Below are 115,343 nucleotides of genomic sequence, written 5' to 3'. Positions count from 1 at the left end.
CACATCTTTTATAATCAGATAAAATAGTTTCCTTTAGCATAGCCCCTTTTTACAAATTTGATCTATGGCCTCCCAAATGCGTTTTGAAGCCTCCTGGGCAGGATGCTGATTAATTTTTTCAAACCACTCTTGCGCATTTTCAACTACTTTTTGTGCTCCATCGCTCAACATAATTTCAATTTTATCCGCAATTTCATTTGGAGAATTTAACCAAACTACTGCATTATCAGGTATGAAACGAAAATGAATATAATTATAAATTCTTTCAACTGACCAATTCGGATCTTTTTTTTCAGGATTATAATTCATGTAAGCACATGGTTTTTTATGCGAAACGTAATCAAAAACCATGGAAGAACCCAAATTGACAACCAGTTCAGTATGTGCAATAATATTGAACTGTAAAATGGAATCTTCTTTTGTAGGCAGAATGGTATTCCAGCCTTCTCCAACTTTGTCCCATCTTGGTTCAATTGCGACAACTATATCTTGGTTTTCCTCCAATACTGAATTGAATCTCGGTGAAAAATCAACCGGACACCTTCGAAAAATAATTCCCAATGGCTTCCCTTTTTTATTTAATTTTCTAACAGCTTTAATTAAATCTAGTAAATAATCGGGATCATAAGGTGATGTTGTCACGTCATCTCCAGAATAACAAATATATTTCTTTTTAATATCTAACCCATTTTGATTGAAAAATATCTCTCTATCAATTATATTATTTAATTGGAAATGATTTTCAAATTGAGGCGTACCTGTTACTACGATTTGATTTTCTTTGATATAGGGATAATAATATAAAAGCTCTTTTTTCATATGTGCACTCCAAACAAAATAATAATCCGTTTCTACAACCATAGTACCTTTTGGAAGATTATCCCAAGAGAAAATAAAAGTTGCCGTTGGTATTTTTAAATCCTGAGCGGCTAGTAATGGAGCTATTGCTAAACTGATTCTTTGATTAGTGCAAAAAACCAGCGCAGGTTTTTGCTCTTTTAAAAGCGCATAAGATTCAGAATAAAAATTGGTTTTCCGTTCTGTTTTTTTTATGAGATCCCTAACTATTTTCAGTCCTCTTTCTGAATCAAACAATTGAATTAAAAAGCGTATTATATAACTTTTCGTTGAAGATTTAAAAGTACTGTATGAAAAAGGAAATCGATACGAATCATAAACGGTGTCTTTAGATTTTCTGATATTACAATTAAGTTCAATTTCTTTTCGGGCATTTTTTAATACTTCTAAAAAAAGGCTTGATCGATTTTGTTTGAGTCTTAATTCCTTATACCCTATTTTGGCTAAATCAAATGGAGTATTATTCCAAAAAATTAAATCCATTCCTGTCGCTTTACCTTTACTATAAAAGTCTGTAAAGGCAAAATTGCGTAGTCCTACACCATCGGGTAGTAAAATAAAAATTTTTTTGTTTGACATTAATTATCTCTAAACTGTTTTTGATGATTTACTTTCCAAATATCGTTATTTTGAATGGAGTTTAGAAATAAAGCAGTACTATTTCCTTGTCCAAAATCAGCATTTGTTTCACGGACTTGATGATAATCAATATCTTTTAATGCTTTATTAATATTTTCGTTCCTGTAATCAACATTAATAATATCAGCGTGAATTACCCTGTTTTGTTGGCGCGTCCCAATATTAATAATTGGAATTCCATAATAGGGGGCTTCCCTAATTCCGGCACTACTATTTCCAATTATGAATTGGGATTTTTTGAGTAAGGTTAAAAAATATTCAAAACGCAAGGAAGGAAAAATTCTGAAACGTGGATTATTTTTCAACCTTTCATATTCCTTTATAATACATTGACTGCCTAAATCATTATTAGGATATATCACAATATAATTATGGGTATCGTTCAACAGACTACTTACAAAATCCTTTACATAATGTTGCATTTCAGCAGATTCAGTTGTCACCGGATGAAACATTACAATGGCAAATTCATCAAAATCTATATCATAATACCCTTTTACAGTTGCTACATCCGGAAGCGTATCCGAAAACATAATGTCAATATCTGGTGAACCGATATTAAAAATAGAAGTTTCCATTTCTCCCATTTGAAGCAGTCGTTTTGCTGCATCGGTATTAGACACAAAATGAACATGACTTAATTTACTGACGCTGTGCCGTATTAATTCATCAACAGTACCTGATAATTCTCCTCCTTCAATATGAGCCACTAAAATATTATTTAAAGAGCCTACAATTGAGCCGGCAAGTGTCTCAACTCGATCCCCATGAACTATAATTAGATCAGGACTTACTTTTTTGCAATAGCTGGACAAACCTTCTATGGTTTTGGCTAATGTTAAATCCATTGTGCTTTCATGGGTGTAATTTTCAAACGTATGTACATTTTTAAAATTACAACGTTCAATTTCTAAAAGCGTGAATCCATATTCCTTTTGCAAATGCATCCCTGTGACAAAAACAAAAACTTCAAAATCTTGATGAATATCAAGAACAGAAATTAGTGATTTTATTTTCCCAAAATCAGCTCTTGTTCCTGTAAGAAAAAGTATTTTTTTCATTTATTAAAATTATTTTACAAAACACTCAAAAGCAAATATTAAACTTATACGCAATCTCCTTCAGTTCCCCTCTTGAGAGGGGTTAGGGGTGTGTTTTTCGTATTCTGAAATATAAAACGCAACAACTCTTATCACATTCTCCGTGTCTTTTAGTACCTTATAATCTGAGAAAGGTAACACCGAAATCCTTAATTCATTCATCCGTTTTTCTTTAATGGTATCTTTTTCCTGAATATCTAGAAATTCATGGGAATAACCATCTACCTCAATTCCTAATACCATTGATTAGTTCATTATAGTCCAATTATTTATTGTCACATCGAGCGCAGTCGAGATGTCATAATGGTTCTCGACTGCGCTCGAACTGACAATTGGACTATTTTATAATAATGAATGGTATAACATCAATTCGTGACAGAAAAAATCTAAAATATAATTATCAACCGGTTTTTGTATATGAAAATCATAGCCAATACGTTTTCCTTTTAATTTTGTCCATAGAATGATCTCGACCTTTGTAGCATGGTTTCGCAAATCTCTTGCAAGAGCTTTTAAATTCGGAGTATATGGGATTATTTTTCTTTTCGTGAAAAATTACAGATTAATTTAATACAATCTTGACACACCCCTAGCCCCTCTCAAGAGGGGAACAGTCTCTGCTATAATCTACGATTAGCTTTTTACCACTAGTACAGGATAAGCTTACTCAAAATCAATCCATTCTAATTGTTCGTCATTTTTTATAGCTCTTGTCGCTACTTTACCTATCAAATCATTAAAATGTTTCGCAAGAATTTTTCCTTTTCCTGGTCGTTTTACCCAAATATTGTCTTTGCTTAATTCTTCCCCTTTTGCAATCGCTTTTATACTGCAAACTGTTGCAAAGGCAAAATCAATGGTAACTTGCTCCTCTTTGGCTGGTTTTTTAGTTCCGCCACGCATTTGCCAAATCTCATTAGAAGAAACGATAAGTTCCGCACATGCTTTTTCATCCATACTGCAAACAATATCGGGACCTGATCGTTGCATTGTGTCCGTAAAATGTCGCTCCAGAATACTGGCTCCTAAAGCCACCGCACCCAAACAAGCATTATTATTCAGGGTATGATCACTCAAACCAAAGACTTTCTCCGGAAAAGCATTATGCATTTCCATCATAGCTCCAAATCGAACCAGATGAATGGGGGTTGGGTATAAATTGGTGGTATGCAAGAGTGCTATTGGTACATTGTGTTTGTCAAAAATAGCCACTGCTTTGGTAATACTTTCGATGGTATTCATTCCAGTACTCAGAATAACGGGTTTGCCAAAAGAAGCGATGTGTTCCAATAATGGATAATTATTACATTCTCCTGAACCTACTTTATAGGCTGGAACATCAAATTTTTGCAATCGATTGGCAGCGGCACGTGAAAAAGGGGTAGAAATAAAAATCATTCCTTTGCTTTCCACATAATTTTTGAGTGCAAGTTCATCGGTTTCGTTGAGCGCACAGCGTTCCATAATTTCATATATGGAAACATCGGAATTACCAGGGATCACTTTTTTGGCGGCACCACACATTTCATCTTCCACAATATGGGTTTGATGTTTTACAACTTCTACTCCGGCACGATGGGCAGCATCTACCATTTCTTTGGCTACATGCAAAGAACCTTCATGATTAATACCGATTTCGGCAATGACCAAGGGTGGGAAATCCAATCCTATTTTTCTTCCTGCTATTTCTATATGTGAATTCATTTTATACTTTTTAAAAAAATTACCATGCAGTCCATCCACCATCAATAATTAAGTTATGTCCTACTACGTGACTACTAGCCTCACTGGCAAGGAAGACTATACCCCCTCTTAACTCTGATTTATCACTCATTCTACCTATTGGATTTAGGTTTTTAAATCGTTCTAAAAACAATCCTTCGTGACCATTCCAGATTCCTCCCGGCGTTAAACTGTTAACTCTTATCCCTTTTTCAGCCCAAAGCGTTGCCAGGTACTTTGTCAGTGCTATTACACCATGTTTGCTTACGCTGTAAGCTACAGGTTGAGAAATCCCTGTTCCGGGATACATTTTATGATTTGGGCTAACCACACCATACAAAGAAGCCATGTTAATTATGGAACCGGATTTCTGTTTGAGCATTTGGTTGCCTATTACCTGACACCCTAAAAAAGCACCCGTTAAATTAACATTCATTATAGCATTCCAGTCCTGAAGGGGAAAATTCTCGAAAGTAGCATCAAAGTTTTTGGATTTACTTTGATTGGTAAAACCAGCATTGTTTATTAAAATATCTATTTTTTGGTATTTGTCTAATACATACTGCAGTGCGCCTTCCCAACTTTCTTTTGAAGTAACATCACATTTTATAAAATCAACCTCGCATTGTTGTTCTTGTAAATTACAGGTTATTTCGTTAGCTCTGTCTAAGTTGATATCGGCCAAAATTACTTTCGCACCATATTCATTTAAAGCTAAGGCATGCTCGGTTGCAAGTAGCCCTGCACCTCCAGTGATAAAAGCAATTTTCCCTGTTAAATCAAATAAATTATTTTTCATTCAATAAAAATTGTATTAGTTTAAAATCAAGTTCAGTATCAATATCAATGGCTCTTTCCCTAGGCATTTCACTAATCATGCATTTTGCCTCACTCCAATGTTGGTATTGGTACAATGCTTCTTTTTTAATTACATAAGCTGCTGGCGTCAAACTAAAAACTTTAGGAGCATCCTGTCTTCTAACTATGGGGATTTCTGTTTTTTTTACTATTTCGGCAAATCCGGAATTCTTTATTTCCATCATATTAAAATAAGGATTCCGCTCCGGTTCATAGCCCGTTATGACCACATCAATTTCAGGTGATTGCAAAGCTAAAACAATGGCATTATCAATATCTTGAGTAGTTTTTAGCGGTACGGTAACATCCATATCAACAATATAACTTACCGTTTTACCAGTTAGTTTTTCATAGTTTTCTACTGCATGAATAAAAACTGGCCACTTACTGGCGGTATCTGTGGATAAATCATCCGGTCTGACAAAAGTAATAGCAATACCATTGCTCTTGGCAATATTTAGTATTTCCTGACTATCTGATGAAACAATTAAATCATTTAGATACTTACTTTGTTGAGCCGCATTAATCGTATAAGTAAGCAATGGCATACCATTCAAAAGTCGCGTGTTTTTACCCAAAACACCTTTTGACCCCCCTCTGCAACAAATGGTTCCTAATATCATATTATTAATTTATAGCGATAAACTGTTTAGAAATAGAGGATTCTTTGGCGGCAACAACCATTTTTAAACTCACCAATGCTTCTTCAAAATTGGTTAATCTATCGTCATATTTTGATTCGTCTAAAAAGGCTTTAATACTATCAATATACCGCTGATTTCTCTCGAAATCAAGATAAGAAAACGTCTCCATTTCTTGATCGTGACGGATAATTTTAACTTCAGACTTGGTTAAATCCCAAAATACAGTGCCTTTTTCACATGTAATCATACAATTTCGAACCAGCTTTTTCTGGTGATAGTCTAAATGAATGGTTCCTGAGGAATTACCCTCGAAATGGATGAGTACATCTGCAACGTCTTCTGTTTCTATTGACAAACTAGGATTGTTTTGAAAAATACAGGCAATGTTTTTAGGTTTTCCAACCAGCCATCGTACATAATCAAATTCATGCACTAAATCCAACATCACACCACCACCTTTATCAATTTTCGCACTCATCCCTTTCAAATAATCCTGATTGGGTCTCCAGTCAGGTAAATATTGCCCTACAGTGGCATTAATGGAAAAGACTTTACCCATTTGATTTTCGTTGAGCAACTCTTTAATTTTTATCAGACCTGGATCAAAATGCAAATCATACCCCACTACAAGCCTTTTGCATTTGTTAGTTAAATTACTTATTTCGTCCAAATAAGTAAGGTTATGGCTAATGGGTTTTTCCAGATAGATATGTGCAATATTATTTTCCAATAAAATGGTCAAATCGTCTAAGTGACTGGAGGTTGGAGTACAAATGAACCCATGCGAAATTAAATTTTCAGTAATTGCTTTTTGACAATCCGTATAAACGGAAAACTGATTGAATTCAGATGGAATATTCCCAGATTTACTAACAATAATAATGTTGGTGTATCCCAAATAAATAAGATTATTTAAGTGTCTTACTCCAATGGAACCCAATCCAATTATTAAAATAAAATTCATTTATTTGAAAGCTTTTGCTATTTCAAGTAAAAGTAAACAAATAATCGAAATTTTCTTTTGATACTAAATAAGAATCTTCTTTTAAGGTTATTGAATTGTATGATTCTTTATTTTTCTGGCTGCCAATATATTTTTGCAGCTTCCAATTTTTGATAAGAATCGTATTCTTTCTGCGACAAGCGATTGCTGTGTTTCATTACTTTGGGCATTGCACAAAGTAAATCGTATAATGCCAAACCTATAATTTTTAAAACTTTTAAATCACCTTTAAATACTTTTAGCCTGAATTGAGTCCAAATCGAATACGTCATTTTTCTTGGGATAGTGGTAATGGGATAAAACAAGAAAAACAAATACCAACCGGAACGCAATGAACTTCTCAACCTAATGGTGTAATCATCATTGGTTTTTCTGGATTTCACATCTACTCTATGATTGACTAAGACTTCCGACAGATACTGGATTTCCCAGTTTTTTTTGAATAATTGGATAGCCGCAAAATCTTCCTCCCCATAAAAGACAAACCATTCGGGATAGTTGGGAATAGTACGCCAAGCTTTCATTCGCCAGATATGTGCACAACCCACAAATCCTTGTACCCGACTTGATTTTTCTTTTGATAATTTGGAAATAGGTTCACGCAATCCCCAAAAAATACGCATCGCAATAAGTCCACAAACCGAATTCGCATCAAAATGAGCTTTTAAAATGGCTAATGGGTTATCCGTAATAAAATGAGCATCATCATCCAATGAAATAGCAAATTCTGATTGGGTTTCATTAAGCATTTTGTTCCTGCAAAAAATATAGCCTTTGGAGACCACATTTCTTTGGAGTTGTATATCGGGAAAGTTTTCTTTCACATATTCATGAGTACCATCGGAGGAACCATCGTCAAAAACAACGCATTCCACACCATCCTGCGTTAAGAGATACTTGATTTTATCCAAGGTAAAAGCCAAATCGGTTAGGCGATTTTTGGTGGAAATGAGGATGGAGAAAGTGGGTTGAATTAATTTCATTATTTGATATTGTAATGTCCCATTGCCGAAGCAACATAAACAGTTACACTATTCTCATCAACACAATAAACCATTCTGTGTTCTTTGTTGATTCGTCTCGACCACAACCCTGTCAAACTGTACTTCAATGGTTCAGGGTGTCCCTCTCCTATAAACGGAGTCTCTTTTAATTCGTTAAATATTTTATCTATTTTGTTATTAATGGCTTTGTTTCCAGCTTTTTTATGTTTGGCAAGTTCTTTTACTGCACTTTCAGAAAAATTGACTAGATACTTTCCCATATAGATTTTGTATGTATAGGAGTAAATTTTTCATTTGCAATTCTCTTTTTTATCATTGCAACAAACTTTGGATCGTAAGTGCCTTCTTCTTTTGCCTTTGAAGCGGGTTTCGCTACTTCTTTTGGTTCAATTGCAACACCTTTGTTTGAAACAGAAAGTATTTTGGCAAGTTCTAATACTATTTTACCTGCTTTAGTACGCTCATTAATGGTTATAGTTGTCATAATTCTTCCTTTTGAATTACAAATATACAAAAACATACTTATGTAAAAGCCAAATCCTCTAATCGGTTTTTGGTGCTTATGAGAATGGAAAATATTTTTTCTTTCATTACTTACTTTTCTAACTTAGAACATTATTTCTTAACAGACATTTAAATTACTTTTTTTCTTAACTAACCCTAATATTGCTAATAAGCCACATATTTTTTTAATTTCAAAATCGGTTTTTCTACTATAATCCACGATAAGTGGCTCAAAAAAACTAAAAATAAAGTTTGCAAAACAAATTCAAAATATGAAAATTGTCCTAAAGAACTCGGGGTTTTAATATCCATCTGCTGAAGTCCCCACGTCCAATATTTAGGAAGAATATTATGATAGAGGTAAATGCCGTAACTAATTAAACCGACAAATTCTAAAATTCTGTTCTCGAGAACTTGTTGAACTATGAAATGCTTACTATGAAAACGGCAAAATGAAATCAAGGTTATAGACAATATAGAAATAGCCAATCTCTCCGAAAAATAAGGAATTCTAAAAATCAAGTAGTTAGTAAGTAGCAAACCTAATGTCGGAACAAATAGCCATTTCAGACCTAAGTTAAAAAACAAAATCCAATCGGGTCGTTGAATTTCGACATAAGCAAGTAAAGCTCCTATACCAAAAGCATTCACACAACTTACAGTCAGTATTGCAGCATTGCCGTCAAAAAAGAACGGATAAACAGTTCCCAGCAAAATAACAAAGCCAAGAAACTGCAAAAGGCTATTTTTAAAAATAAAGACTAAACATACAGGCCATAGAAGATAAAACTGTTCCTCCACGGAAAGCGACCATAGATGAGCCAAACTGGCATACCACTTATCCGTTGTATAATTTAGATAGTTCGCACCGTAGAAGAAATACCATGAAAAATGTTCTCGAAAACGATTCCCAATAATACCATCCGTAAAATACATAAAAAAAAGCAACAAATAATAAATAGGAAAAATACGCAAACTTCTTCTCAAAATGAATTTTTTCAGAATTCTAAAATTAGAAATTTCATTAACAGATTGGTTTTGAATTTGAAAAAAAAGCAATCTTGAGATCAAAAAACCACTCAAAACAAAAAACAAGGTAACACCATAATCCCCAATTGGAAATTTTAAAAAAAAATGCCCAACGGGCAAACGATGGGACAAAATGACTAAAAAAACGGCAATAGCTCTCAGACCATTCAAACCCGGAATATAATTCTTCATGCACTATCTCTTGTTAATACTATTCCTGAAAATGGAACAATCATAATGTTATCATTCTATCTCGACGTAGGAACTGGAGCAATTGTAGAATAGTTTTTAATCATTGCTTTAGGCAATTTTTTCCATCGGTAAAATAGCCTGGAAATAAAATCGCTTCCAAAAAATTTAAGAAACACTGTGTTCTTTACGGCAACAATAAAAGTGTTAGCGACTTTGTTTTGGGCAAAATCGGAATCCATTTCATTCCTAATATTGACCTCGTGCATGATTTCAGACATCCAATCTTCGAAAATATTCCCCATGTGATAGGCATAGTTATCATACGTTGTGACTCTCCAATAATCATATTTCAACGGTACCGAATCGAGATAATCTTCTGAATCTCCTCCTAATTTATAATTTAAGTAGGTTTTCATTTCCTGGAACATTTGTTTTTTATAAGTCGCTACAAAATGTCCTGAACCTAATAAAACAGTGCTATTATTCTGTTCCAGTCCTAAACCGTATTTCAGATAATCTTTATTATAACTCCTGTCCCAACCGATACTGTCATAAAAACGAATCAATCCTTCTGGGGAGTGTGTAGGAATAAATTTCAGCTTTTTATTAAACAAATTGTCAAAAATTACATTTCCACACTTATTTTTAAACATATTAAATTGGGGTACGATACCCACCACCCCTGCTTTTGGGAGTGCTCTAAATACTTTGGTCGTCTCAAACTGCCAATTATCTAAAAATAACACATCGGCATCTGTAATGGTTACCAACTCAATATTATTCCCTGCAAGACCTTTCAGCACTGCATTCAATTTCCCTATGTTTTCAGTATGAATGAGTTCCTGTACTTTACCTTCATCGTAAACTTTGTCTAGATATTCCATAACCATTTTACAACTTCCATTGTTGACAATAGTTATATAGGTTTTGTGATGAACTGTGTTCAATAGCGATTGCAAGCATAATTGAAAAATTTTTAGGCTGTCCCTAAAATACCCATCTTGATGGGGTATATAAACAGGAATAACTACCTGATGCAGGTAGTCTGATTGGGCTATCACTTTATCTTTATGAGGGTTATTACCTATTCGCATTTATCAAATTAATTAGAAACCAAGAAACAAATTTTCGAGATTTCCGTTAATAATTGACTTACCGACTAAGCTTCTTATAATAATCCCTTTTGATCGATGCATCATTTTTATTTTAAATCCGTTAAAATCGTACTAAGTATTTCTTTAAAATTATCATCTCCAAAATAATCTTCACAAGTATGCAGCGAATCATTAGATCCCAATGTTTTTATAATTAGCGCTTCTAATTTCATTTTAACATCTTCCGTATCGTTACTTTTAGCGATATAATTTTCATTTTTAATAATGCTGCGCAATTCACAGGCTTCGGGCAATAGTGCTAAAATAGGTTTTTCAAGAGAAGCGACAAAAGGAGCCTTACCAAGCAAAATATTACTGTATTCAAAAGTGCTCTCTAAAAGTATAAGAATATCTGCTTCTTGAATTTGCTCGTTGGCTGAATTGGAGAAATCCAATCCATCCAAAATAATTACCGTATTGAAAGAATGATACTTTTCTTTTAATCTTTTATTATCTGAACTTTTCAAACGAAGAACTAGTTCTGTTTGCCCTAGCAAATAGCTATTTGTTTTTATCAAATCAACATAGGCATCAATCAAAATATCTATATCACGTCCATAATGCAAACCTCCATGATAGGAAATGGACATAGGTTTCTCCTTTTTACGAATTTGAGATGCATCTGTCAAGTCAAATACCGAATTATCGTATTGATGAGGTAAGGTGTAAAACTTCTTTTGATTCCCATAAACAAGCTGTAAATCCTTTGAAAGCAGTTTTGACGGTGTAAGGCACGCAAAAGCGTTTTTGACAATCCCATACATTTCATAAAAATCTATAAGATGTTTTTTTGTTAAGGGGTTTGGACAACTGGTATCAAAAAAGAAAGGATACGGATCATGAAAATTTATAATTGACTTAGAAAGAATGGGCAGGTTTTTCAACGCTATAATAGTTTCATATTCTAAACCTGAACTTCTTACAAAAATTAAATCATAGTTCTCATATTTAATCTTGGAAAGAGGTTTTCTATACTGATTAATCACAAAAGTTTTATACAAAGACTTTATAAACACCCTCCTGTAAATCGCATTTATAATTTTTAACCCTAATGATGGTTTCCTGTTAACCAGATATTCAGTAATACTATTTAAAGGCAATAATTCTTTATTATAACTATGTGTATAAGACATAAAATAATGCAGGTCTATAACAGCATCGGGATATACCCTTTTTAGTTTACCTATAAAGGAACGGGAAACAATCCCTTCGCTTGTCCCTGACACTCTTAAATCTTGTGCAATTACTAAAAAGTTCATTTAAATGAGTTAATTATTGAATTGATTTGATAAATAGGCCACAATTTTTTCTGACGCATCACCATTTCCATAAGGGTTTGTTCTTTGTTCAAAATCTTTTAAATTATCTAAAATAGCATTAACAGCAGTGATGATCTTTTTTTTATCTGTTCCAACCAAAATTGAAAAACCAGCTTCTATTCCTTCCGGTCTTTCTGAAACGGTACGAGTGACAAGAATAGGCTTACCTAGGGATGGAGCTTCTTCCTGAATCCCTCCAGAATCTGTAACGATGAGATAAGACTGCTTCATCACCCATACAAAAGCTGGATAAGATATAGGATCTATTAAATAAATATTATCTCTATTTGACAATAACTCATAAACAGTTCTCTTAACATTTGGATTTAAATGAACCGGATACACTATTATAACATCCTTCCTTTCTGAAATAGTCAGCAGCGCTTCGCACAAATTTTTAAAGCCATCACCAAAACTTTCTCTTCGATGGCCCGTAACTAAAATCATTTTCTTATCAAAAGAAATATTATTGTTAAGAAGTGCTATTTCATTATTAGTATAACTTTTCTCTTTTATTTTGTCTAAGGTCCAAAACAAAGCATCCACAACTGTATTGCCTACCTGAACAATAGATTTCCTATCAATTCCTTCTTCCAACAAATTCTGTGTCGCTCTCAAAGTTGGTGTAAAATGGATGTCCGCTATCCGACTGACTAACTGCCTGTTGAGCTCTTCCGGAAAAGGAGATAGCTTATTGTACGTTCGCAGTCCAGCTTCGACATGCCCCACCTTTAATCCTAGATGAAATGCTGCCAAAGAAACCATCGATGAGGTTGTAGTATCTCCGTGTACCAAAACTAAATCTGGTTTTTCTTTTAACAAAACGGCATCAATCTTCTCTAAAATGCTTGCACTCAAACTATTTAAACTTTGATTTTGTTGCATTAAATCTAAATCATAATCCGGAGTAATTGCAAAAAACTCCAATACCTGGTCCAGCATTTTCCTATGCTGAGCAGTAACACAAACTTTAACATCGAATTTGCTCTTACGCAATTCATGGAAAAGAGGTGCCATTTTAATAGCTTCAGGTCGGGTGCCGAAACAAAGAAGAATTTTCATTTTCTATTCTTTATATTTTCTCATGTAAATTCCGTAAAAAAATAAACGTAACGGTAAATGAAGATAAAACAATCTCCATTTCAATTCTTCTATTTTTGGTAATGCTAAGGTATTTAGAATTCTTTCAAACAAGTCATATTCTTTGTATTGCAAAGAAACCTGAATAAAATAACGAATTATCTCACTAGACAACATTTTTTTTTCTTTCAAATTGGCAATTACCAACTGAATAGCATCGGTATAAGATGCTAAACTGCTTAAATTTCTATTTCCAAAATCTCCGGTAACAGAAACGTTATGTTTTCTTCCATAATAAAGAATTTTATTAATAGATATTCCTCTTTTTACCGAAGTTATGATGCGTGCATAAACTTCCCATTCTTCTGCGTACCTTAAATGCTCGATATAGCGATGACTGGCATAACATTCTTTTGTCCACATCACGGCACAAGAATTAAATTGCAGTTCGTTTTTTAATATTTTATTGATATCACTGCTATCGATATAAAAGCTAGTATATTCTTTTGAGTAATCAAAATTACAAACAAAATCACCAGTAAAACCAACCCTTATATATCTGCAAAAAGAAATATCGTTTTTGGATAATTCTAACACGCATAATTCTAAGTTTTGCGGATGTGCTATATCATCATCATCAAAAAAAATGATATAATCTCCTTGGGCAAGGTCTAAACCATAATTCCTGCTTCCTGGTAATCCTTTTTCATACTTTGGAGTTCTAAAAAGATATTGAAACCTTGGATCTTTATCTAAGATAGGCGCTAAAATTTCCTGTGTATGATCAGTTCCGCCATCATCAATAATAAGACATTCCCAATCCTTAAATGTTTGATTTTGTATTGACAGTATCGATTCTAATATATATTGTGACCTGTTATAGGTCGCCATTATTATGCTCACTTTTGGAATCATTATTTCTTAAAAAATGAATATTTGATTAACGTTTTGATCGCTTTTTTATCCAAAAACAAACCGTATTTTTTTACAATATAAAAAGATTTGGAAAGATTGGTTTTCAAACCCTGATCTATTGTCATTAAATAAATTATTTTACTTAAAAATATTTTTTCAATTACATCCTTATTCTGGAAATTAACATTCTGAGAGAGCTTCTGTTTAAATTGGTCAATTATACTTTCATTTTCTATAATCCATTCAAATGGTATTTTTTGATAGTTTAACGATTTGGCTAAAAACTCTGAAATAATTAAATAATCAGTTTTTACGAATGTTTTTGAAAAACCGTCATACATTTTAACTACGTTCTCATTCCACACTTGTTTCTTTTCATCATTAAAAGCAATCTGATGTGTTAAACTGGTATCATGTTTTCTATAATTGTACAGTTTTTTTCTAAGCTGGTAAAAGCGGCTATGCGCTATAGCCCTCAACCAAAAATCATAGTCTTCAGCTAAAAAATAATTTTCATTATACCCTTTATTTCTTTCAAAAACTTCTTTTCTGTATAGAAAACAGGAACCAATATAATTCCGGAATATTATATTTTCAATAGTGGGAAACTCAACATCCCTAACTTTTTCGCACTTGTGATCAATTATCATAATATCACAATACACGATATCAGCATTCTTTTCTAAAAGGTTTTTTAACATGACCTCTACTGCATTCAGTTCATATTTATTATCATCGCTGGTCCAAGTTATAATATCCCCTTTAGCTTTGTTGTGACCAATATTTAAACTTGCTGGAAGTTTTTTGTTTACAGAATTATTGATGATAGTTATTCTATCATTTTTTAAAGCATAAAAATTAGCAATTTCTAGAGTAGTGTCAGTCGAACAATCATTTACAATAATCAATTCGATATTTTGATACGATTGATTTAGGCAACTTTCGATAGATTCTGCCAAGAATTTTTCCCCGTTATAAACAGGGAGGATAATTGAAACAAGAGAGGTACTGTTTAATTTATTTTCGTGCATATTTCATAATGTTATATCCTTTTTTAAAATGGCTTCCTAAAAATAGCGCAACTAAAAAAGCACTACCCTTCTTAACAGAATGGTATTTACAAATTAATTTAAAAGCCTCCTTTTTATACGGCAGGTCGGTTTGCGCCAAAGCTAAATCAAAGGAAATACGCATATAGCCAGATAAAAACCACCGGATGAGTGCTTTATTATTATAGACCACTAAATCATTTGCTGTCTGATATTTTAAAATAGTTAATATTGACATGTAATTGATATTATTTTGCTTATTCTTGAAAGAAATACAATCGGTGTGTATTCTTCTATGTGTTAAAATTTGACCTATAAATGCTCCTTTTACTTCATTCTGTAATACTTTTATAAAAAAATTATACTCATCTCCATCAGTAATATTTTCATTAAACCTTACAGAATCAACAATTTTTCGGCTACCCAAAAAATCATTTGTTATCCAACCAATTCGTATATGAGCAAGATTTTCAGCAGTTATATTTTCTTTAGTCCTGTCAAAAGAATAAGGTTTGTCCAAAAGTGCACTAGTATCATGATCAAAATTTATAGTATCCGTAACTACAAAATCCAAATTCTTTTCAATTAATGTTTGATATGCAATGTTTAAATGATCAGGAAGCATGATGTCATCACTATCAAACCATTTTATGGCTGGGGCTATAGATTTTGTAAATCCAAAATTACGGCATGCATTGGCTCCTTTTTTTAGTTTATTTGGTCTTCTGTAGGCTTTAAAACGAGGGTCTTTTTTTTGATACAGTTCCATAACTGCGAATGAATTATCGGTGCTATGATCATCTACTAGAATACATTCCCAATCTATAAATGATTGCTCAATAATGCTGTCTAAAGTATAGCTTATCAAATGCTCCCGATTATAAACCGGAATAATAATGGAAATTTTAGGATCTTTGAGCATTCTTATGTAAATGGATTAAAAGTCGTCTTGCAAATTTTATGGATTGCACAAAATATAAATTAATAAATAGCAGGACAAAAACGCGAATAAAAAAACTAAAATTACCTTTATTTATCTTATAAATAAATTGTTCATAAACGAGTAAAAGTTCTTTTCGTTGAAAACGTTTAAATTTTAAAATATGTTTAAATATAACAAAGTTATAAAATGCTAAAGTAGCTTGATTTTTTTCCTTAATCATAAAATCACTCCTGGAAATATTTTCCTCACTTAGTCTAAAACATACGTGGGCTGTATTAATAGAGTAGATATATTTAAATTCCGAAAATTCAAGCCAAGCTCTATCATCAGAATGCCAAGCTAGGAAATAGTCAAAAAAACCATAGCGCATATACATATCTTTTCTAAAAATATATTCAGACAATGAACTGCGAGTGGAATTGGTCATACGTCTGTACATAAAATCCGTTGCTTTTTCAAGTTCAGGATGCTCATACAGACTAGAGATCTTTTTTAGCCTCATCTGTTTTACTAACGTGGCAAAACGAACCACATTGCAATTGCCACCATCAATTTTAGGTAAGGATTCGTAAAATTCAGCTACACAATTCGTACTCAACGTATCATCATCGCAAAGCACCATGATCCATTCTTCCTGCTCCGTCATGGAAAGACAACGATCCCATTGTTTTACAAGAGATTTACTACCCAGATTTTCTTCAAATTTATAATAATTAAAATCTAATTTTCCTTTGTATTGATCCAGCAAAAACAAAGGATCTTCGGGACTTGCATCATTGCCAATATAGACTTTAAATCGTTTATCTGTTTGATTGGCAAGCGAAGTGAGGGTAGCCTCAAAAAAAGTAAGTTTATAATAGGGAATTGCAATGGCCAGCATTTCTAATTTTTATTAAAAACCCAAAAGAGGGTTTTTTAATTATATGAAAGAATAAAATTTACAGCAATATAAATAGTGTTAAAAAAGAAGAAAGCTATCATACACTTTCAATACAATTCAATATTTTTTCTCCCATGTTATCAACAGTAAACTTTGAAAAATTTACTCTATTTAGATCTCCGTCCTTGTTTCTCAACGCCCTATCGTTATAATACAAAACGACTTTTTCAGCCATTGCTACAATATCTAGATAAGGAACTATAAAACCACCCCCATCAACTAACACTTCTGCTGTCCCTGTCGCTTTTTCAAAACAAATAATAGGAATCCCTAATTTTCCAACCTCAATACAAACCAAAGGGAAAGGATCTTCTCTTGATGTCATCAAAAAAACATCAAAATTCTTATAATAATTTTCCGGTGTACTTTGCTCTCCGATAAAAAAAACGGTGTCTTTTAGATTTGCCTTTTCTAAATCGGCTTCTACAATATTTCTTTGTCTATTGTAAATTTGCCCGACCCACGTAAATTTAATTTTAATTTCTGGGTACCTAATTTTTAAATAATTGGCAACTTGAATAAATAAATCATCCCCTTTTCTCCAATACACCATACCTGATGCACCAACTTCGAAAACCTTTTTATGATTATTTGCCTTATTTGCCTCTTTACCAGAAAAAGCATAAACAAGATGATTCTTTAATGGGTTAACGTCCCACTCTGTGTTTAAATTTTGTATAACAAGTTGAGAAACTGATACAAACAAATCAATTTGGTGAACATATTCATTGAAATTGGGCAAATACTCTTTGATTGTTGTATTCAATTCATGAATATGGGCAATCAATTTTGGTTGATTGCTACATTGCCTTTTTAAAATTGTAGCAAACGAGACAGTAGCAATAGTATTGGCATAAATGATATCATATTGCTGATTGGCAATCTTTTTTATATAGCGATCTTTTCTAGTATTATTTTTATTTATTTTCTGCCGCGCATAAGAAAACACTCTATTTAGGAATGGCTTCTTAATTAATATGTCACTATAGTTATAACAAACAGTAGCTACTTCTTTAAAATCTTCTAGTAAATCACCCCCTTCTAAAAAAAGAATATGAATTTCAATTTTTTTATTTTCTTTCTTCAACCATCTCAAAAACAATAATAATACATAAGGCGCTCCTGTTCTGGAGGCATTATTGGATATAAATAGTATTTTTTTCATCAGTATAAAAACTTAGAGAACATTTTATTAATTTTTAATTCAAGATTTTTTTTGAATTTATAATTCCGGATAAATACCGTAAAATTTGAAATTAAGATTAGGTATCCTTTAATTTTTTCTTGATTTCTGATTAAATAAAATGCTTTTTCATATTTCAATTCATTACTTATTTTTTTATTTATTTTTAAAATATTAGACAAATTGATTGATTTCTTATCCATGAAAAAAGCTTTCATTTTTTTTCTGATATTAATATCTACATCATTATGGGAATCGAATTTTCCTGCTTTATGTGCCATTGTAATAACACTTTTTGAATGATACCTATAACAATTCAAAGCAGTACTTTTAAAGGCTACTTTATTGTTAGTAATTAGTTTAACGTAAAATAACCAATCTCCACAATATCTTAAAAAAGAATCCATTTCTAATTTCCCTAAATTAAGAGCAGTCTTTTTTCTAAATAAAACAGCGCTTGCATTAGGAATCACGTTTCTATAAATCAAAAAACGTTCGACAAATTCATTGCCTTCTATAATAAAATTTTTCAAAAAGAAAGTCTTATCAAGACAATCCGTATGATTTAACCAATCCCCCGTATAAGTACCAAACTCATCAACTCTATTTGATTGGCAATAAGACAATACTATTTGATCATCTTGAATTAACGGTTGAATCAATTCTTCCACAAAATTTAGCTCACAAAAATCATCTGACTCGGCAATCCAGATATAATCTCCTTTTGCTAAAGATATTCCTTTGTTCCATTGAATAAATGTATTGCCCGAATTAGTTTCATTAAATAAACAATGACTTACTTTCGGATTTTTCTCATATTCCATGAGTATGGTTCGACTGGAATCAGTACTGCAATCATCCAATAAAATCACTTCAAAATTAGGATAGGTTTGATTAAAAACACTTTTCAAACGTTCTCTTAAGTATTTCTCGTGATTATAATTGGGTATTATTACAGAAACTAGAGGGGTTATTTGTTCCATAAACGTTTCTTTATTCGCAATAACACTTCTTTTATTAATTCTTTTGAGCTTTTCATTTGTATCGTTTCACTAAGATTCGTCTTATTTTTATTTAAAAAATAATTGTAGATACAGTCATTTACCTTAGTGCATGTATTTAACAAATTTAAATTTTCTTTACCAATTTGGTTTTCATATGCTTTTAAAAACAAACTTATTCGATCAAGTAATACTAATGAAACCGGATTGTCAAAATGATTACAACTAACTATCAAAGCGTGCGTATAGGCCGTATTTAAATTCCTTAAATATTCAGATTTAGCACTCCAAATCCCTACACCTTCCCTATAAATAGCCATTTTTTCTTTTAAATATTTCAGTTTACCGTCTTGGGCTAACAACATGTATAAAAAATAATCCCCCATTGGTGATTGTTCAAATTCAGTAGGGAATGATATAATTATATTTCTGAAAACGACAGACGGAGTATGAATATAATTTCCTAAACGAGCCAGCGTCTCTATAGTTTCATAATTTTCAGGCACTTTAGTGATAAAATCATCTACAATTTCTCCATTGGGTTTTAGAAGATTAACCTGATGAAAACACAATACATAATCAGGATTGAATTCCAGAAAATCAATTTGTTTTTGCAGTTTTAGTGGGTCTGTCCAATAATCATCACCTTCAAAATAGGCAATATATTTTGATTTTGGAGTTTCAATTAAATTCTTCCAATTTTTAGCTGGACCCACATTTTTTTCCTGCAAAATTAATTTTATAAAATCGGGGTATTTTTCCTTATATTCTAGCACTATTGCTCTTGTTGTATCTGTTGAGCAATCCTCAGCAATGATTAATTCCCAATCAAAATTTACTTTTTGCATCAAAACACTTTCAATGGCTTGACGTATATAATTTTCATGATTATATGTAATTAAACATACTGAAAGCAATGGTGTGTTCATACTTCCATTAATTTTTTTTAATCATTATTTTAGTCGTTTTAAAGTTAAACTTATTTGCTGTTTTTGCAATAAGAGTAATATTTAATATTCTGGAAATATAAATCAAGAAAAAATAAATTGCTCCTCTTAACAACCAGCAATTCTTTTTGAATGAAATATGGAATGACAATTGGTTCAATAAGAATAATGTTCTGTAACCAAAATTTTTATGCCAAATAGTATTATTGGAAACTCCTACGCCAGTTCTATAAACAGCTAATTTTTCATTAATAAATTTCGCATTTCCTTTAAGAGTTAATAATATCCACAACATCCAATCGCCTGAAGTAATTTTTTTTTGCAACTTATTACCTATATTTATATTCCTAAAAACAGCTGTACAAGAAAATGCTATCGGATAAAAAATAGAAAATTGGTAATCTAAATGATCATTTTTATAATTCCATAATTTCATCGAAGTATTTTCTTTTACTAGCCCATACTGATCAATAATATTTACATCCGAATGACATAAATTGTACTCCTGATTATTTTCTAAGAAATGAACTTGTTTTTGAAGTTTTAAAGGGTCAAGCCAATAATCATCCCCCTCAAAATAAGCAATGTATTTTGATTTTGGAGCCTCTATCAAATCTAACCAGTTTTTGGCAGGCCCCACATTTTTTTCTTGTAAAATTAATTTTATAAAATCGGGGTGTTTTTCCTTATATTCTAATACAATCGCTCTTGTTCTATCCGTTGAACAATCATCCGCAATAATCAATTCCCAATCAAAATCTACCTTTTGCATCAATACGCTTTCAATAGCCTGACGAATATAATTTTCATGATTATAGGTAATTAAACATACGGAAAGCATTGGCGTATTCATAATTTATTTTCCTTTTTCACACATTAAGAAAATACTCGAGCATAAATCAGGATAGTGTTGTCCTAATTGGTAGCAACCTTCAAGGTAGTCATTAGAAATAATATCTGTTTGCAATAATTGATCCCATTGAAAATTAGCCAATGCTTTAAAGAAAATCCCTGAACGTAATACTACATTAAGTCCGGCAGCTTTTGCATCGCGCTCCAAGGTGTCTAAAGTATAAGTAATATTATGACCATGCTCAGCTTCTGCAGGAGTTACAGCTGTATTATGAGTAATTAATCCCATTTTGACTGCTATTTGTCTTGATGGCGCATTTGCATTAGGACAAACTAGAAAAAAACGTCCACGATCTGACAACCATTCGTCATTAATCCGTTTTAAAACTGCAATTGGATCATTGATGTGTTCTAAAACATGAGTTAGAACTATATTATCATATTTTGTTGGAAGTGTTGCGGTTTCAAAAAGTGAATTTACAAACTTAACCTTATCCCCAAACTCATTTTTAGCCATTTTTACAGCCTCGTCGGAAGCTTCTACACAGGTAATATCTTCAAAATAAGGTAAAAATCTTCTAGTAAAATCACCTTTAAAGCTCCCCAATTCTAAAAAATTTCCTTCTTTAAAAAAAGGAATAAAAGATTTTAGCATAAAAGGATGCATGACGTCAAAATCAAAATTATAAGCATATTTATGATCAGCAGTATCTTTTAGCTCTTGGTTATAATCTCTTTGAATATTCATACTAATTATTTTTAATTCTAAATTCCATAAAAAGAGCTTCTTCCTTTTTATTTTCTATTTCGAACCCTTGTTTTTTATATAGTGTAATTGCATTTTTATTTTTAGAATGTACTTCTAATGAAATCTTTGTGAAATCATTATTTTTAGCATATTCTTTTGTCATTTTAATCAATTGGCTTGCAATGCCTTTATTTATATAATTTTCTAAAACACTCACATTGGTTATATATCCTTTTTTTGATTGACTATCATTAAAATAAACTGCAATAAGACCAACTAATTTTTTATCGTGCCAAGCTTCAAATGTTTGCGATTTTTTATATATTTTTTGAGCATAATCGTGAAGATTAACTTTATCGCTTAATAACGGCACAAACAAATGATCACACATTTCTAAATGTAAATATAAATCTTTTTGTGAGGCTTTTTTAATTTCATAATCAATCACATCCATTTCATTTATAAGGTTGTTGCTCTAATTCGGCAATTCCAAATCCGTATTTCCCGAATTCATTTCCATTGTACAATAAATGAACTTTAGAATTGCACTCAAAAATATGTGGATAGCACATCATATCCGAATCCCAATCATTGGCTGTTGTAGTTATTCCAGAATTATCATCGTCTCGTGTCCAATGTTTCAAATCATCAGAATAAGCATATCCAAGTTTATAGCTTCTTTTTGAATTTTTCCTAAAATCTGTTGCTTCCCGATAACAAAAATACATATGATAACGAGAACCTATTTTTATAACTGTAGGTAAAGCTTGACATTCATTCTCGTTTAATTTATCTGAAATAATTTGAATTCCCTCTTCTTTATTCCATTGAATTCCATTTTTGGATGTGGCATGTGCAATTTTATACACTCTAGCTTCTGGTTCAGTTTCTGTAGCTACCATCCATTTTACCCCAAAAATATACCACATATGATATACCTCATTATATTTTTGAACAAATGCATCGCCAACTAAAATGGGTTCTTTTAAAGAAGAACTCACTATGGGACCGTTACCGTATTTCTTGAAAGTAATCCCATCGTCTTCGCTTATTGCCAATCCAATGGAAGTTTCAACAGAAACACTCACTCTACGATTCCATCCGCAACTGTATGCTAGAATTCTATTTTCTTCTTTTAGCAGGTTAATGGGGAAAATTCCGTGCTCATCGAAAGTTCCCAGTTCGCCTAAAGCAATTATTTCTTGTGACGAAGAGTTCAATATGTTTTCAAAGTCTTTATCAACATCAATAAACGCAATAAAACTTAAGTATTTTCCTGTTGCTTCATCTTTTTTTCTTGTTGAAAAATAAATCCGAACGAAATCTTCAAACACAACGGTTTGCGGCGATTGCGCAAATTCTTTACAACCGTTGGCTAAACTATATTGTGTTGGGTCAAACAGTTTCCCTTTTTTAATCCAATTCATTTTCATAAATTACTCTGCTTCTAATTTTGCAATACCAAAACCATATTTACCAACTCCATTTCCTAAATAAAGTATATAAATTTCTCCATCCAACTCAAAAACATGTGGATAACTTATCATTTCAGAATCCCAACCGTCTTTGGAAACATCGATGCCTACTTTTGAATCATCTCTTGTCCAATTGACTAAATCATCCGAAAAAGCATATCCTATTCGATAACCATTTTCTTTCCCCCTATAATTAGTGCTATATCGATAACAAAAAAACATATGGTATTTCCCGTTTAGGAAGATGACATCTGGGCTGGCTTGCGCTTCATTCTCCTCAATACTATCTGAAATTAAATCTTTATTTAATTTATTCCAATGAATACCATCTGTTGAAGTTGCCATTCGGATTTTATATATAGGTTCCGGTTTTCCATTATCAAGAATCCACTTTCTACCGCCAATATAAAACAAATACCAAATACTATTGAACTTTCTAACTTTTGGCCCGCTTAAAATAAAAGGTTCGTCAGGCGAATAGGAAAGAATGGGTCCATCTCCCAATTTTTTAAAAGTTTTACCATTATCATCGCTAATTCCTATTCCAATAGCAACATTGAAGGGTACGGATTCACATCGTGTCCATCCTCCATAATAAACCTTATATTTTCCATCATCCTCTATAACAGATGCAGGATAAGTTCCAAATTCATCAAAAGTACCAAGCTTTCCTAATTCCAGAATAGGCTCTTTACTTATGTCTATAATTTCAAAAAGATTGTTTCGATTTAAATCTACATAGGCAGAATAGCTAACATATTGTCCATTTTGATCCGGTTTTGGTCTACATGAAAAATAGACTCTCACAAAATTTTCAAATAGTACTACGGACGGTGCTTGAGCAAACTCATTCATCCATTCTGGAGTCGCAATCTGACTTGGGTCAAAAACTTTCCCTAACTTATTCCATTTAAACATTATCTTCTATTATATTTTCTGTGAAATTACAAAATTGTATATTGATTTAAATATTCTTGTATTTTTCCCCTTGAATTAAAAAACAAAACATCAATTATAGAAAGCGACGGTATGAAATCATTGTCAAACTGTTGATATTCTATGGTGTTGGATTTTATAAAATTCAGTTGTAAATCATTTTTATTAAAAGTATCTTTTGAATAGAGTTCAGTTCCCCCAATTGGGTTTATATAACTAGTTGCACGCAGTTCTTTACAAATAGCAATAACTTTGTCTTGCGATTTTAAAGAATGATTAATTGCAATTGAAGATGAAACAATGAATTCAGTTTTTATCTCTAAATAATGCGAAATTTTTTTCAAGGAATGAAAAATAAAGTCAAACAAATTCTCTTCGTTAGTATTGAAAATAGATTCAATTAAAGGAAACACCTCATTATACTGCGGTGCTTTTTTATACAATTCCGCTATTCTACCAATTATTTTAGCCCTATCTTTTGAGTATGATTCTGCTACTTTTCTTTGATTGACATGTAAAAAATCGGAGTCTTTTTTTAATGGCAAAGTAAAATAATCATCTTTGCCATGCATCAAAATTCTATTCCTATTGATCCAGCCTTTTTTTGTAAATTCAATATTATCATATATTACAAATTCATCTACTGCATTTATTAATTGAAAATAACCAATGTAAGGAAATAAATAAGGTTGCATAATCGCTATTTTCATAGAATAGCACCATTTAGTATATCAACAATAGTTTTTACATCATTATTTGAAAGTCCTGCATACAGAGGTAAACACAAAACTCTAGCAGCAACGTATTCAGAAATAGGCATTGTTTTCTTTTCTGTAAACCCTATAGTATTTAATGAGGGATAAAAATACCTTCTTGGAAAAATCTGATTTTGATTTAATGCGGCTTGCACTTGAATCAATTTTTCTTCTGATTCAAAAATCACGGGATAATAACTATAATTCCAATGTGTATGTTCCCTAATTACAATCTTCTTAAGTTTTAAAAAATCTATATTGGTATTATAATATTCAACAATTTCTTTGCGTTGTTTCAATATTTGCGACATATGAGGCAAAATGGTCAATCCCATAGCCGCTTGCAATTCGGACATTTTAGCATTAATTCCCACACCATGAAAGGCTAACGGACCATTATGTCCAAAATTATGACTATAAAAAAGTTGATGTTGTAATTCCTTATTTGAAGCAAACATTGCTCCGCCTTCACCCGTATGAAATAGTTTCGTTGCATGAAAACTACAGGTACTTACATCTCCATAATTAAAAATCGATACATTTTTATAAGTAACTCCAAAACCATGAGCAGCATCATAAATTATTTTCAAATTGTGTTTCTTAGCAATTGCTTCAATCGCTTCTACATTACAGGGATTACCAAAAACATGAGTCGCTAAAATAGCTGTCGTTTTATCGGTTATAGCTTCCTCAATTTTGGTTTCATCAATAGTTAAATACTCCGGATGAATATCTACAAAAACGGGAGTACAATGTTCCCAAACAATAGCAGCTGTAGTGGCGACATAAGAAAATGGTGTAGTGATGACCTCTCCTCCTTTTGCCAATACTTTTAATGCAATTTGTAAAGGAATGGTGCCATTAGTTGTTAACACAACACGGTCTGTTACTAAATAAGACAATAGATTGTCCTCTAACTCTTGAACCAAAGGTCCCCGATTTGTAATCCAATGATTATCCCAAGCTCTTTTCAAAATTTCTTGATACTCTTCCTGAGGAGGCAAAAAAGTTTTGGTTACGTTTATCATTATACGATTACTTGTGAGTCAATAAATCCATTCTTTTTTACAAATACTAATTCTACCAACCACAAAACCTGCGGTTGTAAAGGTCTGTTCAAATCGGTTATTTCAAATAATCGATAACCGTTTTCATCCATGAAAGTAATTAATTTCAAAAAGCTGTTATCAAATAATTTATTAACTACCCCTGCTTCAACCATGAATATTTCGGTTTTTCCAAGGAAATTGCTGGCGCCTTTCAAAACCTCTATATCCAAACCTTCTGCGTCAATTTTTATAATATCTGGTATAGGTAAATCGCTATTTAATAATAATCCATTCAGTGTAACTACTGGAATTTCTATTTGTTCAAATCCGGCGGCTTTAGCTTCTTTTTTGGTATATCTAAAAGAACAACTGTCATCTCTATCGACAATCGTAAATTGAAAGGCTCCTTCTTGTTCGCCGACGCCCACAGGATAAAACTGTACTTTAGGATTGGTTTCTAGAATATCCTGAAATGAATCTTTTAGCCAATGTTGTGGTTCCACCAAAGTGTAATACGCATCTGGAAAATACTGTAAGGTTTCTCTGGTCCATGTACCGTGATTGGCGCCAATATCAACAATATGTTTTGGATAAAAATTGAATTTTTTTAACGTAGTATAAAAATTAAATAACAAAAAATCCTTATTGTTTGTATTCACTAATTTAATATCCGCATCTATCTTTTTTAATTTATAGCCGAATTTTCCAAATGCTTTTTTAATTATTTTTTTTACAATCTTATTCATTTTTTATAGCTATACTTCTATTGACCAGTCAAATTTTGGTTTAATAAAACCTGGTTCTTTTCCCATCCATGATCCTATTGCCCTTTCTCCTTCTTGAATATGAAAGGACATAATATCTTTTTCGACAAACAGGGTTGTTTTGGAATTTTCAATAACATAAACAGTTAAATAATAAGACCCAATATTCAGAAAACCTTCAGGCAATGTACATTTAATTTTATTTAAACCCCGATTTAATTTTAGTTTGTTGTTGACATGCGAAAAAGTAAATAGGGCTTCACCCGACTCGTTATTCAAAACAAAAGTAACTTGCAAATTTTCATTTATATCTTTTAAAGTGATAACCGTATTAATTTCAATTTTTTGGTATTCATCCAATGCATCGTCCGAAGATTTCCCAATAGGATTTAGGCTAATCTCATGCAACCTAAACTCTTTTTTATCATAATCTGATGAAAATATCTTTTTGTTTTGGGATTCTGAATCACCACTTAGATAATAACTTACGGCATTTTCTATTTTACCATCGAATTTTACCTTACCATGTTCTAAAACAATCCCCCTTGTACATAGACTTTTCACCGCCGCCATATTGTGACTCACAAATAACACGGTTCTCCCACCCGCTCTTGAAATATCCTGCATTTTCCCAATAGCTTTTTTCTGGAACTCGGCATCACCCACCGCCAAAACCTCATCGATAATCAAAATATCGGGCTCTAGAAATGCGGCTACGGCAAATGCTAAACGCACATACATGCCGCTACTATAGCGCTTTACAGGGGTGTCAATATAACGCTCACAACCGGAGAAATCAATAATTTCATCAATTTTAGAAGCAATTTCTTTTTTGGTCATCCCTAAAATAGCACCATTAAGAAATATGTTTTCACGTCCAGTCATTTCTCCGTTAAATCCGGTTCCTACTTCAAGCAAAGAAGCCACTCGACCGCCAAACTTAATGCTTCCGGTAGTAGGTGCAGTAACACGGGATAATATCTTTAATAAGGTAGATTTTCCCGCTCCATTTTTACCAATAATACCTAAAATTTCACCCCGTTCCACTTCAAAATTAATGTCTTGTAAAGCCCAAACATAATCACTCTCGCCTTTAGTACTGCGGTCATTGGTATCCCCAATTTTCAAATACGGGTTTTCCTTGCCCCGCACTTGGTGCCACCAACGGTTCAAATCGTGTGCCATAGTACCCGTCCCAACTTGACCCAGTCGATATTGCTTCGAGATATTTTCAGCTTTTAATATAATGTCTTTCATCTGAGTGAATGGTAAATGGTGAGTAGTGAGTAGTAAGTGGTGAGTAGTGAGTGGTTTTTAGTGAGTGGTGAATAGTTGTGGCGAATAGTGAACAACTAATATCTTGTACTTATTCACTTCTCACAATTCACTTTTCACTTCTCACAGTTCACTTTTTTCTTTTCACTATTCACCATATTTATTTTTTATATAATTCTTAAATCCAATCAAAAGCTTTTTAACTTCGGTAAGTTGCTGTTCAAAAGCATCCTCTTTTATAACAAATTCTAATCGTATCGCAATTAAATATTGAGTTTCCAACTCTGAGAGTGACCCTATGGAAATATACAGAAACTGTACTAATTCTTTATCTCCTTTCCGTGCAGCTCCTTCGGCAATGTTTGATGGGATAGAAATAGCTGCTCTTCTCATTTGACTCGTTAAACCATACTTCTCGGTATCTGGAAACGACTGTGTAATCTGATAGACTTTAACTACCAAATCCATACCCTTCTTCCAAACATCCAAATCTTTATGATCCATACCTCAACTTTTTACTATTTACCGTTCCCTTTTCACCACTCACCACTCACTTCTCACTTCTCACTTCTCACTTCTCACTTCTCACTTCTCACCACTCACTTCTCACCACTCACTTCTCACTTCTCACTTCTCACTTCTCACCACTCACCACTCACTTCTCACTTCTCACTTCTCACTTCTCACTTCTCACTACTCACTACTCACCATTCACTACTATTCTACTCCCAGAATAACAGGAAGCTTCGTAAATCCATTGCCACTATACCTTCGTAGGTATTCCCTTGAAAAGAATCCAAAGTAATTACTGTTTTGGGATAGTTGTCATTTATTTTTTTTAAGTTCCCAAACTCTCTTACTATGGTTTGAGGCTCATTCAACGATAACGCTACTTGTAAATACTGTTTCTCGCCTGATTTTTCTGCTATAAAATCAATTTCGGCTTCGCCTAAAATGCCTACCTGAACGGCATAACCTTTGTACAATAAATGATTGTATACTACATTTTCTAGTATCTTACCTCTATCTTCCAATCGATAGCCCCAAATACCGTTGCGAATCCCTAGATTTTCAAAGTAATATTTCTCGCCTATTTCAAAAATGCGTTTCCCTACCAAATCATAACGTGTTACTTTATGTACTAAAAAAGCATTCACCAAATGATGAATATAGATTTGTACTTGATTTGGCGCTATATTTACACGTTGGGATTTCAGAAAATCACTTATTTTTTTAGCAGAAAATAAACTTCCTGTATGCCCCGCCAAAAATAGCACTAACTGTTCTAAAAAAGGTACGTTACGAATTGAATACCGATTAATTATATCCCGATACACAATGGTATTATAGATGTTTTTTAAATATTCAAAAACTATGGCGTCTTCCAGCGGCAGATGCTTTAAATAGGGAAGTCCACCAAACTTGAGGTATTTATCTAACGTATTTGCACTATCGGAAAGCTTGTGAAAATCTAAAAACTCGGTATAAGAAAGACTATAGACCACGATTTCAATATACCGACCACTCAAATGACCTGCAATATCACCTGATAAGAGGTTGGCATTACTACCCGTACAATACACATCTAGATCTTCATACAATACTAACGACCGTAGGGCGGCTTCAAAATTAAGAATATCCTGAATTTCATCAATAAAAACATGGGTTTTGGAGGTGGTTGACTTATTTGCCAAAACATAGGCATGCAATTCTTCCGCAGTTTTTATAAATGAAAAGGCTAAATCTTCCTTATTGATATATAAAATAGCATGGTCAGGATTTTCCTCTTGTAGAAAAGCAATTAATTGAAAAAGCAAATAACTTTTACCCACTCGTCGTTGCCCTGTAAATACCTTTAGAATATTTTTGCCTATAAAAGGACGCACTCTATCCAAGTAATGGGTTCGATTATTAATATTTTCAGGTAACTTAATTGTCATTTTATTATAGATACGTTTATAACTTTTATCAAATATATAATTTTCTATAGATACATCTATAACTTTTTTATGTTTTTTAGTAAAAAAGAAGCTGAGTCCAGCACATCATACATAATATATTCCCCATCCGTTTTTTGTTTTCTAATTTTTCAATGCCAATTTCTAATCTGCCATCTAAAACCTAATTTCTATTTTAGGTTACAGCGATTTTAAAATTGAATAACTGACACTGGGCACTGATCAGGGTAGTAAAGACCCTTGAACATTAATCACTAAATACTGAACACTGAATACTAAAAACTGATCACTAAACCGTATCAATAAAACTCTTCTCCGTCTTATTAAAAATCAACACACCTACAAAAAATACAATAACTGTTATTAAGAAAGTATAACCCAATCCCCATATAGAAATTTGACCCACATTCAATAACATATAGCGGGCAGTTTCAATTATATAAGCCAAAGGATTGTATTGCACTAACCACCCATAAGAAGGTAGTTTTTCTTTTATCAATGCCATGGGATACATTACTGCCGACAAATACATCAACAGTTGTACTCCAAAGCCAATCAGATTACTAAAATCTCGATATTTGGTAACCAAAGAAGAAATAAACATACCAAGTCCCAATCCTAAAACACCCATCAGTATAATTAATAAAGGGAAAAGTACAACGAAACCATTCAATCCAACAGTAGCGCCTTTTAGATAATAGAAAATATAAAACGCAATAAATATTACAAATTGAATTCCAAATTTAATCAAGTTAGAAATTACAATGGACAGCGGAACAATAATCCTTGGAAAATAGACTTTACCAAATATTCCCGCATTAGCACCAAAGGTATTTGAGGTCCCTGTAAGGCACGCCGTAAAGTAATTCCACACCGTGATTCCCGCTAAATTAAATAAAAACGGAGGTACCGTGCCTGTACTTATTCCCGCCAAATTATTAAATATAATGGTAAAAGTAATGGAAGTAAACAAAGGTTGAATCAGATACCAAAGTGGTCCTAAAACTGTTTGTTTATAAACGGTAACCACATCTCTCTTCACAAAAAGCATCAGCAAATCTCTGTATTGCCAAACTTCCTTAAGATTAAGCGTGAAGAATTTATTTTTAGGTGTTATTTCAAACAGCCACGTGGTATTGGTATGTTCGGGTTGGTTCATTGGTTTATGCTAAAATCCTAGTTTTGGTTTTGTATCGCGAGAATGTCATCTCGAGCACAGTCGAGAGACGAAAGTCTTTTTTTGTCTATATGGTGAATACTGTGATTTCGAAGCAAATATAAATAATTTACTTGGGAAGCATCAAGAAAAGCCTCGCACCATGTTTAGTTTTCGATATCCTCTTCTATTTCGTTGCTGCATAGGATCAGAAGTACAATAAAAAAAGAAACTTCCGGGTACGCTTCGCGACTCTAACTAACAGTTTAAGGCAATGCCCATTTGTTAATAAGAGTAGTTTGTCAGCGAATATACTATTCCTTTATAGATAATAGCAATAATTAACAATCAATCGACAATATTGATATGTGCAAAGTGTATTCATCTGTTTTCACCTTAATGAATTAATCGTGAAAGCACGGGTTCGAATGATTTTTACAGCGAAGTAGAAAAACCGGTCAAATTGACCACCCTATTCCAGTGCAAATTGACCACCACTTTCCAGTTCAAATTGACCAGCTGATTTTGGGGTACAATTGACCCATAAAAACTAGTAACTTTTTCATGTTAGCACCATACATTCGTTAAAAAAACACGGATTATGGCAAACAAAGCAACAGACATGAGTAAAATTAGAAAAGCAATTAAATTCTACTGTAACGGGAAAAGTAAGTTATTCATAAGTAAGTACTTCTCTCTTTCAAATATTACGGTAAAGAAGTATATTTCTTTATTTGAAGTGCTAGGATTAAGTTTTGAAGTAATTAATGAAAAAACAAATGCAGAACTGGAACTTTTGTTCTCACACACTACCGTGGAATCAATCAGTCCCAAATTGCAGAAACTTCATGATTTTTTTCCTTAAATGGAACTAAAATTAAAAAAAACTGGCTTTATCATACACCATATGTGGAAGCAATATATTGCCGTAAACCCTGATGGTTACCGGAGTTCACAATTTGACCATCATTACAAAACATGGGGTAAACGAGTCAATCCAGTGATGCTCATGAATCACAAAGCTGGTGATAAAATGTATGTGGATTATGCTGGAAAAACACGCTCCATCATTGATAAAGACACGGGAGAAATCAAAGAAGTACAATTTTCTGTAGCCATATTGGGAGCCCGTCATACATGTATGCCGAAGTTTCTATGAGCCAGCAAAAAGAAGATTTTGAGTGGTCCGTCAACAATGATGATTCAATAAACATAAGTGATATTATAAAAGATGAAATAATTAAATCTATTGATACTACCGATTCAAAAACCGCAGAAATTGTTTATTCAAGACTATTTTTGTTTGTATAAACCAACAATATTCATGTTAAATATAGTAAATAATTATTTTAAAATTTTAGCTATAAGTTCTTTGAATATTGTTTTTAATACAGAAATTCGAGATTGGATAAAGTTTAAAATACCTGATTCACAAGTAGTTTCTTTAAGTTTAACCGCTGGATTTATGTCTATTGAGAGTGAAAATTCATTTTTTAATCCGTTTCAAAATAGACAAATTTCTAATCTAATTGAACGAAGTCAGTACAATAAGAGAAGGAAAAAAATATTCTATTTTACTGAAGAAATTAGAAAACACTTATATTCAAAATTCACATAATTTGAGAACTATTTTGTTATTGACAGTATCCCACTTCAGATTTGTAAAATGGCTCGCCATAATAGGATTAAAATTAGCGAGGATGATTATCAGACTGTGCCAGATAACGGTTTTTGTGCGTCACAAAACTCTTGGTTTTATGGTTATAAACTTGAATACAGAGGTTCTTTATCTCCAACATTACAATTAGATTTGTTTGAAACAGCAAATATAAAATTAGAAACGCCAATGAGAATCAATCAAAATGGTTACAAAAAACAGACCTACATATTTAGAAAATCAAGAAAAAAAATAGAAACATTATTCTCTCAATTGTGTGATCAATTTATGATTATACGAAATTATTCTAAATTTTTTCAAGGTTTTAAAACAAGAATTCTAACTAAAATAACAGCATTAATTGTGATACAATTCATCAATAAATTTATTTTTGAAAGACCAATAAATAATATTAAAACACAATAATTTAATTGCACCCAACGCGTTAAAACAGTAGCATCTTATATCCTTAACTTTTCTTTAAAGCGTCAATTAACTCGACCAAATCGACTACACCATACGTAGATGAATAGTCTGATACGGCATAAGGCAATATAAGGCTGCTGTTGTGAATAATTGAACCGCAGGAATAGACTACATTAGGTACATAGCCTTCCCGTTCATCTTCAAGAGGTGAGAGTAAGGGCTCTTTAAGCCTTCCAATTTCCTTCGAAGGATCATCAAGATCAAACAGCGAAGCACCTATGCAATAGCGTCTCATAGCACCCACACCATGAGTAATAACCAACCAGCCTTCTTCCGTCCAGAGTGGCGATCCACAATTTCCAATTTGTGTAAATTCCCATGTATAACGCGGCTCTTGAAGCATTACTGGATTATTCCATTGTGTAGGCCTATCGGAATACATAAGGTAATTGTTGACGCCATCAATTCTGGACAACATAGCATACTTGCCCTTAACCTTTCTCGGAAATAATGCCAGATTTTTATTTTGAGCACCAATTCCGTATAAGGGCATTACTCGAAACGTATAAAAGTCTTCCGTTGAAATAAGTTTCGGAAGAATGACATGACCATTATAAGCTGTATAGGTAGCCATTACTTTACAAGATTCATCATCATCGACAAAGCACACAAAGCGAGCATCTTCAATACCGCGACTTTCAGAATCTGATATCGGAAATATAACCCGTTCGGTAATATCCGAATCGTGTTTAAACTGCAAATCATAAAATGAATCTGCCAACCACATCACTTCCTCCAATGCTGTTCTCCTTTCCAGACGAATCATTGGATCGCTTAATGCTTTATGAACCATGAGTTTAAGGACAGCATATTCAAATTCGTCCGGAAGTTCCTGCATTAAACGGGTCGAATATTTATTCGAAGTATGCATTTCTTCTAATTTTATCAAAAATCGTTCTTTGTTGTACAGGGTTTTGTGTACAATCTCTGCTTTATCAATGTTATTACCATTTTTCATTACCTGCAGATTATTATTCTTGTCCAGGATTCCTCTTCTAAAAACAATTGATGAAATATGGCCTTCGCCAGTAGCACGGAAAGAAATAATTACACGCTTCTCTCCCTTTTCGAGACCAGACTGATCGAAATCCGCCACAATGGAAGGATTAAATATGGCCGCAGATTCTATAGCATACTCCATTGTACAATAAGAACCGATGAGCATTTTTCGTTCCTGTGACAGGCCTTCATAATTGATTTGCATCCCTTCAATTATACTTCTAATTTTTTCGCAATGCCTAAAAAATGTACTTGAGATATTTCGATGCCGTCTGGCAAATTCACGAAGTGTATGCTCCAAGGTTTCGATGACTTGTTTTTCACTCAATACCATTATATGACTCACCATTTTTTGAGTCCGGTGATCGCCATTGATAAAATATCTGGCAACAACCCTTCTCGAATCAGGGGTAAATACTATATTTTTTCGCACTACAGGAACTCGCATAGCTTTATCTTTTAATTATAGTAAAATAAGTGTGCTTTTTTATGTACTAATAAAAAGTCGTTTAGAAATATTAGTTCGTCACCTGTTTATCTTTTTGATGAGCCCACCACGATATTTGTTTGAAACGCACGCTTCTTTCTCCGTGTCATTTCTCCCTTTAAAGCGTTCCAAGGCATCTACAACCCAAAGATAAGCTTGATCAAAAAAATTAAATTATTGAAATGCTAAGGCACCAGAACTTTGACTTTTTGTTCTGCAATCATTTTGCTGTTATTTTAAATTTCAACCTATTTCACGACATCATTTTAACAGTTTATAATTTTGGAAGCTAAAAATTTCATTAAATTACCAACTCAAAATTACAAAAATAATAACAAAGTAAGTGTTAATATTTGATTTACAGTAGGCTTACGGATTTTAAAAAACCCGACAATTGAGCGGACCCAATTTTAAATATTAATTACCATCAGGTAAAATCATTAAACTTTAAAGGAATAAAGCCATCTCAATATCTGGAGATGGCTTATTCAATATAACTATTTGATGATATGCAGACAAAGATAAATGACTTGTGTTTGCCAATAAGAATTTTTATAAAATAAACCTATCATGCAAACTGATTTCTGCTACTCAATTTCAAAAATAGTTCCATTTGACTTTCAGTACTTTTGGAATGTTTCATTATTTTTTTTAATGTTTTTTTAACCGTCAATCGTGCCATTAAATAACTTACGGTAGATTCCGCTCCTTGATTCAAATTAATGTACGTATCTTCCAGGCCATCATAGCAACCACCGGTACACGGGTTATAAATAATTTGATGCAAATGATTGTTTCCTAAAAACCAACTGAAAGCGATTTTCATTTTTTCTAAATACACCTCTTCCTTAAAGGCTTCGTAAAACTTGCTTAATGCCAAAATAGTGTAGGCTACGTCTATTGGTTGTTCGCCGCCTATTGGTGGCAGAACAAACTCATTTTCTTTCTGCAACCACCCTTTATTAGAAACTACTTTTATGCAATCTTCTCTGAATATTTTTGACAAAAGAAAATCAAATGAAGATTTTGCAATTTCCTTATAAATAATATCACCAGTTACTAACCAGGCGCACAGTAAGGCTTCTGGCAAAATACTGTTTCCATACGTAAGATAGCTCTCGTACCAGGCCCACTCTTTATCAGATTCATGTCTGTACATTTGAACCAATCGATTGGCCAGTTCTTTTATTAGTGCCACATTTTGTGTTGATTTATTTTTTGTATTACTGTAATACACGCCTTTTATTATAAACGCCATCGCTCTTGTAGAATGCATTTTATTGACATTCAGCAGTGCGGTATCCATAGTAGTTTGTACCGCTTTGGCAAAATCATGAGGTAACAAATCACTTATAGAAACCAAATATCCCAAAGCCCATACCGCTCTTCCATTGGAATCAGACAGGTTAGTTGTATCGTTCTGTTTGGTAAATTCCTGGTTTTCATCTACATAATTCAAGAAATACCCTCCCGGTTGCATACAATATTTAATAAAATCAAAATAGATATAAATGTATTCTAAATCGGCTATGTCTTTTGATAGTTCAAAATGCAGGCACATTGCCACCATAGCTCTTGCGTTATCATCTAATGTGTAGCCGGAATTTATATCTGGCTGATTGATATTTGAAAACTGAATCATTCCAAAAGCAGTTGTTAATTTTCTTATATGATCCAAATTAATTTCGGGCATTTCATAGTGCAAAGAGAGTGTATCTTTCGCAATTTTTTCGAATAATAAAGCGTGAGCAACTGCAGCATTTTCCCATACTGTTGGGGCCATTTTATGCAATGCGTTGGCGCTGATATTTTTTCTCAACTTCTCGTCAAGCAACAAAAGATTTACTTCTACGGCTAATTGCTGAACATTTCCAAAATCTACAATAATTTGAGATTCCCCACACAAAACTTCGCATACGTGCGGTATAGGAGTAGAGACAATGGGGCAACCGCAACTCATGGCATAAGAAAAAGTACCGCTCACTGCCTGGTTTGGATCTTTGGAAGTAAATAAATAAACATCGGTCAGTTGCAAATATTCCAATAGATCCGCTAAGGACAAATAGCAATTTATAAATTGCACATGATTTTGTAGTTGTAAAGTTTCAATCTTTGATTGCAGCATTAACCGATATTTTTCCCCCTCTTCTTTTACGACAGAAGGATGTGTCTTTCCAATAATTAAAAACAGTACATCCTGATTTTCTTTAATTATAGTGGGCAGTGCATCCAGTGTGGTTTCAATGCTTTTACCAGAACTAAGGAAGCCAAAAGTGGAAAGCACATTTCTACCCGTCAATTGATATTTTTCCTTTAAAAGCGCTTTGTCAGAGTGCGGAACTAAATGCGTTCCATGCGCAATAATAATAATTTTTTCCGGAGAAACCCCGTAATCATTTATTAAGATTTTTGCAGACGAACTGGTCATTACAACAATAGAATGGGCAGATCTGGTTATGTTTTTTACGTTTTCCTTTAATAATTCATTCGGATGTGGCAATACGGTATGAAAAACAAGAATAACAGGCTTTAGGATTGTATTTAAAAAATTCCTAAAATCGGCCTCACTATTTCTAAACAGTCCAAATTCATGTTGTATCAATACTATCTGAGTGGCAGCGTTGTCATTAATTTGGGTTGCTAAATTGTGAAAAGAATTTGAGTCGTCGGTATTCAATATATATTGTGTTGCCTCTGAGTAAATATGTTGTTCATCATGGGACTCTACAGGACAAATTTTTATCCGGAACGAAAGTTTGAATTTGTTATTCAATGCCTTAATTAAATCCTGAGAATAAGTCGCAATACCGCATTCACGCGGAGGATACGATGTGATAAATAAAATTTCAGGCAACTTTTCTTTGGTCTCTGGATTGTATATTGCATTCACATCAGAAGAATACCCTTTTTTTTGACTTACTGCAGATTGTCTTTTGGAACTTCCAGTTTTGATTCTATTTCTCATATTTTTTAGTATTAAGCATTAATTCTTTCCGTAATTAAGTTAAGCCAACCGATGTACAGTTATTCGCCGTCAGGGCCGAGATGAAAGCAAAGTGCATTCTAAATAATGCCTAAGCAATAGGAAAACTACGTTCTTTACTTCTTCTGTCGCTTTCCCTGACAATTCGGGTTTAAATTCGGATAAAACAATCGAGCATTTTTTTTTACAGGATTTTGCAAATCCATAAATGTCGCGCAGGTCAGCCAAATAAATCCTTTTGTATTGGTCTTCAAATTTTAATAAATCGCAAGCAGTCAAATTTAACTTTTAGCGAAGGACATTCGCCAGCTATTTAAAACCAGCTTCATGCAACTTTAAGGTTTACGACCCAGGACAATGTATGACCGTGCAAATGATATAATCTTCCCAAAACTCGAGTGTAAATTCCTCAACGCTTTTTAGTCAGCTTACATTCGATCAGGAACTCCCGGCTGCCAACTATTTTGTTAGGCAATAAGATTCTATTTAAATTCCTAAAAAGTCCTTTTATCCTACTCTTAGCATCCTTCCCTCCTAGCTAACACATCCGTATTTTCACCGATCGAATTGCTAACTTCTGAACTTAAACACATTTATTATAAGTACATACAGCGCCTGCCCTTTTTCACTAAACTAAATCTCTTTTAAGAGCGACAACTGTTAACGAGCATTCCTTCAAGGTATTTAAACAAACTCAATAAGAGCTTTATATTCGCTTCTGTGTTGCATTCATGCCTTTATTATCAGACTCAACTACTATGAGGGTCCTCTCCATTCGTTTTACCATATTAAGTGATGATTCCTTTACTTTGCAATACCTACTTTTTAACTACTTACAGCGGGTCACTACGCTGTAAAAAGAGGAACAATAATCACCCTTCTGTAACTTTCGGATTAAATAATTATTCATTTTAAAAAACAAGCCCTGTTTTTCAGCTAGTACCTCTTCTTTTTTACGTGTTCCATAATTCCTTATTTTGAGTTGCCTACTTAAAAAAATAGTAGCAGAAAGACATAACTTAACCGATTGTCAATTCTATCGATACGTAAAGTTCGAATTATAATATTAAAACCTCTTGCAAAACTTTGTTAAAAAATTGTGTTATTTACATATTATCAAGACGTTACAAAGTCCAAAGAGTCAATATTAAAGTTAAAGGATTATAGGCTATGTTCATTAATCAGAAAGATTTTTAAATTATTTCGCAAAATATTGCTGGCTTGTTCCTGATGAAGCGAATAAAACATATAAATTCATTTAGGTAAACAGTGCATTTTTTTTCTAAATTTTACGAATAAAAAAAGACTGTTTATTATTTAACTTTTCTTCTTCCACACGCGCATTTATGAATTAACGCTGTTTTCTAAAATTCATTTATACGATTAGTTTTACTGAAATCATAAAAGTTAAGAGTGACACTAAAATACATGCAGTGCCAAAAGATATAAAAACAGTACAAAAAACTTCATTTAATGACCGTTTACAGCACTGAACAAAACTGTTTTTCCTTCAAAAAAAAACACTGTTAATTCCATTTTCGTTATATGTTTGTGATTGTCTATGATAATTCTGACCAACAAATTGAGGGGAGTTTAGCAATAAACAATAACATACAAAATAAAATTACCGCCCTACCGCATTTACCCGAGCATATCACACGAAAAAATAATGTTGCGCCAAATTCTGGCTTCAGACATTCAAGACGTTATAGAAATTTCATTTTACGACTCCATTCAAGCAAAGACAATTGAAGAAGCAACTGAAATGCAAAAGAAAATTGACAAAGATTATGAGTCCGGTAATTCTATTGCTTGGGGCATTGTCGACAAAGTGACAAATGATATTGTAGGGATTTGCGCTTATTTTCGTGGCCTTGATAAAGGAATTGGTGAACTTGGTTGCGTTTTATTACCTCAATATAAAGGAAAAGGTTTTATGTCACTTGCCTTGCAATTAGCCCTAAACTTGGGACGGGACATGATAGGGATAAAACGTCCTAAGGCAATTACAACGAAACAAAACGAGAAAGCAACACAACTTCCTGAAAGACTGAATTTTATTAAAATTGCTACCGTACAAGACAACGCGATTGCATATAAACTAAAGCCGAAAGTATAATAGCAGAAATTTGCATCCTATCAAATTATAATCAGTCTGCATTCTGTTCAACACTTGTTACAAAAATAAAGCTACTTTTAAGTATTATATAAAAAAAAGCCTGTAAGGTATAAATACTTTACAGGCTTCCAACAACTAAATTAATTAAAACTTACTTAAAAAAAAACTAAAAATTATTAAATCTAATTACTACAAAAAACAAGGTTATTTTTACTTCTATTAATCTTCAGAAACGATCGCTTTATTTTTATCTTGATTTACATCTAATAAAATTGTAGCACCATTATTATTCAACATAGTCATCTTTAACGTATCTAACTGCGCCAAGTTATTGGACACTTTTCCGTAAAACAAATTGTACGAAATATTCATTTCCTTCAAATTATTCAATTCTCCAAGCTCCACTGGAACTTCTCCAATCATTTTATTGTCAAATAAACTTAAGTTCTCAAGAGATTTCAAATTTGCAACTTCAGGTCCTAATTCACCCATAAATTTATTACTGTTTAAAAGCAATATTTTCAATGTTTTCAGACTATATAATGAACTTGGTATTTGACCGGTAATTTCATTATTAAATAAAGAAAGAACTTCTAAATTTTTTAAGTTACCTATTTGTTCAGGCAGTTCACCTGAAAGACCGTTCATATATAATGCTAACTCTTGTAATTTATTCATTTCACAAACAGAGACCGGAATAGCTCCTGTTAAACTATTAAACGAGATATCTAGTATTTTAAGTTCTTTTAAATTCCCAACAATTGAAGGTATTTCTCCAGATAAATGGTTTTTATGCAAATCTAATTCTCGCAAACTAACAAGCGCAGCAATATCATAAGGGATCTCGCCAACCAAATTATTATTGGCCAAATTTAGTGAAATCACTTTTTCATCTTGTAATTTAACCCCATACCAAGTAGAAACGGGCTTTGATAAATCCCATTTTGTTACCCACTGACTTCCATTTGTTTTTTCGTATAATTTCACTAATGCGTTTCTCTCTGAAGGAGCAACATTAGCTACTATTGAAAAGGAAAACAAAAGGGTTAAAAATAGAGTAGTTATATTTTTCATAAGTAGAAATTTTAACTTTTTACACACCTAAAGTTACACACTATTCAACTAAACGACAAATATAATCGACGAAATACATATAATTATAAATTAAATGGCTTAATTTCTTACAAAAATATAAAATTTTTCCCATCCTGAAATTTATTACATTTGACTAACTATCTTTAAAATCAATTTTATGGAAATGAATTTTTATGCTCTATTAGTTGCGGCTTTCTCAACGCTTGTTGTTGGATTTATTTGGTATAACCCAAAAGTGTTTGGAACAATCTGGATGAAAGAATCTGGAATGACCGAAGAAAAAATGAAAGGAAGCACTATGCTTCTTACTTTTGGAGTATCCTTTATTTATGCCTTGTTAATCAGTTTTATGCTGCAAATCATCACGATCCATCAAACGGGTGCTTTAGGAATGGTGGGAGGAGATGCCAGCATTGCCAAACCTTCTTATGTCGCTTTTATGGCAGATTATGGAATGGCTTTTAGAACCTTCAAACATGGTGCTTTACACGGATTTTTGGCAGGATTATTTTTAGCCGTACCATTAATTGGAATAAATGCACTGTACGAAAGAAGAAGTTTTAAATATACGCTGGTAACCGGCGGTTTCTGGATAGTATGTTTTATGATTATGGGCGGCATTATATGTGCCTGGAAATAAAAAAATAGTTAAAGTAATCTCGTGCTTTTTTTACAATAGCACGAGATTTTTTATTTCTACTGCTCATAGTTTTGTTAATCAAAAATCATATATGAGCAATTTTTATTATCGTAGTGCTTTATACAAAATCTCCACAGGATGCAGAGCCTCTCTACCTGTACCATCAGAAATTTGATGACGGCAACTGGTACCTGACGCAGAAATTAAAGTTTTTGTTTCTTCAGATCTAATTGTAGGGAACAAAACGAGTTCTCCAATATTCATAGAAATTTCATAATGCTCTTTTTCATACCCAAAAGACCCCGCCATACCACAACAGCCGCTTGGAATATTTAAAACTTTATAATTTACAGGAAGAGATAATATTTTTTTTAATGGTACCAATGATGACAATGCTTTTTGAAAACAATGTCCATGCATCCTAATACGCTCTTCATTGTCAGTAAACAAATTTGATGTAATTCTCCCTGCTTCTGTTTCGTTTGCTAAAAACTCCTCTATCAAAAACGTGCGCTTCGCTATTTCTTTCGCTTTTATTTTTAAATTCCCTCTGCATAAATCTGGATATTCATCTCTAAAAGTTAAAATAGCCGACGGTTCTATTCCTATCAAAAAAGCATTATCAGGCAAATTTTGACTAACGGATACGACGTTTTTCTCGGCAATTTCTCGGGCTTTTTTTACCATACCTTTAGATAAATAGGTTCTTCCACTGATTCCTATTGACGGAATTTCTACCTTATAACCTAAGCGATTTAGTAATTTAACTGCAGTCTGACCAATAGTAACATCGTAATAATTCAAAAATTCGTCGTTGTACAAGTACACGGTTGGTTTATCAAAATTCCCTTCCTGTGAATAGGTTTTCATCCATTTTGAAAAGGTTATTTTGTGCATCATTGGCAAATTACGTTCGGTAGAAAAACCGGTCATTTTCTTTATTACAGTTCCAACAAAACCCTTTGTAGAAAAATTATAAACTGCCGGAATACTAGAAAATAGTTTATTGATCACTGGTGTATTGCCAATTAATCTTGAACGGAATTTTATTCCGTTTTTATCATAATATTGCTGCAGCGTTTCCGCTTTTAATTTTGCCATATCTACATTCGAAGGACATTCAGACTTGCAACCTTTACAACTTAAACACAAATCCAAAACTTCTAACAAGGCTTCACTATCAAATTTATTTTCCTTGTCAGAATGGGTTATCGTTTCGCGTAACATATTGGCTCGAGCGCGCGTACTGTGTTTTTCTTTACGCGTAGCCATATAACTCGGGCACATCGTTCCACCGCTCTTTTCGGTCTTTCTACAATCACCTGATCCATTGCACATCTCGGCCGCTCGCAGTATCCCATTGTTTTCCGAAAAATCAAAATATGTTTCAGGCATAGGCGTTTCCTGCCCAGCACTATAGCGCAATGAAGTATCCATTGGCGGAGTGTCAACAATTTTACCCGGATTAAAGACACCCCATGGATCCCATGTTAATTTTACCTCTTTAAACAGTTGGTAGATTTCATCTCCCAGCATCAATGAGATAAACTCCCCTCGCAGTCGTCCGTCCCCGTGTTCGCCACTCAACGACCCTTTGTATTTCTTAACTAAATGGGCAATATCTGTGGCAATAGTTCTAAAAAGCGCCGTTCCTTCTTCTGTTTTCAAATCAATAATTGGACGTAAATGAAGTTCACCCGTTGCAGCATGCGCATAATGCACGCAGCGCAAATTTCGCTGTTTTAAAATGGCGTTAAAATCTTCAATAAAACCTGGCAAATCATTTACATCAACGGCTGTATCTTCTATTACCGCAACCGCTTTTGCGTCACCAGGGATAGTAGACAATAATCCTAACCCTGCTTTTCTTAAATTCCAGACCTTAACTGTATCTTCTCCAAAAACAATTGGAAAATAATTACCCAAATCTTTGGCTCTCATCTGAGCCTCCATTTTGTGGGCTGTTTCAATAATTTCTTCTTTAGAATCTCGCAAAAATTCTACAACCAAGATTGCTTTTGGATTGCCTTGTACAAAAAATCTATTTTTGCTTTGTTCGATATTTTCTTTGGTACAGTCTAAAATATAGTGGTCTATCAACTCTATACTATCAGGTTGAAATTTTAAAGCTTCCAGATTTGCTATTAAAGATTCGTTGATACTATCAAAATGTATACAAACCAAGCCTGAAAAAGGTTTTAGTGCAGCAACAAGATTCAACTTAATCGCAGTAGAAAAAAACAAGGTCCCCTCCGATCCTGCAATTAATTTACAAAAATTAAATTTTTCCGTAAAGTTCCCAAATGGCATACTGTCTCCCAATAAATCAAGCGCATAACCTGTATTGCGACGTGGAATAGATTTTTTGGGATAGTTCTCATCAAATAATTTTCTGTTCTCTTCATTTGACAATATCGTTTTGGCCTGAAGGTAAATATTCTGCTCCAGCTGGCTTATTACATTAATACCATTGCATTTATCTTCAAATTCTTTGTTGGTCAAAGAATTAAATGTAACTTCATTTCCGTCAGCCAAAAAACCTTTAATTTCCAACAAATGTTCTCGTGTTGAACCATAAATTATTGATCGGGCACCACAGGCATTATTCCCAACCATTCCGCCAATCATGCAGCGATTACTAGTTGAAGTTTCAGGTCCAAAAAATAATTGGTAGGGCTTCAAATAAAGATTCAACTCATCACGAATGACACCCGGTTGAACCCATACTGTTTTATTCGTTTCGTCTAAGGAAATAATTTTTGTGAAATGTTGAGAAATATCTACCACAATTCCGCTGCCCACCACTTGCCCAGCGAGTGATGTACCGGCAGCGCGAGGAATAACACTGACTTTATTTTCTCTGGCAAATTGAATTATCTTCTGAATGTCGTTTTGGGTTGATGGAATTGCCACTGCTAATGGCATTTCCCGATAAGCACTAGCATCTGTAGCGTATAGCGTGCGCATTGTTTTATCAAAAAATAATTCCCCTTCTAATTGACTCGCTAAACTTTGAAGATTCATTTGGTATTCTTTTTAATTTTCAAATCACCCTTTTAGCGCTATGGCTAAAACTGGATAATTGAGTTTTATAATCAAAAAAGTTCTCTTGTAAAGAAAAATTTTTACTATATCTTTTTAAATACAAGCAAAACCTAAGGTTTTAACTCTGCAATTTGACATCCGTACTTTCAAATATTTTATCGGCAGAAGACGCAACAAATCCTTGATATAAATCTCCGTTTTTCATTGGATAGCGAAGTGCAAATTCATAATAACAAGAAGGTATTTCTTTAGTCCCTTCATCAAATTTAATAGCATTTAAATCGGCTAAAGTACTTGATTGTTCTAATAATTGCGCTGGAGTTCCTTTTATTTCTCCACCAGAAGCATTCATTCTCCAATTGCTTTCTTTTAAAAATGAATTTAATTCTTCTAAGTTTGAAAAATTTGTCAATGCATTTACATTAATTGTAAAATGGTTCGCTCTAAACCCATATACATACATCCAAGCAGCATACTCCGATTCATCCAATAAAGTGTTGTAGGTTTCAAATGAATTTGCATTCCAAACCGCGCCACTTAGCACTAAATCTTCCTTTTCAAAAACACTTTGATCACAAGAATCCAAAAGTTTTTTAACTGATAATTGCAACTCCTCTGAACATTTTTCTAATTCTAACTCTGAAATAAAAATCCTAGGAGCAGTTCTATCAGTCGCATGTTCATAATGCCTTGCAAACAATTTTTTTGATTCAAAAACATATTTACCTTTCGATACATATCCAGCTTTTACAAATGGTTTTTCTAGTACGGCAATATTCACGCGCGCATCATTAAACGTCCTGATCGCAATATGATCGTTTTCAATTTTCTCTCCTTTTTCTTCTAATAGGGAATGAATTTTCTTGGCTGACGGGCTAATACTGGTGTATTGTTCCCATAATTTCGATAGTAAAAGATCTTTATTCATGATGCTAATATTGATTAGTAAATATGACACAAATTTACCTAGTATAGAACTACATTTACACTATATTAGCATTTTTATAAATTATATGACTATATAACCTACTTAAAGTGTAAATTTGACAGCTTACTTACATTCGTTTTAATGAATTATAATCAAAACGTCATTTTCTGTTTTAAAAGGCATCCATTCGTTTGTAAAATATGCCGTTTTAAAACTGATAATTAATAAATATAAAGTCAAATTCAATTTTAATTTTCTAATAAAAAAACAGTGTTATGCCACGTAATAATCGCAATGAAAATATTGATTACATTAACCAACAGATCATTAAGATGCTAAGCGCAGATGGTAGAATTGCTTATTCTGAAATTGCCAAAGAATTAAAAATCTCCAATTCATTAGTACATCAGCGCATTCGAAAATTACAAGATTCAGGAATTATCAGCGGTTTTTCGGTTCAATTAAACCCTAAAGAAATTGGATATGAGACTATTACATACACCGGAATAGCCACTAAAGAAGCCCGATTTGCTTATTCAATAGCTGAAAAACTAAAAGAAATACCAGAAGTAGTAGAATGTCATTTTGTATCTGGTAAGTACGCACTCTTTTTGAAAATTGTAGCTGCCAATAACGAAGAATTCAGAAAGGTACTTTATGAACAAATACACAATATCGAGGGTGTTGGCAGTACTGATTCATTTATTTCCTTTGGATCTGCTTTCCAAAAAAATATTTCATTATTCTAAAAAATATAGCTTACGATATCTTGTCAATCGCTTTTGCTAAGTCAAAATCTTTTTCAGTAACTCCATCGGCATCGTGCGTATTCAATCGAATTGACACTTTATTATACACGTTCAATAATTCTGGATGGTGATTTCTTTTCTCAGCCATTAAGCCCACTTGAACAATGAATCCCAAAGCTTGAGTAAAATCTAAAAATTTAAATTTTTTTTCGATTGCATTGCCAATAAATTGCCAATCGTTCAGGTCTTTTAATTGGGATTGAATATTTTCATCTGTATACTTTTCCATACTATTTTTATTTAGTATCTAAAGTTAGTTAATTTCAAATCATATAAAAATACTTTAACTTTATTAACTATTTTTGACAAAATATTAAAATTCAATTTGAATCCATCTTACTCTTATAAAATTTACTCTTTAATAGATGAACTTCCTGTAAATTGGGATGATTTAGCTGCATCAACTATATTTTTATCCAAAAAATATCTGCAAGTATTAGAAAAATCATCTCCTGAAAATATGATTTGTCATTTTATAGGGATTTTTAAAAATGATCTCTTGGTCGGTATTGCCGTTTCTCAATTTTTAGATTTAAATAAACTGGAATCTTTTGGAGAACGAGACAAATGTATAAAAACCGCCCTAAGAAATTTTGCTTTCAAGAATTTCTGCTCCAATGTTTTATTGATTGGAAACAATATGCTAACGGGACAAAATGCTTTCGCTTTTTTAGACAAAATTGATAAAAAACAGGCTATTAAAACCTTAAAAACGGCTTCCTCCGCATTAAAAAAACTATTTGAAACAAAAGGAAAAAAAATACATATCACCTCGTTTAAAGATTTTAACCAAGCGGAACTGAAAAACTTTGATATTTCCGAATTCAAAAAAAACTACCAATTCTCGACACAGCCCAATATGGTTTTTACCATAGATAAAGCATGGGAATCAGAGCAAGATTATATTAATTCCCTTTCAAAAAAATATAGGGATCAATATAAAAGAGCAAGGAAAAAAGCGGATGCGATTGAGAAAAGAAAAATGAACCTTCAAGATATTATCGCATATGAAGAAACCATTTATGACTTGTACATTCATGTAGCAAAAAATGCTCCTTTTAACACTTTCTTTCTACCTAAAAATCACTTTAGAACCTTTAAAGAAATCTTTAAGGAAAAATTCCTTTTTTATGGTTATTTTATTGATGAAAAACTAATAGGATTCAATACTCTAATTAAAAATGGAGATGTAATGGATACCTATTTTTTAGGTTACGACGAAAGTATTCAGCGTGAAAAAATGTTGTATTTAAACATGTTGTACGACATGATTGCTTATTCAATTAACAAAGGTTTCAAGGAAATTATTTTTGCAAGAACGGCACTGGAAATCAAAAGTTCCGTAGGTGCAAAACCAGTAAAAATGTACGGATTTATATCTCATAGTAATCCTATCATTAATTCTCATATGTCTAAAATATTCAGATATTTAGAACCGGATACTATTTGGCAGGAACGAAATCCTTTTAAATAAAACAAGCTTTTAAAGCTATTGAATTGCCACTTTCATTTGTTTGTGTAAAATTTCAACATTATACTCCGTTTCTTTGCCGCAATATTCCCCATCCATTTGAAAACTTACTGGAAAATTAGTTTTTATAACTGCTTGATTGGTTGATATAATTTCGACATCATTAGATTCAATCGGCATATTTCCGGTTATAATTTGTCCAAAAACGTACAGATCTAAGTTTTTCAAAATTACCAATTCAAACATTCCGTCGTTCATTACGCCGAAAGGGTTAATAACAACTCCCGTACCATATTTTTTAGAATTAGCAATAACAATCATTGTAGCAACACAATTTATAGTTTGATTATTGGCGGTTATTGTTGCCGTAAAAGGCCCCTCAAAATCTATTAAAGTATTTACCGCCTGCAGTGCATAGCCCAATTTGCCGCGGACTGTTGCGTTCTCATAGTTTTTAATAAGCTCTGCGTTAAGCCCTAAATCGCTCAAATGCAAACTGATTTTATCATTTATAGTAATAACGTCAATTTCTATATAATCATTGAGAAACGCAATTTTAAGGTTCTCGTCCAGCGTTAAATTCAAATCTAAATCAACTGCCAGACCATTTGCAGAACCTGCAGGCAAAATTCCAACAATAACATTCTCTTTTTCCATTGCCTCGGCAACCATTTTTATAGTTCCATCTCCACCAACAACGATGATTCTTTCTGGTGTATATGTATTATAAAGTGTTTTTATATTTACAATATCATTTACTCCTGAAGTATTATAAATTACAAGGTTAAGATTTTCTTTTTCAGCAAAAAACAAAGCCCCTTCGGTTAATTCAGCTTTATCAATATCTCCTGAAATAGGATTTACAACCATAATGATATTTTTTCTCAAAATTTAGCTACATTTAATGATTAAAAAATCCAAGTTACAATTCCCATCAAAAGTACAATAAATGAAGCCTATTTTAAAATTATATCGAGGGTATGCAAATGAGCAGGAGTTAATTGTGATGGGGCATGTTTTTAGACCAACAAGTACCAAAGATTACAATTTTCAAAAAAAAAATTTTAAAAATGCTGCTTCTGTAATCCGAATGTTTCAGATAAAAACACAGGCAAACGCTGATGTATACTTAGAACACAATAATGTAAAAATCCACACCAAAACATTGAATGACGGTTATTTTAAATTTTGTGTCCCGTTAGACCAGTACACAAAATATGGATGGATTGATTACACCGTAAGTATCCTTCACGAAAATGAAACTATAGCAACAACGGAAAGTTACATACGCCCGCACAAGGGGAATTTAGGAATTATATCTGATATTGACGACACTTTTTTAGTATCGAAAACTGAAAACCCGTTGATAAAACTATATATTCTATTATTTAAAAACATTAATAAACGTAAGGTTTTTGAAGATGTTGTACCTCATTACCAAGCTTTGAGTTCAGCCGGAAGAAATAATAAAGAAGAACAGAATGCCTTTTTTTATGTGTCCAGCAGTGAATGGAATTTGTATCGTTTCATCGTGAAATTTACAGAAATTAATCAATTGCCACGCGCAGTATTATTATTGAAGGATATTAAAACCAGTCTTACTGATTTTTTTATGACGGGAAGGGGCAATCATAACCATAAGTTTGATAAAATAAAACACATTTTAGAATTCTATCCTAATTTAGAATATGTACTCCTGGGGGATGATTCGCAACACGATCCATTCCTGTACGAAGCAATTTGCAAAATATTTCCAGTTACTGTAAAAGCAGTTTATATCCGACAAACAGGACTTCACAAAAAAGAAAAAGTAGAAGTAATCTTAAAAAATCTCGAAAGTTTAAATGTGTCCGTTTGTTATTTCAAAAATAGCAAAGAAGCTATCGCTCATTCAAAAATGATGGGTTTGATTTAATTGAGAGGCGTCTGATATTGCGATGTACTCTATAATCAAGACTGCCTCACAATGATTTTATTTTAACGAAATACGGTAACAAAAAAGTCAGGTTTCCTGTTTTTAAAAAGAGACCAAGAAAAGTTCTTTTATAAACATTAGAAACGTGACTTTTCTAGTAGTTATGAAATCTCAAAATTAAAACATAAAGCTGAATTAGCTAAAATTATCAATTTCTTCTTGCACGATTTCCCAATCCAGCAGCAGTTTATCTAATTCTGCTTTTTTCTTGTTGTATGCCATGAAAAATTTAGCATCCTCAATATGTTTATCATAATTAGAAGCTAACATTTTATCGTCGTTCTGAATGTCTCTTTCCAGTTGCTTGATTTGACTCTCGACTTTACTCAATTTATTTTGCAATGCTTTACTCTTTTTCTGATCTTCATAGGAAGTTTTATTGCTTTCTTTTGGTGCAGAAGCTTTTATTGCATCTTTTTTCTCAACTTCTCGCATATTCTCTAAATTACGTTGTTCCAAGAAATAGTTTATGTCCCCTAAATATTCTTTTATTTTTTGATCTTTAAATTCGTAAACTAAATTTGACATCCCTTGCAAGAAATCTCTATCGTGAGAAACCAGCAATAAGGTTCCTCCAAATTTTTGCAAAGCCGCTTTCAAAACATTCTTGGATTTAATGTCTAAGTGATTGGTAGGCTCATCCATCAATAAAACATTGATTGGTTGCAAAAGCAATTTACATAGCGCTAAACGGTTTCTTTCACCCCCGGAAAGGACTTTTACCTTTTTATCTACATCATCACCACGAAACAAGAAAGAACCCAGCATATCGCGCACTTTCATTCGGTTTGTATCAGCAGCAGCATCTTCCATGGTTTGCAACAAGGTAATTTCACCATCCAAATATTCCGCTTGATTTTGCGCAAAATAACCTAACTGTACGTTATGACCCAACTTTATCGTTCCTTGGTATTCAAATTCGTTTACAATTGCTTTGATAAATGTTGATTTCCCTTGGCCATTTTGTCCCACAAAAGCAATTTTGCTTCCACGCTCCACTAAGAGATTAATATCTTTCAAAATGGTTTTATCACCATAACTTTTGGTTACATTTTCAGCCTCGACAACTACTCTGCCTGGTTCTTTTGAAACAGGAAAAGTGATATTCATCACAGAATTGTCATCTTCATCGACTTCGATGCGTTCTATTTTATCGAGTTTCTTAATCATAGATTGTGCCATCGAAGCTTTAGACGCTTTGGCACGGAATTTCTCAATTAATTTCTCGGTTTCTTCAATTTTTTTGGCTTGATTTTTTTGTGTTGCCAATTGTTTCTCCCGAATTTCATGACGCAACTCTAAATATTGAGAATAGGGTTTGTTGAAATCGTACGCTTTACCCAGTGAGATCTCAATAGTTCTATTAGTCACATTATCCAAAAACATTTTATCGTGTGAAACAATCACCACTACACCGGGATAATTTCGCAAGAAACTTTCCAACCAAATGATACTCTCGATATCCAAGTGATTCGTAGGCTCATCCAGTAGCAATACATCGTTTGCCTGCAACAGTAGTTTAGCTAGCTCAATACGCATTCTCCAACCTCCCGAGAAAGTTTCGGTTTGATTATTGAACACTTCTCTTTTAAAACCTAGACCAAGAAGAATTTTTTCTGTGTCTCCAACATAATTATAACCCCCTAATAATTCAAAACGGTGGGTGTAGTCCGACAGATCTTCTATGATTTGGCTGTATTCCTCGCTCTCATAATCGGTACGAGTAACTAATAAATGATTAATTTCTGCTAGTTTATTTTCTACAATTTTAATATCTGTAAAAGCTTCATAAGCTTCTTCAAGCACCGTTCTCCCTTGTTCAAAATCTATATCCTGACGCAGGAATCCCATCCGAACTTCTTTCTCCTGAGCGATGCTTCCAGAGTCAGGAGCGAAATCTCTTGCTAGAATTTTAAGCATGGTGGATTTTCCAGCACCGTTTTTACCAACGAGACCAACTCGATCACCTGCACCCAAACGAAAGGTGACTTCTTCAAACAAATAAGAACCTCCAAAAGAAACAGATAAATTGTGTATATTAAGCATAATTTGTGATAATGTTACACTGGTACCTTTTCTAAAAATGTACCTTTGTTAAAAATTTTTGCAAATGTTAAAAAAAGGATCCAAACTAAATAGTATTTTAACAGGAACTTGTCCTAAATGTCAGAATGAGAGTATGTATTTGGATAAAAATCCGTTGCATCTCGATAAAATCTTAAAAATGCATGAAAATTGCACCCACTGTGGATTTAAATATCAAATTGAGCCTTCGTTTTTTTACGGCGCGATGTATGTCAGTTACGGCTTAAATGTCGGAATTGGAATTGCAGCTTTTATTATTTCTTATCTCTTTTTTAGTGCTTCAATAAAAGTGGCTTTTATTACTATAATTGTGTCACTTATCGTATTGTTCCCATTTGTTTTACGATGGTCAAGAAATATCTATATCAACATGTTCGTTTCATACGATCCAAAGACAAATTTAAAATAACATTATTTCTTGTCTTTAGACAGAAATCGTCTAATATCAATTTCCTTGTTTAAGGGGGTATTAAATTCTACTAAGTCAAATAACGATTTCGCCATTGAAGGACCTAGCATTACTCCTCTTGTACCTAATCCATTAAGAATATGAACTCTGTCATAATCACAATGTGTTCCTACTAATGGTCTTCTGTCTCTGACCGTTGGTCGAACTCCTGCAAAATGTTCCACAATTTCAAAATCACAGGTGATAATCTCTTTAATTCTTTCGATTAATTCTGCTTTCCCTTCTTGAGTTGGAAAATCTGTTTTGTCTTTCCAATTGTATGTCGCACCAACTTTGAATAAATTATTACCCAGAGGAAGAATAAACACACTTGTATTAACGATTACATCTAAATCAAGCCCTGAAGCTTTAATGATAAAAAGTTCTCCTTTTGTACCGTCTAATGGCAAATTTTTGAAATAGGGATTAGAATGCATTCCAAAGCCTTCCGCAAAAATAATATGTTTTGCCTCTATCTTTTTATATCTAATACTAATGTCGCCAACCTCCAAAGCATCATAATCAAAAGCTCCCTCTTCAATTAATTTCTCATTATTTAAATATTCTTTGTACTTATCCAGCAGCATTGCCGTATCCACGTAACCAGTTTGCAGAACTTCACCATAACCATATGGAGAATCAATTCCCGGAAATTTTTTATGAATCAATTCAGTGGAAAGAAAAGGAGCCAGCATTATTTTATCGGAGGCAGCAAACCAATTATTTTGTTCTTCAACTGAGAAAAATTTTCTTAAAATTGGCTTCTTAAAATCTATTTTACTTTTCAATTTCTCTTCTAAAACAGAATAAAAATCATTCATGAGTACTAATTGCTCCTGAGCAAGCCATACTTCACTAAAGCGCTTTAAAATAACAGGATTGTATAAACCTCCTGCAATCCTTGAGGAATTTTGTGAATTATTATCAAATACAAAAATGGATTTATCATGTTGCAAAGCTGTTTCTGCAAATGAAATTCCTGCTAATCCCGAACCTATTATTAAATAATCAATCATTTGTAGCGATACCTTATAAAAGACACAAAGGTAAGATTATTAAAATAAAAAAACTCTTACCGTTACAGCAAGAGTTCCTTTAATATGAAAATTAGTAATTCCACATATCTTGTTCAAAATTTCGAATTTTTTCTTTTACTCTTTCCGATTCTAGTAATTGATTCTGCGCATTATCTTTCATGTAATCTTTAATCGCTCTATCTCCATAGATGTTTTCTTCTTTGTAGATTGTACTATTAAAACGCCTTGAATTCAAAATTTGATCGAAAGAAACAGGCATAGCAGAATTTTTATCATTGAAAGCTTTCGCTTCATGCAAAACTTCCCTAGCCGCTGGGAAAAATACCCAAAACAATTCGATATAATCTTTCTCATCACTATTCATAGTGTATACATCCGGTGTTACTGGACAAATACCTAGCAAACGATATTTCAGTTCACTTTGACGTTTATCAAAATACCAATATCCCTTGATTTTATATGCAGTAACATCCTGTGCTGTTAAATCTTGTTTCAAGATATTCTCAGCCGCTACTGCTTGACCTGCATTTATTTGTTCTCTACCAACATCGGTAGTGTCAATTCGGGAAAGTGAACCCTGAATGTCTTTAAGTGATTTTTTAGTATTAAAATAACTATCCGTATAAACTTCAGTAATTTTACCATTTTTCATTGCTTTTGTCAATACATCGTATAACGAACGTCTGTCAGAACCAATATTCGCGGTATCAATTGGAAAATATAAAGCGAAATTTATCTTTTCACTAAGATCAATAATTTCCCAAGTTGTTTTACCCATCAATACATCTCTATCGTGAACATAACCGTATGCCAAAGGCTTGTCATTATCCGAAATAAGTTGCGCAGCGCTTTTTAGGCCAATTTGATCCGGTGTTTTAGCATTAAGCAAATTAGATTGTGCTACAGATGCAAAACTCCCAGTGACAGAGATAATAGCTATTAAAAAATTTCTTACATTCATCATTATATCATAATAAGTTATTGAAGTATGTTTTGCTTAAAACATACTTACTATTGTATTTCAAAAATTACCGGAGCCGTTCTAGGCAATAAATAACTACCTGCTCCAACAAGTTTAGTTTTAATTTCAGAAATAGTTACCTGATCCCCTCTTCCTACTTTAGAAAGAACTGCTTTGCATTGCGCATTTAATTTGTTACCGGGAACTACTACAGTAGGTTGACCTGTCACTTTAAAATTAAATCCCACTACATTTAATCCAACTTCAAAATCAAAATCTACCAATTTTGCTCCGATTGTTGCAATTTCTAAGTTTGATTTAGGACCTTTGACCACTCCCATTTCTCCTCTGATTGTTCCAGCAGGACCCGGAATACCTTTAATTCTAAACGATTTTTTATCCGATACTTTAGAACCATCAGGAAGCGTAGCAGTCACATTAATAACGGTTTCTGTTCCTCCGCCTGGACTCATGTTATATTTTCCTCCACCAGCTGAACTTAATCCAGGAGCAGAAGCGGATACTTTATCAGCTGAAACCCCGGCAAAAGAAATTGTCATAGGATTTACAACACCTCTATAAACAACATTCATTTTATCCGCAGAAATTGTGGCCGATTTTGGTCTCGCTACAACAACGTATTTATCTTTAATAGATAAACTTACAACTTTACCATTTTCATCAAAATTAAAAGACCCGCTGATTGGATGTTCTCCTATACTACCCGCTCCAAAAGAGAAATTAGCTTGGCCGGCTTGAGCTGCAACACTTGAACCATTTACAATTACTGATTTAGCTTTTAATGATGGATCAAACTTACCTAATATAATTTTTCCCTTAACTGCTTCACCTTGAAAGAAAACAGACTTCTCAAGAACAACTATCGGTTGATAAGCAGTAAGAGAAGCTGCAGCAACCAAGTCTGATTGAAACATCCCTGTCATAACATCACTTTCGGTAGTTTTAATATCCGCTTGCAATTGGGACAATTTAGTAATTGTAGCAATAAGTGGGTATCCTTTATAATTGTAATCTATCCAAGCTAATTTAGCTCCTGCTTTTTCAGAATAAACAGGATTCGTTGCAAACCGGGCTTCGATTTTTTTCATCTCTGACTCGGCAACTGAGCTTCCTCCAATTTGTTTGATCTGAACAGAATAATTATTTACTTTATCCAAAAACTCCTGACCTTGCTTAGAAACTCTATCTCCTGTAAAAAACATTCTGTCAATTAAATCTCCCTTATCCATTTGTTCGTAAGGCAAATTCCCTTCGGCATCTCTCACGAATTTTTTAGTAACCGTCGTTTTAATGTTTTCTATGTAATCATTAAATTCTTTAGAAACTGCTCTAATTTTCTCTACTTTAGCTTTTTTATCGCCAAATTGACCAGGCTGATCTACCGCTTTTTGAGACAATTGTTCAAAAGAAGATTGATTTCTTGTATCTGTTATAGAGTTAGACTCTACTATTTTATTATTCAAAATTCCAAAGGCAGATAATACTTCTTTGGACATATTTAATGCTAACATCGCGATAAAAACCAAGTACATTAGGTTTATCATCTTCTGTCTAGGGGTTAGTTTTCCTCCTGCCATATTTTCTACTAATTAGTTTATTTTTTTTTTATAGTTTGAAAATAATTATCCTTTGTTATTCATTGCAGAAAGCATCCCGCCGTATACATTATTTAATGATGACAAGTTAGATGTCAAAGACTTCATTTGGTCTTTCAATTTTAAATTATTCTCCGCAACTTCTTCATTTATTTGTGCATTTCTTGAAGCGCTTTGCAATTGAATTTTATATAAACTATTTAAAGATTCCATTTGGGCTGCTGCCAAAGTCAATTCTTCACTGTATTTTTTAGTAGAATTAATCGAATCTACAGTTGGAGCAATCCCTTTTGCAGCTGATTCGAAATTTTTAATACTACTTCCTAAACTAGCCATCAATTCACCATCAATTTTAGCGTCTTTTAACATCGCATCTAATTTTTGAGATAACAATCCCTGAGCATCAGAAGGAGTTTCTATTTTAGCTTTCTTAGGACCCGTAGCTTTACCATTGGCAAGTTCTGGATAAACTAACGTCCAATCTAAATCTTCATCAACTGGTTCAAATGCAGAAAGAGCAAAAATCAATGCCTCAACAACTAAACCTATAGTTAACATTAAATTTCCTGTTATAACTCCAAATTCGATATGAGTTATTTTAAATAATGCACCAATGATAACAACTGCTGCTCCCATTCCGTATGCGAAATTCATTTGTTTTTTGCTTAGTAATCCCATGATATTGTTTTTTAGGTTTATTTGATAGATTGATTTGGTCTCTTTATTTTATTTCGCTTTTTTACCGTTTCCAGTAGTTTGTAATCCCATGTAATCTTGAACGGTTCTAAATCCAATAAAACTTCTTGCAGAATCAGCATATTCAAAATCTCTAGTACTTACTTGTAGGAAGTAAGAAACATCTTTCCATGAACCTCCACGAACAACTTTACGTTTATTTGAAGCATCTAATACATTTGGATTCATTGAAGAAACATATTCGTAAGCGTTTGGATCATAAGATGAATCCGTCCATTCCGATACATTTCCAGCCATATTGTATAAATTATAACCATTTGGCTCATACGATTTTGCTTCTACAGTATACAAAGCTTGATCTGCTGCGTAATCTCCTCTGTTTGGTTTGAAATTAGCAAGAAAACAACCTCTGTCATTTTTAGTGTAGGGACCTCCCCAAGGATATGTCGCCGATTCTAAACCACCTCTTGCTGAATATTCCCATTCCGCTTCAGTAGGCAATCTAAAAGAATTGATTAAATCATGACCCTTCTTTTTAGATTTTATATAAGTATTTTTATTTAGCGTTCTCCAAGCACAAAAAGCTTTGGCTTGTGTCCATTTTACCCCTACAACCGGGTAATCACCGTATGCTTTATGCCAAAAATAGTCATTGTGCATTGGTTCATTGTACGAGTAAGCAAAATCTTTAATCCAGACCGTTGTGTCAGGATACACATTCACTTCTTCGGTTTTTATAAAATCTTTTCTTTTTCCAACTTTTGCTTTGGCTGCCGCCTGAATATCCATCCAAGAATAGCGGAATTTTAATTTATTCACGTCAATGGTACGCAATCCATTATAAGACGCTTCTATAGGCAAATACATAGAATCCATCACTTCCGTATAGTACTCATCAGGATACAACTTAGTATCTTTTATAAGTTTAACTTTTTTGTTCAGTTTTCTACCCGCGTAAGGATCATCAGCGGTTCCTATGCTGTAATAATTATCATACATATACTTGTCGTACGCAGTCATTTTTTCAGGATCTGAATCGTTAAAAGCAAAATCACCAATACTGCCGGAATTCTTACCTTTTCCTTTTCCATCACCTGCTTTCTGCCCACTTTCGTCCGCAAGAATTGCCAAACGAACTCTCATTGTTGAATCTTTTACCCATTCTACGAATTGGCGGTATTCACTGTTGGTGATTTCAGTTTCGTCCATGTAAAAAGAACGAACAGTAACTGTTTTTGTCGGAGCATCTTCAACATCAGCTAAATCATCATCTGATTTACCCATAATAAAAGCACCTCCTGGAACTAAAGTCATTCCATAAGGTTTTTCAGGATGCCATTTTCCTCCATTAACACCAACTAGTTCTCCTTTGTCGCCTGATTTACCACAGCCAATTAATAGGGTCAATATTGCCGTAAATGCAATGAACTTCTTCATATAAATTTGGATTATCTATTCATTATTTTTAAGTGTGTAAACCTATTTATTATTTCTTTAAAAAACAATCTTTTATCACTAAACAAGCTGTTTTTTATAAAATTTCGTTAATAAAGCCAAAAAACTATACTATATTTTTTCTTTGTGCTTTCCACCACCTTTCTGGTAATTCTTGATTGCATGCTAATAAATATTCATCGTAGGAACATGGTAATAACGTATTTCTTTTTAGTTTATTATTACCGTTAGAAATAAAAGGAATCTCTATCCACCAACGATCGGTTTTATCACTTTTATAAAATACAAGTTCCTCTTCTTCTAATGGAACTATGTATTTAATATAATTCTCTCTGCTCCCATAAGGATACTCATAGGAACGATAATGAAATCCTTCAATAAAATACCAAATTATTTGTGCTATTATGACCGATTCCTGTGCTGAATTATTATGATTAAAAATCCCCAACAATGAAACCTTATCACTTATCCCTGCATATCTGGATAACGAACAAATTTCCTTTCCATTAAACCCATTTGGCGTAAACGAAATAAAATTTCCTGAATCGGACGATTTAATAGCCGTCAAATCAATACTTACTAAATCTGCATCTCTGAAAACAGGTTCCGACAGAGAAATATTATTAGATATCTCACCTAATCTATACGCATCAAAAAATAATTTTTCGATCAAATCAATCTCCTCTTGCGAATTATAATACGTTTGATAACCTATATTAGAATAATTGAATAGATTGTTAGGCTCATCAATAATTATTTTTGTCAAATAAGAAGAGTCAGAAACATCTTCATTTTCTTTTCCAAAATCAAATTTATTATCAATAGAAACCAAGTTGACCATCTGCTCTAAATCATCATAAGCTCTATAAAGTGCATACGTTAAATCCTGAGAGCCTCCAATAACAATAGGAATAATCTTTTTCTTGATTAAACTTGCTACTACTTTCTTCAGTGCAAAATAAGTGTCATCATTCGAATTCCCAGCAAGAATATCGCCTAAATCAGCAATAGAGGCATCCCAATTCCCGGGAAACAATCCGTATAACTCTTTCCTTACCGGTATTAAATCGATGTCGGAAATTGCGTTTTTATCGCCACGATTTTCTAAAACGCCTATTACAGCAATTTTAATCTTGTTTAAATCTGGAAATTGATCTTTAGTATGCAAAACAATTTTACTCCCCAATTGCTGAGAAGTCAATCCGCTTATATAGTCAAGGATTTCATTATCTACCGGTTTTAGAAAATCAAATTCCATTTATTTCTTTTTATCCTATCGCCAACTCTCTCCTGAGCGAGAGAGAAATTAAACTGGAATTAGTTATTGTTTTTTACTTTTTTACCGCCGGTTTCTTAACGGCTGGTTTCTTTGCTACAGCTTTCTTCGCTGGTGTTTTTTTAGCAGCTACTCTTTTAGCAGGTGTTTTTTTTGCAATCATTTCCTGAACTTCGGCTAATGTCAATTTTGTGGCATCAACATCCTTACTCAATTCAATTTTGATTTTTCCTTTGGTAATCACAGAACGTCCCCAACGGGCTTTTTCAACTAAAATCCCTTCGTCTTCCCAATTATGCAAAACCTTGTCTATATTTTTCTGCAATTTATCTTCAATCAAAGCTTCCACATCGGATTGTGACAAATTATCAAAATCATATTTCTTGCTTACGTTAATAAACAAACCGTCCCATTTGATAAAAGGACCAAAACGACCTACACCTTTTTGAACACCCTCACCTTTATAAACCGCAATAGGCGCATCAGCTAATGCTTTTTCGTCAATTAATTCCTTTGCTCTTTCTAAATCTATATCCAAAGGGTTTTCGCCTTTTGGCAAAGAAACAAATGCTGCTCCGTGACGAATGTAAGGACCATAGCGACCATTACTCACTTCAACTTCCTCGTCTTTATAATTCCCAAGATTTTTAGGCAACAAAAACAAATTCAAAGTTTCCTCTAAAGTTATATTTCCAATATTTTGATCTGTCATTAAGCTGGCGAATTTTTTCTCTTCATCATCTGCAGCTCCAATTTGAGCCATTGGTCCAAATTTACCTAGACGAACAGAAACCGGTTTTCCTGTTTTGGGATCTGTTCCCAGAATTCTTTCACCGCTTTCACGCTCTGCATTGGCCTCGACATCTTTTACCGTTGGGTGAAAATTATCGTAAAACTCCTGCATCATTTTTGTCCATTCAATATTTCCTTCAGCAATTTCATCAAAATCCTGTTCCACTTTTGCCGTGAAATTATAATCCAGAATATTTCCGAAATTTTTAACCAAGAAATCAGTAACGATAGTTCCAATATCTGTCGGAACTAATTTTCCTTTGTCAGATCCTGTATTTTCTTTCAGCAACTTCTCTCCTACTTTTCCAGATTGTAAAGTCAGTTGTGTATAATTCCGTTCTTGTCCGTCAAGATTTCCTTTCTCTACATAATTTCTGTTGATAATCGTAGAAATCGTTGGCGCATAGGTAGAAGGACGACCAATTCCCAATTCCTCTAATTTTTTCACCAACGAAGCCTCCGTATATCTTGCAGCTGCACGAGAATATCTTTCTGTCGCTGTAATGTAATTATTCCCTAGTTTTTCATTGATTTTCATCGCTGGCAACATGCCTTCTTGCTCTTCTTCATCGTCGTCATGACCTTCCAAGTATACTTTTAAGAAACCTTCAAAAAGCAATACTTCACCGGATGCTGAGAAAATATCGCCATGATTGTTCGCCTCAATTTTCACGTTAGTACGTTCCAATTTTGCGTCGCTCATTTGCGAAGCCAATGTCCTTTTCCAAATCAAATCATACAAACGCGCTTGATCCCTATCGATGTCTACTGTATGACGCGACATATCTGTAGGACGAATTGCTTCGTGTGCTTCTTGCGCGCCTTTACTTTTATTAACAAAAGTTCGAGGTTTAGAGAATTCTTTTCCATAGGATTTGATTATTTCTGCCTGAGCAGCTTCCATCGCATCTTTGGATAAGTTCACACTATCCGTTCTCATGTACGTGATCAGTCCAGCTTCGTATAAACGTTGTGCGAGTTGCATGGTAATTCCAACAGGCAAATACAATTTACGAGCTGCTTCTTGTTGCAAAGTTGAAGTCGTAAAAGGTCCAGTTGGTGATTTTTTGGTAGGCTTCGTTTCTAAATCGGAGACCTTATAGTTAGAACCGATATTTTTATTTAAAAAAGCCTCGGCTTCTTTTTTTGTATTGAAATTTTTAGGCAGTTTTGCTTTAAATGCTTTCCCTGCTTCATTAGTGAATTCTGCTACAATAGAATACGTCGCTACGGCTTTGAAATTCTGAATTTCTCTTTCGCGCTCTACAATCAAACGAACGGAAACCGATTGTACGCGCCCGGCAGAAAGTCCACCTTTTATTTTTCTCCATAAAACAGGAGACAATTCATAACCAACTAATCTGTCTAATACACGACGTGCTTGTTGCGCATTAACTAAATTATAATCGATTTCTCGTGGATTATCAATCGCTTTCAGGATCGCTGTTTTAGTAATTTCGTGAAAAACGATACGCTTTGTTTTCTTTTTGTCTAATTTTAATTCTTCGGCAAGATGCCAAGAAATAGCCTCACCCTCGCGATCCTCATCACTTGCTAACCAAACCATTTCGGCTTTTTTTGCTAAAGTCTTTAATTTGGTCACCAATGCTTTTTTATCGGCAGAAACTTCGTATTTGGGTTTGAAACCATTTTCCACATCTACCCCAATTTCTTTGGAGGGTAAGTCAGCAATATGTCCGTAACTGGACTCTACTTGAAAATCACTTCCTAAAAATTTCTCGATTGTTTTTGCCTTTGCAGGGGACTCAACTATAACTAAATTCTTTGCCATTGCTCTATTTTTCTGGGACAAAAGTATCTTTTTTTTTTAAATTTTAAGTTTTTTTAAATTTTAAAAGTCAAATTTCTTGTTGAAATACAGGTTTGGTTATTGTGAACTCTATAAAATTTCAACAATTAAATCAATATAAATGATTGCGGTCAATTCTTAGAATTTAAGAATTATTTTCCTTATGGATTCTTCATATTGTTTAAAAAACTATGATTTCTTATAACTAAAATCAGAGATTTATTTAAATATTTGGGGAGGCATTATAAATGCCTCCCCAAATATTATACGTTTATTTAACGATATATTTCTTGTCCTTTATTTTCGCGCCAAGACTGTTCAATATGACTGGCATCCTCCTCATTACGTGGATGAACTCCCATAACGATGTGCCCCTCTTTTACTCCGGATTCATATAATTTAGCGCGTTCTTCAGGAATTCCTGAACCGACCAAGGCTCCAATGACTCCTCCCGCAATCCCACCTGCACCTGCACCTGCCAAACCCGCAGCTAGAGGTCCGGCTACCAGTAACCCCAAACCGGGAATAACTAGACTGGTTCCCAGCGCAGCTATAACACCCACAACAGCACCAACAGCACCACCGATAGCGGAACCTTTTCCTGCATCTTCGGCCGCTTTAGTGCCTATTACTGTTTCTTTAACATCACCAGAGAAATGTTTTTTACGAGTTTCGTCAGACATAATTAAATTAATATCATCCTTTGTATAACCTCTTTCGTGAAGAGAATTGTAAGCCTTCTCTGTACTTTCGCGATCTGAAAACATTCCTGTTAGCATACCTTTTTCTGAATTAGTTTTTTCAGCTTGGTCTTGATTTCTTTCTGTGTCCATTGTTTTTAATTTAAGATTAGAATTATTAAAATTATTATTTTAGAGTGTCTTTTTTTAATTTATCATTAGGGATCAAATACATATCTTTATTTTTTTTAGTATTCGTAGAACTTTGCTTAGCAGAAGTTTTTCTACTAATAATCTTTTGTGTTTTTGTAGTTGTAATGTTACCCGACATATCCATGCGTTGGCCTTCTCTCATCATCATTTTTGTCCCATTTTTTTTCATTATCGTTCCGTCACCGATTATTTTAATGCCATTACTCAAAGTCATATCCTGATTCATCACCGTCATTTTTCCGTCTTTAACCATCATCATTTTTCCGTTTTTCATCATCACCCCATCAGGATAGGATTGGTACTTATCCTGATGGGGCATGTCTACAGTCATGCGATGGTGGTCTTTATCGCCCTGATGCATTTTATTTTTAGTCGAATCCAATTGTGCGAATAAACACATTGAACAGCATAGCGCTACACTGGCAAAAATTATTTTTTCCATCTTGATTGTTTTTTAAAAATTTGTATTAAAATATTAATTTATTAAAATGCTCTTAAATAAGAAAAATGAAAAAAAATCGTCTTTTAAAAAAAATTTACTCTGTACGATTCTTTACTAATACAATATTGATGACTTTCTTATTACTTTGTTGTTTGTTTTTATTCTAATTTGAACTTAAATTGATCAAAGATTTTTAAGTTCTTAATCCGATTTAATTTTACAAAACATCTCCTCAAATCAAATTTTCAAATTTGCTCCTCTTTTTTGAGTTAGCTACTTTAAAATTACATTATTCTAACTCACAAACAATTGATTTTCACTATTTTGAGAAAAATTTAACTTAAATCCTTAGCTTAAATTTTAATAGTTATTAGTAAATAAAATTAACCAACAACTTGGGCGACAAAGTCAGATGTATGTTAGAACATTAAATTGTAATAACCGAAGCACCAAGAATTCACAACAGTTGAACAAATGATATAATAAAATAGAGCATCATTATGATACAGATGAAGCTAAATTAAAAACACAAAACATTGTTAATTCTTCATCTGACATCTTGTCATATTTATTGAAATTCCCTTATCTTTGCGCTTTGAAAATATAGGATGGAAAAGATTATTGAAGAAAATAAACAAGGCGTAAGTCTTGTTCTAGAACATAAACCCGAGAATACTAAAAAACTTTTTATAGAGAGTTATGGTTGCGCGATGAATTTTTCGGACAGCGAAATTGTAGCTTCTATATTATCCGGAAACGGATATAACACTACGAAAATTCTGGAAGAAGCCGATTTAGTTTTGGTGAATACCTGCTCGATTAGGGACAAAGCAGAGCAAACGATTCGGAAACGTCTAGAGAAATACAATGCCGTGAAGCGTATTAATCCAAAGATGAAAGTGGGCGTTTTAGGCTGTATGGCGGAGCGATTGAAAAGTCAGTTTCTGGAAGAAGAAAAAATTGTAGACCTAGTTGTAGGTCCTGATGCGTATAAAGATTTACCGAACCTTTTGCAAGAAGTGGAAGAAGGTCGAGATGCGATTAACGTGATTTTGTCAAAAGACGAAACCTATGGTGATATTTCACCGGTGCGATTGATGAGTAACGGAATTACGGCTTTGGTTTCTATTACCCGTGGCTGCGATAATATGTGTACGTTTTGTGTGGTGCCCTTCACCCGAGGACGAGAACGCAGCCGTGAGCCGCAAAGTATCATGAAGGAAATTCAGGATTTGTGGGACAAAGGTTTTAAGGAAATTACACTTTTAGGTCAGAATGTGGATAGTTATTTATGGTATGGTGGCGGTTTGAAAAAAGATTTTGAAAACGCAACCGAAATGCAAAAAGCTACGGCTGTAGATTTTGACCAATTATTGGAAATGGTCGCTGTTGGTTTTCCAAAAATGAGAATCCGATTTTCGACATCAAATCCGCAGGACATGCACGAGAGTATTTTGCACGTAATTGCAAAATATTCTAATATATGCAAGCACATTCACTTGCCGGTCCAATCTGGAAGCAATAGAATCCTGAAAGAAATGAATCGTTTGCATACGCGTGAACAATATATGACTTTGATTGACAAAATCAGAACTATTATTCCGAATGGATCTATTTCGCAAGATATGATTGCTGGTTTTCCAACAGAAACCGAACAAGATCATCAAGACACAATGAGCTTGATGGAATATGTAAAGTATAATTTTGGTTATATGTATTCGTATTCTGAACGTCCGGGAACTTTAGCAGGAAGAAAAATGGAAGATGATGTAACAGAAGAAACGAAAGCAAGAAGATTACAGGAAATTGTTGATTTACAACAAAAACATGCTTGGTTGCGCAGTGAAGAATTCATTGGTCAAACCGTAGAAGTTTTGGTAGAAAAAGTTTCCAAAAAATCTAAAGAAGAGTTTTCTGGAAGAAATTCACAAAGTATTACCGTTGTTTTTCCAAAGGAGAATTATAATATAGGAGATTTTGTAAATGTCAGAATTTTGAGTTGTACCAGCGGAACTTTAAAAGGAGAAGCAATTGGGTTTAGTGAAATGAATTAAAAAAATTAGCTGAAATTTAAATTCATACCCAAAATTTTAAAAGAGTAAAATGTTAAAAAAAAATATAATCATTGGTTTAGTCACTTTTATAATTGGATTTGGAGCTACATTCTATATCATCAGAACCTATTTCCCAAAACAAAAAGTTGAGAAAACAGTCCCTTTACAAGACACCTTAACCAAACCGCAATAATTATTACGAATCGAATACATTATTTAAACCGCAAAATCAGTTTTAATAATTTGCGAAATTCGTGTAAAATTAAAAATATATGGAATCAGTTCAAGCTATAAAACAACGATTTGAGATTATTGGGAATGACCCAAAGCTCAATCGTGCCATAGAAAAAGCCATTCAAGTTGCTCCTACTGATATTTCGGTACTGGTAGCTGGTGAAAGTGGCGTTGGAAAAGAGAATATTCCTAGAATTATTCATTCGCTTTCTCACAGAAAACATGGAAAATACATTGCTGTAAACTGTGGTGCAATTCCTGAAGGAACTATTGACAGTGAACTTTTTGGACATGAAAAGGGCGCTTTTACAGGTGCAACAAACACACGCGAAGGGTATTTTGAAGTGGCTGACGGCGGTACTATTTTCCTTGATGAAGTAGGTGAATTGCCTTTGACTACTCAAGTGCGGTTGCTACGTGTCTTGGAAAATGGCGAATTTATAAAAGTAGGTTCTTCACAAGTGCAAAAAACAGATGTCCGTATTGTAGCTGCTACCAATGTTAATTTATTTAATGCCATCGAAAAAGGAAAATTTCGTGAAGATTTGTATTATCGATTAAGTACCGTAGATATTACTTTGCCTCCGTTGCGAGAGCGAAAAGAAGATATTCATTTGTTATTCAGAAAATTTGCCTCAGATTTTGCGAATAAATACAAAATGCCACCATTAAAATTAGAAGAAAGTGCTGTTCTTGTTCTACAAAAATTTCGTTGGAGTGGTAATATTCGACAGTTGAGAAACGTCGCGGAACAAATTTCCGTATTGGAAACAAATCGCGAAATTTCGGCTGCAACTTTACAATCTTACTTGCCAGCTGAAGGAAGTAATTTGCCATCGGTAATCAAAAACAAGAAAAACGATAGCGATTTTAGTAACGAAAGAGAAATTTTGTACAAAGTCCTTTTTGACATGAAAAGTGACTTGCATGATTTGAAAAAGCTCACTTTAGAACTAATGGAAAACGGCAGTTCTAAAGTTCAGGAAACCAATAAAAACTTAATTACAAAAATATACGGCTCTAAAGAGAATGACAGCGAAATAGATTTTGAAGAAGAACCAAGAACCGCTTTGATTGCCTCTCAAAATAAAGAAGAACGTTATCAAGAAAATGATGATAACAACTATTTATTTGCAGAAACTGTCGAAGAGGAAGAAGAAATATTGAGATTAGAGCAGAAGGAAATTGAAATGATTAAAAAATCATTAGAAAAAAATAAAGGAAAACGAAAAGCCGCAGCCGATGAACTGGGAATTTCCGAAAGAACTTTATATCGCAAAATTAAACAATTTGATTTGTAGTTATTGTATACCAATCAAATAGACAGTAATGATTTGATTGAAAATGAATATATTTGACCCAAGCGTTAGCGAAGTGGCGGAACAATTTTTAAAATAGAAAATGAAACACATAAAACGTATTCTTCTTATACTAATTATATTCAGCATCAACAGTTGCTCTGTTTATAACTTTACAGGAACTGGAAAAATTGATGCAAAAACCTTTCAAGTCAATTTTTTTCAGAATAACGCGGAACTGATTGAGCCAGGAATAGACCGAACTTTTACACTTGCTTTGCAAGACATAATCCAAAATCAAACCAATTTAAATTTGGTTAAAAACGGAGCTGATTTAACATATGAAGGCGAAATTGTAGATTACAGAATTAGTCCAATGACAGCAACAGCCGATCAAAAAGCGGCGCAAAACCGTTTAAAAATAAGAGTAAATGTAAGGTTTACTAATAAAAACAAAGAGGCAGATAATTTTGAAAAAACATTTGAGTTTTATTTCGATTACCCCGCAGAACAACAATTGGCGGGATCTAGATTAAACAGTGCTTTGAAAGATATTTTTGAAAGAATAACCCAAGATATCTTTAATGAATCTTTAGCTAAATGGTAAATGAGGTGTTGATTCGGTAATTTGTTGATTCGGTAAATCGGAGAACAAACAAACGAATAACAAAACAAACGAATAACCTTTATGAATGTAACTGATTATACTTATCTGATTAATAAACCAAATGCTATCAATGAGAAGCAAACGGCTGCATTGGAAAAAGTACTGGATGAATTCCCTTATTTTCAAAGCGCCAGAGCCTTATCATTAAAAGGACTTTACAACCTTAATAGTTTCAAATATAATTACGCACTTAAAGTTACCGCAGCGCACACCACAGATAGAGTCGTTTTGTTTGATTTTATTACATCAGACACTTTTACTGCAATACAAAAAGACTTTTATGACAAAAAAACAATTGAGCTACTAGATATCCAAGTAATCAATAGTAAAATAATTATTCCCGAAGAAAAATTAGAATACAAAACAAATCCTTTAGAACAATCAATTCTTACTTCCATAAAGGAAGCTTTGCCAGGACAACCTGATGATACCGCTAAGATATTTGAAGAAAAATTAGCTATGGGTCAACCTTTGGATTTCTCTGCAAATGAAAAACATTCTTTCCAAGAATGGCTACAACTATCCAGAAAACTGCCTATTGATAGAGTAACGGAGAATAAGATTAGCCCTCTAGCTTTACCAATAGACGATCCCAAAAAGAAAAAAGCGGAACTAATCGACAAGTTTATAGAAACCAGCCCAAAGATCCCGCCCGTAAAACACGGTGTAATATCCACGGTTACTTTCGATCTAAATAAAGATGATAATTCATACCTGATGACAGAGACTTTAGCAAGGGTATATTTAGAACAAAAAAAATATCTAAAAGCGATTCAAGCTTATCAAATATTAATTTTGAAATATCCAGAAAAAAGTAGTTTCTTTGTAGACCGTATCTCAGATATTAAGATTTTACAACAAAATAATTATAACAATTAAGCAATGAGCACATTTTCAATTTTTTTAGTTTTAATAACAATCGTTTGTTTCCTATTAATCGTAGTAATAATGGTTCAAAACCCTAAAGGCGGCGGATTATCTTCTACAGTAGGTGGTTCACAAATGCTAGGTGGTGTACAAAAAACAACTGATTTTTTAGACAAAAGTACTTGGACACTTGCTACTATTTTAATTGTATTGATACTTCTTTCAAGCTTAAGTTTTACAGGAGCATTAAGTGATAATGATTCAAAAATTATTGAGCAAACAGAAGCTACTGTACCAACAAGTGCTGCACCAACTTCTCCTGTTCAAAACACACCTGCTGCGACAAATCCAGTAAAATAAATTATTACGCCTAATTTTAAATGCCAGCCTGTCAAAGCTGGCATTTTTTATAAGAAAATATGTCAGTTTAAATAGGTTGGCATAATTTCTGAAATCTTATAAGTAACCGTTAAAAAAATAATTAAAAAAATAAAATCATGGCTTTAAACATTAAACCACTTTCAGACCGAGTTCTTATCGAACCAGTTGCTGCTGAAACCAAAACTGCTTCCGGTATTTTTATTCCGGATACCGCCAAAGAAAAACCACAAAAAGGAACTGTAGTTGCTGTGGGAACTGGCACAAAAGACCACACAATGACAGTTAAAATTGGAGATTCCGTTCTTTATGGAAAATATGCTGGTACGGAATTGAAACTGGAAGGGAAAGATTATTTGATAATGAGAGAAGATGATATTTTAGCAATTATATAGCTATAGGCAATACGCTTTAAGTAAATGAGAGACTTCAAAAAATATGAGGTTTGGCAACAAAGTCACGTTTTTACATTAGAAATATATAAAATCCTTCTGTTTTTCCTCAAGACAAATTACATGGTTTAACCAGTCAAATTCGTAGAGTATCTTCTTCAATTCCAACTAATATTAGTGAAGGATCTGTTAGAAACAGTAACAAAGAATTAATCAATTTCTTAATATTGCTTTAGGCTCAGCTTGTGAAACAGAATATTTACTGATTCTTTCAAAAGATCTAAAATATATTAACATCGAATTATTTAAACATCTCGAAAAAGAAGTTAATATTATCAAAAGTAAAATTTACAAATTAAAATTGGCTTTAAGTACAAAGCTTTAAGCTAGAAAAAAATAATACTAATTGCAGTTCGGTTATAGCGTAAAGCATAAAGCCTTCTGCGTAAAGCTAATAAAGATGGCAAAAGATATAAAATTTGATATAGAAGCACGTGACGGATTAAAACGTGGTGTTGATGCATTAGCAAATGCTGTAAAAGTAACACTTGGACCAAAAGGTCGTAATGTAATCATTGGTAAATCTTTCGGAGGCCCAACAGTTACTAAGGATGGTGTTACCGTTGCAAAAGAAATAGAATTAAAAGATCCATTAGAAAACATGGGCGCTCAGATGGTTAAAGAAGTTGCTTCTAAAACTAATGATTTAGCTGGTGATGGTACAACAACTGCAACTGTTTTGGCTCAAGCTATCGTAAAAGAAGGTTTAAAAAACGTTGCTGCAGGAGCAAATCCAATGGATTTAAAACGCGGTATTGATAAAGCAGTTGAAGCTATTGTTGCTGATTTGGCTAAACAAGCTAAAGTAGTAGGAAGTGATTCTGAAAAAATCAAACAAATTGCTTCAATTTCAGCTAATAATGATGAAGTAATTGGCGAACTAATCGCTGCAGCTTTCGCAAAAGTTGGAAAAGAAGGTGTGATCACTGTGGAAGAAGCCAAAGGAACTGATACTTATGTAGATGTTGTGGAAGGAATGCAATTTGACAGAGGGTATCTTTCTCCTTATTTTGTTACCAATCCAGAAAAAATGGAAGTGGAATTGGAAAATCCATATATCCTTTTATATGACAAAAAAGTTTCTTCATTAAAAGAATTGTTACCCGTTTTGGAACCAGTTGCTCAATCTGGAAAACCATTATTGATTATTGCTGAAGATGTTGATGGGGAAGCGTTATCTACATTGGTGGTAAATAAATTACGTGGTGCCTTGAAAATTGCTGCAGTAAAAGCTCCTGGTTTTGGGGACAGAAGAAAAGCAATGCTTGAAGATATTGCAATCTTAACTGGAGGTACAGTAATTTCAGAAGAAAGAGGATACACTTTGGAAAACACAACTATCGAAATGTTAGGAACTGCCAAAAAAGTGACTATCGATAAAGACAATACAACAATTGTAAGTGGTGCTGGCGAAGCTGATATGATCAAAAATCGTGTCAACCAAATCAAAGGCCAAATGGAAGCTACAACTTCTGATTACGACAAAGAAAAATTACAGGAACGCTTGGCTAAATTAGCTGGAGGAGTTGCTGTTCTTTATGTAGGTGCTGCTTCTGAAGTAGAAATGAAAGAGAAAAAAGACAGAGTTGATGATGCACTACATGCTACTCGTGCTGCTGTTGAAGAAGGAATTGTTGCTGGTGGAGGCGTTGCTTTACTAAGAGCAAAACTTGTACTAAGCACTATCAAAGCGGACAATGCGGATGAAGCAACAGGAATTCAAATTGTATCTCGTGCTGTAGAGTCTCCATTGAGAACTATCGTCGAAAATGCAGGTCTTGAAGGCTCAGTTGTTGTTGCAAAAGTAGCGGAAGGAAAAGGTGATTTTGGATACAATGCCAAAACAGACGAATATGTAGATATGCTTAAAGCAGGTATTATTGACCCGAAAAAAGTAACGCGTGTAGCTTTAGAAAATGCAGCATCAGTTGCAGGAATGATCTTGACTACTGAATGTGCTTTGATTGATATTAAAGAAGATAATGGTGGCGGAAACCCAATGGGTGGAGGTATGCCAGGAATGATGTAATTCACTCCCTTTTTAAAACAAAAAACTCCGTTTCTTAATTGAAACGGAGTTTTTTTATTAATAGTATAATTGATTATTTTATATGTACTCTCTTCTTCAAAAGCTTAAATAAAACTGGAACAGTAGTTATAAGTACAATAATTATTATAATGTATTCGATATGTTCTTTTAAATCAATTCCAAAATTTTCTAAAAAGACACCATATAAATAATGTCCCGAAAAAATCAAAATAAAGGACCATAAAAAAGAACTCAAAACATTGAAGAACATAAATTTACTTTTATCCATGGATACAATTCCAGCCACAATGGGCGCAAAGGTTCTAAAAATAGGTAAAAAACGCGCAAATATTATTGCTTTCCCGCCATACTTTTCAAAGAAATCTTTCGACTGCAATAGGTATTTTTTCTTGAACCAAAAAGTATCTTCTTTTTTAAATAAATAATACCCGCTTTTTGCTCCAAACCAATAACCAACAGTATTACCCACGATTCCTGCAGCGGCAACCAACAACGACAATAAAGTAACATTAATAAAATCGCTATCTATCGCAATCATATTTTGGATCAAATCTTTACTGTAAATCCCTGCAAGGAAAAGCAAACTGTCTCCAGGAAGAAAAAAACCGGCAAAAAGACCTGTTTCAGCAAAAATTATAAATAAAACTATATACAAACCTATTTGAACTCCTCCTATTTGAAGGTTGATATAAAATTCCGGATTTAGTAATTGCGTCCAATCAAAGTTATTCATAAAAACGATTTGTAATTAAATTTATTGGTCGTGAAAGTAAGAATAATTTAGCTCAACCGCAATTTATTACTTGACTTTAAAGTTTAATTAACGCTTAAAAGTATTACAGCAACACTGATAAACGCAATTATAAATCTTTTATAAATTTCATCCTTTAAAATAAATTTAAAAATTATAAGCTTTCGCTCTGGGTTTCAAAATTACTTTCGCTCATACAAACAACACGCATGTAGACCTTGATAATCTTCATTTGTCGCTTTCACTTCATCCGTATCATGACCTACTTTGGCAACCGCTTTTTTCACCTCTAATGCAGATGTTTTTTCTTCGTTAAGTATTAAGCTCAATTGATGTGTTTCGATATCCCAAACTGCTGACTTCACTCCAGTCACAGAATATGCCGCTTTTTGAATTCGCTTCTGGCATTGCTCGCAATTACCATTTACTTCACTGACATATTTAGCATTTTTATTCTTCTTTTCTTGTGCTTGAGCAGCAAATCCAAGAAAACTTACCATTAGTATTAAAATAATATTTTTCATTTTTACTTTTTATTGTGATTATTGATTTTTTTACACTGTGCTTATTTTATTTTAAATCGCAATCCTGCATAATACATTTGTCCAAAAACCGGCGCATATACAATTGATGCATCAAAAGTGGAGCCAAAAGGATTCTCACTCCCAATAATAGCCTTTTCTTGGGTGTAATTTCCAATATTTTCTCCTCCAATATACATTTCAAACGTTGAAGAGAAAGTTCTTGTAATTTGAGCATTCATTAAAGAATAAGATCGTGAAAATTCAGGTAACCTGTCATTTATTGGATTTGAAGCCGTATTGGGCAATTGCTGTTGACCAATCCAATTAAAAGTATAATCGAATTTCCATTGTTTTCCTTTCTCTCCTACGTGTGTTTCATATTCTAAATTACCAAAAAAACGATGTTTCGCCTGTAATGGCTTTTGGTAATTTCCTGAAAGATAATCCGTTTTTACGTCATAAAATTTATAAGCTGAACGCAAATTTAAATGATTAAAAACTTCATAATTGAATTCCAGTTGTAAACTATTGGCAACAGATTTTCCATTTAAATTATAGAACAAAACTTGTTGAGGACTTTGCATTACATCAACCACTACTTGATTCTGAAAATCGGTTCTGTAGAAATCAAAACCAACATCGGCACTTTTACCGAAGAGTGAGAATTTTTGCGCAAAGCTCAAACCGTAATTCCATGCAATTTCAGGATTCAAACCATAAATTTTCCCGTTTGTATCTAAAACCTCAAAGGTCCTGGAACTGGCAAAAAGAGGTTGATTTTCAGCAAAAATATTTGCTGAACGTTTCCCTCTTCCCGCAGAAAATCGTAAAACTCCTTTTTCCCAAGGATTGTATCGAACATGCAATCGTGGCGTCAGAAATGTCCCTAAACGATTATGATTATCGATTCTTCCGCCAAGAATTACACTAAAATTATCGGCGTTGTCGTACGTGTATTCAAAAAAAGCACCAACTGAATTATCAATCCTGCTGTAATCATTTACGTTAACAAACTCTTGATACTTATCGTAAGTAAAATTCAAACCTGCAGCAAATTTATTCATCGTATTATTAATAATCGAATTAAAAATCAAGTTTGAATAATAACTGCTTTGCTTAATATTATATTGGTTTAAACCAAAGTAAGACTGTTGATCATGACTGTTAAAAGCGTTTTGAAAACCAATACTTTGATAAGGTATGTCTTTAAAAACATACCCCACTTTAGTCGAAACATCCAATCGCTCTGTATTAATTTCAGAACCCCAGTAATTAGTTGTTCCTTTGTCTCTTTCTGGATTGAAATTCAATTCTCCTGTTTGTTTTTTATCATTCATATATCTGAAATTGATAAAACTCACCCAACCTTTTTCGGCATTATAATACTGATATCTATTGAGAATATTGATTTGTTTTGCCAATGGATTATCCAGAAAACCATCGTCATTCATGTCCAGCTTCGCTACTCGAGCATTGCCGTGAAGAAACAGACTACTGCTCCACTTATCCGAGATTTTGGTATTAAAATGGGTATTTAATTCAAATCGGGAATCTGTAGAACCATATGCATTCAAGAAAAACGGAATATCATTTAACGGTTTTAACAACTCCGTGTTGATTTGGCCTGAAATACTTTCGTATCCATTGACAACACTCCCTGCACCTTTAGTGATTTGGATACTTTCAACCCAAGTTCCGGGAGTAAACGACAAACCATACGCTTGAGAAGCACCACGTACAGAAGGTACATTTTCTTCGGTTATCATTAAATATGGGCTAGTTAGGCCAAGCATTTTGATTTGTTTTGTTCCCGTCAAAGCATCCGAGAAATTGACATCAATAGAGGGATTTGTTTCAAAACTTTCAGCAAGATTGCAACAAGCTGCTTTAAGCAATTCTTTGCTTGTTATTAAGGTTGTGTTTCCTGTTACTGTGAAAGATTTTTGAATTCCTTTTCGTTTTTGGACGACTTTTACCTCCTGCAGATTTTCTTGAGAAAAGACGGGAATCGAAAGAAAAATCACAACAAAAAGCGTTATTATTTTTTGCATCATACAATATTTTAATGTTTATAAAAAGCAGATTCAAATCACAAGAAGCGATTTGACTTTTAAAACATTAAAATCAGGCGTAAAAAATATATTGGCTGTACAACTTAAAAAGTGGCGGTGCACTTACCTCACAAAAATAAACAGCAGATTGCGTACTTCTGAAATTTTTATTCGAAGAAAAAACAATTGTTCGCCATTCCTGAATCAGAAAAGAAAAAGCGGTATCAAAGGAAAATGCTTTAATTGTAGCGTTATCTGATTTTTTCTGGAAGTTAACAACTTTATCTTTACAACAACTATCCTTTTTGGTAACGAGTTTTTCACAACATCTTTTTTCTGTTGATTGCGACACCTTTGTACGTAAAGAAACGGAGGCAATTTCTTCTCCACAATAATGCACATTAAAAGCCAATCCTACATTGGAAACCAATAGCAGAAAGGCTAAAAACAAACTAGTGCATTTTTTAATATTCATGATACAAAATTAGATAATAAAGAGACTCTTAAAACCAAAAATAGTGTTAAAAATTACAATTCAAATTCTTGCCCCATTAAAGGAATTTTACAATCAAAATGGTATTTTTCATTGATTTTTATCCGAAGTTCATCTAATGATATATTCTCGCCATGAACCAAAAACACATTTGTAGGTTTATTTTCTAAAGCTGAAAGCCAGTTTAGCAAATCCTTTTGATCTCCGTGAGCTGATAAACTTTCTATTTCCAAAATATTTGCCATTACCGGATAATATTTACCCTGAATTTTAATTTCTTTGGCTCCTTCTAACAATTTTCTTCCACGAGTTCCTTCTGCTTGAAAGCCAATAATAATAACCGTGGTTTCCGGCAAACCTATATATCGTTCTAAATAACTCAGCACTCTCCCTCCTGTAATCATTCCGCTGGCGGCAATAACCACTTTGGGCTGTTTATCATATATAGTTGCAATCGTTTCCTGATAATCTGTAATCATTGAAAACATTTTACACATAGCAATATATTCGTGCTCTGGTAATTTATGCCACTTTCTATTATTTTCAAAAATATCCAAAAAACTTATTCCCATTGGTGTATCAATAATATACGGAATATTGGGAATTCTATCTTCTTCTTTGAGTTGCCATAATAAATACATGACTGTTTGTGCACGCTCTACAGCAAAACTGGGAATAATGATGGTTCCGCCTTTCGCAACAGTGTTATTGATATACATTTCCAGTTCCGCTTTGACATCCGTATCGGGATGAAGACGATCTCCGTACGTACTTTCCAAAAATATATAATCGCCTCTTTTGGGTTTTGTTGGCGGATACAGTAATACATCGTTATCACGACCAATGTCTCCAGAAAAAACTAATATCTTATTTTCGAGTTGCAATTCTATCGTACAAGCGCCCAAGATGTGTCCTGCATTAGAGTAAACTGCAGTAATTTCAGCATCCACAGGGATTGACTCATTGGTTTTAACAACTCTAAAATGGGGGAAAACTTTTTCAGCTTGGGCAATGTTATAAAGCGGCTGTGCAATTTCATGTTTAGAAAATTTTCCTTTATTAGTATTATTCGCTTCTTCTTCCTGAATTTTGGCGCTGTCCAAAAGAATTAGTTTTGTTATATCTTTTGTTGGACTGGTACAATAAATTTTGCCTGTAAAACCCTGATCAACTAATCTGGGTAACCAGCCGCAATGATCCAAATGTCCGTGGGTCAACAAAACAAAATCTATTGTTGAAGGTAAAATAGGCAATGGCTCCCAATTGAGCTCTCGCAATGGTTTAATACCCTGAAATTGTCCACAGTCTATCAAAATCCTAATACCGTTGCTTTCAATTAATGTTTTCGAACCCGTAACAGTTCCTGCTCCACCAATAAATTTCACTTTCATTTTACCAGATTTAAGATTAAACAAATCAGCAATATCTATTTTAAATATACCTACATAATTCAGAAGCTTCTTTCAAAACATTCTTTATCCGATTTGAACTCAACCCTATTCTATCTAAAGAATCAGAATTGTTTATTATTTCTTTTACCAAAATAACGTCTAAAATCAACAGTTTGTCTTTTTCAGCGAGAGTTAAAGTGGTCAAACAAGTCACCGGATAAAGATTAGCAGTGTCATTTTTTGTTTTTAAATTATTATTCGTAGGATAATTCCAACTCAACAAGTTCAATCCCGAACACTTTGCAAAATCAACAGCATCAGACGTAAAGCGATTATTAGTGACAATCCAGCACTCTAAAACGGTATCTTTCTGAGTAAAAATGGGATGAAACCTGTCTTTAATATCATTATATCGAGACAAGATATACATAGGAACTTTCACATCAGTTGCTGCATCTCGACCAACATGATATTTACATTCCACCATAGAAATAATATCATTTTTTTTAATTAAAACATCTATTTCATGAGAGACACACTTTCCAAACAGAGTCAAATTAGTCACTGTTGTGTAATGCTCGGAGGCAAAAATTCTGGCAATATATTTTTCGAAGAAAAAACCTGCGGGACCTAATAATCGAATTGCCTCTCTCAAATTATAACGCGCTGCATGAGAACTAGCTATTTTTTTTAATAATTCAAAAGCCATTTTGTAAATTTGCTTAGTGGAAATTCCTTCATAAACCTCATTTTGAATCGACTTAAGAACGCCTTCAACTACATTACTACTTGCTCCAGATTTTAATAGCGAAGTTTTAAGCTTATCAGGATTAAAATCTACAATATCTCCCGAGTGTTTGACTATCTTCATACTTTTATTTATTTAACAATAAAGGAATTAAGCAGAATAAAGATAACGAAAAAAGAGTACTTATTTTTGTTTTTGGTAATAAAATGCCGGAACAAATAATAGTACAAAAATGGGCTGAATTAGAAATCTACGAACATAGAAAAGTACTAAATTATTATGTCCCTTAACGTAGTAGATGATAAAGAAAAAAGTAACAATTAATATCATAAAGAAAAAATAATAAAGAACAAGGGCAAATTTTACCATTTGAATATCTTTGAAAAGAACATAGATAATCCCCAACGATAAAATGGTATTCAAAGTGAAACGGAACAGTAGCCCAAAAAATAATTGAAACGGATTAAAAATAGGCAAGGATAAATTAGCAAAATTATATTTAAAATAATCCAAAAAAGGGTCGTAAAACAATTGATCTTCAAAAGCTCGTATAAGAACTAACAATCCCACAAAAAAAAGGAATTGAGCTAATCTGATTTTATTATTTAGTATTATTTGAAGCATATTTTGAAAATTTAAGTACCCATATTCCCCACAAAATAAAAACCACCCCATAAATAAACAACGGAAAAAGTACTCCGTGCAAAAAGTTTTCTTGTTTTGGAAAATGAAACATAAGCACACATAACAATGCTATTCGGATCACATTTAAAATATAAATAAAAAGGCTACCACCAAAAATAAAAAGCAAAGTGGGCTTAAGCTTTCCAGAAAAAGATACCACAAAAGAAACAAACAAAATGATCATACTGACCGCATTACAACCTTCAATAATTCGAGCAACATACTTATGATTAAAAATCAACTTAATAAAGGAATGCGATTGATTCTCTTCAATTTTAAAATTAAAACCAAAAAAATGCAAAAATTGACTTGTATTCGTAGCCACCATTCTTGTTATGGAGTCCAGTTTATTTCGCCCAAAGCTATTTAGATATTCTTGATAAAAAACAGTCAGGACGATGTAAGTAAAAAAAAAGGCAATCAGAAAAAGCAAAAAAGGCTTGTAGAGAATAAAATATTTTTTCAAAATCAATTTTTTAACAAATTTATATAATTTTTGAAACCTGCTTTAAATTACTTTTGTATAAATATAAATAAAAACCATGACATTTCAAGAATTACAACCAAAAGTAACCGAAATCACAACAAATACAACCCTTTCAAGAGACGAAAAGCTTTTAACTATTTGCCAACTTTTAAGCGATTCTATTGATTACTACAACTGGGTAGGATTTTATTTTGCTAATCCGGAAACCAAAACTTTACATCTGGGACCCTATGTGGGAGCAGAAACAGACCATACTGTAATTCCTTTTGGAAAAGGTATTTGCGGACAAGTAGCAGTCTCTAATGAGAACTTTGTAGTGCCAGACGTTTCGGCACAAGACAATTATATCGCTTGCAGTTTTACTGTAAAATCAGAAATCGTAGTCCCTCTTTTTGTAAATGGAGAAAATATTGGACAAATAGACATTGATAGTCATGTTATTGATCCTTTTACCGAAACTGACGAAAAATTTTTAGAATTTGTAAATCAAGAAATCGCGAAATTATTTACAGCATAATCTACTGAAAATTAAATTCTTAAAGCTTAGACAAATTTTCTCTTGCCTTTTTAAAAATAAAGATTATCTTTGCACCCGTCTTACAATAGATGTATGACATACATAAAAATCATTAAACAAATATTGGAATGTATTTAACTAAAGAGATTAAAGAAGAAATTTTCGCTAAACACGGAGATGTTACAAACACTGGAAAATCAGAAAGTCAAATTGCTTTGTTCACTTTCAGAATTAGCCATTTAACTGAGCACTTGAAAAAAAATCGTCATGATTACAACACAGAGCGTTCATTAGTATTGCTAGTTGGAAAAAGAAGATCTTTGTTAGATTACTTGAAGAAAACAGAAATCAACAGATATCGTGAGATTATCAAAGTATTGAATATCAGAAAATAATCAATACAAAAGAGGTGCGAAAGTGCCTCTTTTTTTATTTTACAATTTAGAGTCTAGAAGTTCTATTTTGGTCCTGCGAAAAAAGGGATTAGAACTAAGACTACACTATAAAGTCTATACTAATTAGTATTGGCAATTAAAAAAAGTTTGGTTTTTCATTGGGTTTTAGGCATTAACTACGCACAACAACAACTACAACACAACTAGAACCCATGTTTAACTAATAAATTAAATTTATGATTCCACAATTATTTGTAGAAAGTATCGATTTAGGTGATGGCAGAAACATCACAATCGAGACAGGTCGTTTAGCCAAACAAGCGGATGGATCTGTAGTAGTAAGAATAGGTAAAACTGTTATTTTAGGTACAGTTGTATCTTCAAGAAAAGCAAGTCCAGGTATCGATTTTCTTCCGCTTACGGTAGATTATCGTGAGAAATTTGCTGCAGCAGGACGTTTCCCAGGTGGTTTCTTTAAGAGAGAAGCAAGACCAAGTGATAACGAAGTATTAACAATGCGTTTAGTTGACCGTGTTTTACGTCCACTTTTTCCAGATGATTACCATGCAGAAGTTCAGGTAATGATTCAATTAATGTCTCATGACGAAGACGTAATGCCAGATGCATTAGCAGGTTTAGCAGCATCAGCAGCTTTAGCTTTGTCTGATATCCCATTTGAAACATTAATCTCTGAAGCTAGAGTTGGTAGAGTTGACGGAAAATTCATTATCAATCCAAGTCGTGCTCAATTAGAATTGTCAGACATCGATATGATGATTGGAGCTTCTATGGATTCTATTGCAATGGTAGAAGGTGAGATGAAAGAAATTTCAGAAGCAGAAATGCTTGAAGCAATTAAATTTGCTCACGAACATATCAAAAATCAAATTTCTGCTCAACTACGTTTACAAGCTGCTTTTGGAAAAAAAGAAACTCGTACGTACGAAGGAGAGAGAGAAGACGAAGCAATTTACGCTAAAGTAAAAGCCGCATCTTACGATATGTGTTATGCTATCGCAAAACAAGGTACAGCAAAACAAGAAAGAACAGCTCAATTTGCAGCAGTAAAAGAAGAAGTAAAAGCGTTATTTACAGAAGAAGAATTGGCTGAAAATGGCGATTTAGTTTCTAAATACTTTTACAAAGCTAACAAAGAAGCAGTTCGTAATGTAACACTAGATTTAGGTACACGTTTAGACGGAAGAAAAACTACAGAAATCAGACCAATCTGGTGTGAAGTAGATTACTTACCATCTGTACATGGATCTGCATTGTTTACACGTGGAGAAACTCAAGCATTGGCAACAGCCACTTTAGGAACCTCTAGAGAAGCAAACCAAATTGACTCTCCATCACAACAAGGTGAAGAGCGTTTCTACTTACACTACAACTTCCCTCCTTTCTCAACTGGTGAAGCTCGTCCTTTAAGAGGAACTTCAAGACGAGAAGTTGGTCACGGAAACTTAGCGCAAAGAGCTTTAAAAAACATGATTCCTGCTGATTGTCCTTACACAATCCGTGTTGTATCTGAAGTATTAGAATCTAACGGTTCATCTTCTATGGCAACAGTTTGTGCTGGAACATTAGCATTAATGGACGCAGGTATCCAAATGATTCGTCCCGTTTCTGGGATTGCAATGGGATTGATTACTGACGGAGAACGTTTTGCAGTATTGTCTGATATTCTTGGTGACGAAGATCACTTAGGAGATATGGACTTTAAAGTAACTGGAACTTCTGAAGGAATTACAGCTTGTCAAATGGACATCAAGATTGACGGATTGAAATATGAGATTATGGAAGCAGCATTGGCGCAAGCTCGTGACGGTCGTTTACATATCCTTGGAAAATTAATTGAAACTTTGGCATCGCCTAAAGAAGATGTTAAAGCGTATGCTCCAAAAATTATTACAAGAAGAATTCCTAATTCATTTATTGGCGCGTTGATTGGACCTGGTGGAAAAGTGATTCAAGAATTACAAAAAACAACAGGAACAACAATTGTTATCAATGAAGACCCAACTACTGAAGAAGGTGTTATTGAAATCTTAGGAACAGATCCTGCTGGAATTGAAGCAGTATTGGCTAAAATCAAGTCAATCACTTTCAAACCACAAATGAATGAAGCCTATGATGTGAAAGTAATCAAAATGCTTGATTTTGGTGCAGTAGTAGAATACCTAGAAGCTCCTGGAAATGAAGTATTACTTCACGTATCTGAGCTTGCATGGGAACGTACTGAAAACGTTTCTGACGTAGTGAAAATGGGTGATGTTTTTCAAGTGAAATACTTAGGTATGGATCCAAAAACAAGAAAAGAAAAAGTGTCAAGAAAAGCACTTTTGCCGAGACCTCCACGTGAGGAAAGAAAAGAGTAATCAGATCTTAGTTTACTAAAGGTTTATTTATAGAAAACCCCAATTCATGAATGTGAATTGGGGTTTTTCGCTTTTAATAAAATTATTTTTAAAACAATTGTAACTTTTTTGAAACTCCCTACGTATAATCATTTGTACACTTAAAAAATTGAGGAGACAAAAACATGAGACAACTTAAAATCACCAAGCAGGTTACGAATCGTGAAACTGCATCATTAGACAAATATTTACAAGAAATTGGAAAAGTTGACCTTATTACCGCTGACGAAGAAGTAGAATTAGCACAAAAGATTAAAGCTGGGGATCAAAAAGCCTTAGAAAAATTGACAAAAGCTAATTTACGTTTCGTAGTTTCGGTAGCAAAACAATACCAAAATCAAGGACTTACACTTCCTGATTTAATTAATGAAGGAAATTTAGGATTGATAAAAGCAGCACAACGTTTTGATGAAACACGTGGTTTCAAATTCATCTCCTATGCCGTTTGGTGGATTCGTCAATCTATATTACAAGCATTGGCTGAACAATCCCGTATCGTTCGATTGCCTTTGAATAAAATTGGATCTATCAATAAAATCAACAAAATGTACGCTTTATTAGAGCAATCTAACGAGCGTCCACCATCTGCTGAGGAAATTGCAAAAGAGCTTGACATGACCGTAAATGACGTGAAAGAGAGTATGAAGAACTCTGGTCGTCACTTATCAATGGATGCTCCTCTTGTTGAAGGAGAAGATTCTAACCTTTACGATGTATTACGTTCTGGTGAATCTCCAAATCCAGACAGAGAATTAATCCATGAATCATTGCGTACTGAAATCGAGCGTTCATTAGAAACATTGACTCCAAGAGAAGCTGATGTAGTTCGTTTGTACTTTGGTCTTGGCGATCAACACCCAATGACATTAGAGGAAATCGGAGAAACTTTCGATTTAACTCGTGAGCGTGTGCGTCAAATCAAGGAAAAAGCAATCCGTAGATTAAAACACACTTCTAGAAGTAAAATACTAAAAACATACCTTGGATAATATCCAAAATAAATTTCAAATCCCACTCTTTTGGGATTTGAAATTTTACAGTAAACAACAGTTTGATTGACTGTTCGTTTTTTGATTGATGATTGAAACTCCGGCTGATTACCGGAGTTTTTTATTTATTAAACCTTCATCATTCGTTGTTCAAAATTGAATATTCAGGCTTTAAAAAATCTATCTATTTTCATTTTTTATGTTGAATATTTGCCCTATAGCTATCTAGAAATGAATTTTTAAGTTTCAAATTTTTAAAAATAAAAGAATAGATTACCTTTGCGCGAACAACAACGAAAATAAATGCTGAAAATTCAATTTTGAACAACGAATTTTGAAGTTTCAACCACAACTCAACTACACAATGAAAAACACATTAATTGCGCCATCAGTACTTGCAGCTGATTTTGCTAATCTGCAACGAGACATCGAAATGATCAACAGCAGCGAAGCCGATTGGTTTCACATTGATATCATGGATGGTGTTTTTGTTCCCAATATTTCTTACGGAATGCCAGTTTTAGAAGCTATTACAAGACATGCTAAAAAAATAGTCGATGTACATTTAATGATTATTGATCCCGACCGTTACATCAAAACTTTCGCAGAATTGGGCGCTAATATTCTAAGTGTACATTATGAAGCTTGTACACACCTTCACAGAACGCTACAAGCGATAAAAGCCGAAGGAATGAAAGCTGGAGTCGCCATTAATCCACACACGAATATTGATCTATTAGAGGACGTAATTAACGATATCGATTTGGTTTGCATCATGAGTGTGAATCCAGGTTTTGGAGGACAATCATTTATCGAAAATACGTACGCAAAAGTTAAAAAATTAAAAGATTTAATCAATAAAAAAGGGGCGACTACACTTATAGAAGTTGATGGTGGCGTTACTAATAAAAACGCAAAACAACTTGTTGAAGCAGGAGCGGATGTTCTTGTGGCAGGAAGTTTTGTTTTTAAAGCCGAAAACCCCATACAAACCATACGAGATTTAAAAAAGCTAACAAACTTTTAAAGAAAATGGCGCCTTGTGCGCCATTTTTTATTTAAAATAGGCTTCATCGAAATTAATCATTGCCGCAATGTGCGCGTATACGACTATAAAAATAAAAATCAGCAGGAATAATATCTCAAAAAGTACCGAAATAAAAAGTTGACGAGACATATTTCATAAACGTTTTAAAATGAAAATGCTCCAAAATAATTTCAAGTTGACTTGATTTTTTTGAAGCATTTCTATTTGCGTTTGTGGCCGCGACAGGGTTCGAACCTGAAACCTTGAACACTCTATTACACATTTTTAATAACTTCCCAAAACCATTACAAAAATAACTATTAAATTCAACAAATTAGACACTTAAAGAGTTTTTTAATAACTATCTGACAGTAGAATGAAAACGAATCAAATAGAACTAAATGTTAAAACGGTTTGGCAACGGTTTGGCAAGTTTGAGAATTGTATTATAAAAATCCCTATATTTGAATTGTTCAAAAGTTCAACCGTTCAATAGTTCAAATATGGCAACCGTAAATTTTAGATTAAGAAGTAAGGTAAATAAAAACGTTTCAATTAAGGTTTATTTATCCTTAGAACGTGGAAACGTTATTGAGGTAAATACAGGTTTTACAGTTAATCCAAAAGACTGGAGCAAAGACACCGACCGACCGTTAAAAAACACAACCGAAAACAAACTGATTTTTAACAACCTCAAAAAATTAGAATCATTCCTCTACAACAATCTCAACACCGATTTAGGAAACAATGTTTTAATTGATACGTTTTGGATACAAACCCAAATAAACAATTGTTTTGATAGAGTTGTAAAAACCGATACAGGTTTATTAATTAATCACATTCAGTACATTCTCGATAATGCAAACACGCGCAAAGTAAGAACAAATGGCGGGGTAAAAATTGGATTGAGTAAGGGTACAATAAAAAACTATACTGTTTTTAAAAACATAATCTTAGAGTATCAAAAAACCATTAAAAAACAAATCCAGTTTATTGAGATAACAAATACTTTTGTTGACAAATTCACAAACTGGCTCGTTAATACCAAAAAATATTCCGCAAACACCACAGGCCGAGAATTACAAATTTTAAAAACGGTTTGTATTGATGCTGAAAAAAATGAAATTCCAGTAACACCCTATTCAAAAATAATCCAACATTTTGGCGAGAGTGACAAAGACCGCTATATTCAAACATTATCATTTGAGGAACTGGAGCAAATCAAAACCTCCGATTTTACAGACCTTGAACAACTTAACAACCTAAAGAAAACAAACCCCGGATTAACAAAGAATCTTTCATTAACACCCGAAACACTAAACAATGCGCGAAACTGGATTTTGATCGGTTGTGAAATTGGACAACGTGGCGGGGATTTACTGAGGATAACTACTGAAAACATTCGATATAAGGGCGGGAATATGTATTTAGATATAATTCAACAGAAAACAAATAAAAGTGTAACCATTGGCATAATTGCGCCTCACGTTATTGATATAATAGAAAATGATTTACCTAAAGAAATACCACACCAAAAACTAAACAATTATGTAAAAGTTATTTGCAAACTGACTGGCATTGTTGAGGTTGTTAAGGGAACAAAACTAAACACCGAAACCAACAGAAAAGAATTAGGAAATTATCCAAAGTATGAATTAATAGCCTCGCATTGTTTTAGGCGTTCCTTTGCCTCTAATTACTATAAAAAGATACCTACTGCAGTACTTATCGGAATAACTGGACACTCAAAAGAAAGTTTGTTTTTAACCTACATAAACAAACGCGAAGACAAAGACGCAAACGCCGATTTATTTATGAAGTTCTATGAAGACCTAAACAAAGACAAAAAACCCGAAATGAAACTAATAAAAAACGGAACAAACAACGATTAAATAACAACGGAATAACAAAGACATAACCACATAAAACAACCGTTCAAACGTATAAAAAAATTAAGACGACCTAACTTATAAATAATTACATTAGTAAGGTTAAACCGTTCAATTTAAAATAACAGGCAAATGTTCGACGAAACAAAAATTACGTTTAAAGAATATAAAGAGAAGTTTTACGAATTAAGAGTAAATGATTTTTTAAAAAAAAGCACCGATAATGATGAAGAGCAATTTATTGAAAGTGAATTAATAATTTTTAACGATTGCTATTTTAGTGGAAAAGTAGAAACGTATCAAAAAGAACTCCTTACAAATGAAATGTCGGCTTATCCATACTATATAAATCGCAATTTACTTCGTGAAAATTTAAACATTAAAGTTTACAATGATGTTGTTAGTTTTCATCAAGGGTTCCATAAAATTATAATTTTTGATTCAGAAAAAAGTAAACAATTCACCCGCACTTTTAGTAAAATAATTGAGTTTTTAGAAAATAAAAAAACTGCAGAAATTAAAAACCCGTTTCCTGCTATTTTTATCGGGAATGATAACAGAGCATTTAATGTTTTTAATGATTTTTCAAATGACATTACAGACCCATACCGTGATTATAGTTTTATTTTTCAAAAAATGAAAAGCGAAACAGAGAATTTAATTAAAAGCAAATGCAGTCATAAGGAGTTTATAAATTGGTTATTTGAAAATAAATATATTAAAAAATTCATATATGATGATTTTATAGTAAAAGAAAGTTTTTCTACAAAATACGACCGAGGAATGAGACCAACAAGATATTACACAATAAAAAAAAGGCACTTCCCTATAGATTCCGATTAATCGGAAAAAACGACCATAAATCGGAAATGAAACTGATGGAATATTTGTGAAACATTTAAAACAATTCACAGATGGAAACAATTCAGTTTATCAGTTACTCTCCAAAACAATTACAAGGCGAGATTACCACAGCGGTAAAAAATCAATTAGAGGAATTCCTCAAACACTACCAACCTCAACAACCTAAAGAATATCTTTCTCGCAAGAATGTAGCTGAAATGTTTGGGGTTGATATTAGCACCGTTCACAATTGGTGTAAGGCAAAGAAATTAAACCCGCTCGGGATTGGTTCACGCGTTTATTTCCTACGTTCAGAAGTTGAGGCGAGTTTACAATCTTTAAACGTGTAAACTTATGAACTCAATAGTCAATACCCCGCAGTACATTCGACATACTTACAAACTAACGAATGAATTAAAAAGTTATACGGTTTATGAACTTGATGAGGTTACAGGAAACAAAAACTTATTAACCCATATTTTGAGGATTGAGAAATTTCAAGGAAAATCAAACTCTACTATTATCGTAGATTATTTACGATTGAGAACCACCACGAGTTGGATCAAATCTGAATTAATTACTGGATTAAGACCTACGATAAAAGACCATTTATTTTATGGCGATTGGAGAAAATTAGACAATCCGAGTTATCCGACTAAAACACTGTTACTATTTTCATTCTCAAAGGATAGACAAATACTGTTTATAGACGTTTACAGAGGTTTTTACCCTCATTACATAGAAACACTTCAAAACATAATTAACACCTATTAAACCAATTAAAGGACATAAAAAAAACGTGAGTTGTTCAGGCTCTCGTTTATACTTTGTTCAAAAAGTTCAGTTTTCAACAGGCATTGTAAAAAACTTAATCAAAGATAAATAAAAATGGTCGATTACGTAAATATAGAGTTGTTAAATATTGATATTGAAAAATTATTACAATCGAAAATATTAAATTTTAAAGGGGAAATATCAATATCTACTGGAGAGGAAAATTTAAATATTTTAGTAGCAAAATATCATTTTTGTGAAATTAAAATTAAAACAATAGTTCCTGACGAAGAACATAAAAACGACCCTATAAGATACCGTGTTACATTAACAGGAAGTGTTCACAAATTGTGGAATGAACTTAATGGAATAAAAGCACCAAACTACAATGAGAAGACGTACACAGGTTATAATGGCAATGATTTTACAATTAACGATATAGTCAAAGTTCGGGAACATTTAGAGCATTTATTAGATTTCAATTCAAATCAAATGGTATTTCATGGAGTAGAATTTGGAGTAAACCCAACCCCGAATTTTAACCCAAAATTATATGTGAAAGGGTTACTTTATCATAGAGACGTACTATTTGATTTTACCCATAATAACAATTCCGCACAGGCAGACCACCAAAGATGGAAATTTAAAATTTACAATAAATCCATTCAATATGGAATGAGTTATTATGTTTCAAGAGTTGAACTTAAAATAACTAGAATGATTGAAATAAAGAGTACTGGAATAAAAACATTTGCAGACATTAACGAAAACACCATTAAAAAAGCAACAGAAGTACTTTTAAATAGGTTTGACGAACTTATGCACTATGATTATACGATTGACAAAAGCAAACTCTCAAAGACAGATTTAAAAAACATCAAAGAATATTCAAACCCTCGATATTGGATTTATGATATAAAACCGAACCGCAGGGACAGACCTAAGCAAAATTTAAAGTCAATAACATTAAAATATTCAGACAATTTGCACCAACAAATTAGAACCAAAATAATTGAAAAGTGTGTAATAATTAACCGCCTTTCAGAAAGTAGTAATTGTGTAATAAATAACACTTCAAGTATACAGTTTGACCTTACACAAAACACCCCTAAAAACGGGAAGAAAATTTACTCTAAAAATGATAAGGTAAAAAATGCAATTTGTCCCGTTACAGGATTAAATTTATGTAATGAAAAAGAGGGTACTAAATACGCCCTAACAACTACACTACAGAAATTCAAAGAAAGTGATCCTGAAACTTTTGAAGTGGTAAGAATATATTTATTAAGTAAGTTTAGGAGTAGACCCAAATTTGAGCAATCCGAAATATCACACCTTGCTAAACAAATTAGAAATATATATTACAATCCTTTCAAGATAAAACAAAAGGGATATAATCAACCAGTACATTATTTTCAATATTCGCAATTAAACTTTTTAAACATATTAGGAATTTAAAACCAAACCAAATGAAATACATACATTCAGACAGTCAATACGATTACTATATAGATTACTTTCAAGGAATAGAGGTAAGAATAAAAAAAGACAAAGTAACCCAACAGACCTATTATAGTTCAGACAGTGTTGCAAAGATATTAGGCTTTAATAATACCGATGAAATGATACAAAGTAATAGTGATATTACAAACATCTTTCTTGATGGTATGAATACAGGACTAGTAATACAGGATGTGTAAAATAATTATTTAGAACAGTATGCGCGCACGTGAGGAAAATATAACACCCCCATACCCCCTAGCACTTTCTAACGTAAATGGGGACATATACGCCCACAATAATTTTTACCCCAGTAACTTAAAAATAAAATTTAATGAATATGGAATTTATCAAATAAATAAGGCAATTTCTTTTTACCCATACTTCAAATCTAGAAAATTTATTTGCCCCTAAATATCACTAAAAGTGGGTATTGTAATAACTATATCAATAGTATTACTTTGTTAATATGGTTACGAAACACCTACAATGAGGGAAACCGTAAAGTAAAGTTGTTTTGAATGTTTACTATTGTTTATTAATTTAAAATTAAAAGAGAATGAAAAAAACTTTTTACATTGTTATTGCAATCTTATTTGTCTTTTTTATGGCAGTGAATTATTTAACCTCTGAAAATGAAAGTATTCTTTCAACTGCAAATGAAAGCACCATACCAAGTGATAATAAAACTAAAATATCAAGTGTTTCTAATCCTTTATCAATAACTGAAAGAAATGAAAAATTAATTGGATTATGTAAATCCGTTAGCGGTACTATTGATGCGGATGTAAGGGGAGACATTCTAACTGTACAATTTTCAACAGTAGCGCCAGAAGAGGCTCAAAAGATTGCGCAAGGTATATTGAGCACGATAAAGCAATCCCACGAGAATGACCACATTAAAACCGTAATGGTATGTGATATAGATTACAAACTGTTAGGATATGCGGGCGCAAAAAAATAATTAATTACTTAAAATAAAAAATATGGAAATATTCTTTGTGTGGATAATTGCATCCTTTATAGTTGGAATTATTGGGAGTAATAGAAAAATAGGTTTTGGGAGTTCGTTTTTTATTTCTTTATTATTGAGCCCATTAATCGGTTTAATTTTTGTCTTAACATCGAAATCAAAAGAATCTGATAATGTTCAAAACAATTCAATTGCAGATGAAATTGAAAAATTACAAAACCTAAGAAATAACAATTCAATTACTGAATATGAATTTATAAGGTTAAAAAATAAAATTATTGATCCAACCAATAGAGAAGAACACAATTATAGCGTTAATGAAAACGAAAAAACAAATTCGAATGATAAAAAACCGAGTTTTTTTACTAAACCTAAAGTTATTGTAAATACTATTTTCATAGTAATATTACTAACCGTAGGATTATATATTTATAGTATTAATTCAAGTGATACAAATAGTGATTTTAAAAATAATGTTTCAGAAATAGCGGTTGATAAATCCGCAATTATATCCGACACTCCCACAGAAACCGCTGGAATTAAGGGAAATACTTTGAAAAATTTCACTTATGAGGATGTTGCAAGATATGCAATGGCTACTTCAATGCAAGAACCCGTAGGCATAGTAAAATCACAAAAAAAAGACAACTATTTTTATGTTGCGTACGTAAGACCATCGGACTCCCAGAAGTTTGAATTTAAAGTGAAATTTGAAGGAAATAGAATAATTTGGGGCGATTTGAACGGTAGATGGCAAGATACCGAATATGATGAGAAAATAAGTTTTGAAGAGATTGGCAATAAAATAAATATCATAGGCGTAGGAGATACGGTAGAATTTAAAAAAGGGGATTAATTTTAAATAAAATGAAAATGAAAAAAATATTATTGATGCTTGCTTTAACTTTAGGTACTATTAGTTATAGTCAAGAAGTAGAATTTACATTTACCACAGATGGACTTACAGACTATGTAATTACACAATGTGAAGGGAAGACAGAATCTGAAATTTACAAAAAATGTATTGAATGGATAAAGATCAACTATAACAATCCAAACGAAGTAATACTATCTACTATTGAGGATAAATTTATAAGATTTCAAGGGAGTGGTGGTAGTGGTCTTGTAAAATATTATAGGCACGGAGGGATTTTTACTCCAGACTCTAGATACATTATTGAATTATCAATCAAAGAGGGGAAATATAAATTCGACTTAATTAATTTAGAAACTTATTCAGGTACTGTATGGCATGAGGCAGATTGTTTCTTTTCAAGAAATAAAAATTGTTACAACAGTAAAGGAGAATTTAAAAAAGATTATAAATTCTACAATGAAATTTCGGATTATTTCAACAAAATAAACTTAAGTTTAAAAGAAAAAGTTTTAGGCAGTGATGAAAAATGGTAATTTAAAAATAATACATTTAACAAAATTCAGTTAAACAGTATTTGCAATAAACAAATTGTTTTAACAAATGATAAAAACATATCGTTAATAAACAAAAGAGAACAACCTTAACGGCAGCCCTCTTTTTTTATTCCAAAAAAACGTTCAAATAATTTATTGTTTATTAAATAAAAAAGAATCATTTAAAATGGTTTGGCAACGGTTTGGCAAGTTTTAAAAACAAAAAACGTAAACATCTATAAATAAAGTGTTTACGTTATGTAAAGTGGCCGCGACAGGGTTCGAACCTGCAACCCTCAGAGTCGAAATCTGATATTCTATCCAGTTGAACTACGCAGCCTTATTTTAATTACGAATTTCAAATTACGAATTATACAAACGTAATTCGTAATTTGAAATTAACAATTATTATACTAATAGTTTTTTCACTATTGTAGAAATAGTTTTTCCTTCGGCAGTTCCGCCTAATTGTGCAGCTGCTAATCCCATTACTTTTCCCATTGACGCAATTCCTGATGCTCCTGTTTCTGCAATGATTTTTGCGATCACCGCTTCTACTTCTGCTTCGCTTAATTGTGCTGGTAAGAATTTTTCTATTACCGCTATTTGTGCCAATTCTGGTTCTGCTAAATCCATACGGTTTTGCTCCGTAAAAATTCTAGCACTTTCCTTACGGGTTTTCACTAGTCTTTGTAGCAATTTAACCTCGTCATCTTGTGTTATTTCTTCTTTCGACCCTGTAGCGGTCTGCGCTAACAGAATTTCAGATTTAATAGCTCTTAACGCTTCAAGTGCAACGGTATCTTTGGCTCTCATGGCGGTTTTCATTTCGTCCATGATTTGTACTGATAAACTCATATTCTTTATTGTTAATTTAGTTAATCAATTATTCGTTTAATCGATTGTTGAAATAGTATAAAAACGCCTACTTTTTTTAAATGCCCCAGATGATAGTAAAAAGCCTTTTTGGGAGAAAATGTATTTTTTCTTGGGCTTAAAAAGCGACTGAAGGAAGCTCTTTTAAGGGCTTAGAAAAAAGCATTTTCGAGAAAAAGCTTGAAACGACAGCTGGATTAAGGCCCTGCAAATTTAAAGAAATTTACTTGAATTAACAATAGATTACTTTCTTCTCTCTACACAAAAAAATAACCCGAAAATTAAATTGAATTTTCGGGCTATATCATTTCGGTTTGAGTTCGTTAATCTACATTATCATGCAAATACGAGTTATTGGAACGCAACTGTAAATCATTGTTACTGTCTGTCCCAACTGAAATTCTCGAATTTGTATTGTTTGGTTGATTATTTGAGATATCTATTCCTAATCTTTTGTAAGCAGGCTCTTTTTCATATTCATCAATTTTAGAAACATTATTATGAAACTTGTAATTGAATTCTTTTAATTTTTTTCTTCTTTCGTCAGCTCTAACCTTCAAAGTTTCTTCAATTGTCATTTCCATTGGAGAAATATTTTCGAAATGATTCGGTGTCTTTGTAGCTGCATCTACTTGTTTCATTGTAATATTTAATTCAGCAGGCACAGGAACTTCAACTACTTTTGCAATTGGTTTAGCCGCAAAATCATCTGCTTCCATGTATTCTTCAAGAGAATATTTGATAATTCCTCTGTCTGACAATTCTGTTACCGGAACAAATTGAACTGCTTCGTTTACTTTGATATCACGTGTTTCTTTTGTTAGTTCAAATACAACTTTACTTTCCTCAACGGGAGTAACTGGTTCTGCTTTAAAAAGTGGCAAATCAAAAGAGAAAGCCGTTTGTTCTTGTCTTTCGATAATTTTTGGCTGAACTGCTTTTACCGATTTAACTTCTGGTGCGGTAAACGTAAATTCACTATCATTAATTGGAGAAACGATTTCGAAAGTCACGTCTAAATTTTTTATAAATTCAGACATAACCATCAACTCTTCTTTATTGATTGTTGGTTCTGGCGCTGTTATAACAGGCTCATTAACCACTTCTATTGTATCTTCTAATAAATCAAAAACAATTCTTTCGTTAGAATTAGATACTGGTGTTGCGCTATTTAAATCGAATGCAGCAACTGTTCTATTACTTAGATTATGAACACTTCTTTGCTCGTCCTCCAGTGTATGAATTATTTTTTTAGGTTCAGTATTAACAATTTCATTTTGTTGTTCAATATCAAAACCCGTAGCGATTATGGTAACTGCAATAGCATCTCCAAGTGATTCGTCTTCACCAACCCCCATAATAATATTTGCATTATGACCTGCTTCAATTTGAATATGATCATTGATCTCTCCTATTTCGTCAATTGTAATTTCATTAGTTCCAGAAACGATAAGCAACAATACGTTTTTGGCACCTGTAATTTTATTATCATTTAACAAAGGAGAATCTAAAGCTGCAACAATTGCCTCTTTAGCTCTGTTCTCACCTGAAGAAACAGAAGATCCCATAATAGCCGTTCCGCTGTTATACAACACTGTTTTAGCATCTCTTAAATCGATATTTTGTGTGTAGTGATGCGTAATTACTTCCGCAATACCTCTTGAGGCTGTTGCCAAAACTTCATCAGCTTTTGAAAACCCGGCTTTGAATCCAAGATTTCCGTATACTTCTCTTAATTTATTGTTGTTGATAACAATTAATGAGTCGACTTGTTTACGTAATTTATCGATACCAATTAAGGCTTGTTCCTGACGCACTTTTCCTTCAAATAAGAAAGGCAAAGTCACAATTCCTACCGTAAGAATATCTCTTTCTTTAGCCAATTGCGCAATCACCGGCGCAGCTCCTGTTCCAGTTCCACCACCCATTCCCGCGGTGATGAAAACCATTTTAGTATTGCGATCCAACATTTTTTCAATCTCGGCAATACTCTCAATAGCGGACTGCTGTCCAACATCTGGATTTGCTCCAGCGCCAAGACCTTCAGTTAAATGCACTCCTAACTGAATTTTATTAGGCACAGAACTACTCTGTAAGGCTTGAGAATCCGTATTACAAACGATGAAATCAACGCCTTTGATACCTTGTTTGAACATGTGATTAATGGCATTACTTCCGCCTCCACCTACACCAATTACTTTTATTACATTTGATTGATTTTTTGGTAAATCAAATGAAATACTTCCAAATTCTGAGTTGCTCATCATTTTATTTGGTTTTAAAATTCTTGTTTAATTCTTTTTTTCTTCTTAAAGCGTGGGGCAAAAAGGAGAATGAAATATTTATTATTTATTAACTATTCTGCGTTATCCAGGAAATCCTTAATCTTATCAACATACCTGTCAAAAAATGATCTTTGTATTTTATCTCCCGTAGATACTTGTTTCCCTCCAAAGTTTTGTGCGTCTACTTCGGCTTCTGTTACCGGCACTACCACCTCTTGAATTTGCGTAACCGGCGCTCTGTAAACAACTTTTGGAGGCTCAATCGCATCCATTCTTACGGCACTTTGAGAATTATTTTGAATACTATTCATTACTAGTCCTACAGCGGTAGCATATAAAGGACTCGAAATCTCTTCATCAGAATTTCCCGCTAAATGCTCGTTTGGATATCCAATTCTGGTATCCATTCCTGTAATGTATTCCACTAACTGCTTGATGTGTTTCAATTGCGCTCCACCACCAGTAAGTACTATACCAGCAATCAGCTTCTTACGAGGATCTTCATGACCATACGCCTTTACTTCGGTAAAAACCTGATCTATAATTTCGACAACACGAGCGTGAATTATTTTCGAAAGATTCTTTAACGAAATCTCTTTTGGCTCTCTGCCCCTTAATCCGGGAATAGAAACAATTTCGTTGTCTTTATTTTCACCTGGCCAAGCAGAACCAAATTTAACTTTTAATAACTCCGCTTGCTTTTCAATGATCGAACAACCTTCTTTAATATCATCTGTGATTACATTTCCTCCAAAAGGAATTACAGCAGTATGACGAATAATACCATCTTTAAAAATGGCCAAATCCGTTGTGCCTCCACCTATATCGATAAGCGCAACACCTGCCTCTTTTTCTTCTTGGCTCAAAACGGCATCAGCAGACGCTAATGGCTCCAATGTCAAACCTGACAATTCTATTCCAGAGCTTTGAATACATCTTCCAACGTTACGTATTGATGAGGCCTGACCTACTACAACATGAAAACTTGATTCTAATCTTCCACCATACATTCCTATAGGCTCTTTGATCTCCGATTGCCCGTCAATTTTAAATTCTTGCGGCAGTACGTGTATAATTTCTTCACCGGGTAACATAGCCAATTTATTTACCTGATCAATCAAAAGCTGTATATCATTCTCCCCAATAACTTCTTCGGGATTATTTCTGCTAATATAATCGGTGTGTTGAATGCTGCGAATGTGTTGACCGGCAATTCCAACCACTACGTCTTTAATCTTATAACCTGAATTATTTTCCGCTTCTTGAATTGCTTGTTGGATGGATTGAATAGTTTGAGTGATGTTATTCACAACACCTCTTGCTACTCCTAAGCTTTTGGATTTTCCAATTCCCAAAATCTCTAATTTCCCATACTCATTTTTCTTGCCTATCATGGCAACAATTTTGGTTGTCCCAATATCTAGACCTACTGCAATATTCTCTTTTTCCATTATCTATTATTTAGTGCAAACTACTTGTTCTGTAAATCTGAGATCTATTTTTTTATATTTATACAACGTACTATCCATAACCACCTTTTGAAAAAAAGCTTTATAATTTTTGAATTTACGCTCTACATTTATCATTCTGCCAAAATCAATTTGATAATCAAAATTTCTATTAAGCATTATTAAGCTACCATTCGGCATAATTTGTATTCCGATGATGTTTTTTTTCAAAAAAGCATCGTCATATATTATGCGAAATAAATCAGTTAAATCTTCGTTATTTTTTTTATTAATCCCCCCTAAAACAAGTGGAACTCGAGCTGTAAAATTTGCTGACAATGGCATTCTATTCCCTTTGTAATCAATATAGAAAGAACCTCCTTGATCAAAAACCCTAGCGATTGGAGTCTTTTGTTTCACTACTGCTTTTAAAACACCATCTATACTCACAAATACATCTGACTTTTCAATCATTTCTTGCGCATCTAGCATTTTTTCCAGCTTATTCAAATCTAAATTAACTTTTTGAATGCTCGATGCATCTTTTTTATTTTCTATTAACAATTTATTAACCGTTTCATGCCTTACAAATGGAGAGACATCTCCTACAAAAATAACCGTAGATTTAATTAATTTTCTGTTTGCATTTCGATTTGACGTGAATGAAAACAGAAAAATAACTAATGCAAACATCAGTACTAATCGAATATTTGACCAATTAAAGAGTTTCATTTATCGCTTTTTTAATTGTGGGAACCAATTCGCCAATATCACCTGCTCCAATTGTTACAACGACTGTAGCATCAGATGCAATAATTGTTGGAATTAAATCATCTTTTTGGACCAATTTTTTATCCCTATTCGTCATTTTATCCATCAACCATTTAGAAGATATTCCTTCCATCGGTAATTCACGGGCAGGATAAATATCGAGCAAAACAACTTCGTCAAAAGCAGATAAACTTTTAGCAAAATCATCTACAAAATCTCTTGTTCTACTAAACAAATGGGGTTGAAAAATAGCCAAAACTTTTTGCTTTGGGTACAATTCTCTAACCGCCTGATGCACGGCATTTATTTCCGTTGGATGATGCGCGTAATCATCTATATAAACTAATTTATCTGTTTTTATTTGATAGGAAAACCTTCTTTTTATTCCTTTGAATGACGCTATGGCTTTTGCAATGGCATCGGTTGGGGTGCCGAATAATTTTGCCATTGCGATAGCCATTAAAGCATTCATTAAATTATGTTTTCCAGGTAATCCAAACTGTAAATCTTTTATTACTTCAGTAGGCGTTTGTACATCAAACGTATAACTGCCATTCCCAACTCTAATATTAAACGCCTTAAAAACCGCATCTTCGTTTACTGCACAGGTAACTCCTTCAATTGGTAATTCTTTCGTTATAAAAAGATTATTTTTATCTTCCACTTTAGAAGCAAATTCAATAAATGATTCTTCAATGGCTTGACTGGTCCCATAAATATCTAAATGATCCGCATCCATTGATGTAATGCAAGCAATATTTGGATGCAAATGCAAGAACGAACGATCAAATTCATCTGCTTCCACAACAGTAACTGTTTTACCACTTCCTATTAAATTAGAATTATAATTTTCTACAATTCCTCCAATAAAAGCTGTTACATCAGCACCACTTTCATATAAAATATGTCCTAAAATTCCTGAAGTGGTCGTTTTTCCATGTGTTCCAGCTACGGCAAAACAAAAAGTATCTTTCGTGATTATCCCTAAAACTTCTGCTCTCTTTTTAACCTGATACTCTCTTTCCAAGAAATAGTTCCACTCTGAATGCGATTTTGGAACTGCTGGCGTAATAACAACCAACGTGTTTTCTGAGTAAAAATCTGTTGGAATTAAATCGATACTGTCTTCAAAATGAATTGAGATTCCGCTTTCTATTAATTCATTGGTAAGAGCTGAAGGTGTTTTATCGTAACCTGAAACTTGTTTTCCCAAATTTTTGAAATAACGAGCCAGATTACTCATACCTATGCCTCCGATTCCTATAAAATAGACGTTATGTATTTGATTTAAATTCATATTCTTTATACTTTGCGCGTTTATTTTTTATTTAATTAACTTCACGATTTCATCAACAATTTGCTTTGTTGCTTCCGGTTTGGCCAATTGTTCTATATTCTCACTTAATTGATTCTGTTTTCCCTGATCCTTCAGCAAGGCTTCAAAAACAAGACCAAATTGCGAATCCAACTCAGATTCTTTCAACATAATTGCACCTTTTCTATCTACAATTGCCTGAGCATTTTTAGTTTGATGATCTTCAGCTACATTAGGAGAAGGAATAAAAATCACAGGTTTCCCAACAATGCACAATTCCGAAACTGACGACGCACCTGCACGAGAAATGACAATATCGGTGGCGGCATAAACTAAATCCATTTTTTCAATAAAAGCCATTACTTGTACATCACCTTCATTATATTTTTTATAATCTTCAAAATATAATTTTCCACATTGCCAAATAACCTGAACATTCTGCGAAAGTAAATTTTTCAATTCCTTTTCAATTAATTGATTTACTCTTCTCGCACCTAAACTTCCACCAAGAACCAACAACGTTTTCTTGTTAGAATCTAAATTAAAAAATTGAATTGCTTCGGCTCTTTTACTTTCAATATCAATTAAATCTTGTCGAACCGGATTTCCCGTCAAAATCATTTTATTTTTTGGAAAAAAACGCTCCAGATTTTCATAAGCAACACAAATTTTATTTGCTTTTTTGCTTAACCATTTATTTGTAATTCCAGGATACGAATTTTGTTCTTGAATTACCGTTGGAATTCCAGCGATTGCAGCCACCTGTAATAAGGGTCCGCTTGCAAAGCCGCCTGTTCCTATAACTACATCCGGTTTAAACGCTCTTATTATAGTTCTTGATTTTAACAAACTTGCCAGTAGTTTGAGAGGAAAAAGGGAATTATCAAATGTCAACCTTCGTTGAATACCAGAAATCCAAAGCCCTTTTATTTTATAGCCAGCCTGAGGAACTTTTTGCATTTCCATTTTATCCTGAGCTCCTACAAAAAGAAATTCAGCATTCGGAAAACGAGATTTTAATTCATTGGCAATCGCAATGGCAGGATAAATGTGTCCTCCCGTTCCGCCACCGCTTAATATGAATTTGTACTGTTTCATTTTTATTGAGTTACTAAGTTCCTAAGTTTTTATAATTTACTTTTTCTCTGAAAACCGAATTACTTATTTAAAACGGCATGCATTGGATTCATAGCTTTATCTTCAATAGAGTAATCTCCCACTGTCATAACTTCCTCTTCTAATTCTCTATCGATTAACTTTTTAAGCGCTTCTTCTCTTTTGGCAGCGTCTTTTAATTCCTGGGCGATTTCTTCCTCTTTTTTAGTTACACTGATGATAATTCCAAGTGCAAAACAAGTCATCCAGATAGAACTTCCTCCACTACTTATCAAGGGCAATGTTTGTCCTGTAACAGGCAATAATTCCACTGCCACCGCCATATTAGTCATCGCCTGAAATATCATGGGAAAACCTAATCCTATAACCACTAATTTCCCAAACAATGTATTGGCTTTGTGCGAAGCGATAACAAATCGGAACAACAATAATAAATACAAAGCCAGAACACCTAAACCGCCAATTAATCCGTACTCTTCAACAATAATGGCATAAATAAAATCTGAGGAAGATTGAGGAAGGAAATTCTTTTGAACACTTTTACCAGGACCTAACCCGTATATTTTACCTGAAGCAATTGCAATTTTAGCCTTCTCGATTTGATAATCGTCTTCATCTGGTTTATCTGTACTAAAATTCTCGATTCTGCTTTCCCAAGTGTGTACTCTGCTAAAAAATCTAGAATCTGGAAAAGCTTTTGAAAGAAGAACAAAAAAAGCGAGAAATAAAATTCCAGAACCAATAATGACCCCAATATATTTTAATGGGTATTTACCAATAAAAGTCAGCATCAATATCATACAGAAAATCAAGGCAGTTGTGGAGAAATTAGCCGGTAAAATTAGTATCAATGTAAAAAAGACCGGCAACCAAAGCTCCCACAAAGAGGCCTTGAATGTAATAGGTTCTTCTCTGGTTTTAGACAAATAACGTGCTACAAAAATAAATAACACTATAGACGCTAATGTTGATGTTTGAAATGTTATTCCAATAAACGGCACTTGAATCCATCTACTGGCATTTGCACCGGCGATAACAGTACCTTTAATTAAAGTGTAGCCTAATAAAATCCATACAACCGGTAATCCTACTTTAGAGATAGCTCTAAAATAATGATACGGAACTTTGTGAATCCAATAGATAATTGCAAAACCAATACAAATATGAGCCAAATGTTTTACCAAATACCCCAATGTATTTCCGTTTCCTTGGCCTATATAAGCCAAGTTACTACTCGCACTAAAAACAGGCATAAACGAAAACAAGGCTAATAAGGCCACAAATGACCATATACCTTTATCTCCTTTTAAATTGTTTATTAGTTGTTTCATTTCTTTTTTGTTTAAAATTTTTATGTTTAAAGTCTAAAGTTTCTCAACCTAAAAATCTAAACCTTAAACATTTTATAAATTCTTAACGGCTTGTTTAAATTGATTTCCTCTGTCTTCATAATTTTCGAATAAATCGAAACTAGCACAAGCCGGCGACAGCAAAACAGTGTCTCCTTTTTCTGATAATCGTTGCGCCATTCTCACAGCATCATTCATAGTAGAAACTTCGACCATCATATCTACCACATTTCCAAAAACATCTATAATCTTTTTGTTATCTACCCCAAGACAAATAATAGCTTTGACTTTTTCACGAACTAACGACATCAATTCATTGTAATCATTTCCTTTATCAACGCCACCCACAATCCAGACTGTAGGCGTATTCATGCTATCTAATGCAAAAAAAGTAGCGTTTACATTGGTTGCTTTGGAATCATTGATGTATTGTACATTTTGAATTTTCAACACCTTCTCAAGACGATGTTCTACTCCTTGAAAGTTAGACAAGCTTTCACGTATTGTCGACTTTCTAATTTGCATCAATTTTGCCACAGAGGTTGCTGCCATTGCGTTTTTCATGTTATGTTTTCCTTCCAAGGCAATATGCGCTGTATCCATTGTAAACTCTTCTTGATTGATTGAAATTTCCATTTTGTTGTTTTTTATATAAGCTCCTTCGCTGAAAGTTTTTGTCAATGAAAAAGGAATTAATTTGGCTTTAGTTGTATGTGTTTTAAACCATTCTGTAATGGCTTCATCATCGGCATCATAAATGAGGTAATCTTCCTCGGTTTGATTCATCGTTATTCTAAACTTTGAAGCAATATAATTTTCATATTTGTAATCATAACGATCTAAATGATCCGGACTGATATTCGTAATTATTGCAATATGTGGCTTAAACTTAAAGATTCCATCCAATTGAAAACTACTCAACTCGAGTACATACGAATCATATTTATTATCTGCCACTTGCCAAGCGAAACTCTTTCCAATATTTCCCCCTAATCCTACATTTAACCCGGCAGATTTCAACAAATGATAAGTCAACATCGTGGTGGTAGTCTTTCCATTGCTTCCGGTAATTCCTATTATAGTTGCGTCTGTAAAAGGAGCCGCAAACTCAATTTCCGATAACACTGGAATTTCTTTCGCTGAAAGCTTTTTCACAATTGGAGATTTATCCGGAATTCCTGGGCTTTTCATTACCACATCAGCATTTAGAATCAAATCTTCCGTGTGCTTTTCTTCTTCCCAAGCAATTTCATTAATAATAAGAACCTCTTTGTAATTTCCTTTTATTTTTCCAAAATCAGACACGAAAACATCATATCCTTTTTTCTTACCCAGAATAGCCGTTCCTATACCGCTTTCTCCTGCACCTAAAATTACTAGCCTCATATTATCTTAATTTTAAAGTGACGATTGACAATATGGCCAGCATGATAGCAACAATCCAAAAACGGGTAACAATTTTACTTTCGTGATATCCTTTTTTCTGATAATGATGGTGCAAAGGCGACATAAGAAAGATTCTTCGGCCTTCGCCAAAGCGTTTCTTGGTGTATTTAAAATAAGCGACTTGCAAAACGACTGAAAAGTTTTCGACAAGAAAAATTCCACATAGTAAAGGAATCAGCATTTCTTTTCGAACGGCGATTGCCAAAACAGCAATGATTCCGCCGATAGTCAAACTCCCTGTATCTCCCATAAAAACTGATGCGGGATAGGAATTATACCAAAGAAAGCCAATTAACGCTCCCACAAATGCAGCGATAAAAACAGTCATTTCTCCCGAATTAGGGATATACATTATATTCAAATAATTAGAAAAAATAATATTTCCAGAAACGAACGTAAATATTCCTAATGCCAGTACCGATATTGCGGAAGTTCCTGCAGCCAGTCCGTCGATACCATCCGTTAAATTAGCACCATTAGAAACCGCAGTAATAATAAAAATAACAACTGGAATAAAAATCAACCAAGCCCATTTTTCATATCCTTCACCTGTCCAAGCTAATAATTCAGCATAATCAAATTCATTGTTTTTAAAGAAAGGAATTGTCGTTGCAGTAGATTTTTCTTCGACTGGGGCTTGAACAATTACATTTTCTGTAGGTGTTTTAAAAATATCCGATTTCGCAGTATCAGTTCTAACAGTTACAGCAGGGCTAAAATAAAGGACTATACCCACAATTAAACCCAAACCTACTTGCCCAACAACTTTAAAAATTCCTTTAAGTCCTTCTTTATCCTTTTTGAAAATTTTGATATAATCATCTATAAAACCAATCGTACCCATCCAAAGTGTGGTCACAATCAATAAAACGATATAAATATTATGCAGTTTTGCAAAAAGTATAACGGGAACTAATGTCGCAAATATGATGATTAAACCTCCCATAGTTGGCGTACCTGCTTTTTCATTTTGACCAGCCAAACCGAGTTCACGTACCGTTTCCCCCACTTGTTGTCTTTGCAGAAAACTGATAATTCTTTTTCCATAAATCGTAGATAACAGCAAAGAAAGCATCAACGCCAATGCAGATCTAAAAGTAATGTACTGAAAAACGCCTGTCCCAGGAACATCTAGTATTTTATCTAAATATTGAAATAAGTAGTATAGCATATTTGTCTATTTATTAAGTTGTTCTAATAATTCTTTAACTATTTTCATGTCGTCAAAATCATGACGAACGCCATTTATTTCCTGATACGTCTCATGCCCTTTTCCAGCAATTAAAATAATATCATTTGGTTGAGCTAATTGACAAGCCGTTTTTATAGCCTGCTTTCTATCATTTATAGTCAATGTTTTTTTATAATTTTGAGGCGCAACACCTTGTTCCATTTCAGTAATAATAACTTCCGGGTCTTCATTCCTTGGATTATCCGAAGTGAAAATTGCTTTGTCACTCAAATCAGATGCAATTCCAGCCATAATTGGGCGTTTGGTTTTATCTCTATTCCCACCACAACCTACAACTGTTATCAACTGTTCGTTTTTTGTGCGAATGTCATTGATTGTTTTTAGCACATTTTCTAATGCATCCGGTGTATGCGCATAATCCACAATTGCCGTAATATTAGAAGCCGAAACAATAAATTGAAAACGTCCCGAAACACTTTCTAGGTCAGATAACAATCGAAGCACTTCCAAACTTTCCATTCCTAATTCAACTGCAGTACCATGAATAGCCAATAAATTATACGCATTAAATGTTCCTATAAGTTTTACCCAAACTTCATTTCCATTTATTTTCAAGAGTAAACCTGACAATTGATTTTCCAGAATTTGCGCTTTATAATCCGCATAGGTTTTTAAAGCATAAGTCAGTTTTTTTGCTGCAGTATTCTGCAACATCACTTGTCCATTTTTATCATCAATATTGGACAATACAAATGCCGTTTTAGGCAAATTATCGAAAAATGATTTTTTCACATCTCTATATTCTGCAAATGTTGGATGGTAATCCAAATGATCGTGAGACAAATTGGTAAAAATACCACCTACGAAATGCAATGCTTCTGTTCTTTTTTGATGAATTCCATGCGAACTTACTTCCATAAAACAATATTCAACACCGTTCTTCACCATTTCTTTTAGATAGTGGTTTATTGTAATTGAATCTGGAGTGGTGTGAGTCGCTTTATATTCAACATCGTCAACACAAATTTTTACTGTAGAAAGCAATCCAACTTTAAAACCTGCTTTTTTAAATAATTGGTATAATAAAGAAGCAATCGTTGTTTTACCGTTTGTTCCGGTAATTCCAACTAACTTCAAGTTTTGCGAAGGATCTCCAAAATAATTTGCAGCCATAAATGCTACCGCTGAATTAGTGTCTTTTACCTGAACATAGGTAATTCCTTTTGTAATAATCTTCGGAAAAGTATCACATACAATTGCAACAGCTCCCTGTTGAATTGCCTTTTCTATAAAATCATGACCGTCAGAAATAGAACCACGAATAGCTATAAAAACATCATTTTTTTCGATTTTTCTTGAGTCGAAGTCCATTTTGTCTATAGTAATATCCGTCGAACCTTTTACGGCTTCGATTGCTACTTTGTATAATATGTCTTTTAATACACTCATGATAATTCCAATAGTATAGTTGTGTTTTTCACAATGTTTTGACCCGCTTGAAGCGATTGTTTTTTTACCTTTCCTATTCCGGTAACTTTCACTTTTAAACCTAAATTTTCTAATAAAGCCAATGCATCCATCCCTGACATTCCTTTTACATTAGGAATTGATGGCGACTTTACTTGTGATTTCACAAAATAAGAATCATAATTATTTTCTTGTTTTGGAATCTTTCTGTTTAAATTTTTAATTTTATTAGTAGAAGGCGCATCTGTAAAAATCTTTTGAGCAATACGTTTGAAAACGGGACCTGCCACATCCGCACCATAGTAATTATTATTTACCGTACTCGGCTTATGAACGACAACTATACAAGAATATTTTGGGTGATCTGCTGGAAAATAACCCACAAATGACGAAGCATAATATTTTCCTGATCCGCCATCTTTTGCATAATTTACCGCAGCCGTTCCCGTTTTCCCCGCCATCGAGAAATCTTTAGAATACAATTTTGATGCTGTACCTTTTTTAACAACATTCAGCAAAACTGCTTTTAGTTTCAAAATAGTTGCTTGCGAACACACTTTTGGATTTAAAACTACTTTATCAATCTTTTTAATTGTTTTATTCCATTCTTTTATTTCCGAAACGAATTGTGGTTTTACCATTTCTCCATTGTTAGCAACCGCATTGTAAAACGTAAGTGTTTGCATAGGCGTTACTGAAACTCCGTAACCAAAAGCCATCCAAGGAAGCGAAATATTAGACCAGTTTTTATCCTTTGGCTGAGGAATAACCGGCATTCCTTCTCCTTTTAAATCCAATCCTAATTTTCTATTCAAACCATATGAATCTACATGATTCACAAATCTTGAAGGATTGTTTTTGTAATTATTATAGACGGCTTGCACCATAACTGTATTCGAAGAAACTTCAAATCCACGCGCTAATGATATTTTTCCATAACCACCTTTATGAGAATCTCGCACCGCTTTTCCTGAATATCTGATTTCACCGCCATTACTATCAAAAACAGTACTAGTATCGGCCACCTTATCTTCAAGAATGGCCATCAAATCAACTAATTTAAATGTAGAACCTGGTTCATGCGACTCAGCAACAGCATAATTGGTAGTTTCATAATAGGTTCCATCTTTGCCTCTTCCTAAGTTCGAAATTGCCTTAACTTGTCCTGTACTAGTTTCCATAACCACCACACAACCGTGATCGGCCTGATAATCTTCTAATTGCTTCAATAAAGCATGGTGCGCAATATCCTGAATAAAAACATCAATTGTAGAAATCACGTCGTAACCATCTTGCGGGTCTACTTCATTGATGTCACGCAACGGTTTCCATTGTCCTTTTGCAATTTTTTGCTTTAAAATATTGCCGTCTTTACCATTAAGATAATTTCGATAAGCCCATTCAATACCTTTACCGTCTGAAGTTCCGTTTGAATTTCTTCTTTCGTAACCTATGGTCCGCTCTGCAATTTTTCCTATTGGGTGTTTCCTAACCGTTTCTTGTTCAATAATAATTCCTCCTTTATTACTTCCTAAATTAAACAATGGAAACCCTTTAATTTTAAAATATTCCGTGTAACTTAAATTTCGAGCAATCAAATAATATCTGTTTTTGTTTGCTCTTGCTTTTCTTAATTCATTCTGAAAATAGCTTGACGGTTTTCCTAAAACTGAAGCTAATGAATCAGATAATGCCTTAACATTTTTTTCGAATGATTCTGCTTTTGGGGTAACCGCATCAAAGCGTATTTCATAGTTTGGAATAGAGGTTGCCAAAAGGCTTCCGTCCGCAGAATATACATTCCCTTTATTGGCTGGAATCACAAAATTTCTAACCGTTCTTTCTTTGGCTAATTTTCTATAATAGTCCCCTTCGACCCATTGAATATTTGTCAACTTTACAGCAATCGCAATTGCCATCAAAAAGATAGCGAATGCAACCAGATAAATTCTGTACGATATGTGTTTATCTTCTACTGCCATATTTTTTTGAAGAAACTTTTTTCTTCCTCTTTTTTAACTTCAATTTTAACCGGAGGAACTGTTGATGGAAAAATATTTTTTTCAATCATTTTTTCAGAAACTGTTGATTCCATTTTCAATTTCATCAGCTCCGAACGTCTGTCTACAAATTCCGAACGCAATTCTTTTACTTTATTTGTCAGCTCAGTAATCTTAAAAACTTTTTGTTCAAATCGCTGCGTATTAGCAATCATAATAATAGCTAAAACAATTACAAAAACAATGAAACGCCAGTTTTTAACTGCATCATCATCGATCAGAAACCTTGCTTTTAAAAGATTATAAACTCCGTTTTTCATTTTTTATACAACTAATTATATCTTTTCCGCTATTCGTAATTTAGCACTTCTCGCTCTGTTATTTTCTTTTATTTCAGCAGCATCCGGCACAACTAATTTACCAACAGTTTTAAATGGAACCGAAAAATTACCAAAAAAGTCACGCTCAGGTTCTCCTTCAAACATGCCATTTTTCATAAATCGTTTTACCAATCTATCTTCTAAAGAATGATACGAAATCACGCTTAATCTACCGCTTGGATTTAATATTTCTAAGGATTGTTCCAAAAACTCTTTCAAAACATCCATCTCTTGATTTACTTCAATACGAATCGCTTGATAGATTTGAGCCAATATTTTATTTCTAACTCTTTCCGGTAAATATTTCGCCAATACCTCTTTCAATTTATCTGTGGTTTTGATTGATTGCTCCTCTCTTGCTTCTACAATCGTTCTTGCTAAAACAGGTGCATTTTTCAATTCTCCATAATCCAAGAATACTCTTTTCAGGTTCGCCTCATCATATTCATTAACCACACGATAGGCATTCAAATCATTTTTTTGACTCATTCTCATATCCAACTCTGCATTAAATCGGGTCGAAAAACCTCTTTCTGCAACATCAAACTGATGCGATGAAACACCTAAATCAGCTAAAATCCCATCAACACTTTTCACTCCGTAAAAACGAAGGAAACGCTTTATAAACCTAAAATTTTCGTTAATAAGCGTAAACCTTTCATCGTCCAAAGCATTTGCTAACGCATCCTCATCTTGGTCAAAAGCAAATAACTTTCCGTTTGGGCCAAGCCTTTTTAAAATCTCTCTTGAATGACCACCGCCACCAAAAGTCACATCAACATAAATACCGTCAGGTTTAATATTTAAACCATCTACTGAGGCGTGAAGCAAAACCGGATTATGATATTCCATCGTCGTTGTTATTTATATTTCCCATTACTTCTTCTGCTAAATCAGCAAAATCTATTTCTTCATCACTTATAGATTTCTCATACAAGTCTTTATCCCAAATTTCCACAATATTGATTGCTGACGAAAACACTACCTCTTTACTAATACCAGCAAAAAGCACTAAATCCTTTGGCACTAATAATCGCCCCAAAGCATCTATCTCAACTACCTTCACTCCAGCGGTAAATTTGCGAATAAAGTCATTGTTTTTCTTAACAAATCGGTTGAGTTTACTAATTTTTTCCGTCATCAACAGCCATTCCTGCATAGGGTACAGTTCCAGACATTGCTGGAAAACGGAACGCTTCAAAACGAATCCGTTTTGAAGAGAAGAGGCCAACTGCTTTTTCAAAGGAGCCGGCAATAGCAACCTTCCTTTAGCATCAACTTTACATTCATATGTTCCTACAATTGTATCCAAACAAAATATATTAAATGGTGTAGAGCAAAAATATAAAAAATATTACCACATTTTACCACTATATACCACTTTGTTAATAAGTTTAACCACTTTAGAATAAAAACCCTTAATTTTTGGACAATCAGAGTGTTATGTCAATTTTATTTTATTTGTAAGAAAGATAACATCATTAAAAAACAAGATTAAAAGACACCTTACAATTTCAATTTTACTTTTGTGAAAAAAGAGCAAATAATTAACATTTTAGATCCTAAACCAGTAAAATTTATCATAATTGGCCAATAGAATTAACTAATTAAAATTGTCGTAAAAATTTATTTTTATTTTTTAAATCCTATATTTGTCAAAATTGATAATCCGGATTCTAAAAACATGGAAAAATACTATAAAAAAGAAGGTAGATACAGCTATTATGAAGCGGGAGAAGGAATCCCTATTGTCATCCTTCACGGCTTGATGGGCGGATTAAGTAATTTTGATGCTGTTGCCAGTTATTTTTCTAACAAAGGATACAAAATAATAATCCCTGATCTACCAATTTACACTCAAAGCATTCTAAAAACCAATGTTAAGAGTTTTGCAAAATACGTCAAAGATTTTATTACGTTTAAAGGCTTAGAACGAGTAATTCTCTTAGGAAATTCGCTAGGAGGACATATTGCTCTATATCACACGAAAATGTATCCTGAAAAAGTAGCAGGTCTCGTAATAACTGGTAGCTCTGGGCTTTACGAAAGTGCTATGGGAGACAGTTATCCAAAAAGAGGTGACTACGAATACATTAAGAAAAAAGCAGAAGATGTATTTTATGATCCAAAAGTAGCAACTAAAGAACTTATTGATGAAGTGTATGCCTCCGTAAATGACAGAATAAAATTAATCAAAACATTGACGATTGCCAAAAGTGCCATTCGTCATAATATGGGTAAAGATTTACCAAAAATGCATGTACAAACTTGTATTATTTGGGGTAAAAACGATAAGGTAACTCCTCCTGATGTTGCGGTAGAGTTTAATAAATTATTACCAAATTCTACTTTATATTGGATTGACCACTGTGGCCATGCTGCCATGATGGAACAGCCTGAAGAATTTAATCGTTTGCTGGAAGAGTGGTTATCAGTAACCCATTTGCAAGTACACGCTTAAAAAAAAGAATAATTAGATACGCAAATCATGAAAATTAATACTGCCGAATTTATTATTAGCAACTCTGATGTGGCCAAATGTCCCAAAGACTTTATGCCAGAATATGCTTTTATAGGCCGATCAAATGTAGGTAAATCCTCATTGATCAATATGCTGACTAATCAAAAGAAATTAGCTAAAACGTCTGGAAGACCTGGAAAAACACAATTAATCAATCATTTTTTAATTAATAACAATTGGTTTCTTGTCGATTTACCGGGTTATGGCTACGCTAAAGTTTCTAAAAAGACAAAATCTATTTTTCAGGAATTCATTACTGATTATTTTGAAACAAGAGAGCAATTAGTTTGTGCTTTTGTTTTAATTGATATTCGTCATGAAGCCCAGACCATTGATATTGAATTCATGTCCTATATGGGAGAAAGTGAAATTCCTTTTTGTATTGTTTTTACCAAAGCAGATAAAATCAGCAAAGTAAAAATTGACTCCCACGTTGCAGCTTACAAAAAGAAAATGTTTGCTAATAACTGGGCCGAAATGCCTCATTATTTTGTTACTTCAGCAACTGAATCTACAGGTAAAGAAGAATTATTAAGTTATATTGACGAAGTAAATCAAGAAGTTTTCAAAAACAACAATCAGTTTTAGAAATTTGATTCTCTTATTTAAAAACAAATAAAATCCCAAAACTTAAATAACAGTTTTGGGATTTCGTTTTTAAGATATTGAATCTAATTTATTTCGTCAGCTCCAATTTTTCTGCGAAATAATCGCAAAAATCTTTCATAGTATCCGCCATTTTTTCATCATCAGTAGCGCGTTTAAATGTTTCAGACATAGCCACTAAACTTTGATGAAAGAAAATTTTCATTTCATCTACAGGCATATCTTTAGTCCATAAATCGATACGCATACTCTCTTTGGCCTTACTGTCCCAAATAGACAACATAATAGCTTTAGCCTCCTGCGCCTCAACTCCACCGTCGTTAGCAGACCACATTAATTTTTCGGGAACACGATTATCGTCTAATTCGATTAGAAATTTAATTTCTGATGTATTTTTATCTGACATTATTTTTTAGGTTTGTATTTTGATTTTCCGAATATTTCTTTTGCATCTGTTTTGAATAAATCTGTGATAGTCACATCATTATTTTTCATGTAAGAACGTACAATTTGCCAGCCAATCCACGTGCCAACACGTCCTGGTGATTCATTATCAATTTCTAAATAAAACTTAGAAAATGGAGCCGCATTGATAAAACGAGGCAGTAGTTTTTGCTCATCACTGTAGAGTATTTCTTTTTCTATAAAATAACGCCACATATAACTTTCGTTTTCCTGGCACCATTTAATTTGTTCCGCCGTATAGCCCATTTTATCCGCATCACTATAATCCGGCAAAAGTAAGTCTTTTAAATATAATTGTTTTCCAAAATACACCATTTGATTCAGGAAATTTTTATCTGAAACGGGCGCAATTTTTCCAATAGAAAAGCTAGAAACTATATCTGGCAATATTTGTCCTTGCTCCAGGTTTTGCTTTATATAATTTGGAAACTGATAAAATTTATGGTTTTTTCCTAAATACAATTCAAGAGGAATAATAACTAAACTATCCGCATAAATGGCTTTAGTATTATAATCCATTTCCGAGATTATTGTAATAACTTTTGGCGTTTTGGTCTTAGGGAAATAATATTTTATATGTTTAAAAAGTAAATTCAGATCCTCCTTTTCAGGTTTAAAATCACCATACTTTTTTTGCACTTCTCCATATAATTCTCTCCATAATGGATTTTGCATTTTATTAATCCATATACGATCGTCATTTCCACCGGGAAAGAAATACGGAAACTTTTTTTTTATTTTTCCTAAATCCTGGGGCGCAGTTTCAAAAAATATTTTGTCAAAACGCACTACTTCAACTTCTACAGGAATTTTATCAACTGCGTTTTCTATAGTATGTTTTTTATCACAAGATAAAAAAAAGAGACAAAAGACTATCAAAAACAAGTGTGTTTTCATATTTATTAATTAAGTTTGTAGCCAAAGTAATAGGGAAACGAATAAATTACGAATGATATTGCAAATATACATTCTCCTTTTTAATACCTAAACTATTATGATTAAAAATACCACCATGCAAGTTGAAAAAACAAATACACATATTGTAGATTGGCTAAAGACCTATGCAGAAAACGCAAAAGTTAATGGGTTTGTCATTGGAATTTCTGGTGGAGTTGATTCTGCTGTAACCTCGACCCTTTGCGCACAAACCGGATTACAAGTTTTATGTATTGAAATGCCTATACACCAAGCCCAAAGTCACGTATCGCGCGGACGGGAGCACATCCAACAATTAAAAGACAGATTCCCCAATGTTAACAGCATTGAAGCTGATTTAACCTCCGTTTTTGAATCTTTCAAGAAAATTGTCCCAGAAAATGTAGACACAAATAAACTTCATTTATCCCTAGCAAATAGCCGTGCCCGTTTACGAATGACCACTTTATATTATTTTGCTGGTATTTACGGATTATTGGTTGCAGGAACTGGAAATAAAGTAGAAGATTTTGGCGTTGGATTTTTTACCAAATATGGCGATGGCGGCGTCGATTTAAGTCCAATTGCTGATTTGATAAAATCAGAAGTATATCTTTTAGGCAGCTATTTAAAAATACCGGATTCAATTTTAAAAGCTTCCCCTTCTGATGGCTTATTTGGAGACGAAAGAACCGACGAAGACCAATTAGGAGCTAGTTACGATGAATTAGAATGGGCAATGATTCAAGCTGAAACAGGAAAATCAACCGACGATTTTTCAGCAAGAGAAAAAACGGTTTTCGAAATTTACAAGCGATTAAATAAGATAAATCAACATAAAATGAAACCCATACCGGTCTGCTTAATTTAAATAAACTAAATTATTTACATTTTATACTGATTTTCAGTTATTTACAGAATTTATTTATTAAATTTACTATCCAAAATATAAACAACACTAAAAATTAAAACTATGATTAAAGTATGCTTAGCAGACAATTATCCCGTAGTGCATTTTGGAGTAAAATCTTACTTTAAGGATCACGCAGAAATATCAATCGTTGCCAATGTTGGGAATTTTTTGATGGTTCGGGATATACTACTTACCAAAGAAATTGATGTATTAATATTAGACCTGGAATTAGAAGGTCTTTCGAGCATTTTCGAAGTGAAAAATGTATTGAAAAACTTCCCAAAAACTAAAATTATTATTTTCAGTGGTCTTTCAGAACAAATTTATGCACCTAATGCAATAAAAGCTGGTGTTTCTGGGTTTATTCACAAAAAAGAGAAACTAGAAACCTTAGGCATTTCGATTATCAAAGTCCATCAAGGAAAAATAATCATGAATGAAACCGTCAAGAAAAATCTTGCATTAATTGCAAAACAAAGCAAGAGCGAACGATTATATCGAAAGCTATCTAATCGTGAAGTAGAAGTTTTACGCTATTTAAGTGATGGAAAAAAGAATCATGAAATCGCTGAAATTCTAACTCTTAACGAAAAAACAATTAGTACGTATAAATTACGTCTGTTGACAAAATTAAATGTCACTAATTTAGTCGATTTAGTAAACAAAGCAAAAACATTAGAAATAGTTTAATCTAGTAATATCTAGACATTACTCTTCCTAGTTTTTTTGAAAACGAATGAATTAATGTGTTGTAATCCATCGTCAACGATAAAGGCTCTGTATTATCTGAATTCGGTTCAGATGATAGAGAGCTTTTTAATTCTTCAATTATTTTCCCCACTAAATACCAACGCATAGTTAGTATTGTTTCGGAAACATTTTGACTTATAGTCTCATTTTTAGACTTTGGAAAAATATTTTGTCCTTCCCAGTTGTGCAATACGACTCTTTCATCTTCCATCAAAATATCCGTAACTTCCTGTGCAAAATCAGGCTGCAAATGCATTAAATATATTTCTAAACTGAAGTTTTCATTCTGATGGTAATAATTTATCAGATCATTAAAAATAGCTCTAAACAAAGGATTAGCAAGCTCTACCTCATCTTCTTGCAAGCTCAAATAGATTCTCTGATATACTTTATACTCCTTTTTTTCTATAACATTTTCGATATCCCCTTCCTCGTTTGTTCTCAAAAAAGTATCTTCAAACTCTTCTGTTTTATTTCCATATAACAACAGAATTTCAATAATTTTACGTTCCAATCGATATAAAACATCTACTTTTTCTGCATCTATTGGATTTTCATTTTTAACAACTTCAAAAGCTTGTTGTTCCTGTTTTTGTTTTTTTCCAATTTCAGAAACATCTTTTTGAACTAATTGCGCCAAGGTACTTTGCAAAACCTGCTCAGAAATATCCATAATTCGAGAACATTCTTGAATGTAAATCTCTCTCTGAATTCTATCCGGAATCTTGGAAATACTCACTACCATATCCCTGATTAAATCGGCTTTTTTGATGGGATCATTCTTGGCTTCATTCATCAAAAGTGATGCTTTGAACTGAATAAAATCCTTAGCATTATTTTCTAGATATAAAACTAAATCGTCATAGGAAGTTTTTTTAGCAAAACTGTCCGGGTCTTCACCATCAGGAAAAGTACACACTTTTACATTCATTCCTTCTTCCAGAATCAAATCGATTCCACGGATCGAAGCGCGTAAACCTGCCGCATCACCATCAAAAAGAACCGTAATATTCTTTGTTAACCTATTTATCAATCTAATTTGGTCTGGCGTCAATGCAGTTCCGGAAGAAGAAACAACGTTTTCAATGCCGGATTGATTAAACTGAATTACATCTGTATATCCTTCAACCAAATAGCAATTATTCAGTTTGGCGATGGACTGCTTAGCCTGAAAAATCCCATATAGGACTTTACTTTTATGGTAAATCTCACTTTCTGGAGAATTAAGGTATTTGGCTGCTTTTTTATCATTGGTAAGAATCCGACCTCCAAAACCTAGCACTCTTCCTGACATACTTTCTATAGGAAACATAACACGCCCTTTGAACCTGTCGAACGGCCTGTCATCTCTCGGAATCGTCAGACCTGTACTCTCCAGAAATTCTAATTTATAGCCTTTGCCTAATGCTTCTTTGGTAAATGCATCCCAAGATTCCGGTGAATATCCTAAACTAAATTTATTAATAGTCTCATTAGTAAATCCTCTTTCTTTAAAATAGGAATACCCAATTGCTTTACCTTCTTCAGAATTAAAAAGGGTATCATGAAAATAGGTTTTTGCAAACTCCGAAACCAAATACATACTTTCCCGAACATCAGTAATGGCTTTTTCTTCATCGCTTTGTTCCGTTTCTTCGATTTCAATGTTGTATTTTTTCGCTAAATATCGAATAGCTTCCGGATATGTAAAATGGGAGTGTTCCATTAGGAAAGCTACAGAGTTACCTCCTTTTCCAGAACTAAAATCTTTCCAAATCCCTTTGGCAGGAGAAACCATGAACGATGGAGAACGCTCTTCAGAAAAAGGGCTTAATCCCTTAAAGTTACTTCCCGCACGTTTTAGCTGTACGAAATCACCTATAACCTCCTCTACACGAGCAGTTTCGAAAACAGTATCTATAGTAGCTTTTGAAATCAAGTTGTTGTTTTTTTGAAGTTCAAAGTTACAACGTTTAACCTGACGAATTATCGGAAGTATAAATAAATTATACTTAATTAAAATAAATAAAAGTATTTATTTACCAATTTTACTTTTCATCGACCTAGCAAAAAAAAAGGCATCATTCATCTCGTTCCTATAAATTTTGTATTTGAAATATTTGGAATTTATATCCATAATTAGTATTTGATATTTAATAACTCTAATAAAAAAAGAAGACAGTAACAAAAATACAAGAAAAAATAAGAGTTCAAAATTAGAAGGGATATTCGTGCAATTATTCTTAATGTACAAAAAATATACTAAGAATAAAATACTATTAAAAATTATCAATTTAAAAGAAAAAACTTGAACTTTTTCAATTTTAATCTGTTTAATTTCTCTAAAATTAAAGATTGTTTCTTTATTATTTATTTTTAAAACCACATTTGATTCCACGATAGAAATACTTCTATCGCCATCAAATTCT

The 115,343-nt window shown here is 33.2% G+C and carries 110 protein-coding genes, 1 tRNA gene and 2 pseudogenes; 36 read left to right on the top strand and 77 right to left on the bottom strand.

Going from position 1 to position 115,343, the window contains the following annotated elements; translation table 11 throughout:
- Positions 1–33: 33 nt before the first annotated feature.
- The 34 genes from ACFX5D_RS01805 to ACFX5D_RS01640 form a co-directional block, all read right to left on the bottom strand.
- Entirely contained in the window at positions 34–1,437 is a 1,404-nt protein-coding gene (locus tag ACFX5D_RS01805; RefSeq protein WP_379856559.1) for a glycosyltransferase family protein, read from the bottom strand.
- Entirely contained in the window at positions 1,437–2,558 is a 1,122-nt protein-coding gene (gene neuC, locus ACFX5D_RS01800) for a UDP-N-acetylglucosamine 2-epimerase (protein ID WP_379856558.1), read from the bottom strand. Before neuC ends, ACFX5D_RS01805 begins: the two co-directional genes overlap by 1 nt.
- A gap of 60 nt (positions 2,559–2,618) precedes the next feature.
- Positions 2,619–2,840 (bottom strand): PDDEXK family nuclease, encoded by a 222-nt coding sequence (locus ACFX5D_RS01795; protein WP_379856557.1) that lies wholly within the window; start codon positions 2,838–2,840, stop codon positions 2,619–2,621.
- Positions 2,841–2,939: 99 nt separating this feature from the next.
- The gene (locus ACFX5D_RS01790; protein WP_379856756.1) at positions 2,940–3,131 is read right to left on the bottom strand and encodes an endonuclease domain-containing protein; all 192 of its coding nucleotides are present in this window, start codon (positions 3,129–3,131) and stop codon (positions 2,940–2,942) included.
- Between the two features lie 129 nt (positions 3,132–3,260).
- Entirely contained in the window at positions 3,261–4,301 is a 1,041-nt protein-coding gene (locus ACFX5D_RS01785) for an N-acetylneuraminate synthase family protein (protein WP_379856556.1), read from the bottom strand.
- A 19-nt stretch (positions 4,302–4,320) separates the two neighbouring features.
- Positions 4,321–5,118, bottom strand: coding sequence for an SDR family oxidoreductase (locus ACFX5D_RS01780; protein WP_379856555.1), 798 nt, complete (start codon positions 5,116–5,118; stop codon positions 4,321–4,323).
- Positions 5,108–5,800, bottom strand: coding sequence for an acylneuraminate cytidylyltransferase family protein (locus tag ACFX5D_RS01775; protein ID WP_379856554.1), 693 nt, complete (start codon positions 5,798–5,800; stop codon positions 5,108–5,110). The genes ACFX5D_RS01780 and ACFX5D_RS01775 overlap by 11 nt, the downstream gene beginning before the upstream one ends.
- A gap of 4 nt (positions 5,801–5,804) precedes the next feature.
- Positions 5,805–6,785 (bottom strand): Gfo/Idh/MocA family protein, encoded by a 981-nt coding sequence (locus tag ACFX5D_RS01770; RefSeq protein ID WP_379856553.1) that lies wholly within the window; start codon positions 6,783–6,785, stop codon positions 5,805–5,807.
- A gap of 107 nt (positions 6,786–6,892) precedes the next feature.
- Positions 6,893–7,807, bottom strand: coding sequence for a glycosyltransferase family 2 protein (locus ACFX5D_RS01765; RefSeq protein ID WP_379856552.1), 915 nt, complete (start codon positions 7,805–7,807; stop codon positions 6,893–6,895).
- Positions 7,807–8,088, bottom strand: a complete 282-nt coding sequence (locus ACFX5D_RS01760; protein ID WP_379856551.1) for a Txe/YoeB family addiction module toxin — start codon at positions 8,086–8,088, stop codon at positions 7,807–7,809. The genes ACFX5D_RS01765 and ACFX5D_RS01760 overlap by 1 nt, the downstream gene beginning before the upstream one ends.
- Positions 8,073–8,312: a hypothetical protein gene (locus ACFX5D_RS01755; RefSeq protein WP_379856550.1), complete on the bottom strand. Its 240-nt coding sequence runs from the start codon at positions 8,310–8,312 to the stop codon at positions 8,073–8,075. The genes ACFX5D_RS01760 and ACFX5D_RS01755 overlap by 16 nt, the downstream gene beginning before the upstream one ends.
- A gap of 185 nt (positions 8,313–8,497) precedes the next feature.
- Positions 8,498–9,553 (bottom strand): acyltransferase family protein, encoded by a 1,056-nt coding sequence (locus ACFX5D_RS01750; protein WP_379856549.1) that lies wholly within the window; start codon positions 9,551–9,553, stop codon positions 8,498–8,500.
- Between the two features lie 56 nt (positions 9,554–9,609).
- Positions 9,610–10,647 carry a glycosyltransferase family A protein gene (locus ACFX5D_RS01745; protein WP_379856548.1) on the bottom strand — a complete coding sequence of 346 codons (1,038 nt, stop codon included), beginning with the start codon at positions 10,645–10,647 and terminating at the stop codon, positions 9,610–9,612.
- A gap of 107 nt (positions 10,648–10,754) precedes the next feature.
- Entirely contained in the window at positions 10,755–11,966 is a 1,212-nt protein-coding gene (locus tag ACFX5D_RS01740; protein WP_379856547.1) for a glycosyltransferase family protein, read from the bottom strand.
- Between the two features lie 9 nt (positions 11,967–11,975).
- On the bottom strand, positions 11,976–13,088 hold the full coding sequence (gene wecB, locus ACFX5D_RS01735; protein ID WP_379856546.1) for a non-hydrolyzing UDP-N-acetylglucosamine 2-epimerase: 1,113 nt from the start codon (positions 13,086–13,088) through the stop codon (positions 11,976–11,978).
- A gap of 3 nt (positions 13,089–13,091) precedes the next feature.
- Positions 13,092–14,009 (bottom strand): glycosyltransferase family 2 protein, encoded by a 918-nt coding sequence (locus ACFX5D_RS01730; protein ID WP_379856545.1) that lies wholly within the window; start codon positions 14,007–14,009, stop codon positions 13,092–13,094.
- Positions 14,010–14,020: 11 nt separating this feature from the next.
- Positions 14,021–15,052 (bottom strand): glycosyltransferase family 2 protein, encoded by a 1,032-nt coding sequence (locus ACFX5D_RS01725; protein ID WP_379856544.1) that lies wholly within the window; start codon positions 15,050–15,052, stop codon positions 14,021–14,023.
- The gene (locus tag ACFX5D_RS01720) at positions 15,039–15,992 is read right to left on the bottom strand and encodes a glycosyltransferase family 2 protein (RefSeq protein WP_379856543.1); all 954 of its coding nucleotides are present in this window, start codon (positions 15,990–15,992) and stop codon (positions 15,039–15,041) included. Before ACFX5D_RS01720 ends, ACFX5D_RS01725 begins: the two co-directional genes overlap by 14 nt.
- On the bottom strand, positions 15,976–16,893 hold the full coding sequence (locus ACFX5D_RS01715; protein WP_379856542.1) for a glycosyltransferase: 918 nt from the start codon (positions 16,891–16,893) through the stop codon (positions 15,976–15,978). The genes ACFX5D_RS01720 and ACFX5D_RS01715 overlap by 17 nt, the downstream gene beginning before the upstream one ends.
- Positions 16,894–16,990: 97 nt before the next feature.
- Positions 16,991–18,118 (bottom strand): glycosyltransferase family 4 protein, encoded by a 1,128-nt coding sequence (locus ACFX5D_RS01710; RefSeq protein ID WP_379856541.1) that lies wholly within the window; start codon positions 18,116–18,118, stop codon positions 16,991–16,993.
- A complete protein-coding gene (locus ACFX5D_RS01705; RefSeq protein ID WP_379856540.1) occupies positions 18,118–19,119 on the bottom strand; it encodes a glycosyltransferase family 2 protein in 1,002 nt (333 codons plus the stop codon). Before ACFX5D_RS01705 ends, ACFX5D_RS01710 begins: the two co-directional genes overlap by 1 nt.
- Complete coding sequence (locus ACFX5D_RS01700; RefSeq protein WP_379856539.1) at positions 19,107–20,066, bottom strand: glycosyltransferase; 960 nt, start codon at positions 20,064–20,066, stop codon at positions 19,107–19,109. The genes ACFX5D_RS01705 and ACFX5D_RS01700 overlap by 13 nt, the downstream gene beginning before the upstream one ends.
- 7 nt (positions 20,067–20,073) lie before the next feature.
- A complete protein-coding gene (locus tag ACFX5D_RS01695) occupies positions 20,074–20,937 on the bottom strand; it encodes a glycosyltransferase (RefSeq protein WP_379856538.1) in 864 nt (287 codons plus the stop codon).
- Between the two features lie 3 nt (positions 20,938–20,940).
- Positions 20,941–21,684 carry a class I SAM-dependent methyltransferase gene (locus ACFX5D_RS01690; RefSeq protein WP_379856537.1) on the bottom strand — a complete coding sequence of 248 codons (744 nt, stop codon included), beginning with the start codon at positions 21,682–21,684 and terminating at the stop codon, positions 20,941–20,943.
- Position 21,685: 1 nt separating this feature from the next.
- Complete coding sequence (locus tag ACFX5D_RS01685) at positions 21,686–22,138, bottom strand: GNAT family N-acetyltransferase (protein WP_379856536.1); 453 nt, start codon at positions 22,136–22,138, stop codon at positions 21,686–21,688.
- 1 nt (position 22,139) lies between these two features.
- The gene (locus tag ACFX5D_RS01680) at positions 22,140–23,111 is read right to left on the bottom strand and encodes a hypothetical protein (RefSeq protein WP_379856535.1); all 972 of its coding nucleotides are present in this window, start codon (positions 23,109–23,111) and stop codon (positions 22,140–22,142) included.
- Positions 23,112–23,120: 9 nt separating this feature from the next.
- Positions 23,121–24,077: a glycoside hydrolase family protein gene (locus ACFX5D_RS01675; protein ID WP_379856534.1), complete on the bottom strand. Its 957-nt coding sequence runs from the start codon at positions 24,075–24,077 to the stop codon at positions 23,121–23,123.
- A gap of 26 nt (positions 24,078–24,103) precedes the next feature.
- Positions 24,104–24,805: a WbqC family protein gene (locus tag ACFX5D_RS01670; protein ID WP_379856533.1), complete on the bottom strand. Its 702-nt coding sequence runs from the start codon at positions 24,803–24,805 to the stop codon at positions 24,104–24,106.
- Positions 24,802–25,878: a DegT/DnrJ/EryC1/StrS family aminotransferase gene (locus ACFX5D_RS01665; protein ID WP_379856532.1), complete on the bottom strand. Its 1,077-nt coding sequence runs from the start codon at positions 25,876–25,878 to the stop codon at positions 24,802–24,804. Before ACFX5D_RS01665 ends, ACFX5D_RS01670 begins: the two co-directional genes overlap by 4 nt.
- Positions 25,878–26,645: an FkbM family methyltransferase gene (locus ACFX5D_RS01660; RefSeq protein ID WP_379856531.1), complete on the bottom strand. Its 768-nt coding sequence runs from the start codon at positions 26,643–26,645 to the stop codon at positions 25,878–25,880. Before ACFX5D_RS01660 ends, ACFX5D_RS01665 begins: the two co-directional genes overlap by 1 nt.
- Before the next feature lie 9 nt (positions 26,646–26,654).
- Entirely contained in the window at positions 26,655–27,920 is a 1,266-nt protein-coding gene (locus tag ACFX5D_RS01655; RefSeq protein ID WP_379856530.1) for an ABC transporter ATP-binding protein, read from the bottom strand.
- Between the two features lie 165 nt (positions 27,921–28,085).
- Positions 28,086–28,442 carry a four helix bundle protein gene (locus ACFX5D_RS01650; RefSeq protein ID WP_379856529.1) on the bottom strand — a complete coding sequence of 119 codons (357 nt, stop codon included), beginning with the start codon at positions 28,440–28,442 and terminating at the stop codon, positions 28,086–28,088.
- 218 nt (positions 28,443–28,660) lie between these two features.
- Positions 28,661–29,878 carry an ATP-binding protein gene (locus ACFX5D_RS01645; RefSeq protein WP_379856528.1) on the bottom strand — a complete coding sequence of 406 codons (1,218 nt, stop codon included), beginning with the start codon at positions 29,876–29,878 and terminating at the stop codon, positions 28,661–28,663.
- Positions 29,879–30,185: 307 nt separating this feature from the next.
- A complete protein-coding gene (locus ACFX5D_RS01640) occupies positions 30,186–31,055 on the bottom strand; it encodes an ABC transporter permease (protein ID WP_379856527.1) in 870 nt (289 codons plus the stop codon).
- Between the two features lie 598 nt (positions 31,056–31,653).
- Here ACFX5D_RS01640 and ACFX5D_RS01635 point away from each other — a divergent pair.
- From ACFX5D_RS01635 to ACFX5D_RS01625, 3 genes and pseudogenes are all read left to right on the top strand, one after another.
- Complete coding sequence (locus ACFX5D_RS01635) at positions 31,654–31,917, top strand: hypothetical protein (protein ID WP_379856526.1); 264 nt, start codon at positions 31,654–31,656, stop codon at positions 31,915–31,917.
- Between the two features lie 42 nt (positions 31,918–31,959).
- Positions 31,960–32,211: a hypothetical protein gene (locus ACFX5D_RS01630; protein ID WP_379856525.1), complete on the top strand. Its 252-nt coding sequence runs from the start codon at positions 31,960–31,962 to the stop codon at positions 32,209–32,211.
- A 165-nt stretch (positions 32,212–32,376) separates the two neighbouring features.
- Positions 32,377–33,135 (top strand): annotated as a pseudogene (locus ACFX5D_RS01625) (transposase).
- A 43-nt stretch (positions 33,136–33,178) separates the two neighbouring features.
- Here ACFX5D_RS01625 and ACFX5D_RS01620 read toward each other — a convergent pair.
- Together ACFX5D_RS01620 and ACFX5D_RS01615 are read right to left on the bottom strand one after the other, a co-directional pair.
- Positions 33,179–34,642, bottom strand: coding sequence for a glycoside hydrolase family 130 protein (locus tag ACFX5D_RS01620; protein WP_379856524.1), 1,464 nt, complete (start codon positions 34,640–34,642; stop codon positions 33,179–33,181).
- A 607-nt stretch (positions 34,643–35,249) separates the two neighbouring features.
- On the bottom strand, positions 35,250–37,646 hold the full coding sequence (locus tag ACFX5D_RS01615; protein ID WP_379856523.1) for a glycosyltransferase: 2,397 nt from the start codon (positions 37,644–37,646) through the stop codon (positions 35,250–35,252).
- Positions 37,647–39,333: 1,687 nt separating this feature from the next.
- On the opposite strand from ACFX5D_RS01615, the gene ACFX5D_RS01610 reads away from it, so the two are divergent.
- Complete coding sequence (locus ACFX5D_RS01610) at positions 39,334–39,783, top strand: GNAT family N-acetyltransferase (protein WP_379856522.1); 450 nt, start codon at positions 39,334–39,336, stop codon at positions 39,781–39,783.
- Between the two features lie 219 nt (positions 39,784–40,002).
- Here ACFX5D_RS01610 and ACFX5D_RS01605 read toward each other — a convergent pair whose 3' ends face one another.
- Positions 40,003–40,857, bottom strand: coding sequence for a leucine-rich repeat domain-containing protein (locus tag ACFX5D_RS01605; protein ID WP_379856521.1), 855 nt, complete (start codon positions 40,855–40,857; stop codon positions 40,003–40,005).
- 178 nt (positions 40,858–41,035) lie between these two features.
- On the opposite strand from ACFX5D_RS01605, the gene ACFX5D_RS01600 reads away from it, so the two are divergent.
- On the top strand, positions 41,036–41,518 hold the full coding sequence (locus ACFX5D_RS01600) for a DUF1761 domain-containing protein (RefSeq protein WP_379856520.1): 483 nt from the start codon (positions 41,036–41,038) through the stop codon (positions 41,516–41,518).
- A 105-nt stretch (positions 41,519–41,623) separates the two neighbouring features.
- Here ACFX5D_RS01600 and ACFX5D_RS01595 read toward each other — a convergent pair whose 3' ends face one another.
- Positions 41,624–44,542, bottom strand: a complete 2,919-nt coding sequence (locus ACFX5D_RS01595) for an FAD-binding and (Fe-S)-binding domain-containing protein (RefSeq protein WP_379856519.1) — start codon at positions 44,540–44,542, stop codon at positions 41,624–41,626.
- Between the two features lie 139 nt (positions 44,543–44,681).
- A complete protein-coding gene (locus ACFX5D_RS01590; RefSeq protein ID WP_379856518.1) occupies positions 44,682–45,491 on the bottom strand; it encodes a DUF1338 domain-containing protein in 810 nt (269 codons plus the stop codon).
- Positions 45,492–45,766: 275 nt separating this feature from the next.
- On the opposite strand from ACFX5D_RS01590, the gene ACFX5D_RS01585 reads away from it, so the two are divergent.
- On the top strand, positions 45,767–46,240 hold the full coding sequence (locus tag ACFX5D_RS01585) for an Lrp/AsnC family transcriptional regulator (protein WP_379856517.1): 474 nt from the start codon (positions 45,767–45,769) through the stop codon (positions 46,238–46,240).
- Between the two features lie 10 nt (positions 46,241–46,250).
- Here the strand turns inward: ACFX5D_RS01585 and ACFX5D_RS01580 are convergent, their stop codons facing one another.
- Positions 46,251–46,529, bottom strand: coding sequence for a 4a-hydroxytetrahydrobiopterin dehydratase (locus tag ACFX5D_RS01580; RefSeq protein ID WP_379856516.1), 279 nt, complete (start codon positions 46,527–46,529; stop codon positions 46,251–46,253).
- 96 nt (positions 46,530–46,625) lie between these two features.
- Here ACFX5D_RS01580 and ACFX5D_RS01575 point away from each other — a divergent pair, with 96 nt between their 5' ends.
- A complete protein-coding gene (locus tag ACFX5D_RS01575; RefSeq protein WP_379856515.1) occupies positions 46,626–47,774 on the top strand; it encodes an 8-amino-7-oxononanoate synthase in 1,149 nt (382 codons plus the stop codon).
- Positions 47,775–47,789: 15 nt separating this feature from the next.
- On the opposite strand, the gene ACFX5D_RS01570 is transcribed toward ACFX5D_RS01575, so the two are convergent.
- Positions 47,790–48,659 carry a diacylglycerol/lipid kinase family protein gene (locus ACFX5D_RS01570; protein ID WP_379856514.1) on the bottom strand — a complete coding sequence of 290 codons (870 nt, stop codon included), beginning with the start codon at positions 48,657–48,659 and terminating at the stop codon, positions 47,790–47,792.
- A gap of 61 nt (positions 48,660–48,720) precedes the next feature.
- Between ACFX5D_RS01570 and ACFX5D_RS01565 the strand changes: the two genes are divergently transcribed.
- Positions 48,721–49,686 (top strand): App1 family protein, encoded by a 966-nt coding sequence (locus tag ACFX5D_RS01565; protein WP_379856513.1) that lies wholly within the window; start codon positions 48,721–48,723, stop codon positions 49,684–49,686.
- A 195-nt stretch (positions 49,687–49,881) separates the two neighbouring features.
- Here ACFX5D_RS01565 and ACFX5D_RS01560 read toward each other — a convergent pair whose 3' ends face one another.
- The gene (locus ACFX5D_RS01560) at positions 49,882–51,792 is read right to left on the bottom strand and encodes an ABC-F family ATP-binding cassette domain-containing protein (RefSeq protein ID WP_379856512.1); all 1,911 of its coding nucleotides are present in this window, start codon (positions 51,790–51,792) and stop codon (positions 49,882–49,884) included.
- Between the two features lie 64 nt (positions 51,793–51,856).
- Between ACFX5D_RS01560 and ACFX5D_RS01555 the strand changes: the two genes are divergently transcribed.
- Positions 51,857–52,240 carry a DUF983 domain-containing protein gene (locus tag ACFX5D_RS01555; protein ID WP_379856511.1) on the top strand — a complete coding sequence of 128 codons (384 nt, stop codon included), beginning with the start codon at positions 51,857–51,859 and terminating at the stop codon, positions 52,238–52,240.
- 2 nt (positions 52,241–52,242) lie between these two features.
- Here the strand turns inward: ACFX5D_RS01555 and ACFX5D_RS01550 are convergent, their stop codons facing one another.
- The 9 genes from ACFX5D_RS01550 to ACFX5D_RS01510 all read right to left on the bottom strand — a co-directional run bounded on the left by ACFX5D_RS01550 (position 52,243) and on the right by ACFX5D_RS01510 (position 63,257).
- Positions 52,243–53,295: an NAD(P)/FAD-dependent oxidoreductase gene (locus tag ACFX5D_RS01550; protein WP_379856510.1), complete on the bottom strand. Its 1,053-nt coding sequence runs from the start codon at positions 53,293–53,295 to the stop codon at positions 52,243–52,245.
- A 91-nt stretch (positions 53,296–53,386) separates the two neighbouring features.
- On the bottom strand, positions 53,387–54,277 hold the full coding sequence (gene porN, locus ACFX5D_RS01545; RefSeq protein ID WP_379856755.1) for a type IX secretion system ring subunit PorN/GldN: 891 nt from the start codon (positions 54,275–54,277) through the stop codon (positions 53,387–53,389).
- A 50-nt stretch (positions 54,278–54,327) separates the two neighbouring features.
- Positions 54,328–55,875, bottom strand: coding sequence for a type IX secretion system motor protein PorM/GldM (porM, locus tag ACFX5D_RS01540; protein ID WP_379856509.1), 1,548 nt, complete (start codon positions 55,873–55,875; stop codon positions 54,328–54,330).
- 45 nt (positions 55,876–55,920) lie between these two features.
- A complete protein-coding gene (gene porL, locus ACFX5D_RS01535) occupies positions 55,921–56,571 on the bottom strand; it encodes a type IX secretion system motor protein PorL/GldL (RefSeq protein ID WP_379856508.1) in 651 nt (216 codons plus the stop codon).
- Between the two features lie 48 nt (positions 56,572–56,619).
- Positions 56,620–58,026, bottom strand: a complete 1,407-nt coding sequence (gene porK / locus ACFX5D_RS01530; protein ID WP_379856507.1) for a T9SS ring complex lipoprotein PorK/GldK — start codon at positions 58,024–58,026, stop codon at positions 56,620–56,622.
- 124 nt (positions 58,027–58,150) lie between these two features.
- Positions 58,151–59,302 carry a formimidoylglutamase gene (locus ACFX5D_RS01525; protein ID WP_379856506.1) on the bottom strand — a complete coding sequence of 384 codons (1,152 nt, stop codon included), beginning with the start codon at positions 59,300–59,302 and terminating at the stop codon, positions 58,151–58,153.
- A gap of 73 nt (positions 59,303–59,375) precedes the next feature.
- On the bottom strand, positions 59,376–61,904 hold the full coding sequence (gene topA, locus ACFX5D_RS01520) for a type I DNA topoisomerase (protein WP_379856505.1): 2,529 nt from the start codon (positions 61,902–61,904) through the stop codon (positions 59,376–59,378).
- Between the two features lie 293 nt (positions 61,905–62,197).
- Positions 62,198–62,755 carry a hypothetical protein gene (locus ACFX5D_RS01515; protein WP_379856504.1) on the bottom strand — a complete coding sequence of 186 codons (558 nt, stop codon included), beginning with the start codon at positions 62,753–62,755 and terminating at the stop codon, positions 62,198–62,200.
- A gap of 34 nt (positions 62,756–62,789) precedes the next feature.
- Positions 62,790–63,257, bottom strand: coding sequence for a DUF6799 domain-containing protein (locus ACFX5D_RS01510; RefSeq protein WP_379856503.1), 468 nt, complete (start codon positions 63,255–63,257; stop codon positions 62,790–62,792).
- Positions 63,258–63,865: 608 nt separating this feature from the next.
- On the opposite strand from ACFX5D_RS01510, the gene miaB reads away from it, so the two are divergent.
- The 9 genes and pseudogenes from miaB (at position 63,866) to groL (ending at position 71,236) form a co-directional block, all read left to right on the top strand.
- Positions 63,866–65,311, top strand: a complete 1,446-nt coding sequence (gene miaB / locus ACFX5D_RS01505; RefSeq protein WP_379856502.1) for a tRNA (N6-isopentenyl adenosine(37)-C2)-methylthiotransferase MiaB — start codon at positions 63,866–63,868, stop codon at positions 65,309–65,311.
- A gap of 49 nt (positions 65,312–65,360) precedes the next feature.
- Complete coding sequence (locus ACFX5D_RS01500) at positions 65,361–65,504, top strand: hypothetical protein (protein WP_379849578.1); 144 nt, start codon at positions 65,361–65,363, stop codon at positions 65,502–65,504.
- Positions 65,505–65,583: 79 nt separating this feature from the next.
- Positions 65,584–66,846 carry a sigma-54 interaction domain-containing protein gene (locus ACFX5D_RS01495; protein ID WP_379856501.1) on the top strand — a complete coding sequence of 421 codons (1,263 nt, stop codon included), beginning with the start codon at positions 65,584–65,586 and terminating at the stop codon, positions 66,844–66,846.
- A gap of 100 nt (positions 66,847–66,946) precedes the next feature.
- The gene (locus ACFX5D_RS01490; protein WP_379856500.1) at positions 66,947–67,450 is read left to right on the top strand and encodes an LptE family protein; all 504 of its coding nucleotides are present in this window, start codon (positions 66,947–66,949) and stop codon (positions 67,448–67,450) included.
- 81 nt (positions 67,451–67,531) lie between these two features.
- Complete coding sequence (locus ACFX5D_RS01485; RefSeq protein WP_379856499.1) at positions 67,532–68,389, top strand: hypothetical protein; 858 nt, start codon at positions 67,532–67,534, stop codon at positions 68,387–68,389.
- A 3-nt stretch (positions 68,390–68,392) separates the two neighbouring features.
- Positions 68,393–68,737 (top strand): preprotein translocase subunit SecG, encoded by a 345-nt coding sequence (gene secG / locus ACFX5D_RS01480; protein WP_379856498.1) that lies wholly within the window; start codon positions 68,393–68,395, stop codon positions 68,735–68,737.
- Between the two features lie 137 nt (positions 68,738–68,874).
- Positions 68,875–69,150 (top strand): co-chaperone GroES, encoded by a 276-nt coding sequence (locus ACFX5D_RS01475; protein ID WP_379856497.1) that lies wholly within the window; start codon positions 68,875–68,877, stop codon positions 69,148–69,150.
- Between the two features lie 137 nt (positions 69,151–69,287).
- A pseudogene (locus tag ACFX5D_RS01470) lies at positions 69,288–69,532 on the top strand (four helix bundle protein).
- 75 nt (positions 69,533–69,607) lie between these two features.
- A complete protein-coding gene (gene groL / locus ACFX5D_RS01465; RefSeq protein WP_073203893.1) occupies positions 69,608–71,236 on the top strand; it encodes a chaperonin GroEL in 1,629 nt (542 codons plus the stop codon).
- Between the two features lie 73 nt (positions 71,237–71,309).
- Here the strand turns inward: groL and ACFX5D_RS01460 are convergent, their stop codons facing one another.
- From ACFX5D_RS01460 to xrtF, 8 genes are all read right to left on the bottom strand, one after another.
- Positions 71,310–71,990 (bottom strand): DedA family protein, encoded by a 681-nt coding sequence (locus tag ACFX5D_RS01460; protein WP_379856496.1) that lies wholly within the window; start codon positions 71,988–71,990, stop codon positions 71,310–71,312.
- A 200-nt stretch (positions 71,991–72,190) separates the two neighbouring features.
- Entirely contained in the window at positions 72,191–72,532 is a 342-nt protein-coding gene (locus ACFX5D_RS01455) for a heavy-metal-associated domain-containing protein (RefSeq protein WP_379856495.1), read from the bottom strand.
- Positions 72,533–72,573: 41 nt separating this feature from the next.
- Positions 72,574–74,583, bottom strand: coding sequence for a TonB-dependent receptor plug domain-containing protein (locus ACFX5D_RS01450; protein ID WP_379856494.1), 2,010 nt, complete (start codon positions 74,581–74,583; stop codon positions 72,574–72,576).
- Between the two features lie 73 nt (positions 74,584–74,656).
- On the bottom strand, positions 74,657–75,058 hold the full coding sequence (locus ACFX5D_RS01445) for an HYC_CC_PP family protein (RefSeq protein ID WP_379856493.1): 402 nt from the start codon (positions 75,056–75,058) through the stop codon (positions 74,657–74,659).
- 53 nt (positions 75,059–75,111) lie between these two features.
- On the bottom strand, positions 75,112–76,467 hold the full coding sequence (locus tag ACFX5D_RS01440; protein ID WP_379856492.1) for an MBL fold metallo-hydrolase RNA specificity domain-containing protein: 1,356 nt from the start codon (positions 76,465–76,467) through the stop codon (positions 75,112–75,114).
- A gap of 40 nt (positions 76,468–76,507) precedes the next feature.
- Positions 76,508–77,338 (bottom strand): ATP cone domain-containing protein, encoded by an 831-nt coding sequence (locus tag ACFX5D_RS01435; protein WP_379856491.1) that lies wholly within the window; start codon positions 77,336–77,338, stop codon positions 76,508–76,510.
- Between the two features lie 60 nt (positions 77,339–77,398).
- Positions 77,399–77,839 (bottom strand): exosortase F system-associated membrane protein, encoded by a 441-nt coding sequence (locus tag ACFX5D_RS01430; protein ID WP_379856490.1) that lies wholly within the window; start codon positions 77,837–77,839, stop codon positions 77,399–77,401.
- Complete coding sequence (gene xrtF, locus ACFX5D_RS01425) at positions 77,817–78,365, bottom strand: exosortase family protein XrtF (protein WP_379856489.1); 549 nt, start codon at positions 78,363–78,365, stop codon at positions 77,817–77,819. Before xrtF ends, ACFX5D_RS01430 begins: the two co-directional genes overlap by 23 nt.
- A 76-nt stretch (positions 78,366–78,441) precedes the next feature.
- Between xrtF and ACFX5D_RS01420 the strand changes: the two genes are divergently transcribed.
- The 14 genes from ACFX5D_RS01420 to ACFX5D_RS01355 all read left to right on the top strand — a co-directional run bounded on the left by ACFX5D_RS01420 (position 78,442) and on the right by ACFX5D_RS01355 (position 91,120).
- Positions 78,442–78,903: a GAF domain-containing protein gene (locus ACFX5D_RS01420; RefSeq protein ID WP_379856488.1), complete on the top strand. Its 462-nt coding sequence runs from the start codon at positions 78,442–78,444 to the stop codon at positions 78,901–78,903.
- A 128-nt stretch (positions 78,904–79,031) separates the two neighbouring features.
- Positions 79,032–79,298 carry a 30S ribosomal protein S15 gene (rpsO, locus tag ACFX5D_RS01415; protein ID WP_073203920.1) on the top strand — a complete coding sequence of 89 codons (267 nt, stop codon included), beginning with the start codon at positions 79,032–79,034 and terminating at the stop codon, positions 79,296–79,298.
- 236 nt (positions 79,299–79,534) lie between these two features.
- Positions 79,535–81,676, top strand: a complete 2,142-nt coding sequence (locus tag ACFX5D_RS01410; RefSeq protein ID WP_379849555.1) for a polyribonucleotide nucleotidyltransferase — start codon at positions 79,535–79,537, stop codon at positions 81,674–81,676.
- 164 nt (positions 81,677–81,840) lie between these two features.
- Entirely contained in the window at positions 81,841–82,704 is an 864-nt protein-coding gene (locus ACFX5D_RS01405) for a sigma-70 family RNA polymerase sigma factor (RefSeq protein WP_007137700.1), read from the top strand.
- Between the two features lie 364 nt (positions 82,705–83,068).
- Complete coding sequence (rpe, locus tag ACFX5D_RS01400) at positions 83,069–83,731, top strand: ribulose-phosphate 3-epimerase (RefSeq protein WP_379856487.1); 663 nt, start codon at positions 83,069–83,071, stop codon at positions 83,729–83,731.
- Between the two features lie 503 nt (positions 83,732–84,234).
- Complete coding sequence (locus tag ACFX5D_RS01395; protein WP_379856486.1) at positions 84,235–85,623, top strand: phage integrase SAM-like domain-containing protein; 1,389 nt, start codon at positions 84,235–84,237, stop codon at positions 85,621–85,623.
- A 129-nt stretch (positions 85,624–85,752) separates the two neighbouring features.
- Positions 85,753–86,463: a hypothetical protein gene (locus tag ACFX5D_RS01390; protein WP_379856485.1), complete on the top strand. Its 711-nt coding sequence runs from the start codon at positions 85,753–85,755 to the stop codon at positions 86,461–86,463.
- A 71-nt stretch (positions 86,464–86,534) separates the two neighbouring features.
- Positions 86,535–86,813, top strand: a complete 279-nt coding sequence (locus ACFX5D_RS01385) for a helix-turn-helix domain-containing protein (protein ID WP_379856484.1) — start codon at positions 86,535–86,537, stop codon at positions 86,811–86,813.
- 4 nt (positions 86,814–86,817) lie between these two features.
- The gene (locus tag ACFX5D_RS01380) at positions 86,818–87,237 is read left to right on the top strand and encodes a hypothetical protein (RefSeq protein ID WP_379856483.1); all 420 of its coding nucleotides are present in this window, start codon (positions 86,818–86,820) and stop codon (positions 87,235–87,237) included.
- 114 nt (positions 87,238–87,351) lie between these two features.
- On the top strand, positions 87,352–88,695 hold the full coding sequence (locus ACFX5D_RS01375) for a hypothetical protein (protein WP_379856482.1): 1,344 nt from the start codon (positions 87,352–87,354) through the stop codon (positions 88,693–88,695).
- An 11-nt stretch (positions 88,696–88,706) separates the two neighbouring features.
- Entirely contained in the window at positions 88,707–88,937 is a 231-nt protein-coding gene (locus ACFX5D_RS01370; protein WP_379856481.1) for a hypothetical protein, read from the top strand.
- 359 nt (positions 88,938–89,296) lie between these two features.
- Positions 89,297–89,701 (top strand): hypothetical protein, encoded by a 405-nt coding sequence (locus tag ACFX5D_RS01365; protein ID WP_379856480.1) that lies wholly within the window; start codon positions 89,297–89,299, stop codon positions 89,699–89,701.
- A 22-nt stretch (positions 89,702–89,723) separates the two neighbouring features.
- Complete coding sequence (locus ACFX5D_RS01360) at positions 89,724–90,566, top strand: hypothetical protein (protein ID WP_379856479.1); 843 nt, start codon at positions 89,724–89,726, stop codon at positions 90,564–90,566.
- A 17-nt stretch (positions 90,567–90,583) separates the two neighbouring features.
- A complete protein-coding gene (locus ACFX5D_RS01355) occupies positions 90,584–91,120 on the top strand; it encodes a hypothetical protein (protein ID WP_379856478.1) in 537 nt (178 codons plus the stop codon).
- Positions 91,121–91,386: 266 nt separating this feature from the next.
- Here ACFX5D_RS01355 and ACFX5D_RS01350 read toward each other — a convergent pair.
- The 15 genes from ACFX5D_RS01350 to mraZ form a co-directional block, all read right to left on the bottom strand.
- A tRNA-Arg gene (locus ACFX5D_RS01350) sits at positions 91,387–91,460 on the bottom strand.
- 68 nt (positions 91,461–91,528) lie between these two features.
- Positions 91,529–91,978, bottom strand: coding sequence for a GatB/YqeY domain-containing protein (locus ACFX5D_RS01345; RefSeq protein ID WP_379856477.1), 450 nt, complete (start codon positions 91,976–91,978; stop codon positions 91,529–91,531).
- A 341-nt stretch (positions 91,979–92,319) separates the two neighbouring features.
- The gene (gene ftsZ / locus ACFX5D_RS01340; protein ID WP_379856476.1) at positions 92,320–94,263 is read right to left on the bottom strand and encodes a cell division protein FtsZ; all 1,944 of its coding nucleotides are present in this window, start codon (positions 94,261–94,263) and stop codon (positions 92,320–92,322) included.
- Positions 94,264–94,352: 89 nt separating this feature from the next.
- Complete coding sequence (gene ftsA, locus ACFX5D_RS01335) at positions 94,353–95,732, bottom strand: cell division protein FtsA (protein WP_379856475.1); 1,380 nt, start codon at positions 95,730–95,732, stop codon at positions 94,353–94,355.
- A gap of 6 nt (positions 95,733–95,738) precedes the next feature.
- Positions 95,739–96,461 carry a cell division protein FtsQ/DivIB gene (locus ACFX5D_RS01330; RefSeq protein ID WP_379856474.1) on the bottom strand — a complete coding sequence of 241 codons (723 nt, stop codon included), beginning with the start codon at positions 96,459–96,461 and terminating at the stop codon, positions 95,739–95,741.
- Positions 96,448–97,797, bottom strand: a complete 1,350-nt coding sequence (gene murC / locus ACFX5D_RS01325) for a UDP-N-acetylmuramate--L-alanine ligase (RefSeq protein WP_379856473.1) — start codon at positions 97,795–97,797, stop codon at positions 96,448–96,450. The genes ACFX5D_RS01330 and murC overlap by 14 nt, the downstream gene beginning before the upstream one ends.
- A gap of 27 nt (positions 97,798–97,824) precedes the next feature.
- A complete protein-coding gene (gene murG / locus ACFX5D_RS01320; protein WP_379856472.1) occupies positions 97,825–98,913 on the bottom strand; it encodes an undecaprenyldiphospho-muramoylpentapeptide beta-N-acetylglucosaminyltransferase in 1,089 nt (362 codons plus the stop codon).
- Between the two features lie 59 nt (positions 98,914–98,972).
- Positions 98,973–100,262, bottom strand: a complete 1,290-nt coding sequence (locus ACFX5D_RS01315) for an FtsW/RodA/SpoVE family cell cycle protein (protein ID WP_379856471.1) — start codon at positions 100,260–100,262, stop codon at positions 98,973–98,975.
- A gap of 72 nt (positions 100,263–100,334) precedes the next feature.
- Complete coding sequence (gene murD, locus ACFX5D_RS01310; RefSeq protein ID WP_379856470.1) at positions 100,335–101,666, bottom strand: UDP-N-acetylmuramoyl-L-alanine--D-glutamate ligase; 1,332 nt, start codon at positions 101,664–101,666, stop codon at positions 100,335–100,337.
- A 1-nt stretch (position 101,667) separates the two neighbouring features.
- Positions 101,668–102,897 (bottom strand): phospho-N-acetylmuramoyl-pentapeptide-transferase, encoded by a 1,230-nt coding sequence (mraY, locus tag ACFX5D_RS01305; RefSeq protein ID WP_379856469.1) that lies wholly within the window; start codon positions 102,895–102,897, stop codon positions 101,668–101,670.
- A 6-nt stretch (positions 102,898–102,903) separates the two neighbouring features.
- The gene (locus ACFX5D_RS01300; protein WP_379856468.1) at positions 102,904–104,367 is read right to left on the bottom strand and encodes a UDP-N-acetylmuramoyl-L-alanyl-D-glutamate--2,6-diaminopimelate ligase; all 1,464 of its coding nucleotides are present in this window, start codon (positions 104,365–104,367) and stop codon (positions 102,904–102,906) included.
- Complete coding sequence (locus ACFX5D_RS01295; protein WP_379856467.1) at positions 104,364–106,367, bottom strand: penicillin-binding protein; 2,004 nt, start codon at positions 106,365–106,367, stop codon at positions 104,364–104,366. The genes ACFX5D_RS01300 and ACFX5D_RS01295 overlap by 4 nt, the downstream gene beginning before the upstream one ends.
- Positions 106,358–106,705, bottom strand: coding sequence for an FtsL-like putative cell division protein (locus ACFX5D_RS01290; protein WP_379856466.1), 348 nt, complete (start codon positions 106,703–106,705; stop codon positions 106,358–106,360). Before ACFX5D_RS01290 ends, ACFX5D_RS01295 begins: the two co-directional genes overlap by 10 nt.
- Before the next feature lie 15 nt (positions 106,706–106,720).
- A complete protein-coding gene (gene rsmH / locus ACFX5D_RS01285) occupies positions 106,721–107,629 on the bottom strand; it encodes a 16S rRNA (cytosine(1402)-N(4))-methyltransferase RsmH (protein WP_379856754.1) in 909 nt (302 codons plus the stop codon).
- Positions 107,604–108,077 (bottom strand): division/cell wall cluster transcriptional repressor MraZ, encoded by a 474-nt coding sequence (gene mraZ / locus ACFX5D_RS01280; RefSeq protein ID WP_379856465.1) that lies wholly within the window; start codon positions 108,075–108,077, stop codon positions 107,604–107,606. The genes rsmH and mraZ overlap by 26 nt, the downstream gene beginning before the upstream one ends.
- 372 nt (positions 108,078–108,449) lie before the next feature.
- Here mraZ and ACFX5D_RS01275 point away from each other — a divergent pair, with 372 nt between their 5' ends.
- Together ACFX5D_RS01275 and yihA are read left to right on the top strand one after the other, a co-directional pair.
- The gene (locus ACFX5D_RS01275) at positions 108,450–109,226 is read left to right on the top strand and encodes an alpha/beta fold hydrolase (RefSeq protein WP_379856464.1); all 777 of its coding nucleotides are present in this window, start codon (positions 108,450–108,452) and stop codon (positions 109,224–109,226) included.
- Between the two features lie 27 nt (positions 109,227–109,253).
- On the top strand, positions 109,254–109,874 hold the full coding sequence (gene yihA, locus ACFX5D_RS01270) for a ribosome biogenesis GTP-binding protein YihA/YsxC (RefSeq protein ID WP_379853568.1): 621 nt from the start codon (positions 109,254–109,256) through the stop codon (positions 109,872–109,874).
- Positions 109,875–109,962: 88 nt separating this feature from the next.
- On the opposite strand, the gene gldC is transcribed toward yihA, so the two are convergent.
- Complete coding sequence (gldC, locus tag ACFX5D_RS01265; protein ID WP_379849518.1) at positions 109,963–110,298, bottom strand: gliding motility protein GldC; 336 nt, start codon at positions 110,296–110,298, stop codon at positions 109,963–109,965.
- Positions 110,298–111,254: a gliding motility lipoprotein GldB gene (gldB, locus tag ACFX5D_RS01260; RefSeq protein ID WP_379856463.1), complete on the bottom strand. Its 957-nt coding sequence runs from the start codon at positions 111,252–111,254 to the stop codon at positions 110,298–110,300. The genes gldC and gldB overlap by 1 nt, the downstream gene beginning before the upstream one ends.
- A 97-nt stretch (positions 111,255–111,351) precedes the next feature.
- Between gldB and nadE the strand changes: the two genes are divergently transcribed.
- Both nadE and ACFX5D_RS01250 read left to right on the top strand, forming a co-directional pair.
- Complete coding sequence (gene nadE / locus ACFX5D_RS01255) at positions 111,352–112,143, top strand: NAD(+) synthase (RefSeq protein ID WP_379856462.1); 792 nt, start codon at positions 111,352–111,354, stop codon at positions 112,141–112,143.
- A 102-nt stretch (positions 112,144–112,245) separates the two neighbouring features.
- Positions 112,246–112,875, top strand: coding sequence for a LuxR C-terminal-related transcriptional regulator (locus ACFX5D_RS01250; RefSeq protein WP_379856461.1), 630 nt, complete (start codon positions 112,246–112,248; stop codon positions 112,873–112,875).
- A gap of 1 nt (position 112,876) precedes the next feature.
- On the opposite strand, the gene dnaG is transcribed toward ACFX5D_RS01250, so the two are convergent.
- Entirely contained in the window at positions 112,877–114,853 is a 1,977-nt protein-coding gene (dnaG, locus tag ACFX5D_RS01245; RefSeq protein ID WP_379856460.1) for a DNA primase, read from the bottom strand.
- Between the last annotated feature and the right edge of the window lie 490 nt (positions 114,854–115,343).

This window comes from Flavobacterium fructosi (assembly GCF_042787335.1).
GTDB classification, from domain to species: Bacteria; Bacteroidota; Bacteroidia; order Flavobacteriales; family Flavobacteriaceae; genus Flavobacterium; species Flavobacterium fructosi.
The sequence above is the reverse complement of the archived record's forward strand: the minus strand, read 5'-3'. Positions and strand labels throughout refer to the sequence as shown.

Bases quoted from the DNA above. Each gene is read 5' to 3' on its own strand.
- mraY (WP_379856469.1), bottom strand. From the start codon at position 102,897: ATGCTATACTACTTATTTCAATATTTAGATAAAATACTAGATGTTCCT.
- ACFX5D_RS01565 (WP_379856513.1), top strand. From the start codon at position 48,721: ATGAAGCCTATTTTAAAATTATATCGAGGGTATGCAAATGAGCAGGAG.
- ACFX5D_RS01485 (WP_379856499.1), top strand. From the start codon at position 67,532: ATGAATGTAACTGATTATACTTATCTGATTAATAAACCAAATGCTATC.
- ACFX5D_RS01525 (WP_379856506.1), bottom strand. From the start codon at position 59,302: ATGGAATTTGATTTTCTAAAACCGGTAGATAATGAAATCCTTGACTAT.
- ftsA (WP_379856475.1), bottom strand. From the start codon at position 95,732: ATGGAAAAAGAGAATATTGCAGTAGGTCTAGATATTGGGACAACCAAA.
- ACFX5D_RS01715 (WP_379856542.1), bottom strand. From the start codon at position 16,893: ATGCTGGCCATTGCAATTCCCTATTATAAACTTACTTTTTTTGAGGCT.
- ACFX5D_RS01650 (WP_379856529.1), bottom strand. From the start codon at position 28,442: ATGGATCATAAAGATTTGGATGTTTGGAAGAAGGGTATGGATTTGGTA.
- ACFX5D_RS01435 (WP_379856491.1), bottom strand. From the start codon at position 77,338: ATGAAGATAGTCAAACACTCGGGAGATATTGTAGATTTTAATCCTGAT.
- ACFX5D_RS01755 (WP_379856550.1), bottom strand. From the start codon at position 8,312: ATGACAACTATAACCATTAATGAGCGTACTAAAGCAGGTAAAATAGTA.
- ACFX5D_RS01410 (WP_379849555.1), top strand. From the start codon at position 79,535: ATGATTCCACAATTATTTGTAGAAAGTATCGATTTAGGTGATGGCAGA.
- ACFX5D_RS01430 (WP_379856490.1), bottom strand. From the start codon at position 77,839: ATGCTTCAAATAATACTAAATAATAAAATCAGATTAGCTCAATTCCTT.
- rpe (WP_379856487.1), top strand. From the start codon at position 83,069: ATGAAAAACACATTAATTGCGCCATCAGTACTTGCAGCTGATTTTGCT.
- ACFX5D_RS01795 (WP_379856557.1), bottom strand. From the start codon at position 2,840: ATGGTATTAGGAATTGAGGTAGATGGTTATTCCCATGAATTTCTAGAT.
- ACFX5D_RS01595 (WP_379856519.1), bottom strand. From the start codon at position 44,542: ATGAATCTTCAAAGTTTAGCGAGTCAATTAGAAGGGGAATTATTTTTT.
- ACFX5D_RS01580 (WP_379856516.1), bottom strand. From the start codon at position 46,529: ATGGAAAAGTATACAGATGAAAATATTCAATCCCAATTAAAAGACCTG.
- ftsZ (WP_379856476.1), bottom strand. From the start codon at position 94,263: ATGATGAGCAACTCAGAATTTGGAAGTATTTCATTTGATTTACCAAAA.
- secG (WP_379856498.1), top strand. From the start codon at position 68,393: ATGAGCACATTTTCAATTTTTTTAGTTTTAATAACAATCGTTTGTTTC.
- ACFX5D_RS01360 (WP_379856479.1), top strand. From the start codon at position 89,724: ATGGAAATATTCTTTGTGTGGATAATTGCATCCTTTATAGTTGGAATT.
- ACFX5D_RS01740 (WP_379856547.1), bottom strand. From the start codon at position 11,966: ATGAACTTTTTAGTAATTGCACAAGATTTAAGAGTGTCAGGGACAAGC.
- ACFX5D_RS01645 (WP_379856528.1), bottom strand. From the start codon at position 29,878: ATGACAATTAAGTTACCTGAAAATATTAATAATCGAACCCATTACTTG.
- ACFX5D_RS01330 (WP_379856474.1), bottom strand. From the start codon at position 96,461: ATGAAACTCTTTAATTGGTCAAATATTCGATTAGTACTGATGTTTGCA.
- ACFX5D_RS01760 (WP_379856551.1), bottom strand. From the start codon at position 8,088: ATGGGAAAGTATCTAGTCAATTTTTCTGAAAGTGCAGTAAAAGAACTT.
- porK (WP_379856507.1), bottom strand. From the start codon at position 58,026: ATGAAGAAGTTCATTGCATTTACGGCAATATTGACCCTATTAATTGGC.
- ACFX5D_RS01600 (WP_379856520.1), top strand. From the start codon at position 41,036: ATGGAAATGAATTTTTATGCTCTATTAGTTGCGGCTTTCTCAACGCTT.
- nadE (WP_379856462.1), top strand. From the start codon at position 111,352: ATGATTAAAAATACCACCATGCAAGTTGAAAAAACAAATACACATATT.
- ACFX5D_RS01690 (WP_379856537.1), bottom strand. From the start codon at position 21,684: ATGAATATTCAAAGAGATTATAACCAAGAGCTAAAAGATACTGCTGAT.
- ACFX5D_RS01725 (WP_379856544.1), bottom strand. From the start codon at position 15,052: ATGCACGAAAATAAATTAAACAGTACCTCTCTTGTTTCAATTATCCTC.
- ACFX5D_RS01705 (WP_379856540.1), bottom strand. From the start codon at position 19,119: ATGGAACAAATAACCCCTCTAGTTTCTGTAATAATACCCAATTATAAT.
- porL (WP_379856508.1), bottom strand. From the start codon at position 56,571: ATGGGATTACTAAGCAAAAAACAAATGAATTTCGCATACGGAATGGGA.
- ACFX5D_RS01370 (WP_379856481.1), top strand. From the start codon at position 88,707: ATGAAATACATACATTCAGACAGTCAATACGATTACTATATAGATTAC.
- ACFX5D_RS01510 (WP_379856503.1), bottom strand. From the start codon at position 63,257: ATGGAAAAAATAATTTTTGCCAGTGTAGCGCTATGCTGTTCAATGTGT.
- ACFX5D_RS01345 (WP_379856477.1), bottom strand. From the start codon at position 91,978: ATGAGTTTATCAGTACAAATCATGGACGAAATGAAAACCGCCATGAGA.
- ACFX5D_RS01775 (WP_379856554.1), bottom strand. From the start codon at position 5,800: ATGATATTAGGAACCATTTGTTGCAGAGGGGGGTCAAAAGGTGTTTTG.
- ACFX5D_RS01670 (WP_379856533.1), bottom strand. From the start codon at position 24,805: ATGAAAATAGCGATTATGCAACCTTATTTATTTCCTTACATTGGTTAT.
- ACFX5D_RS01560 (WP_379856512.1), bottom strand. From the start codon at position 51,792: ATGCTTAATATACACAATTTATCTGTTTCTTTTGGAGGTTCTTATTTG.
- ACFX5D_RS01390 (WP_379856485.1), top strand. From the start codon at position 85,753: ATGTTCGACGAAACAAAAATTACGTTTAAAGAATATAAAGAGAAGTTT.
- ACFX5D_RS01640 (WP_379856527.1), bottom strand. From the start codon at position 31,055: ATGAACCAACCCGAACATACCAATACCACGTGGCTGTTTGAAATAACA.
- ACFX5D_RS01365 (WP_379856480.1), top strand. From the start codon at position 89,297: ATGAAAAAAACTTTTTACATTGTTATTGCAATCTTATTTGTCTTTTTT.
- ACFX5D_RS01780 (WP_379856555.1), bottom strand. From the start codon at position 5,118: ATGAAAAATAATTTATTTGATTTAACAGGGAAAATTGCTTTTATCACT.
- ACFX5D_RS01445 (WP_379856493.1), bottom strand. From the start codon at position 75,058: ATGAATATTAAAAAATGCACTAGTTTGTTTTTAGCCTTTCTGCTATTG.
- ACFX5D_RS01450 (WP_379856494.1), bottom strand. From the start codon at position 74,583: ATGCAAAAAATAATAACGCTTTTTGTTGTGATTTTTCTTTCGATTCCC.
- gldC (WP_379849518.1), bottom strand. From the start codon at position 110,298: ATGTCAGATAAAAATACATCAGAAATTAAATTTCTAATCGAATTAGAC.
- ACFX5D_RS01750 (WP_379856549.1), bottom strand. From the start codon at position 9,553: ATGAAGAATTATATTCCGGGTTTGAATGGTCTGAGAGCTATTGCCGTT.
- ACFX5D_RS01380 (WP_379856483.1), top strand. From the start codon at position 86,818: ATGAACTCAATAGTCAATACCCCGCAGTACATTCGACATACTTACAAA.
- ACFX5D_RS01495 (WP_379856501.1), top strand. From the start codon at position 65,584: ATGGAATCAGTTCAAGCTATAAAACAACGATTTGAGATTATTGGGAAT.
- ACFX5D_RS01585 (WP_379856517.1), top strand. From the start codon at position 45,767: ATGCCACGTAATAATCGCAATGAAAATATTGATTACATTAACCAACAG.
- ACFX5D_RS01635 (WP_379856526.1), top strand. From the start codon at position 31,654: ATGGCAAACAAAGCAACAGACATGAGTAAAATTAGAAAAGCAATTAAA.
- ACFX5D_RS01490 (WP_379856500.1), top strand. From the start codon at position 66,947: ATGAAACACATAAAACGTATTCTTCTTATACTAATTATATTCAGCATC.
- porN (WP_379856755.1), bottom strand. From the start codon at position 54,277: ATGAATGTAAGAAATTTTTTAATAGCTATTATCTCTGTCACTGGGAGT.
- ACFX5D_RS01615 (WP_379856523.1), bottom strand. From the start codon at position 37,646: ATGAGAAATAGAATCAAAACTGGAAGTTCCAAAAGACAATCTGCAGTA.
- yihA (WP_379853568.1), top strand. From the start codon at position 109,254: ATGAAAATTAATACTGCCGAATTTATTATTAGCAACTCTGATGTGGCC.
- ACFX5D_RS01610 (WP_379856522.1), top strand. From the start codon at position 39,334: ATGTTGCGCCAAATTCTGGCTTCAGACATTCAAGACGTTATAGAAATT.
- rpsO (WP_073203920.1), top strand. From the start codon at position 79,032: ATGTATTTAACTAAAGAGATTAAAGAAGAAATTTTCGCTAAACACGGA.
- ACFX5D_RS01460 (WP_379856496.1), bottom strand. From the start codon at position 71,990: ATGAATAACTTTGATTGGACGCAATTACTAAATCCGGAATTTTATATC.
- ACFX5D_RS01680 (WP_379856535.1), bottom strand. From the start codon at position 23,111: ATGAATTGGATTAAAAAAGGGAAACTGTTTGACCCAACACAATATAGT.
- ACFX5D_RS01420 (WP_379856488.1), top strand. From the start codon at position 78,442: ATGACATTTCAAGAATTACAACCAAAAGTAACCGAAATCACAACAAAT.
- ACFX5D_RS01710 (WP_379856541.1), bottom strand. From the start codon at position 18,118: ATGAAAAAAATACTATTTATATCCAATAATGCCTCCAGAACAGGAGCG.
- ACFX5D_RS01300 (WP_379856468.1), bottom strand. From the start codon at position 104,367: ATGAGTGTATTAAAAGACATATTATACAAAGTAGCAATCGAAGCCGTA.
- ACFX5D_RS01685 (WP_379856536.1), bottom strand. From the start codon at position 22,138: ATGGATGTGATTGATTATGAAATTAAAAAAGCCTCACAAAAAGATTTA.
- ACFX5D_RS01290 (WP_379856466.1), bottom strand. From the start codon at position 106,705: ATGAAAAACGGAGTTTATAATCTTTTAAAAGCAAGGTTTCTGATCGAT.
- wecB (WP_379856546.1), bottom strand. From the start codon at position 13,088: ATGAAAATTCTTCTTTGTTTCGGCACCCGACCTGAAGCTATTAAAATG.
- ACFX5D_RS01770 (WP_379856553.1), bottom strand. From the start codon at position 6,785: ATGAATTTTATTTTAATAATTGGATTGGGTTCCATTGGAGTAAGACAC.
- ACFX5D_RS01250 (WP_379856461.1), top strand. From the start codon at position 112,246: ATGATTAAAGTATGCTTAGCAGACAATTATCCCGTAGTGCATTTTGGA.
- ACFX5D_RS01555 (WP_379856511.1), top strand. From the start codon at position 51,857: ATGTTAAAAAAAGGATCCAAACTAAATAGTATTTTAACAGGAACTTGT.
- ACFX5D_RS01765 (WP_379856552.1), bottom strand. From the start codon at position 7,807: ATGAAATTAATTCAACCCACTTTCTCCATCCTCATTTCCACCAAAAAT.
- ACFX5D_RS01295 (WP_379856467.1), bottom strand. From the start codon at position 106,367: ATGGCAGTAGAAGATAAACACATATCGTACAGAATTTATCTGGTTGCA.
- ACFX5D_RS01605 (WP_379856521.1), bottom strand. From the start codon at position 40,857: ATGAAAAATATAACTACTCTATTTTTAACCCTTTTGTTTTCCTTTTCA.
- ACFX5D_RS01395 (WP_379856486.1), top strand. From the start codon at position 84,235: ATGGCAACCGTAAATTTTAGATTAAGAAGTAAGGTAAATAAAAACGTT.
- ACFX5D_RS01590 (WP_379856518.1), bottom strand. From the start codon at position 45,491: ATGAATAAAGATCTTTTACTATCGAAATTATGGGAACAATACACCAGT.
- ACFX5D_RS01515 (WP_379856504.1), bottom strand. From the start codon at position 62,755: ATGGACACAGAAAGAAATCAAGACCAAGCTGAAAAAACTAATTCAGAA.
- ACFX5D_RS01375 (WP_379856482.1), top strand. From the start codon at position 87,352: ATGGTCGATTACGTAAATATAGAGTTGTTAAATATTGATATTGAAAAA.
- ACFX5D_RS01620 (WP_379856524.1), bottom strand. From the start codon at position 34,642: ATGCGAGTTCCTGTAGTGCGAAAAAATATAGTATTTACCCCTGATTCG.
- ACFX5D_RS01315 (WP_379856471.1), bottom strand. From the start codon at position 100,262: ATGAAACAACTAATAAACAATTTAAAAGGAGATAAAGGTATATGGTCA.
- ACFX5D_RS01785 (WP_379856556.1), bottom strand. From the start codon at position 4,301: ATGAATTCACATATAGAAATAGCAGGAAGAAAAATAGGATTGGATTTC.
- groL (WP_073203893.1), top strand. From the start codon at position 69,608: ATGGCAAAAGATATAAAATTTGATATAGAAGCACGTGACGGATTAAAA.
- ACFX5D_RS01355 (WP_379856478.1), top strand. From the start codon at position 90,584: ATGAAAAAAATATTATTGATGCTTGCTTTAACTTTAGGTACTATTAGT.
- ACFX5D_RS01405 (WP_007137700.1), top strand. From the start codon at position 81,841: ATGAGACAACTTAAAATCACCAAGCAGGTTACGAATCGTGAAACTGCA.
- murD (WP_379856470.1), bottom strand. From the start codon at position 101,666: ATGAGGCTAGTAATTTTAGGTGCAGGAGAAAGCGGTATAGGAACGGCT.
- ACFX5D_RS01655 (WP_379856530.1), bottom strand. From the start codon at position 27,920: ATGAAAGACATTATATTAAAAGCTGAAAATATCTCGAAGCAATATCGA.
- ACFX5D_RS01475 (WP_379856497.1), top strand. From the start codon at position 68,875: ATGGCTTTAAACATTAAACCACTTTCAGACCGAGTTCTTATCGAACCA.
- ACFX5D_RS01700 (WP_379856539.1), bottom strand. From the start codon at position 20,066: ATGAACACACCATTGCTTTCAGTATGTTTAATTACATATAATCATGAA.
- gldB (WP_379856463.1), bottom strand. From the start codon at position 111,254: ATGAAAACACACTTGTTTTTGATAGTCTTTTGTCTCTTTTTTTTATCT.
- ACFX5D_RS01660 (WP_379856531.1), bottom strand. From the start codon at position 26,645: ATGAATAAGATTGTAAAAAAAATAATTAAAAAAGCATTTGGAAAATTC.
- ACFX5D_RS01675 (WP_379856534.1), bottom strand. From the start codon at position 24,077: ATGTTTAAATGGAATAAGTTAGGGAAAGTTTTTGACCCAAGTCAGATT.
- miaB (WP_379856502.1), top strand. From the start codon at position 63,866: ATGGAAAAGATTATTGAAGAAAATAAACAAGGCGTAAGTCTTGTTCTA.
- ACFX5D_RS01805 (WP_379856559.1), bottom strand. From the start codon at position 1,437: ATGTCAAACAAAAAAATTTTTATTTTACTACCCGATGGTGTAGGACTA.
- porM (WP_379856509.1), bottom strand. From the start codon at position 55,875: ATGGCAGGAGGAAAACTAACCCCTAGACAGAAGATGATAAACCTAATG.
- ACFX5D_RS01695 (WP_379856538.1), bottom strand. From the start codon at position 20,937: ATGAATACGCCAATGCTTTCCGTATGTTTAATTACCTATAATCATGAA.
- ACFX5D_RS01385 (WP_379856484.1), top strand. From the start codon at position 86,535: ATGGAAACAATTCAGTTTATCAGTTACTCTCCAAAACAATTACAAGGC.
- neuC (WP_379856558.1), bottom strand. From the start codon at position 2,558: ATGAAAAAAATACTTTTTCTTACAGGAACAAGAGCTGATTTTGGGAAA.
- ACFX5D_RS01440 (WP_379856492.1), bottom strand. From the start codon at position 76,467: ATGAAAGTGAAATTTATTGGTGGAGCAGGAACTGTTACGGGTTCGAAA.
- ACFX5D_RS01275 (WP_379856464.1), top strand. From the start codon at position 108,450: ATGGAAAAATACTATAAAAAAGAAGGTAGATACAGCTATTATGAAGCG.
- murG (WP_379856472.1), bottom strand. From the start codon at position 98,913: ATGAAACAGTACAAATTCATATTAAGCGGTGGCGGAACGGGAGGACAC.
- ACFX5D_RS01630 (WP_379856525.1), top strand. From the start codon at position 31,960: ATGTGGAAGCAATATATTGCCGTAAACCCTGATGGTTACCGGAGTTCA.
- ACFX5D_RS01455 (WP_379856495.1), bottom strand. From the start codon at position 72,532: ATGAAAAATATTATTTTAATACTAATGGTAAGTTTTCTTGGATTTGCT.
- ACFX5D_RS01720 (WP_379856543.1), bottom strand. From the start codon at position 15,992: ATGCTCAAAGATCCTAAAATTTCCATTATTATTCCGGTTTATAATCGG.
- topA (WP_379856505.1), bottom strand. From the start codon at position 61,904: ATGGCAAAGAATTTAGTTATAGTTGAGTCCCCTGCAAAGGCAAAAACA.
- ACFX5D_RS01665 (WP_379856532.1), bottom strand. From the start codon at position 25,878: ATGATAAACGTAACCAAAACTTTTTTGCCTCCTCAGGAAGAGTATCAA.
- ACFX5D_RS01745 (WP_379856548.1), bottom strand. From the start codon at position 10,647: ATGCGAATAGGTAATAACCCTCATAAAGATAAAGTGATAGCCCAATCA.
- murC (WP_379856473.1), bottom strand. From the start codon at position 97,797: ATGAATTTAAATCAAATACATAACGTCTATTTTATAGGAATCGGAGGC.
- ACFX5D_RS01550 (WP_379856510.1), bottom strand. From the start codon at position 53,295: ATGATTGATTATTTAATAATAGGTTCGGGATTAGCAGGAATTTCATTT.
- ACFX5D_RS01500 (WP_379849578.1), top strand. From the start codon at position 65,361: ATGTTAAAAAAAAATATAATCATTGGTTTAGTCACTTTTATAATTGGA.